The following is a 109,452-nucleotide window of genomic DNA, read 5'->3' as shown; positions in this document are numbered from 1 at the left end:
ACCATCAGAAAATGTTTGTTGTGATTGCATTTGCAATGGTTCATTTTTGTTACAAACTTTCAGAACATCAACACGATGTTCTCCAGATAGCCCCCATAAATAAAATGGTTTTGAATCCAGGTATGTGGGTTTATTGACAAGTTTATTTTGCCCTTCCGGTTTTATAGTAACCGTTGAGCAAGCAGTGATCCCCACTAAAAGTACACTTAAAATTAAACTACTTTTTTTCATAATTACTCCATATGATGATTTAAAATATAACGCCACATTAAGCGGCAAAAAATTGTTGGCTACAATGTTAAACGAAGTGAAAACAGCCAACTGTTTTTTGTCCGTTTGAATGCCTCGTTATACAACGGTTGAACCTGAATCCAATAGTTTTAAACCTGCTATGCCAAGGATAATTAAACCTATGCATGCGATTCGTTTGATGTCGGCTACTTCGTTAAACCAAACGATACCAACGATTGCCACACCTACAGCACCAATACCAGTCCAAACTGCGTAAGCATTTCCCATTGGAATTGTTTTTAATGCATAAGAAAGACAACCAAAACTGATCCACATGGCTGCAATCGTTATTACAGAAGGCCATAATTTAGTAAAACCTTCTGTTTGTTTAAGACCAACTGCCCATACGATCTCAAATAAACCGGCAATGGCTAAAACAATCCAGCCCATCGTAACTCTCCTTAGTTGTATAATGCCCCATTAACAGGCAAATGATAGTTGGCTAAAATAAGCGACGAAGGAGTAAATAGCCAGCTGTTATTTGTCCTGCTTGAATGGCTTGTTATATTTTTACTTCGCTAATTTGAATAGGTGTTTTACCTATTATTTGGTTAATATTCTTACCTGTTTGCTGATGGATTGCTATAAAATACTCCATTGGGTACTTAATATTAGATAACTGCTCTTTAGAAGGTGAAAATGTTTTATCTAGTACAGTGGGCCATGTAATTGATATTTCGCCTTTAGCTTTATTTAACATACAAGGTGATCGCTTACCTTTTTGAATGGATGTTGTAGTTCCATCCAAAGCTAAGAACTGCACGGAGCAGCTATATAAATCATTCCCATTGGCATATTTAGATATTTGGTAGTTAAAAGATAATTTGAGTTTATGTTGCCCTTTTTTTAAATTATGAATTTCATTAACTTCAAGGTTTGATATAAAAGCCTCTCCCATTTCGAAGTCCGAATAATTAGTTGAGGCACAACCCACTAGAGTTAAAAAAGCAATTGAAGTAACAAGTTTTTTCATTTCATTTTCCTTAATGATTAATTTACACCTAAGTGGTGTGATAAAAATATAACACCCTGTTAACAGGCAAAAAATAGTTGGTTAAAATTAGCGATGGCAGAGCAAAAACCAACTATTTTTTATCCTTGTTTAACAGCTTGTTATGTGTTTTATTCACCAAGCCATTTTAGCTTTGCAGTTTTGTCTATTTTATTGAATTCAGCCTCAGTTATTTTTCCATTAGCTAAGTCATCTTCGGCAGCCCATATAACTCTGATATATTCAAATTCTGTTGCTGCAAGAATATAACCTAATTTTCTTTCCGTTATTTTACCACTATGAAATTGGCTCATCGCTAACTTTTTATTCCACGACTGACCTTTTGGAGGATATGCTAGTGTAAAGTCAATAGTGAGCAACCTTTCATCAGATATTGTGTAGCCTTTAGCAATTGAATCTTTCGCGCATTCATACAACACATAATCAATAGAATCTTGTAGGCCATAGAAATGCCAATCAAAACCAGCATTACAACCACCTACAATTTTTCCTTCTTTATCACTAATATCAATTACTCTTTCAGCGCAACCTGAAAGAAAGCATAATATGATGATTATTTTTAATATATTTCGATACATCGACTAACTCTTCTAAACACATAACGCCACATTAAGCGGCAAAAAATTGTTGGCTACAATGTTGAACGAAGTGAAAACAGCCAACTGTTTTTTGTCCGTTTGAATGCCTTGTTATCTATACATTGCAACTTACTGCTTTTTAAACCTTTTGCCAAATAAAATCGTAAATAACTTTTTAGGCATATACCCAAATAGAGTTGTATATGTAAAAGCGATAGCAACAATTAAAATTAAAATAACAACAGGAAGAATGATTAAAGGAATACTCCAATCGAATGGAATAACATCTGAGTTAAATGACTCAAGTTCAGATTGAACAATAGTTATGACCGCATACCAAGCAGAAACAGAAAGCCCCAATGTTAAAACTCTAAATATTGGTCTAACTTCATTATCATTCATATGCGACAAAACATCCCTGTATAGCTAACGCCTCGTTAAGAGGCAATAAATAGTGGGCTAAAATGGAGCTAAGCGAACAGCCCGCTGTTTTTAGTCCTGCTTTAATGCCTTGTTAGTTGCGCTGTTGAACACATCAAATTTAGTAATAATGTAAATAGGTTTTTCATTACAGTCGACTTTATAAATATACTGCTTTTTAAGTAAAGTGACTTTTTCTTTTATAAAGCTAATTTGCTCCCATGGAATTAAAAACTTTTTAGGAAATAATAAAATTAGCATTCTTTCTTGGCCTATAAACAAACCTTGATCAAATGATTTAATAGTTAGCCAAGAACGATATTCATCGTTTTTCCCAATAGAGAACTCTATATCATTTGTTAGGTTAATATCTCTTAATTTAAATAATGAACGATCCGAAACATTTAAGCCCGTTTTATATTTTTTAGCTAATTTTGGATAAATTCCAATAATACTTTGTACGTAATTAACTAGCACAAAGAATATAATAAAAAGAACTAAACCTATAACAAAATTCATTCTTTAAAAGCTCCAAGCTTATTTCAAGCTGCAAAGTAAACTAAAGCCAACTAAAGCCAACTAACGCCTCAATAAGAGGAAATTTATAGCTGGCTAAAATGTTGAACGCAGTGAAAACAGCCAGCTGTAAATTTTCCTGCTTTATTGACTTGTTATATGCCATTTACACAATTAATCGAAGATTGAAAAACCACCAGCTAAAAAAACAAATAAAATTATTAGAGTTATATTAAGGTAAATTGCCTCTGCCCAGGGCTTAGAGTCGGATACCATTAATTTATGTAGCGCCGCTAAAAGTGGGATCTTACGGATAATTGATTCCATTTGAAAGCGAGATAACGTGATGCACCAAAGAAGAAAAACAGCTAACGAACAAAGAAGCAAAGGTAAGTAAATTATCCAAGAATCTTTAGGGGATATTTCACCTTCTGGTACAAAATATAATCCCAAAATACCAGCGAATAGCAGTATAACGAACAATACAGTAAATATAAGACTATATGATCTTATAGAAACTTGAATCCTTGAGTAAATATTCGGTGTTGGCACGGTGCCTCCATGGCATATAACGCCCAAATAACGGGCTAAATATAGTTGGCTAAACTTGAGCGTAGCAAAAAAAGCCAGCTGTATTTAGTCCTGTTGATTTGCTTGTTAGGCACGTATTTAGCCACGACGTAAAATAGTGGAGACAAAGCGACTTGATACTGCCCACTGACTTTGCCAATAGCCATTAAACTTTGGTAAATCGTCATCTGCATCATCAACCCGCCGATCATAAAACAAATGCAGAACAGCTTTAGGCAATTCATATTCTTTGAAAAAATTAGCTGCGGGGATAAAGGACAAGCCAAAGGCTGGAGCTAAAGGCAAAAATGCTACCACGGGGCTGTTGCATGAAGGACAAACTCCTCGGTTTACTGCAGGAGGAAAACTATGTTTAGCGAATCGAATTGTAGGATTAATAGGTTTGATCACCTGATTAGATCTTACTGCAACAATATCAGCGAACGGCTGACGATACACCCCTTGGCAAATCTTGCAATGGCAGATAAATCGAATTACGGGATGATTTTTGACTATTACCTCACTCTCTCTGCATGGACATGAACAAGATGTTTGCATGGAGCCTCCTTCTGATTATCGGTATAAGTGCCTAACGCCTCATTAAGAGGCTAAAAATAGTGGGCTAAAATGGAGCGAAGCGAACAGCCCGCTGTTTTTAGTCCTTTTGAATGACTTGTTATGTTTCGAGTTCACCTAACCGTTTATTTATTGAATCCGCGTCTAGATGCTTAGCTAAAATAGGCCAGCATTTCCTGCTAGATTTTATTGTAATAAAGATACCTAAAAAAGCGCCAAGTAAAAGAGAAATAAATATTAATAAAATAGGTGGAATCATCTCTCTTTGAAATAATTGCAACATGGTAATTATTATAATAACTACCGCCAACCAAATACCTAAATATATCAACTTCGCTGGTGCTTTATATTTCTCAGGGGACTTCAACCTTTTTGAAATAACGGTCAGATATGATTTTTCTGCTTGCATACTAAGATACTCACCCTTTTGAAAGAAACATAACAGCTTATTATGGATACTTCTCAGTAATGTCCGTTCCATAATTTTTATTAATTATCACTTAATGTTTCACAATTTCAATAAATTAGAAAGATTAATTTAACTAAAACTTATTGTGTTCGGATATTACTGAGAAGTCTCAGTAATATCCTACCAACACACAAAAAAAAAAGCGTTTCTATTCAGTAAGATAACTTGAAATTTTACCGGTATATCAGGGTTTTGGTCATTTACTGAGACTTCTCAGTAATATCCATTTGATAAAATATTTGATCTTTATTTAATTGAAACCTATAACTGTGTATAAGCACAGTTATAGGTTGGTAATAATGTCTACATCGCATTTTATTGAAAGTATCCGTCATATCCTTCGTACAAAACATTACAGTATCCAAACTGAAAAAGCGTATTTTCTTTAGATTAAACGCTTCATTCTTTTTAACCAAAAGCGACACGCCAAAGATATGGGAGAGCAAAAAGTAAGTAATTATCTCAATTACTTAGCTGTTGATGGGCAAGTAACGTCTTCAACCCAAAACTTAGCGTTATGCTCAATTGTTTTCATGTACAAGCATGTATTTAAAAGAGAACTAACCCTCTTATCTGATAAGGTTAGGGCTAGAGCGCCTACTAGGATGCCAATGGTATTATCAAACCAAGAGGCTACTGCTATTATCAAAGAATTAAAGCCTCTGTACCACCTTATTTTCAGCTTGTTATATGGGTGGATTAAGAAAAGCAGAACTATTGAGATTGCATATCAAAGATATCGATTTTGACGGTAATTCAATTTACGTTTTTAGGTGGAAAGGGGCTAAAAACAGAATGACCTTATTGCCTAAAATACTCATAGAGCCACTTAAGGCCCAAATAGATAAAGTCGAAGACTTGCATAGTAAAGATTTAGCTGAAGGAGAAGGTAAAACGAGTTTGCCTTCAGGATTATCACGCAAATACTCAAAAGCAATTACTCAGTTTAAATGGCAATATTTATTTCCCTCAACCGTGAGGTGTAAGCATCCAATGGACGGCTATTTTTGTCGTCATCACTTACATTGGACCTCATTAACCAAAGCTCTGAGATCTGCCGTTGTGAAAACTGATATTAGAAAGCATGTCACAGCACATACTTTCAGACACAATTTTGCGACTCAGTTACTGTTAAATGGAGCTGATATTAGAACGGTACAAGGATTACTTGGCCAATTACATGAATATAGATTTGAAGACTAATCAAATCTATATTCATGTAATTTTTCAGCATTCTTCAGTGACTCTTAGCCCCATTGATAGATAACTTAACCATTAGAAAAAGTATCTTTTTTTTTATTTTGCTGATGCCCTCAGTTAGCATTGACTGTTTGATGATGAATGACCGCTGTGGTGGCTTTTGTTGACTATCAAGATGAAGGTAGCTAACGTCTAATGAACACTAATAACAGCTCGGGAATCCATTGATGTTAACGTCCGCTTTCGTATCTTTGCTGACCTTGCTGGATCGTTGACGAGTTACAAAATTTTTATCAGGTATAACTTGAATGTTAAATTTCCTAATCGTGTGACGCATTTCTCATTATTTGTGACGAACCACGTAACTTATTGCAGACAATTGCATTTTTGATTAAATATTTGTAAGACATATCTTACGTTAATGTAAGATATTGAGTAAGTAGATGTAAAAATAAAGACGTGTTATATGCTTTAGTTGTTGATTATATTGGTTTTTGTTTATCTGTATGCTTGTTACATTTTTATATCGTTAAATATAAAATATTATTATGGGTACGAATAAATCTTAATTAACGTAATATTTACCACATCAGGAAGATGCAGGTCAGGAAGACCGATAGAGTAGGGTACTCTAAAAAGGACGCTTGAAGGAATAGGCCCGATGACAGGAGTCATCGAAGGAATTAAACGGATTTAGGTTAAAGGAATAACGGCTGACGGAACAAGCCAGATGACAGGAGTCATCGAATGAACTAAATGGATTTAGGTTAAAGGAATAACGGCTGACGGAATAAGCCCAAGGATGAAATATCACTATTGATGTGACTTAGGACGAGTTGCAATCACGGAAGATGTATGGAAAGCAAAGGATTATTAGGAAACACTACGGACAGTTCTTTATGGATGAAGCGAGACACATATAATATGCAGGATGCATATAAGCTAGTTCAGGAAATACGGCTCTTAGAGCCGTATTTTTTTGCTTGAAATATAGGGATTTAATTCTTAAGAAATGTTGAATAATATGGGTGCTTACCTAAAATGGCTTGGCTACCGTTTAGAGAAAAGGTATAACCACACAAGGTAAAGCTGCTTCTAATGGCAATATTCTTGATTATCACTTTAGTATCTAGTGGTGAAAACCGCGCTAAATAGTCACCATTATTTTCTTGATTAACGTCCAATGTTCTAATCACTTCACCACTATCATAAGAGATAACCTGACAGCTTTTATCACCTTGTGCAATCATTTGTTGCCATAAAAAACCACTAATAGATTTGTCACCCTGCCATTTTATAGTAATACCATCAAAAGATGATACGAATAAAGAAAAGTTATCAGGTAGTGTAACTTCGTGTCTCAGGGATAATTTTGATTGCTCTATTGCTGTTGTTTCATTAGTGTTTGCTGCTATAACGTCATCATCAACTGAGGTAATACTCGATGGCAGAATTATTGCCGTTATGATGATTAATATCAGTACTGTTAACGCTAATACCTTCTGTTTATTGTTAAGTAGCTTCAGCCTGATCGCTTCACCGATATCATTAGCAGGTGAAATAGGCGAGTCTTTAGCTTTGTTGTCATGTTGAGCCAATCTATCAGGGGTCTCTTGATAGGAGCATGCCAATGAATCTTTTACTTCGTGCTGATTAAATGTCGGTTCTATACGTTTTTGAGGTTGAAAACTTCCTTTTTTTATATAGCCCGTTAAATCGATATGACCAGCGTAACCAAGAATATGATTAATTTTTTGGCTTTTGTAGGTCATTAAGAAGGTAGAAATAGCTAAAGGGAGTAAAAGTAACCAGTAGCTTATGGTGTTATCACTGATGATGATAATTAACCCAGCAAGTAAAAAGCTGGCTGTAGGTGGCAGCAACCAGCTTATCTTGAGGTTGGCATCATTTAGACGACGCTTTGTTGAAAGAGTAAAAATACCTGCAAAAATAGACAAGGCCATAAAAGATAATAAGTTGTTAAAAGAAAAAATGGCGCTAGTAAGGGTAAACAACAAGTAACAACTTATATGAATAGCGATGAATCGACGACGATTATCTGAACCGGTTAAACAAAATAGTGACTTCAACAAAAGCACATAAACTCCTAAAAATATTGTTTGATCTGAAAACTTTGGCAAGAGTAACCAATTTTCTTTTAACTTTCAGTGATATTTTCATATTCCACCACTTACCATCTTGATACCTCCCGACAAAGTCACACCTCTGGTGTAAGCCATTTCGCACAATGACGTCAGTGATCATACAATAATTTGTAAGTGTAAAAAAAAACACTTCGTAACTATATGTTTAATATTAATAAATTTTCATTATTCGTTAAATAGAGAAAGTAACGTTAATTTTATTTCGTTTACCTTGCTAGCGACAAAGCACATGAATGCTAATATTTGTCTTGTCAGGACGACACAAGTTACGGATAACACTACAAATAAGTTTAAGGGATAAATACTATTTGTTGAACACGTAAAGGAAGTACGAAATGGAAAGTGGTATAAGTTAATATTCAGTTGATAAAGGATTTACCCGCAAGGACACTAACATTTCCAACGGAATGGAAGGTAAATGGATTTACATGAATGGATGCAACAACAAGTGCTGAAGTTAACTTAATTTACTACGCTTATAATGAATAAAAATTTATGGATAAAACTAGCTGAGAAGGGATACTTAACACAGAGATAATACCTCTGCTTATACGGAGTCATTTAAACGAATTAAATGAACAGTTAGTACTGAAATGGATGTTAATTAAGGATAGTAATAAAGTTTGAGTAAAGTGATATTACCCAAAAATAATTTCCGTATGATTTAGGAAATTTAAAAATTAGTAAATGGATTTGCAGTATTATATCTAGTAACGAAAAAAAGCGACTTTTATGTCGCTTTTTCTTTGTCTAGAAAAAGATTATTTACACACCCAATTTATCTTGATAATTGTCGAAATTATATTGTTGTTCAGTAAAGAAAAAAACTGCTCAAAGCAGGTTTTATAAAGCGAAATTCATACTACAACTTAGCTATTAGATGTTCGGTATGAATCACAAGCTTCTTCATCTTCACACTCACCATATAAATATAAACTATGGTTTGTTAGCTTTATTTTATGTGATTTAGCAATATCTTCTTGGCGTTGTTCAATGACGTTATCTTCAAACTCAACTACTTTGCCACATTTTAAGCAAACAAGATGGTCGTGATGTTTTTTATGACTTAATTCGAAAACTGATTTACCGCCTTCAAAATGATGACGACTAACAATGCCCGCATCGTCAAATTGATTAAGTACCCGGTAAACGGTAGCCAAGCCAATCTCTTCATTTTGCACTAATAATATTTTGTAAACATCTTCCGCACTAATATGCTGATTATTCGGATTTTGCAAAATAGTGAGAATTTTGATTCGCGGCAGGGTGATTTTTAATCCAGCTCTTTTTAGCTCTTCATTTTGGTCTACCATTAACTTTAATTCTCTAATTCGGTAATTTAAACAAAATTATAGGGGGTTCTTCTGCTTGAGGGAAGCCTTAGTTGAAATGAATAGTAAATTCATTGGCTTTGATTTTCGAAATTTGTATAAACACCAATAGCTTTACTGGTACGATGAGTTGTATTAGCGAGTAATTATAGGATCAAAGGAGATTTAGATGTTAAGAAAAGCGTGGTTATTAAAATTACTGCTAAATATTTGGCCACCATTTTTATTTACGGGTATCAAAGTTACAGAGCTATCTAGTGATTTTAGACAAGCCAAGGTGCGTTTAAAAATGAGAGCATGGAATAAAAATGCTTTAGGCACACATTTTGGAGGCTCACTATTCTCAATGACCGACCCTTTTTATGTGTTAATGATTTTAGCGCGTTTAGATAATCAATATTATGTCTGGGATAAATCAGCTGATATTGATTTTATCAGACCAGGGAAAGGCGAAGTAACAGCTGATTTTTACGTCAGTGATGATTTTATTAATGAGATTATTGAAAAAACCCGTCATGGTGAAAAATATCAACCCACGGTGAATGTTTATGTCAAAAATATTGATGGTGAGCTAGTGGCTAAACTAAATAGGCGTTTATATATACGTCAGAAGAATAAACCTACTTTATTGACCTAATTAGGTAAAAGTAAGACAAAAAAAAGCCTGTCGATACAGGCTTATGATTAGTGAGTTATAAGAAATAAATTAGTCTGCAAGTTCTGCTAAACACATTTCTTCAAATATTTGAGTAACCCACTTGTCAATTCTCGCTTCGGTTAATTCTGGCTGACGGTCTTCATCAATACATAAACCAATAAACGTCTTTTCATCAACTAAGGCTTTTGATGCTTCAAATTCATAACCTTCAGTTGACCAGTTACCAACAATAATTGCGCCTCTTGACTCGGCAATATCTTTTAAAGGTTCCATTGCGTCACAGAAGTATTCAGAATAATCCTCTTGATCACCTAAACCAAAAATAGCGACTAACTTATCGGTAAAGTCGACTTCTTCAAGCTCGGGTAAGAAGTCGTCCCAATCACATTGATTTTCGCCATAATACCAAGTTGGGATACCTAAAATGATTAAATCAAATTCAGCTATTTCTTCTTTTGTACTTTTTGCGATGTCTTTTACTTCAACTAATTTTTTGCTTAACTTTTTTTGAATAGTTTTGCTGACAGCTTCAGTATTGCCTGTATCACTACCGAAAAATAAACCTACAATTGCCATGGTATAAAACCCTTATTTACTAATGTTTAATGCTGGTGCCGTCATTGAATTTTTCAATATCGACTCAATAAGTTCTCCGCGACTAACACCTTTAACTTTAGCTAAGTCGTCGAGTTGCTCAAACAAGTCTTGATGTATTTTAAACTCAACTCGTTTTAAGCCATTGTTTTTATCGCGTTTAACTTGATTGCGCTTGTTTATTTTTACTTGCACGCTACGCGAATGAGGATTTGTTTTTGGGCGCCCGGGACGCTTTTCATCACTAAACAAATCAATAGTGGTTAAATCACTTGCTTCTTTTGCCATTGTTAACTCTTACCCAACCCCTTGGCTTTCCCAAACCAGTTGAATAATGCCTTTGGCAATAAAGCCAGCACAACCTAAAAATAGAACCAAATAAACGACCATACGGCCCATTTTGGGAACATCATTTTTTGTCATTACATCATGGACTGATAAGCCAATGAAAATAAAGATAAAAGCAAAAAATAAATTCAAACCAATAGTTTCAATAAGTTCTAAGTTTTCAGCTAACATAATTCACCCTAAAAATTTCAGGCGCACTATAGCATAATTTAACGCTTAAACACATAATTTTTACCACAAATAACAAGGCAATTTGACGCTATTTTTTCAATCAATCAATTAATTGTAGCAAACCTAAAAAGGTCATTCGATTCATCGGTTTTAAAGCGTTTATAAGTCGATATTAAAGGCTTAAATAGTCATTAACAATTTTGTTAAATACTGTCGTTTTCTCTGCATGTAACCAATGCCCCGTGCCTTGTATTATTTTGGCTCGACTATTTGGATATAATGCATGGATAATATCACGATGCGCTGCGGTTATATAATCAGAGTTACCACCTTTGATAAAAAGGGTTTCACCTTTAAAATCTTGTTTACCTTCATTTGCCGCCATTATTTGTCGATAACATTGCTGAATATTATCTAAATTGCATTTGAAATTGAATTTTCCATCTTTGGCCACTAAATTACGCAATAAAAACTGCCTAACGCCTATGTCATCAACGAATGCAGACAATTGCTTGTCTGCATCTTTTCTATTATTAATGTCTTCAAGCTTAATACTTTGTAAACCTTCAATAATTAGGTTGTGGTGAGGTGGATAGGCAACAGGTGCAATATCAGCAACAATAAGTTTATCCACTTTTTCACTATGGTCTAGAGCAAGCTGCATGGCTATTTTACCGCCCATCGAGTGTCCAAGGATATGGGCACGTTCAATATTAATCATTGCCATTAGATCGACAACGTCTTGGGCTAATTCTTGATAGCTCATTGAATTTTTGTGAAAAGATAAACCGTGATTTCTCACATCGATATTAGTTACTCGGTAATTATCTTTTAAACCTTTTGCCACCATATTGAGATTTTCTAAACTACCGAACAAGCCATGTATTAAAATAATATCGGCGCCGGAGCCTTGTTGTTGATAATGTAAATTTTTAGTCATTGATAGCTCATCGAATGTATATACTTGCTTTAACGTTATTGTCTTAGCTTTTATTGCACCATGCAATTATTTTGAGGCTTTATCGAGATATTGGCGCTGGAAAGTTTTCCTTAAGCTAAGTATAATCCTGCGCGAATAATAAAATTCTAGGGTAATTAATGAAAAACATTGAAATAGATGAAGAACTTTATCAACACATAGTGTCGAATACCCAATTTATTGGCGAAAGTGCTTCGTCAATCTTGCGTCGCTTACTGAGTTTAACGTTAGCTGAAGATGCGCTTGATGATCTTGTCGAAAGTGTTCAAGATGTTGAAGTCACCACTGACAACTTAGTGCCTGGCGTTGAAGAAAATATCGAAATGGAAGCCGTGATAGTTGAAGAAGTAATGGTAGAACCACCTAGTATTGATAATGTACTCAATTATATCAATAAAGAAGAGTTAGCCATGCAACGTGGTGCAGTTGGTCGATTTTTACTTATTCTTGCCGCTTTATATCGCGTGCACAGTGAAAGTTTTGCTGTTGTCTCTGAGATCCGTGGGCGAGACCGTCTATATTTTGCCAAAAGCAAAGATGAGCTTTCCGCCAGTGGTAGCAGTACCAAACCATTGCAAATACCTGATAGTCCATTTTGGGTAATGACAAACTCGAACACTACCCGTAAAAAGATGATGTTAACGAAAGCATCGCTAATGTTAGGTTACACTAACGAAGATGCCGAAAATATTAGAGATCTTTTATAAGCGCTATAAAGTTGTCGACGATAACATTTAAATAAAAAAAAAAGGGAATATCATGACTATTCATGCACACGCAGGAAAACCAGTTAGACCACAAGACCGTATCAATATTGGTAAATTAGTTAGTGATTATTTTTTATTAAGGCCAGACGTTGCTATTACCGCGCAAAGGGTAACTTTTGGTACCTCAGGTCATCGCGGTAATGCCAGTAAAACCAGCTTTAATGAGCAACATATTCTGGCTATTTGCCAAGCAGTTGCCGAACATCGCATTGAACAAGGATTGAAAGGGCCATTGTTTTTAGGTAAAGATACCCATGCCCTTTCAGAGCCCGCTTTTGCGAATGCGCTGTCGGTGTTAATTGCCAATAACATCCCGGTCGTTATTCAAGATGATGATGGTTTTACACCAACCCCAGTTATTTCTAGGCTCATTATTGCTCATAATAAATTATCGATAAATAAAGATAAGCAAGCCGATGGTTTAATTATTACCCCTTCTCACAATCCACCAACAGATGGCGGCATTAAATATAATCCACCTCATGGCGGGCCTGCTGAAGGTGGTGTAACTAAAAAAATTGAACAACGAGCAAATGACTTAATTGCCGAAAAGCTTATTAATGTCAAACAAGTTAGCTACCAGCAAGCTTGTTCGTCCGCTTTATTATCAAAAGAAGACTTTATTACTTTTTATGTTAACGAACTTGAACAAGTGGTTGACATGAAAGCTATTGCGAAAGCCGGTGTTAAAATTGGTGTTGACCCACTTGGTGGTTCAGGGATTCATTATTGGCCCGTTATCGCAAAGAAATATCAGTTAAATCTTGAAGTTGTCAACCCTGTTGTTGATGCCAGTTTTGCTTTTATGCCACTTGATAAAGATGGCAAAATTCGTATGGATTGCTCATCTCCTTATGCTATGGCTGGACTCATTGCTTTAAAAGACAAGTTTGATATTGCTGTTGGCAATGACCCCGATTTTGACCGCCACGGTATCGTCACTCGCACGGGCGGGTTAATGAACCCTAATCATTACTTAGCCGTTGCTATATATTATTTGATGACCCATCGCGATTGGCCTAAAACCAGTAAAATTGGGAAAACGTTAGTGTCTAGTTCACTTATAGACCGTGTTGCTAAGTATATTGACCGTCCTTTATCAGAAGTGCCGGTAGGTTTTAAATGGTTTGTCGATGGCCTCAGTGATGCTTCATATGCGTTTGGTGGTGAAGAGAGTGCGGGTGCTGCTTTTTTATCTCGTGATGGTAGTTGCTGGACAACAGATAAAGACGGTTTTATTATGGCGTTATTAGCAGCAGAAATTCTTGCTGTTACCGGTAAAGACCCCTATCAATTATACCAAGAGCTTGCTGAAAAATTAGGTGAACCTTGTTATGGACGTGTTGAAGCCGTTGCAAGTTTTGAACAAAAACAAGTGCTAACTTCATTAAGCGCCAACGACATTACGACTAAGATGCTCGCCGGTGAAAAAATTAACCAAGTTTTATCACACGCGCCTGGTAATAATGCCGCTATTGGTGGTGTGAAAGTTACGACTGACAATGGTTGGTTTGCTGCGCGTCCCTCAGGGACCGAAGACATTTATAAAATTTATGCCGAGAGTTTTATCGATCAAAAACACTTAGCCCTTATTATAACCGAAGCCCAAGTACTGGTAAGTGCTGCTTTTACTAAAGCCGGTTTATAGGTTGATAGTTAAGATGAAAGTATCATAATTTTTACCCTGCTATAAATTGAAATAACATAATAATATGGGTTAGTACCTAGATAATTAATCCATACTATATGCTCGCACTGCTAAACGTCGCTGACTTATCGTCACTCTTCATTATCGTCACTTTAACTTTTATTCTGATCAAACCAAGCAATAACCTCCATTTCTTTGTACAATATAAGCAATTTTTATTGCCTTAGTGAATGTGGTTTGAATAAATTACAAGTAGTCTTACAAGAACAACAGCAAGCGTTACAATCTACGGGTGACTTTCTCGCCTTAACTCGTGAGAATGAGTGGTCATTAGCAGGACGTTTTTCCTTTCAAGTTAAACATCAAGCAAGTAACAGCCAAACAAACGTCACCGTACTTGATACCGGTCTTATTACTTTTGAACCCGTTGAACTACAAACATCTACTAAAGACATTGTGCTCTCTAGTGCCGTGCACGGTAATGAAACCGCGCCAATTGAAATTTGTGCTGAGCTCATTAAAAAGCTTATTTTAGGAAAGCTTGCCTGTACTGAGCGTGTACTGTTTATTTTTGGCAACCCGGCTTCTATTAATATTTCTGAACGTTTTATTGAAGAAAATATGAATCGTTTATTCTCTGGTGGCCATTCTGCTGATCAGGGACAGGGGGCGGGTTTAATTAATAAAGAACGCCATCGTGCCTTATTACTTGAAAATACCGTGCGAGATTTTTTTCAGCAAGGTCAAAGCTTATCCAGTAATAAAGAGAGAGAGCGTTGTCATTACGATTTACATACTGCCATTAGAGGCTCAAAAAACGATAAATTTGCGGTTTATCCTTTTCGACATGGTAAAGCTTGGAAAAAATCTCAACTACAATTTATGCATGCGTGTGGGGTAAGTACTATTTTACTTTCGCATTCACCCACCACGACCTTTAGTTACTTTTCATCAAATGAATTTAATGCTGACGCTTTTACTGTGGAATTAGGCAAAGTGATGCCCTTTGGCGAAAATGACATGGCTAAATTCGTTAAAGTTAAAGAAACACTGACGCGTTTGATTTCAGGACAAGACTTGTTGCTAAAAGACTATGATGAAAATGACTTTAGTATTTATGAGATCTACCAAACCATTAATCGCCAAGGTGAAAACTTTGCTTTAAATTTTTCTGATAACGTTGAAAACTTTACTGACTTTCCAAAAGGTACCGTACTCGCAATAGATGATGGTAACGAGATCAAAACAGATAAAGTCGGTGAAGCAATTATCTTCCCTAATGCTAATGTTGCTATTGGGCAACGAGCATTATTAACCGTTATTCCTACATCTATCGAATAATGGTCATGCTTATGTAAACTTTTATGGGCATATTGATGATATTGTCGTATGCCCAAAACTTTACTTAGCTCACACAACTTGTGTTTCAGTTTACGTAAAGGTAAAGTACGTTCGATTATTTACAACAGCTCATTGCGCAAAACCCAAAAAGTACTAAAACTAAGTACACTTACATCAAGAATAATAGGTATAGCAAACCCTGCAATGAACATATTCCATAAGACAAGAAGAGAAGAGAAGGCTATGAACACTGACGTATATAAAGAAAGTCCGGTGGTACATCAACCCGCTTTTATTGATGGTCATTCAGTTGAAATTCCCATCCTCAAAGTATTACAACAAGACGGCACCGTATATGAAGGTGCTGAGCTTCCTGAAATTGATCAAGAATCAGCAACAAAAATTTATAAAACGTTAGCGTTTCACCGTGTACTCGATGAGAGAATGGTCGCATCGCAACGTCAAGGTCGTTTAAGCTTTTACATGACGGCACTGGGCGAAGAAGCGGCAAGTGTCGGTGGTGCTGCCGGTTTAAAACCTCAAGATATGATCATGGCGCAATACCGAGAGCAAGGTGCATTAATGTATCGTGGTTTCTCACTTGAAAACTTCATGAATCAAATGTTCAGTAATGAAAAGGATTTAGGCAAAGGTCGTCAAATGCCCATTCATTACGGCAGCCGTGAATTAAACTACATGACGATTTCATCGCCACTGGCTACTCAAATACCACAAGCGACCGGTTATGCATATGGCCAGAAGTTACAAGGGCTTGACGCGGTAACTATTTGTTATTTTGGTGAAGGCGCTGCGTCAGAAGGCGACTTCCATGCGGGATTAAATATGGCAGCAGTACATCGTGCTCCTGTTATCTTTTTCTGTCGTAATAACGGCTACGCAATTTCAACACCCGCAGATGAGCAGTATGCAGGTAATGGTATTGCTTCTCGTGGTGTGGGTTACGGAATTAAAACGATTCGAATCGACGGCAACGATATACTTGCGGTTTTAAAAGCGACACAAGATGCTCGTACTTATGCTTTAGCAGAAAACAAGCCAGTACTTATTGAAGCCATGTCTTATCGTTTAGGTGCACATTCTACCTCAGATGATCCTTCTGGATATCGTACGCGTGAAGAAGAAGCTAAATGGCAAGCACATGATCCTATTCTTCGTATGAAAAATTGGATGTTAGCGAATAAGTGGTGGGATGAAGCACAAGAAACAACCTTGTTTGATAAATTACGTGAAGAAGTCTTAGCGGCAGTAAAAGTTGCTGAAAAAATTGATAAGCCACCCGTTGAAGATTTAATCACTGATGTTTATGATGAACCACCAACGCTATTAAAAGCACAACTTGCCGAGCTGAAAGTACATATTAAAAAGTATCCAGAAGCCTACCCATTCACCGCGGGGAGAATTAAATAATGGCACAAATGAATTTATTACATGCAATTAATAACGCACTTGAAATTGCAATGACAGAAAATGAACGCGCCGTGTGTTTTGGTGAAGATGTTGGTCATTTTGGTGGTGTTTTTCGCGCAACCAGTGGTTTACAAGAAAAATTTGGTAAATTACGTTGTTTTAACACACCTTTAGTTGAACAAGGTGTTATTGGTTTTGCTAATGGTCTAGCAGCTCAAGGCAGTGTGCCTATCGCTGAAATTCAATTTGCTGATTATATTTTCCCTGCTTTCGATCAAATTGTTAATGAATCAGCAAAGTTTCGCTACCGCAGTGGTAATGAATTTGATGTGGGTAATTTAACGATACGTACACCATACGGTGGCGGTATCGCGGGAGGCTTATATCATAGCCAATCACCAGAAGCTTATTTTGCTCATACGCCGGGCTTAAAAGTTGTTGTACCTCGTAACCCATACCAAGCAAAAGGTTTATTGTTAGCGTCTATTCGTGATAAAAACCCGGTTATCTTTTTTGAACCTAAGCGTTTGTATCGTGCCTCTGTGGGCGAAGTGCCTTTAGAAGACTATCAATTACCCCTGGGCAAAGCTGAAATAGTTACGCCAGGTAGTGACATCACGTTATTAGCGTGGGGCGCACAAATGGAAATAATAGAGAAGGCGGCTGAAATGGCTGCAGCTGATGGTATTTCATGTGAAATCATAGATTTACGTACTATTTTACCATGGGATATTGAAACTGTTGTTAATTCTGTTACCAAAACAGGACGCTTAGTTGTTAGCCAAGAAGCGCCATTAACGGCGGGTTTTGCTAGTGAAATTGCAGCAACGATTCAAAAAGAGTGTTTCTTACACCTTGAATCACCGATTGCACGCATCTGTGGTATGGATACACCTTACCCATTATCACTAGAAAAAGAATATGTTGCCGACCACTTAAAAGTGTATGAAGCCATTAAACACAGCATAAATTACTAAGGTTTTTGTCATGAGTATTGATTTTATTCTACCCGATATTGGTGAAGGTATCGTTGAATGTGAGCTAGTTGAATGGCTAGTTAAAGAAGGCGACGTTATTGTTGAAGATCAGCCCATTGCTGATGTGATGACAGATAAAGCGCTGGTACAAATTCCGGCGATGCATAATGGTACTGTTACTAAGCTTTATTACGCTCAGGGCGATATTGCCAAAGTACATCAGCCACTTTTTTCAATGACAACCGATCAAGAGCAGGCACCTTCGCCTGTGCAAGCAAGCCCAGTGGTTGCTGTGCCTAGTTCGCCAGTTGCTGAGCATTCAGTTGCGGCTTCGACTCATGGTGAGCCAAAACTTGAACGTGAAGACTTTATCTTACCTGATATTGGTGAAGGTATTGTTGAGTGTGAACTCGTTGAATGGTTAGTTAAAGAAGGTGATGTGATTGTTGAAGATCAACCCATTGCTGATGTAATGACAGACAAAGCGCTAGTACAAATTCCAGCGATGCATAACGGTACTGTGACTAAGCTTTATTATGCTAAAGGTGAAATTGCGAAAGTACATGCGCCTTTATTTGAAATAGAAAAACTGGTGGCTAATGGTAATCAGACTTCAGTTGTCGCTGCAAAAACTGTTGAAACACCAACGGTTTCTGCCGTTGAAAAAGTGGCTTTAACAACAACTACTGCAGCAGCTGTTGAGAAAAAGATTATTAACAGTAAAGCTGTTGCTAGCCCTGCGGTACGCCGTGTAGCTCGCGAATTAAATGTTAATATTCATGAAATACCAGGCAGTGGCAAGAAAGGGCGTGTTTATAAAGAAGACGTCGTTTCTTTCACTAAAGCGCCAGTTATAAGCACTGAAAATATAGCGCAAGTTGTTGCTGTTGCACAAAGTGGCGGTAAACGTATTGAGCCTATTCGCGGTATTAAAGCGGCGATGGCAAAGGCTATGGTACGTTCAGTGTCAACGATTCCTCACTTTACTTATTGTGAAGAAATTGACATGACGAATCTAATGGCGTTACGCAGCGGCATGAAAGACGCTTATGCGAAACAAGATATTAAATTAACTATGATGCCGTTTTTCATGAAATCGATTTCTTTAGCATTAAAAGAATTCCCGATTGTAAATACGCAAGTTAATGATGATTGTACTGAAATTACTTATTTTGACGATCATAATATTGGTATGGCAGTTGACTCTAAAGTCGGCTTACTCGTCCCTAATGTTAAGCAAGTACAAAACAAATCTATTGTTGACGTTGCTAAAGATATCATGCGTTTAACTGACTCTGCCCGTGCAGGTCGTGTTGGGGCAGAAGATTTGAAGGGTGGAACTATTACCATTTCAAACATTGGCGCGATTGGCGGCACGGTTGCTACACCGATAATCAATAAACCTGAATCAGCAATTGTTGCGTTAGGTAAATTACAAAAATTACCACGTTTTAATGATAAAGGTGAAGTTGAAGCACGTTACATTATGCAAGTAAGTTGGTCTGGTGATCATCGTGTTATAGATGGCGGTTCAATTGCCCGTTTTTGTAACTTGTGGAAATCATTCTTAGAAGAGCCAAGCAATATGTTGATGCATATGTCTTAGTTTGACGCTTTTGACTATTAAAAAACCTGCTAATGCAGGTTTTTTTTATTTATCAGTACCAATAAAGAAATTCGTTTATCAAGAGTATCTTATAGGGTTAGGAACATATATATAGAAACATTATTCGATGAGGAGTTCATTGATGAAAACTTCCACCAGGGCTGCCCTGACAAACCTTTAACAATATTATTCCAAGCATCTTCTTGTTTTTCAGTCACTAGAATTTCGCAATAAGGCTGTTTACAAATAACTGATATTAAATCTAGGTTCATGCCATCATAGTGGGTTAGTACAAAGTCTGAAATATTGTTTTGCATATTATAACCCCAATCTAAATCGTCTTCTTTTTGATGAAAATCATAGATGTTATTTCTCGTTTTACCTCTAAAGGCACTCAGGAACAAATTGAACGGTTCAGGAGCGAGTTTTTCCATTTCTTCGTCGGTTGCTTCACTGCCATCAAATTCACTTAATTGATATTTTAATGATGACACTTTACGTTTAGATTTTTTATAGTTCTCTTTTAATTGTTGATGCTCAGTTTTTAAGTCAAGGTATTGCTGAGTCAACACTTCATCATTGTCAGTAATAGCAAGGGTTGTTGGCTTCTGATGGATAACTTGTGGTTGAGTTTGTACAAGGGGTGTCGCTTGCTCTTCAAGGTCTACTGTCTTTTTTAAGGTTGATGGTGTTTCAACCGCTATTACCGCCGGCAAAGTCGAATTATCTTGATGACTTCTTGTGGTCGACGAAATGCCATAACCGAGTGCTGCACCGATGACCAAAAGTATCAGTGCTTTTAGTAAATTCATATAAATCCTTTTATCTATGTTTTATTATTTTTTAAAGATATTACCTCAATAGAATTATCTTTCAAGCGCTTAAATTTAAGCGGGAGCTTTGAGTTAACATCAAGTGACTTTAAAGATATACTTTTTAGCAGAGCAAGCATTGTTAGGAAATCACGTGCACGAAAATAAACTGCAACATTTTTATATTGCCGAAGAGCAATCGGTTTACTTATTAAACACTAAAGACGCTACTAAATTAAAAGTTTGGGTTGAATTATGTCAGCAACAGTTAAGTTTACTGGGCTATAAAAATATCGCCTTATTGGGAAAGGGCGCCTATGGGTTTGTGTTTAATGGTGATGATGACTTAGGAAATGCCTTCGTTTTCAAATTTTCACGAATGAATTTACCGCAACACGTACAAGACAGACTAGCAGAAGAAGCTGAAATTCAAGGTGAGTTATCGCATCGCCGCATCCCAAAAGTTATTAAATATTACAAAATTAAGCGCCAATCTATCGTGCATATGGAACGAGCGCCGGGCATTGATTTAGAAAAGTATTCTCAACAGCATGGGCCGTTAGCACCTGAGCTTGTCGTTAATATCGCGATTCAACTCGCTGAAATTTTGCTTTATTTACGCAACCCTAAAAAACACGGCAAAGGGAAACCCTATGTTCATGGGGATATTAAACCCTCGAATGTTGTTTTTAATGAACAAACGGGCAAGGTTTACTTAGTCGACTGGGGTTCTGCTGTTGTTGCGCAGCTAGATGCTACTGGGCAAAATACCGCGAATAGTGTCATGGACTTAATGAGTAGTGATTTGCAAAATACTAATGCGCGTTTAGGTGATGTTTACTTTATTGGTCAAGACCAAATAAGTGGCGCAATGTCCTCGCCCCGCTTCGATGAGCAGGGGTTAGCGGCAACTATTTATGCGATTGCGTCAGGTCAATCGTGTCGATATGGTCATCAGGTTATTTCTCCGCTTTCATTAGGTTTACCAAAGTTACTGGCGAAAATTATTGATGCTATGCTTAGCGACGATCTAAAAATACGGAATAGCGCCGGTGATTACTTTTTTAAACAGTTACCTTATTTAAAACGCATGGTCATGGCAAAAAAGCATACGGCTTTCGATGCTAAATTACTTATTCCTGTTTGGTTAAAACCTAAAACAGACAAAATTTTTGATACTGTGGTTTATGGTTCAAGAAAGTCTTTTTTAAGAGAGTCTACCGAGAGTGATGAGTTAAACGAGATTGATGATGCGCAACTAGAAAAATATTATAAAAACTTTTTGATGGGCATGGGCGATACCGAAAAAGCATTTATTGCCGCAGTTGGTCGACTAGGTAATTTTCCTGTAGTGGGTGGTTTAGCGATACGTTGGCAGACCGATGGTGTTTATATTGATTCTAATTTAACCTTGTTTGACCCTAACCTTAATGCTTCTTTTCAAAGTGCGGTTAATAATATGGTGCATCTCGCTCAAGGTATTCACCGCGTTGGTATGTTTAAGAGTTGTTTATTTAATGCTAGAAATACTTTGCATGTCGAACGACAAAGTAGTGAGCACGACTTTATTGCTGAGTTGGGACAGGAGTTTTCATTTGAGATCAGTGATGTTGCTGAGGTTGATGATATTACACGTTTGCATTCATACTTTGAAGACGGTAAAGACCCCGATGAATACCTATACCTACCCGATGAAATAATGGCTGTATTAGGACGTTTAAATCTAATTCATCATACCGGATGCATTATTTTTGAAGTTTTGCCCACTCACTTAAAAATTCATAGCTATTTAATGTTACTTAACCATGAAAAAAAGCAAGAATTTGCCGAGTGTTTAGCTGAAATTATTACGCTATTACCAACAATTCAAGGTCAGGGGATTTCAGGCTTTATGAAGTTACCCTATAAAGATACCCGATATTTTGAACATATCAGTACCTTGCCTGAAAAGTATTATCCAAGAAACCCAAAAATAACTGAATCAGTGGAGAAATAAGATGAGTGACAAAATAGGTGAAATGGCTTGGTTAGATTTAACGGTAGACAATGCCACTGAGGTGAAAAACTTTTACCAGCGCGTTATTGGTTGGCAAGTTGAAAACGTGGCGATGGGCGATTATAACGATTATGTCATGAAGAGTCCTGATAGCGGAGAAGCGGTCAGTGGTATTTGTCATGCTAAAGGTGTGAATGCTAGTATGCCTGCGACATGGTTACCTTATTTTTTAGTTAAAGATATTAACGATGCCGTTGCAAATGTTATCGAGCTTGGCGGCGAATTGCTCACTGAAATAAAGTAGGTAGGTAAATATAAGCATGTGGTGATTAAAGATCCCACAGTTGCTGCTTGTTCACTCTATCAGCAAGGTTGAATTAAGCTTTATCTATTACGTTAATTTTTATCAGTATCTACCGTTTTATTTTTAGCGCACACAGTAAACAATAAAGCCGAGTCAATATCTAGCTTCATTTTTTGCTTAGAGTTAGCGCTCACTTAGTGGAAATGAACTACTGGGCAGGAACAGTCGCTGATAAAGATGAGTAGCATAGTCATCCGTCATCCCTGAGACATAATCAGCAATTACTCGATGTTCGTTCAAGTTATGCGTTTTTGCATAAAGCCAACGCTGCTTAGTATGTTTAGGCAATAACCGAGCGGGATCATTAGCCAGTGCTTCAAATAACTCCATCACTATTTGTTGCCCACGATATTCGAGTTGTTGAATACTTGTTTGTTTAATAACAAATGAGAAGACAAAGTCTTTGAATATCTGTAGTGCTTTCGCGGCATTAATTGGTAGCTTAGCGTTGTAGCGTAATAAGGGCTCAGCAAAGCTTATTGTCGAGTTTTCATTTAAATCAGCTAAATATATTTCGGTAATTAAATAGTTGACTAAGCCGCCAATCGCTTCTTTTTGAATGTAGTGTTGTTCATTAAAAAGCTTTGCCGTTAACCGTTGACAATAATCCTGCAACCAAGGTTCATCGATTGCTTTAAGTTTAGTGATAACTTCTTGTTCAAAATCCTGCTGGCTAACTACACCTGTAACTATTGCGTCTTCTAGGTCATGAATACCATAAGCTATGTCGTCAGCTAGCTCCATAATTGAGCAATCGAGTGATTTAAATATTGTTTTATTATGTTTGTTTTTGGTGTTTTTTATTGATTGAAAAAGAGCGCGATCATCAGCAGATAATGGCGATAAAACCCAGTCAAACATTTCAGCGTCATCACTATATAAGCCTTTGGCAGGATGCCAGTCAGCCGCTTTTAATTGTCTAAAGCTGTGCGGAGCAACAGGTAAAGGTAATTGTGTTAACTCGGTTAATAGTTGCGGATATTTTATTAAGCCTAATAATGTTCGGCGAGATAAATTCATCCCATAAAATTCACTAAAGGGCTCTAAGTGTGAAACAATGCGAAAAGTTTGCCCGTTGCCTTCAAAGCCTCCATGGTTACGCATCATATAATTAAGAGCAACCTCACCACCGTGCCCAAATGGAGGGTGACCAATGTCGTGGGCTAAACAAATAGATTCAATTAAATTCTCATCATCAGGAAAAAGCTCAGCCGATAATTGTGCATGCTTGTTTCTTAATTGGGCACTAATTCCTGAGCCAATTTGCGCTGCCTCTAATGAATGCGTAAGACGTGTTCGATAGAAATCACTTTGTCCACTGCCCATCACTTGGGTTTTAGACTGTAAACGACGAAAAGCAGCAGAATGTAAAATGCGCGCACGATCACGCTGAAAAGGGCTACGGTGATCATTTAGACGTTTTGCAACACTAGCTAGTTTTCGCTGCGACCAAAGTTCGTTCATAGACACCCTTTTATCTTAATTGTGTTAATTTTTTACCTATCACAATCATATACTTAAATAATAACAGTCACTACCTAAATATACTCTATAGATAATTAACAGACTACTTATCTCGACAACTTAAGTATTAGCAATAAAAATAGCGCGTTTTGGCGCGGGGTAACCTTCTATTGTTTTGCTGTTATCGTCAGGGTCAAGGAAATCAGCCAGTGACTCAGTATCTATCCAGTCAGTTTTTCGCTGTTCATCAAGGGCGGTAATATCAGTATTAACCACCCGGATATTTTTAAATCCACATCGCGAAAGCCATGCACACATCGCATCACAACTAGGTAAAAACCAGACATTACGCATTTTAGCATAACGTTCGCCAGGCACTAAAACGGTATGTTCATCACCATCAACCACTAAGGTTTCTAGCACTAACTCGCCCCCCTTAACTAACTGTGCTTTTAATTGGTAAAGAAAATCAATGGGAGAACGCCGATGGTATAAAACACCCATGGCAAATACGGTATCAAATGCATTGAGCTCAGGTAATTGTTCTACGCCTAGCGGCAATAAGTTAACTTTAGGGTCATTAACAAAGTGCTGAATAGCATTAAATTGTGTAAAAAATAATTGTGTTGGGTCTATGCCAACAACAAATTTAGCTCCATCACCGCGCATACGCCATAAATGATAACCACTGCCACAACCAATATCTAACACGTATTTATTGTTAAGTGGGCTAATATGCTCTTTTAAACGATCCCATTTAAAATCAGAGCGCCATTCAGTGTCTATATGCAAACCATGGATATGGTAGGGGCCTTTACGCCAGGGTTTAAATTTTTTCAGTAAATTTTCTAAACGCTTATATTCACCTTCAGTAATATCTTCTTTTTTACCGACTGTAACACCGTCACTGATATTAACGACTGATGGTGTCGTCTTTGGTAAAGCGGTTAAGGTTTTTTGCCATTGGGCAAACTCGCCATGCAATTGTTCTTTTTTCCATTGGCTAAGTTGCGCAGGAAGAGTGTTTAACCAATGGCTAAGGCGGTTTTGAGCTATTTCTTGATAAAATTTATTGAATGACATGAATAAAGTTACTTAATGGCGATGAGTGAAAAAAAGTTAAAACATTGGAACCAAGGCGTTTGATGGTTGAAACCAGCATTTTCTAAGCGTGCAATATGTTCGGGTAAGCTATCAATGCGCATAACTTTTTCAATAGCGGTACGTTTTTGGGCTATTTCTAGTTCGCTATAACCGTTGGCGCGTTTAAAGTCGAGATGCAAATCGACAAGTAGTTCATTACAGATCTTATCATCAGCTGATATTTTTTCTGATAATAACAATAAGCCACCAGGCTTTAAGCCCTTGGCTATTTTATCTATTAATGTCGAGCGTATTTCTGGCTCAATAAACTGTAAGGTGAAATTAAGTACTACCATTGAAGCGTTTTCAATCTCAATATCTAAAATATTCCCTTCAATAATTTCTACCGGTGTAGCACCTTTGAATGCACTAACATGCATTTTACAGCGCTCAACCATGGCAGAAGAATTATCAACACCTATAATTTTACAGTTTTTTGCGGTGATCGCTTTACGCATGGCTATCGTTGCGGCGCCGAGTGAGCATCCTAGGTCATACACATGACTATTGTCAGTGACAAAACGCTGACTTAAGCGGCCAATGGTATCAATAATGGTATTATAACCAGGTACAGAGCGGGAAATCATATCAGGAAAAACTTCGACAACATGTGCGTCAAAAGTAAAATCTTTAATTTGGCTTTGTTTTTTTGAAAAAATTAAATCGGGTTCTGATGGTTTCATTAGGCTGAACTTGTCTTGGTATTTAAATATCAATTTTGCGTTATTTTAACCCAAATTTATTGTCATAGGGTAGTATTGCGTACTTTTTAGTAGTTAAAGCTAAAATTTACCCTGCAACTTATGACGAATAAGGTCTATAATCGTTGTTATTTCATCCACTTTAACCATTAAGGAATTGCTGTTGCAACTCAATTATTTTGTTCGTTGTCTAATCTTACTGGTGATGTGTTTTGCTGTAATAGTGCAAGCAAACAACGAACGTTTTGAAATCTCAGCAAAGCCACTCACAATAGCGATAAACAAAACCAGCTATCCTTATATGTTCCTCAATGACAAAGGACAGGCGGATGGATTAATGCCCGATCTTTGGAAGCTATGGGCAGAGCGACAAGGTGTTGAAATTGAATTTATTACCACGGACTGGTTATCAACATTATCACAGGTTCAATCAGGAGAAGTTGACATTCATGGCGGAATGACTAAAACAGTAAAGCGCAGTAAGGAATTCTCGCTTACACCGTCATTTTTCTATCACGATTTCTATTTTTATACCCATAGAGACTTCACCAATTTAACTGAAATTAGCCAATTGTCACCTTACATTATTGGTTTGGTTCGCGGGTCAAGTCATGCCGCAATCATTTTAGAAAAATATCCACACCTTAAATTACGTTTATACGAAAATCGCCATGTCTTATATCAAGCGGCATTAGCTAACGAAATAATGGTTTATACGGACGTTGAAAAACCTTCTAAACTTTTTAGTGAGTATTTTGAATTAAATAAACAATACCCACCTTACAAAAGAATTAGTTTTTATCAAGGTGAATATGTAGCCGCCACATCAATAGAAAATACGTTGTTAAAAGACTTTATTGTTGAAGGTTTTGATAAAATTACGCTTGCCGAAAAATCGCTAATAGAAAAAAAATGGTTAGGACGAGAGAAAAGTAGCAAAACATTGTTATTAAGCTTCCTAACACAAGCACCACCTTATATGGGGGTATCTCCTACGGGGCAACCGCAAGGTTTATTTATTGATTTATGGCGTTTATGGGCGAAAGAAAGTGGCATTGAAATTGAATTTATTGCTCAATCTCCATCACAAGAATTAGCGATGTTACAAGGCGGTGATGTCGATATACATATTGGGTATTCAGCCGAAAATTTTAATAATAAATTACAGATCGCTTCGCAAATTTATGGTGTTGATGCTGGCGTGTTTGTTTCTACCCGAATTGATAATGTTTATTCATTGAAAGACTTACAAGGTAAAAGAATAGGTATTTTAGCGGGGACTACTTATGAAAATACCTTAACTAAGAGGTACCCTAATCTAAAAGTTCAGGTTTACCAGACAGCTAATGAACTACTTCATCAGGCTGAATTAGGCAATGTTGATGCTATGGTCAGTGCTCAAGAATACCTAAATGCCCGTTTAATAGAAAGCAATTTACAATCTTCATTCTACCAATTAAAAAATGTTACTTTCCCAACACCGGTTTACTCCTTAGTAAAAAAGGGTAATGATAAATTGGTTGAATTGATTAACGAAGGCTTTAACAATATCCCTATTGAGCAACTTATTAGACTTGAGAGAAATTGGCTTATCGACAAAAATAACGGTTATTTTGTTCGCTCTGCTGAAAAAGTGAGTTTGTCTCAATCTGAACAATTATGGCTAGAAAAAAATCAAAAAGTAAATGTTGGACTGGTTAATAACTTGATGCCAATGGAATTTGTTAATGCAAAAGGCCAAGTAACAGGCATCAACCCCGATGTACTTAAGTTGATATCTGATCGCTCTGGTTTAGCGTTTGAATTTACATTTTTTGATAGCTGGAGTGACTTATATCAAGGATTAGTCGAGCAAGAAATTGATATGCTTGCCAGTGTTTCTGTGACACAAGAGCGTAAGAAACAAGTACTATTTACCCAGCCTTATTGGAGTATGGCTTGGGTTATTTTACACCAACGTCAATTGGGCTCTCAACTGACACTTAACAGTTTTCATGGTAAAAGATTAGCCATAATTAAAGGCTACTATTTATCGTATGCTATTAGAAAAGAACACCCATTAATATCGTTAAAACTTGTTGATACTCACAATGCGGGCCTACTTGCCGTTCAGCAAGGTAAAGTTGACGGTTTTATTTCTAATATAGCGTCGGCTTCTGAATTAATGAAACGAGAAAGTCTCAGCGTTTTAGATATGTCAGTGTTGGAAGAATTGCAAAGGGACATTAGTCACTTTGCCATTAGACCCGATTGGCTTGAATTACAACAAATCATAAACAAAACCTTATTGACTATTTCTGAGAATGAAAAACAGAAGATTTATGACCGCTGGTTTGGAGTAAATATAGAAACAGGGTTTAATAAAGACGTTGTTATGCGAGTATCTGCACAAATTGGCGTACTTATTCTCATTATTATTATTGCGATAATAATGTGGAATAGGCGCTTATATGGTGAAATAAAAACGCGTAAATTGCTTGAAGAAAAAATGAAACATATGGCGACCCATGATGAATTAACTGGATTAGCCAACCGAGTATTGCTAAAAGACCGGATCAATACAGCTATTAGCTTTCATCAACGCCAACAATTGCAAATGGCCGTTTTATTTCTCGATCTTGATGGCTTTAAAACTATAAATGACACCCATGGACATGATGTTGGCGATGAACTGTTAGTCAAAGTGGCTAATAAACTTAAAAGTTGTGTTCGACAGTCAGATACGGTTGTTCGTTTTGGTGGTGATGAATTTGTTCTACTGCTAACAGGTTTGCATAAAAAAAGTGAAGCGGCTTATATTGCTGATAAAGTATTAAAGCTGATGCAGCAGCCTTTTGAATTGTCGGTGGAACAGGTTAATATTGGTTGTAGTATTGGTATTGCTATGTATCCCGATGATGGCGTGACAGATAATGACCTGCTAAAAATTGCTGATACGTTAATGTATAGGGTTAAGGCAAATGGAAAAAATCATTATGTCTTTAACTCAGATACATACGCAGCTAAATAAATAAAACCCAACTAATTTATCATCCGTAAAATATTTTTTAATCATTTTACGGTCACTATTCCCCTTAATGCTTTTTTTGTCGTCATATTCCTTTATAATGTTGGCAATTTTCTATCCTAACGATTGCCATGCTAATACTTTGCATGAGCTAGTTAGTATTATCAGGACAACAGACATGCGCGATCTTTATTGTGGTGATGTGAACGAATCTCACATTGGCAAAGAAATTACTTTATGCGGCTGGGTTAACCGTCGTCGAGACTTAGGTGCGGTGATCTTTTTAGATCTACGTGATCGTGAAGGTATGGTGCAAGTCGTTTATGATCCAGATTTACCTGAAGTTATTGCTAAAGCGAATACCTTACGTAATGAATTTTGTGTTCAAATTAAAGGCAAGGTGCGTGCCCGACCAGAAGGTCAAATTAATAAAGACATGAAAACCGGCGCTATTGAAATTTTAGGTTTAGAACTGACTATTTTAAATAAGTCGGCACCATTACCACTTGATTCCAACCAAAATAACTCAGAAGAACAACGGTTAAAATATCGCTATTTAGATTTACGTCGTAGCGAGATGACAGAACGTATGCGCTTTCGTGCAAAAGTAACATCGGCAGTGCGAACGTCCCTAGAAGGGCAGGGCTTTTTAGATATTGAAACACCTATTTTAACTGCGGCGACACCTGAAGGTGCACGTGACTATTTAGTACCAAGTCGCACACACAAAGGTCAGTTCTTTGCTTTACCGCAGTCACCTCAGTTGTTTAAACAATTGTTAATGATGTCGGGTATGGAACGTTACTATCAAATTGTTAAATGTTTTCGTGATGAAGATTTACGCGCTGACCGTCAGCCTGAATTTACTCAAATAGATATTGAAACGTCATTCATGAGCAGCGAGCAAGTGATGAATGTTGCTGAAACGATGATCGTTAAATTATTTAAAGATTTGATGAATGTTGATTTAGGTACATTTCCTCGTATGACTTATTTAGAGGCAATGACACGTTTTGGTTCAGATAAACCTGATTTACGTAATCCACTAGAATTAGTGGATGTTGCTGATATTGTTAAAGATGTAGAGTTTAAAGTTTTCTCTGGACCTGCAAACGACGAAAAAGGCCGTGTATCAGTAATTTGTGTTCCAGGTGGTGCAGCAAAATTCTCACGCAAGGGTCTTGACGAACTGACTAAGTATGTTGGCATTTATGGTGCTAAAGGTATGCCTTGGTTAAAAGTTAATGATGTTGATGCAGCCTTAAGTACTGGTATTGACGGCATACAATCGCCGGTCTTGAAGTTCTTAAATGAAGAAGCGGTAAAAGCGTTATTAACACGTACTAACGCTAAAACAGGCGATATTATTTTCTTTGGCGCCGACAAGTACAATGTTGTCACTGAATCACTCGGTGCATTGCGTCTTAAACTAGGCGAAGATTTAGAATTATTACAAGGTGATTGGAAACCATTGTGGGTTGTTGACTTCCCAATGTTTGAAGAAGCTGATGGCGGCATGCATGCAATTCATCACCCGTTTACCGCACCTATTAATTTAACGGCTGAAGCATTAGAAGCTAACCCTGTTGGCGCGCTTTCTGATGCTTACGATATGGTGTTAAATGGCTGTGAATTAGGCGGTGGTTCGGTACGTATTCATAACCAAGATATGCAAGCTGCAGTTTTTAGAATTTTGGGTATTAGTGACGAAGAAGCGCAAGAAAAATTTGGCTTTTTACTTGAAGCACTTCAGTATGGTGCTCCACCACACGCTGGCTTAGCGTTTGGTTTAGACCGCCTAGTAATGTTAATGACTGGCGCATCATCAATTCGTGATGTTATGGCTTTTCCAAAAACAACCACAGCGGCTTGTCCATTAACCAATGCACCAGGTAAAGCAAATCCAGCTCAGCTTGTTGAACTGGGCATCGCTTGTTTACCTAAAGCTGAAAAGAAAGAAGAACCTTTAGCTGAATAGTTTATAAATAATCAGTGTTCGATAAAAAGCAGCTAAATTAGCTGCTTTTTATCTATATAATGTACGGTCATGAAAACTCTTAGACAGCCATGGCATCACTGCATTAGTCCTTTCTATACGTCATTATTGTTCCAGGTAAATCATAGCCTCTGCTCTCTGTAGGCAATGTCGTAGTGCCATGGATGCACCAGCCAATCATGTACTAGGGCTCTTGTCGTCTTGCTGAATTCATTTTAGTATATGAATAACAGTTCTTATCTGCATAACGTTCATTGTCAAAATGAACGACGACATTGCCATTTAACTGACTTCAACGCATAATCTCGATACTCTTTTAAGCCATTCCTGCTTTCGTTAAAAATACTATTAAATAAGAGAACTCAATTTGACCATAATCCTAGGTATCGATCCTGGCTCACGTATTACCGGTTACGGTGTTATAAAAAAAGAAGGTCGCAAAATCTCATATTTGGGCAGTGGCTGTATAAAAGCATATGCGGGCAATAAAGAGGAAGATGACTTTAGCCTGCGTCTACAGACTATTTTTGCTGGTGTTTCTGAGTTGATCCTGCAATTTTCTCCCGAACTTTTTGCTATAGAACAAGTTTTTATGGGCGTTAATCCAGGTGGCGCGTTGAAGTTGGGCCAAGCGCGAGGAGCTGCTATTGTTGCGGCAACCAATAAAGGCTTACCGGTTGCAGAATACTCAGCCAGACAGATAAAACAATCGGTTGTTGGCACGGGCGCCGCCGATAAAAGCCAAGTACAACACATGGTAAAATCTATTTTAAAACTGCCTGCAATGCCGCAAGCGGATGCTGCCGATGCACTCGCTATTGCGCTTTGTCATGCACATAGCCATGATACACTTGCAAAAATGGCGGGGCAGGTCAGTAAAGTTGTCCGCGGACGATTACGATAAACCACGCAAGCGACTTTACTGTATAAATATATAGTGGTATGGTTGCCAGAAGTTAATGTAGAGAAGGTTTTAGCTGTGATTGGTCGTTTACGTGGAACATTATTAGAAAAATTAGCACCAGAAGTCTTAATTGAGTGTGGGGGAATTGGCTACGAAGTGACTATGCCAATGACCAGTATTTATGCCTTACCTGAATTAAACGAACAAGCCATTATTTATACGCACTTTGTGGTTCGTGAAGATGCGCAATTATTATATGGCTTTGCTAATAAAATCGAACGTAGATTATTTAGACTGGTTATTAAGGTTAATGGCGTTGGCCCTAAATTAGGTCTTGCCATACTTTCAAGCATGTCTGCAGACCAATTTGTTAGCTGTGTTGCTCATGACGACTTGACCAGCATTGTAAAAATACCAGGCGTTGGGAAAAAAACAGCTGAACGTTTACTCATTGAAATGCGCGACCGCTTAAAAGATTGGCAAGTCACTCATACGACATCGCCATTAGCATCGGGAACACTTCCGATTGAGGTTCATCATGAAAATAATTTTGTGACAAATGCAAAAGGTGATGCAATTAACGCATTAGTTTCTTTAGGCTACAGTCAGCAACAAGCTGAAAAGTCGATACGAAACGTATTTAAAGCAGAATCAACAAGTGAAGATCTTATTCGTGACGCATTAAAGTCAATGCTTTAATATCTACTACATTGATAAAATTTAGATAAAGCTAACACGTAAATAACAGGCTGCTAATAGTAACATCGGCCTGACAATACTTACTTAGCCGTATTTAAATAAGTAAAGACACAAGAGAAAATAATGATAGAAGCTGATCGTCTTATTGAACCCACTGCCCAGCCAGAAGAAGAAACCGTTGATCGTGCTATTCGTCCTAAACTACTAGCTGATTACACTGGACAAGATCATGTCAAAATTCAAATGGAAATTTTTATCGCAGCGGCAAAGAAGCGTGATGAACCACTCGATCATTTATTGATATTTGGTCCTCCTGGTTTAGGTAAAACCACACTTGCCAATATTGTGGCTAATGAAATGGGCGTGAATATCCGCACAACTTCCGGTCCTGTTTTAGAAAAAGCCGGAGATTTAGCGGCTTTACTGACTAACCTCGAAGAAAATGATGTGCTCTTTATTGATGAAATTCATCGTCTAAGTCCTGTAGTTGAAGAAATCCTTTACCCCGCAATGGAAGATTATCAGCTAGATATCATGATTGGAGAAGGGCCCGCAGCTCGTTCAATAAAATTAGACTTACCAGCATTTACCTTGATTGGTGCAACGACCCGTGCCGGCGCCTTAACCTCGCCACTGAGAGACCGTTTTGGCATTGTGCAACGACTTGAGTTCTATAACACTAAAGATTTAACTGAAATAGTTAAACGTTCAGCCTACTTTCTCAAGCTACCTATCGACGAAGAAGGTGCATTTGAAGTGGCCAAGCGTTCTCGTGGCACACCAAGAATAGCTAACCGATTATTACGCCGAGTTCGTGACTATGCAGATGTGAAAACCCAAGGCATTGTTAGCCAAGCAACGGCCGCTAAAGCACTAAATATGTTAGAGGTTGATGATCAAGGATTTGATTTAATGGACCGGAAATTATTACAAGCGATTATTGATAAATTTATGGGCGGTCCTGTTGGCCTTGACAATGTTGCAGCAGCCATTGGCGAAGAGCGCGAAACGATTGAAGATGTTATTGAGCCTTATCTTATTCAGCAAGGTTTCCTGCAAAGAACACCGCGTGGACGTATAGCAACTGAACGTGCTTACCAGCATTTTGGTTTAGATAAGCCGGTTTAATAACCAACTCAGATCGTCGTATCAAATTTTAGGTAAAAAAAAGCCCACATCAATTATGTGGGCCAACTTATAAATTAAGTTGATAAGAGGAAATAGGGTTCCAATAAACATGTCAGAGAGAAGAGATAAAATCTATTCAAGTTGTCTGGCTATCAATTACCCCGCTATATCAGTGAAGATAAACTTGAATAATTATTACGTTAGCTCGAACAACAGGCGGATTTTAGAGTAACTGTTCTATTTATACAAGATAAAAAAATTAGATATTTCGCATTAGAAAAACTAATGTTATTTTTTGTGGTGTGTCTTAACCAGCGCAGTACAAACCGCTAATTCTCCGCTAGAAACTATTTTTCAAAATGTTACATTCGATTACCACTAAACGCTTGTCGTTAGAAGTTATTATCATTAATATAGAAGAAATTATAATTGAGTGCCTCGAATTTTATTTTTAACGATAAAAATACAAATAACGATGCTCTGAGTGTTTTACATCATTTAACTTATGCCAGATATTAAACACGTTTATCCAGTTAGGATATATTATGAAGACACAGATGCCGGTGGTATTGTTTATCATGCAAACTATTTAAAGTTTTGTGAACGTGCACGTACTGAGTGGTTGAGAGAATTAAACGCGAATCAATCATCTTTTTTAAAACAAAACATCGGTTTAGTGGTCAGAAGAGTGGAAATGGATAATGTAGCCTCAGCCAGCTTAGATGATTTACTTATTGTTACCTCATGGATTAGTGAATTGAAACGCGCCAGTCTGGTTTTTACTCAACAAATTAGTGATCAGCAAAATAAGCTTATTTGTGCTGTTGTTGTCCAAATTGCTTGTGTTAACTTATCACTTGCTAAACCCTGTGCTATTCCCGAAAAAATATTAGGAGCGTTAAAACGTGTCAGCTGAAATTTCTATATTTGATTTATTTCTGCAAGCCAGTTTGTTAGTTAAAAGTGTAATGTTAATTCTATTAGGTTTTTCTATTGCATGTTGGGCGATGATATTTCAACGTCGAAAAGCACTTAACGACGCACAGGCACAAATGAAAATCTTTGAAGATAAGTTTTGGAGCGGAGCAGACCTAAGTAAACTCTATAATGAAGTTTCGTCTAAAGGTCCCGCCACCGGTATTGAAAGTTTATTTGTCTCAGGCTTTAAAGAATTTGCCCGTTTACGAAAAAGCAATATGGATTCACCACAAGCGATTGTTGACGGAACTCATCGAGCAATGCGCGTTGCACTTTCACGTGAAGTTGACCATCTTGAAACACACTTACCATTTATGGCGACCGTGGGCTCTATTAGTCCGTACATAGGTTTGTTTGGTACTGTTTGGGGGATTATGAATTCGTTTATTGCGCTTGGCGCTGTTGAACAAGCAACACTTGCGATGGTTGCTCCGGGTATTGCTGAAGCATTAATTGCAACGGCTATGGGCTTATTTGCTGCAATTCCAGCAGTAATCGCTTTTAACCGTTTTAGCCATCATGTTGAAAGATTAGAAAATGGCTACGGTAATTTTATGGAAGAGTTTTCCAGTATTTTACAACGTCAAAGTACCAGTGAACCATCAGCATAAACGGAGTAATATCTTATGTATAAAAGAGTAAGACGCCGTAAAGTTGCTGAAATCAATGTTGTTCCTTACATTGATGTTATGTTGGTGTTGTTGATTATTTTTATGGTTACCGCGCCATTGGTCACTCAAGGTGTGAAAGTTAACCTACCTAAGGCCGATGCAGAAGCGCTTGATAAAGAGTCAAAACCGCCTTTAGTCGCTTCTGTTGATGCCGACGGTAATTATTATTTAGCGGTTGGTACCAGTAAGAATGAACCTATGTCTGCTGAACAAGTGGCAACACTGGTTGCTGCCCATTTAAAAGTTGAACCTGACACGCCAGTCGTTGTTAACGGTGATGGCGCTGTTTCTTATGATGCTGTGATACAACTAATGGTGTTATTACAACAAAAAGCAGGTGTGCCATCGGTTGGTTTAATGACAGACCCTGGAGCTAAATAATTAAATGAGCCGAAAATTTGCTATCGCATTATCGTTTAGTTTCTTATTACATATCGTATTAGCTGCGGTATTATTGATGGGCGATTTTGACAGTGAACCAAAAGTGGCGCCCAAAGTTGTGCAAGTTCAAACTATTCAGGCAACTATTGTTGATAAAAGTAAAATTGAAGCACAAGTTAATAAAATTAAGCAAAAAAAACTTGATGATGCCAAACAGTTAAAAGACTTGGAACAACAAGTGGCTTCCGCTAGGGTAAAACGTGCTAAAGAAGAAAAACGTATTAAAGCACTTGAGCGACAAAGAAAGAAAAAATTACTAGAGAAAAAGGCAGCTGATTCAGCAGCAAAAAAAGCGCTGAGCAACGCCAACGCTGCTGAAAAAATACGTAAACAAAAAGAAGAAGAGCAAAAAATCGTAGAACAAGCGACGGCTGATGCAAAAGCTAAGCGCTTAAAAGAAGAAATAGCAGCCAAAAAAGCCGATGATTTACTGAAGAAAAAAGCAGCAGAGCGTAAACGTAAAGAACAAGAAGCTCAAGAGCGTGCACGACAGCAAGAAATGTTAGAGCAACAAATGGCTGAAGAAATGGCGGTTAGACAACAAGCCCGATATCAGCAAACAATGAGTGAGGTTGGTCGGTTTACCGCCCTTATAAGGCAAACCATTCAAGGAAACTTGATCACTGACCGCAGCACTATGGAAGGTAAGTCTTGTAAGTTAACCATAAGTCTTGCACCATCAGGTTTTGTAACCAACGTTGTTATTGGCAAAGGGGACCAGGTAGTTTGTAGCGCTTCAAAGACCGCTATTTATAAAGCAGGGACATTACCTGTCTCTAAAGACCCCGAAGTATTTAAAGAAATGCGTACGATTAGCCTAACAGTGGTGCCTGAATTTTAATGGTTCAGTTTATATTCAATGAAAAATAACCCATGACTGAGAAAATAGTAAAATATATGAATAAATTTAAAGTAGCCTTCATTTTCTTTATCGTACTGATTTCAAATAGTGCATTTGCAACGCTTGAGATTGTCATTACTGAGGGTATTGATAGCGCTAGACCTATCGCTGTTGTACCTTTTAAATGGACAGGACTAGAGCCGCTTCCAGAAAATATATCGTCGATTATTGGTGAAGACTTATTGCGCAGCGGTAAATTTAACCCAATAAAAAATAATCGTTTTCCACAAACACCCTTTTCTGATCAAGAAATTGATTATTCAGCTTGGGCAAATGAGGGCGTTGAAGCGGTTGTTGTTGGAGAAATTAATCAAATAGGTATTAGTCGTTACAAGATAAGCTACCAGCTGGTTGATGTTATTCGTGGGCAGATCACCGGTGGACAATCGCAAATGCTAAGCAATGGAGAATTGGTTCAAACTTCTGATCATATTTATGCTGAGGGTGCTTTTGAAATTAATGCTGACCAATTTCGTCGTTATGGACATCACATCAGTAATGTTATTTATGAAAAGTTAACTGGCAGTAAAGGTGCATTTTTAACCAAAATTGCTTATGTGATAGTGCGAGACCAAGGTGAATTTCCTTTTCAGTTAGTGATGGCTGATTATGATGGTGTTAATGAGCACGTTTTGTTGAGTTCTAAAGAGCCATTAATGTCACCTTCATGGCATCCAAGTGGCAATCAGTTAGCGTACTCGACATTTGAGAATAACCAACAAAAAATATATATTATAGATATCTATACCGGAAAGCGTACTATGATCAGCGATCACCCTGGTATAAATAGTGCGCCACGTTGGTCACCCGATGGTAATCAACTTGCGATGATGTTATCTAAAGATGGCAATTCAGAGCTCTATGTTATGGAAGTAGCAACAAGAAAACTACGTCGTATCACCCGTCATCGAGCGATAGATGCAGAGCCAAGTTGGAGCCCTGATGGAAAATCATTAGTATTTAGTTCAGAACGGGGTGGTAAACCTCAGCTTTATCGCGTAAATTTAGTCGATGGTCGTGTTAAACGACTCACCTTTGATGGTGAAATGAACCTTGGTGGTTCAATTACACCTGACGGTCGCCAACTAATTATGGTGAACAGAACACGAGGGAATTATCATTTAGCTAAACAAGAGTTGGCGTCAGGAATTTTTCAAGTTCTGACTAAAACACGTTTAGATGAGTCGCCGAGCATAGCTCCAAATGGTGGCATGATAATCTACAGTACTTTACACAATAATAGGCAAGTGCTTAGTTTAGTATCTGTAGATGGAAGATTTAAAGCGCGCTTACCCGCGGCTGATGGTGAAGTAAAAGCACCTGCTTGGTCACCATTTTTATAAAAAATTAAACATTAATTTAAAACATAACTTTAGAAAAATAAGGACAATTATAATGCGTTTGAATAAAACTGTGAAAGCTCTTGCGATTGCTTTGCCAATTTTGGCTTTATCTGCTTGTAGTTCAAATTCAGAAACTGATGAACAAAGCAATGTAGCGACTAATGCTCAAGAGTCTTCAGTAATAGAAAATAATACTGCTGATGTTCAAGTAAGCGCCGTACAACGTGCCGCTGAAATTGAAGAGCAACAACGTCAAGCATTAGAAAAACTTCGTGCTGAGCACATTGTTTATTTTGATTTTGATACCTCTACAGTTAGCACTGAATTTTCTGCTATTTTAGATGCACATGCTAAATTTTTAAACAAAAGCTCAAGCATGAAAGTTTTAGTTGAAGGCCATGCCGATGAACGTGGTACGCCTGAATACAACATTGCTTTAGGCGAACGTCGTGCTAAAGCGGTAGTAACTTATTTAGAAAATATGGGTGTTTCATCTGCACAGCTAAGTGTTGTTAGCTACGGTGAAGAAAAGCCGATGATTAAAGACCGTAGTGATAACGCATTTGCTAAAAATCGTCGTGCGGTATTAGTTTACTAATCAAGGATAGAAATGAAACTGAATAAATTTTTATTCGGGATGTCCTTTGCTGTTACTACCCTTGCGGTAGTGGCAGCAGAATCTGCTCCCGTTATAGATATAACCAAGACGGGTGCAATTAAAAGTAGCCCTTCGCAATATACCTCTTCGGTACCAGAAACAATGGCTGAGAAGTTGGTTAATCTTGAACGTAAACTTGATGCTCGTAATCGTGCCCAAGTCAAGGTGCAGCGACAGCTTGATGAACTTCAAAATGAAGTGAATGAATTACGTGGTGTTACTGAATTACATACTCATCAGCTTAGTCAAGTTTTGAATCGACAGCGTGAGTTATATCAAGAGCTTGACCGTAGGGTAACAGAAGCATTAAAACCTGAAAATAACGTTCCTGCGGCGATTATAGCCCCAGCAAAAGCCTCTTCAGACGCTTCAATAAATTATTCAATGAATTTAACTGAAAACCAAGCATATGACAGCGCGGTAAATTTAGTTTTAAAAGACAAACAATACGATAAAGCGATCCCTGAATTTCAAGCGTTTAATCGAAAGTTCCCAAATTCTAGTTATGCACCCAACGCACATTATTGGTTAGGACAGCTATTATTTAATAAAACTGAATACACCAAAGCAAAAAATGAATTTAATTTAGTGGTTGAACAATACCTCGACTCAAACAAGCGAAGCGATGCAATGTTGAAGTTGGCGATGGTTGAACAAAAGCTAAATAATAACGCAGCAGCAAAAATTTGGTATCAGAAAGTTCTCGCACAATACCCAGATTCAAGTGCGGCTCAACTAGCAAAACCTAGGTTAGAAAATTTATAACCAATAAAAGCGACGATAACTTACACTAACTGCCTTCTTTTTATGCAAGTAGTCAATTAATAAGAAATAAGTTGAATTTAAGGTTGCACTAAAAAAAATTATGAGTATTATATGCGTCGCGTTGAGGCACTAGTGCAACGCAGTGTGAATTAGCACTTATGTCGGCCGTTAGCTCAGTTGGTAGAGCAGTTGGCTTTTAACCAATTTGTCGAAGGTTCAAATCCTTCACGGCCGACCACTTCTTTATAATGTTTATTTCTTATAAAGTAAAAGAAGCACCTTGTAAGATTCGAAATTTATTTCGAAAAAAGAAAATATGGCGGCCGTTAGCTCAGTTGGTAGAGCAGTTGGCTTTTAACCAATTTGTCGAAGGTTCAAATCCTTCACGGCCGACCAACTTCTTTCTTAACAAGTACAATGCAAAATTAGCATATTAGTGACTTTTGCATTAGTTGATGATGATTCTCAACACCACAGTTTATATGTCGGCCGTTAGCTCAGTTGGTAGAGCAGTTGGCTTTTAACCAATTTGTCGAAGGTTCAAATCCTTCACGGCCGACCACTTCTTAAATAGTTAATTTCCAAATTTATAAATCAGATAGTAAACAACAAAAAGTCGAGGCTTTTAACCGTTAAGCCGATTAGCTCGAAGGTTTAAATCCTTCACGGCCGACCACTTCTAAAATAATTAATTTCCAAATTTATAAGTCAGATAGTAAACAACAAAAAGCCGAGGCTTTTAACCGTTAAGCCGATTAGCTCGAAGGTTCAAATCCTTCACGGCCGACTACTTCTAAAATAATTAATTTTCAAATTTATAAGTCAGATAGTTAACAATAAAAAGCCGAGGCTTTTAACCGTTAAGCCGATTAATTCCAAGGTTCAAATCTTTTATGGCCAAACACTGCTTAAAGTAAGTCCTTAAGATAAACGCTTAACTTCAAGACGCTCCTTAATTAATATCTTATTCAAAAGCTACATGCTCAATAAAATCCCATCCTGTATTATCTTGTTTTAATCTTTAATAGTTAAAAGTCTTATACACATCACGATATCTATATCGTATAATTGCGTGGTATTTAAAGAGATAATCAGAGATAAATAATGTCGCAAAGTAATTTAGCCGTAGAATTTGATTTTCAATTTCCAGCGAAACCAGCTCCACTTTCAGATAATGAACGTAGTCAGTATAAAGATCGTATTAAAACTTTATTGAAAGAGAAAAATGCGGTACTTATTGCTCATTATTACACCGATCCCGAAATTCAGGCTTTAGCTGAAGAAACAGGTGGCTGTGTCGCCGACTCTTTAGAAATGGCGCGTTTTGGCAACAATCATCCTGCAACAACGCTAATTATTGCTGGTGTTCGTTTTATGGGGGAAACCGCGAAAGTACTGACGCCTGAAAAGACCGTGGTTATGCCAACACTCGAAGCAACTTGTTCATTAGACTTGGGCTGCCCTATCGAAGAGTTCTCTGCTTTTTGTGATCAGCACCCTGACCGAACTGTTGTTGTGTATGCGAATACTTCAACTGCGGTAAAAGCTAGAGCGGATTGGATCGTTACCTCTTCTTGTGCATTAGAAATTATTGAACACCTTGATGAGCAAGGGGAAAAAATTCTTTGGGGACCTGACCGTCATTTAGGCGCATACATTCAAAAGCAAACGGGTGCCGAAATGTTAATGTGGCAGGGTGCTTGTATCGTTCATGATGAATTTAAAAGCAAAGCGTTAAAGGATATGAATGCTTTGCATCCAGACGCAGCCATTTTGGTGCACCCAGAGTCTCCTGCAGATGTTATTGAGCTTGCTGATGCTGTTGGTTCAACCAGCCAGCTAATTAAAGCTGCTCAAGTGATGTCCAACAAAAAGTTTATCGTCGCAACAGACCGTGGTATTTTTTATAAAATGCAGCAGCTATGCCCAGATAAAGAATTCTTTGAGGCACCAACAGCGGGTGAAGGCGCAACCTGTAAAAGTTGTGCTCATTGCCCATGGATGGCAATGAACGGTTTAAAAGAGATAGAAGACGCATTGCTTAATCCATTAGGCAGAGAAGTGTTTGTAGACATGAAACTTCGCGATGGTGCATTGAAGTCATTGGATCGCATGCTAACGTTTAACAACGCTTTAGCCAGTAAATAACCATTAAGGTGATTTTTTGCTGGTAAAGTAATCAGTCGGCCTCTTTTTATTAAAATTAAGTTGTGTTGGCTATTAAATTTACCTACCATAGCGCAGCTTTATTTTATGACATGTCTATAAGTTTAAAGTGTTTATAAAGTTATTTTTTTACGCAGTAGATTCTCTGAGTAGCGAGTTAAGACTTGTTTTAAAATGTCTTTAATAGATAAAATTAGCGTGCTAATCTATCTCAATAAAAATTAGCTTGTTAGTGAAAAAATTGGTGAGCTGGCCGAGTGGCTGAAGGCGCACGCCTGGAAAGCGTGTAAAGGTTTATCCCTTTCGAGAGTTCGAATCTCTCGCTCACCGCCACATTAAAAAACGGATGCTTCACTTGAAGTGTCCGTTTTTTTCACCTAAAAAATAACCCCATCTTATATTCACCTAGCTTCCTATAGATTAACCTCCTCAATAATCATGCTGATAGTTATTATGAATCATTTATGCTTATTAGACTTTTGTTCAAAATTATTGATAAGAGTATTGTAGATAAATCACCACTGTTTAGGTTACTATCTTTGTATATATGTAATTTTCCTTAAAAAAAAGAGCAATAAATAATGGAACATGAGCAGCATTTAGCGTTACTTGGTGCTTCAGCCCAAGGCGATAAACAAGCGTTTTCGAAACTTTATCAAGCGACCAGTAAACACCTTTATGCAGTCTGTCTGAAAATGTTATCCAGCAAAGAATTAGCCGAAGAAGCTCTGCAAGAGGCTTATGTCCGCATTTGGCATAACGCGTCTGAATATAGAACGGGTAAAGGCACAGTGTTGACTTGGATGATCAGTATAGTGCGATATCGCGCACTAGACATTTTACGTTATCATAAAATTAGAAAAGAGGATGAACTCGTTGAGAATGAGAGTTTTGATCTCGATACCAGTGAGAAAATAAGTGACTCAGAACAACTCTTACTCGACAAATGTTTACAGCAGTTAGATCTTCAACAGCGACAAGCTATTTATTTAGCCTACTTCAATGGCTGTTCTCATCAAGAGGTGGTTAAACACCTAAATAACCCTTTGGGTACAATTAAAAGCTGGATAAGACGTGGTCTTATGAGTTTACAGAGTTGCTTAACACCATGAATTATCAATCTGAAAAAATCAAAAACGCCCTTGCAGCAGAATATGTGCTGGGTACTCTACGTGGCCCTGCTCGCCAGCGCTTTCAAAAATTGATGATGCAATTTCCACTGATCAGTGATGCAACCCAAACATGGGAGCAACATCTCAATGGCTTAGGGCAAAAAATTCCACCGGTTACTCCAGACATAGCTGTTTGGCAGCGTATCGAAGATCAATTAGGATTTATAGCTCAGCCTATAAAAAGTAATGTTGTAGCAATAACCAAGTCTAAGCCTCGAGTTTGGCAAGGTATTGCGGGTTTAGCTTCGGCGGCGGCGATCGTGCTTGCTGTGTTGTTATTTAGCTTTCAACCACCACCTCAGCCTGAAGTTCAACAACTTGCTTTAATGAGTAATGAACAAGCCGACTTATTATGGGCGCTAGAAATTGGTGCAGACACTATTAGCGTGCAAGCGACCAAGAAGTTAATCGCTAAGTCAGATGCTGATTATCAGCTATGGATAGTGGCAGCAGACGGTCGGCCTCCGATTTCTTTAGGCTTGCTACCTAAAAGTGGTAAGTTAGTTTTAAGTAAACCTCAGTTATTTGATCAGATTGAGATTGCGGCTTTAGCGGTTAGCTTAGAACCATTAGGTGGTTCACCCAATGGTTCACCAACCACTGTCTTATATACTTCAGAACTGGTTATTCTTTAGTTACTCTTTAGCTTTTACTGCGAATATTAAAAAGCGAAACGACAGTTTCGTTTTTTTTTATCTGTTGTTTTATGCTGAGAAAAGTCAATAATTTGTAAATATATTGTTTATATTAAATGATAAGTAATAGACATTCTATAATTTTATGACCTAGGCTTACCTTAGCTGTTGTTGATTAAGTTGATTAAGTTGACTAAGGCGACATGACCTAAAAAAAGTGCAACAACGCTATCCAATATAAAAAGTAAAAATAACACGATTTGAAACTATGGTTCGGCTGAATAATTATTAATTTGTAAATAAGTTATTTTTCTTGCATCCAATTCATAATCTCGATCGTTTAACTTAATGTGCTTTCAAGAAAGTAACCATTAAGAACTATAAATTATAAAGGAAACGTCATGAAAAAATTTAAATTAACACTAATTGTATCGGCAATAATGAGTGCAACTTTGTCTCAAGCTGTATCTGCATCAAGCCATCGTGAAGCGCCTAACGTCACACGTATGCCAACAGTCGACTCAACAGACTTTTATGCATTCAATAGTTATGAAGAAGGGCGTGGCAATTACGTCACACTCATCGCAAATTACATTCCTTTACAGGATGCTTATGGTGGACCTAACTATTTCGCTATGGACCCTGCTGCAACTTATGCGATTCATATTGATAACGATGGTGATGCTGTTGAAGATATAACCTTTACTTTTAATTTTAACCAGATGTTAGGCAACAATAATGCAGGTGTTGCTTTGATGGTTGGCGCTGAAGGAGAACAGAAATCTGTTGGTGTACCACTTAAAAATGTTGGCGGTATCAGTATGGCAGATAAAAGTGCGGCTAATTTCTCTGAAAGCTACATGGTTAATATGATTTCTGGTCCAATGCGAATGGGTACCAGTGCTGCTGTTACTAATAGTACTTCGGGTGGAGCAAGTTTTGCTAAGCCACTCGATTACATCGGTAACAAAACATTTAGCAACGCTGAGCAGTATTCAGCTTATGCTAACAGTCATATATACTCAGCCGCTATACCTGGCTGTGATGCACCAGCAAAAGTATTTGTTGGTCAGCGTAAAGACGCATTTGCGGTTAATTTAGGTAAAGTTTTTGATTTAGTGAACTTTGTTCCTGTTGAAGGTGACAGTGCTCCTGGAGCAGGCGATGGCGATGGCTTCCCCGGTGGTATTACACAATCAGCAAGTAATGATGATTTAGCGGACAAAAATGTTACTAGTATCGCTATTGAAGTACCGACAGCTTGTTTAACAGGCACAGGTAATGGCGTTATCGGTAGTTGGACTACGGCAAGTTTGCCTCAGGCTAGAATTTTGAATCCTAATGCTAGCTTTGATAACACTGAAGTAAATGGTGGTGCATTGACGCAAGTTTCTCGTCTTGGCTCTCCTTTAGTGAATGAATTGGTTATTGGTTTGGCCGATAAAGATAAGTTCTCAAGTTCTCATCCAAGTGCAGATGGTCAGTTTGCTGATTATGTGACTCATCCAACGCTACCTGAACTGCTGAATATATTGTTTAAAGATGCAGTTAATACCACTTTAGGTGCAAATATCGAAACGTTGGCACCCACTAATTTCCCTAGGGTTGATTTAGTTACCGCATTTTTAACGGGTTTCCCAGGTGTTAATCAGTTATCAACAGTGACCGCAGCTGAAATGCTACGCTTAAATACTGGTATTGCAGCAGTGGCAGCCGATATGCAGTCATCGTTTGGTGTTGCTGGTGACGATTTAGCTGGCTTTCCAAATGGTCGCCGACCAGGAGATGATGTGGTAGATATTGCCCTTCGTGTTGTTATGGGTCGTTTATGTTACCCAATTCCTGTTAATGGCACAGATACCGATTTGGGCTTATGTGCACCAGAAGATGCAAGTGTAGGTAATGTACCCTTTACTGATGGTGCGCCAAGTAATGCCTCTATGATGGATACTAGCTTTCCATACTTAGCAACGCCTTTACCAGGCTCTAAATAAGGAACACTATTATGTTATATAGTAAACAAAATAAAGCATCTCATCTTAGCCAAGTCTTTAATCTTAAAGGGGTCGTGTTAAGTTTAGCGGTCGCCATGCTAGTTTCAGGCTGTAATAATGATGTCGATGAGCTACCTATTACGAAAAACGCATCACCGACTACGATATCGGTCGATTTGATCACTCAAACAGAAACGCCTATCACTGACATGTTAAGCGCAAATGATGAAAATGGTGACACGTTGACTTTTAGCTTAGACCAAGAGCCGATGCTAGGAATGGTTACCATTGATAGTAATGGTAGTTTCACTTACCAGCCTAATGCTGAAGTAACAGGAAGCGACAGCTTTACTTTTACTGCCTCTGATGGAATTAATTATCCTGTTAGCGGTACAATTAATATTACAATTGAAGCGTTGGAAGTGTCATTTGCCAGTTATAGTCGTGCAGCTTTTAGTCAGCAATCAAGCGATAAACCCTTGGCCGTAAATGGTCGTGCGTTTATTCAAGATGTTGAGGAACCAGCAGCATACGACGACTTGATTCAACAGTAGAACCATCTTGACTGCGCCAAGGAAGGCGCCCTTTTATGGATAATGATATGCCAACACTTCGTTTTATTAGCCCCTTGTTATTTTTGGTTTTTATTGCCACTTCATCGCCTGTGCATTCAGAAAGTTATGTGCCCAAATCAAATCAAAGTATCGTAGCTAGCTGGACGGTACCTAAACCTGCACAACAGCCAAAGATTTTTATCGCCCAACTGCTCAATGACGCAAGTAAGCCTGGCTTAGCAAGTCGTTATTATGGCCGTGCTGGCGCTTTACTGAAACCCTTGTTGGTCGCTAATCCTAATGATCTAGAGCTACAATTTTATTCAGCAACCGTCTTACAGCATTACCATCAATTTAATCAGGCCCAACAATTACTGACTCAGATACTTCAATATCAGCCAGACAACGTCGCTGCTTGGTTAATGAAAGCCAATATACACATGGTACAAGGTGATCTTGACGCTGCGAAAAGTGCCTGTTTACAAGTATTGGGGCAGGGCAGTTTATTTGTCAGTAGCGCCTGTGTGCTAGAGGTTAGTGCTGAACAAGGCAACGTTGCCCAAAGTTACCAACAGTTAAGAAATATCGTTAAGGTTGCGGGTGATATTCCTATCGCCCAACAGGTGTGGCTTAATCAAATTTTAGCTGACCTCGCTCACCGTCAACAGTTAACACAACAAGCCATAGACCATTTGTCAGGCTACCCATTGAATCAGGCCCCGGTTAGTTATTTAGCGCTGTGGGCGGATATTTATTTAGCACAACAGCAAGGCCAAATTGTTTTAGAGACATTAGGACCCATCGTTGAAGCAAGTGATAGTTTTGATGATGCTTTGTTATTACGTTTGACCCTTGCCGAACAAATAACTAAGGCAACTAATGGCGTATGGCAGCAACGACTAACCCAACGTATTGAAATACGTTTGCAACGAAATGATACTGCTCATGCTGCAGATATAGCTCAATATTATCTCGATATTGTTCCTAACCCTATAAAGGCGCTTTATTGGGCGAGAATTAATTGGCAACAAGCTAAGCTGGGCTCGGATGAGCGCTTGCTCAAACGTGCTTTAGCATTTAAAGAATCACCTGATAAAAAGCCTCAGATTTAAGCTACACCTCAACACAATAAACCTTAATAAACCGTAAAAGTAGTGAGATAAAAATATGCAGCAGTGGTTAAAAATAGGGCTAATAAGCCTGTCGTTATTACTGGCCAATACTGTTGCCGCTCATCAATTGAGTACCAGTTACATTATTGCCGAAATCGACGACACCGGTCGTATCAGTGGCGAATGGCAATTGAGTTTGACTGATTTAGAATTAGCTGTTGGCTTGGATATAAATGCCAACGGTGAGTTAACCTGGGGAGAGGTCAAGAGTCGACAAGCTGAGATTGCTAGCTATTTGGCTGAGCATTTATTATTGAGTCGTGAAAATTTAAGGTGTAACTTACGTTTTGAGATTATGGAGCGTTTGCAAGATCATGCCAATGAAGCTTTCGCTGTCACTGATTTCTCAGGTCAGTGCCCAATCAGTGGCCCATTAGAAATTGCCTACAGCGCAATATTTTCTTTAGATAGTAGCCATGAGGTGGTTTTAAATATTGGTGATGGTAACTACTTACACAGTTTAGTGTTAGATGACAGCACTCGAAAAATCACCATAGATTTGAGCAAAGGTAGTGCCTGGACGACCTTTACACAATTTGTTTATCAAGGTGTTGTACATATTTGGATCGGTATAGACCATATCCTGTTTTTGTTTGCCTTGTTATTGCCGGCGGTGCTACAGCGAAAAGATAAAAAGTGGCAAGCTATATCAAGTGTTAAAACTATTTTGACTAACACCGTATGGATCGTAAGTGCATTTACCTTGGCTCATTCGCTAACGTTAACAGCGACCGCCTTAGGCTGGTTAAGCCCAAGCAGTCGTTGGGTAGAGCTGGGCATTGCTTTATCGGTTTTATTTGCGGCACTCAATAATATTTGGCAAGTGGTTTTACGTTTAGCTTGGTTAACCTTTGCCTTTGGTTTGCTCCACGGTATGGGGTTTGCTGGTGTCTTAGGAGAATTAGGCTTACCTGCGGATCAACAGTTACTAAGTATACTAGCCTTTAATCTTGGTGTTGAAATAGGCCAGTTAGCGATACTTGTTATTTTACTGCCGATATTAATTTTATTACGTAATACCACGTTTTATACGAGAGGTGTTCTACCTGTTGGCTCTATATTAATTGCGATTATGGCCGTGCAATGGAGTGTAGAGCGCTGGTAAACTTAAAAATTATTGCTAATGCAATCGCTTATAGCTCAAGTGATATTTTTGAAAGATACGGGGGCACTTCAGCTATTGAGTTGAAGGGGTTATAGCTAAAAAAAAGTATTGCGGGTGCAATACTTTTAAGTCGCTACTTACTAAGTTAGCTAGATTAATCATTCACGCCGCGGTAAATAGCGGCGTGAAATTTTAGCTAATCATCAAACTAGATCGAAGCGATCAGCGTTCATCACACTCGCCCATGCTGTAACAAAATCAGCAACAAATTTCTCTTGGTTATCATCCTGCGCGTAAACTTCAGCATATGAACGAAGAATTGAGTTAGAACCAAAGATAAGGTCAACTCGTGTCGCTGTCCATTTTACTTCATTTGATTGACGATCGCGCATCTCATAGAGGTTATCACTAACAGGTTCCCACGTATAATTCATGTCTGTTAAATTAACAAAATAATCGTTAGAAAGTACACCTTCACGTTCGGTGAATACCCCATGTTTTGTACCATCGTAGTTAGTGCCAAGCATACGCATACCACCGATTAACACGGTCATCTGATGCGCGGTAAGTCCCATTAACTGACTTCGGTCAAGCATCAGTTCTTCTGCGCTGACAACATAGTCAGCTTTTAGCCAGTTTCGATAAGCATCATGAGTGGGCTCTAGTACCTCGAAGGAGTCAATATCCGTCATTTCATCTGTTGCGTCGCCACGCCCTGGTGAAAAGGGTACAGTGACTTCAAAACCAGCCGCTTTTGCGGACTGTTCTATACCAACATTACCTGCCAAAACAATGACATCAGCGATACTTGCACCACTACTTATAGCAATACTTTCTAGCACAGAAAGTACTTTGCTAAGACGTGCTGGCTCGTTACCTTGCCAATCTTTTTGTGGAGCAAGGCGAATGCGTGCGCCGTTGGCACCACCGCGTTTGTCAGAGTTACGGTAGGTTCGCGCACTATCCCAAGCGGTTGCAACCATTTCGCTGATACTTAAATCACTCGCTGCTATTTTATCTTTCAGCAAGTCAATATCATAACTTGTGGCTCCAGCGGGAACAGGGTCTTGCCAAATAAGGTCTTCTTGAGGGACCTCTTTACCGATATAACGTGCCTTTGGCCCCATATCGCGATGAGTGAGTTTGAACCATGCTCGGGCAAAAATGTCAGAAAAATATTCCGGTTCTTTAGAGAAACGTTCTGAAATTTCACGGTACGCTGGGTCCATTTTCATCGCCATGTCGGCATCAGTCATAATAGGCGTTTGACGTTTAGTTGCATCTTCGACATCAACAGGCTTATGTTCTTCTTTAATATTTATTGGTTGCCACTGCCAAGCACCCGCTGGGCTCTTCTTTAATTCCCACTCGTGGTTAAGCAACATCGAAAAATAACCGTTATCCCACTGAGTAGGATGTGTAGTCCATGCGCCTTCAATACCACTGGTGATGGTATCGCGACCAATGCCACGTTTGGTTTTATTGTTCCAACCTAAACCTTGTTCAGTAATATCTCCAGCTTCTGGCTCTGGCCCTATTTGCGAAGCGTCACCATTGCCGTGACATTTACCGACGGTGTGACCACCGGCCGTTAGGGCAACCGTTTCTTCATCGTTCATTGCCATACGTTCGAACGTTACTCGAATATCATGCGCTGTTTTAAGGGGATCGGGCTTGCCGTCTACACCTTCAGGGTTAACATATATTAGCCCCATCATTACCGCAGCTAAGGGGTTTTCTAAATCACGCTCACCAGAATAACGGCTGCCTTCTCCACCACTTGGTGCAAGCCATTCTTTTTCGGCGCCCCAATACGTGTCAATTTCTGGCTGCCAAATATCTTCACGACCAAAGGCGAAACCAAAGGTTTTTAACCCCATAGATTGATAAGCAACAGTGCCAGCGTAAGCAATTAAATCAGCCCAGCTAAGTTTGTTACCGTATTTCTTTTTGATAGGCCACAGCAAACGGCGCGCCTTATCTAAATTGGCGTTATCTGGCCAAGAATTTATTGGCGTAAAACGCTGATTGCCAGTCGCTGCACCACCGCGACCATCCGCGATACGATAGGTGCCGGCAGAATGCCAAGTCAAACGGATCATTAGGCCACCATAATGTCCCCAATCAGCAGGCCACCAGTCTTGACTATCTGTCATAAGGGCATGCATATCTGTTTTAAGAGCAGCCATATCAAGGTCTTTCAGGGTTTCACGGTAATTAAAATTCGCGCCCATAGGATTAGTCTTACTGTCATGTTGATGAAGAATGTCAAGATTTAGTGCCTTTGGCCACCATCCCATATTTGACATACTGCTCTTTGTTGCACCGCCGTGCATTACTGGGCATTTGCCAGCTGTCGTTGTTGTTTTGTCATTCATATGCAATTTCCTTTCATTAATATAGGCTGAACTGTTAAAAGTTAGGATGAAAAAATACCAGATGATAATGCTAAGTGATTATTTTGAATTACCAATGATTATTAAAATACATCATAGTACATTCTTGATAAATTATGAGTTTTACTTACGTTAACGCATTCAATAACGCATCTCAATCTGTTCAGCTTTAAAAGCTTAGTTTTGAAACGTTAACAGATCAGTGAGTAAGTTAAGCGATTTCAGTAATAGAAATTTATTATGTAACACTTATGTCATTTTTCTTAAATAAAAACTACATATTACTTCAACAATTCTGTCATTTAACCTCAGTAGCATAGCCGCAACTTTATTCTAATAATTTCTGCGGAGCAGACTAACATGCAAATAAATTCACTCTTTAAAATCAGTACGCTAGCTTGTGCCATTACTTTAGCCAGTTGTGGTGGTGGCGATATTAAACTTTCATCTCAAGTAGATAACTCAGTAGGCGATACAACCATCACTAACCCTGCTCCAACTGACCCAATTGTGACCGAATTACCGGGTAAGTCTAGTTCGGTGTTGGGCCAAGATGTTTCAACAGCTTTAGGTTTTGATGTTGCTGTACAAGTGCTTGATGGAAAAATTACTAGTGATATGACTTTAGTCGCCAGTGCTGATAGCAAGCCGGTATTTTATGCTATTAGTGGTGCTTTAGAAGTGATGGCAGGAGCAACACTAACCGTAGAGCCAGGTGTTGTTCTTTTTGGACAATCAGGTGGTGATTATGTCGTTGTGCACCGCGACGCAAAAATAATGGCAGAAGGCATAAAAACTAAACCTATTATTTTAACCTCACTGCAAGATGTTAAGGGTGAAGAAACAACAGCCGGTCAATGGGGTGGCGTAGTTATTTTAGGTAATGCCCCTTCAAATAAATGTCCTACTGATGGTAGTGAATGTGCACTTCAAATTGAAGGTGCTGAAGAAGGTGCTGTCTTTGGTGGCTCAAACTGGGAAGACAATTCAGGTATCTTAAAATACCTTATTGTTAAATATGCAGGGTTTGAAATTGCGCCTGACAACGAACTTAATGGTATAACGTTTGGTGGTGTTGGCTCAGGAACAACGGTTGATTATATTCAAGTACATTCAAATGCCGATGACGGTGTTGAATTTTTTGGCGGTGCGGTCAATGTTAAACATTTAGTTTTAACGGCCAATAAAGATGACAGTATCGATTGGGACAATGGTTACAAAGGTATGCTGCAACATATTTATGTTGAACATGCTAAAAATGCTGGCGAAGCAAACCGAGGAATTGAAGGGGATAACGATGGTTCTACTCCTGATAAAGAGCCACAGTCAGCGCCAATTATTGCTAATTTGACGATTGTGGGTAATAACTTTGACAGTGCAGATAAAGACTCAGAAGGTATTTATTTACGCGAAGGAACCGCAGCAAAAATATTTAATACGGTGGTAACCGGCACCAGTGAAATGGGTGAATGTTTAGAAATTGAAGGTGGTGCAACGAGCTCTGTAACGGTTAACAATGCTAACAGTGGTAAAATTGTTATGCAAAACAGTGTTATGGCCTGTAGTAATAGTGAAAATTTCAAAAATGCTAAAGCGGAAGACGGTAGTGTCTTGCTTGACCTCGAAGCATGGTTCAGTGCAGAAGCATCCAACAGTATTAGTAGTTCTATTTTAATTAATGAAAACGGTATCCCCGATGCTAACTCACCACTCGTTGCTGAGAATGCTGGACAAGATGTTGCAAATACACAAAATGCCTTTTTTGACTCCGTTGATTACATTGGCGCGTTTGACAGTGCTGACAACGCGGGTAACGATTGGCGTGAAGGTTGGGCCTTTGGTTACGGTGGTGGTGTAGTAACCGCTCAGGCAGAAACACAAGGATGTCCAACAGGTACATCGGCAATTTCTTCAGTCAATGGCTCAAACATTACTTGTCAATTAAGCGGTGTTATTGCTAATAACTTAACGTTAACCGCTAATAATATTTATGCTCTAAGCGGCGCTGTTTTTGTTGGTGGTGATAAAATTAACTCAGCAACACTAACGATTGAAGCTGGTACAACCATCTATGGTCGTTCAGGTAGCGATTACCTAGTGGTCAGTCGTGATTCAGAAATTCAAGCAAATGGCACAGCCTCAAAACCTATCACTTTTACGTCGAGTCAAGATTTGACCGGCGCTGAAACAGGTGCGGGTCAATGGGGTGGAATAGTGTTATTGGGTAATGCGACATCAAATAAATGTCCAACGGATGGCAGTGACTGTGCACTGCAAATTGAAGGTGCTCAAGATGGCGCAGTCTTTGGCGGCACAGACGATGCTGACAGCTCAGGTACATTACGTTATGTCGTTGTTAAGCATGCAGGTTATGAAATAGCACCAGACAACGAACTGAACGGGATAACGTTTGGTGGTGTTGGTTCTGGTACCAAAGTCGAATATATTCAAGTACATGAAAATGCTGATGATGGTATCGAATTTTTTGGTGGCACGGTTAACCTTAAATACGTGGTCTTAACCTCTAATAAAGATGACAGCGTTGATTGGGATAATGGCTTTCGTGGCAACTTACAATACGTACTCGTTAAGCATGACCCACAAAATGGTGAAGCAAACCGTGGTATTGAAGGAGACAACGACGGCTCAACACCAAACAAACTCCCACAATCAAACCCAAGTATTGCCAACATGACCATTATTGGTAATACATTTGACACTGCAGATAAAGACTCTGAAGGTGTTTATCTACGAGAAGGCTCGAAAGCACAACTTCATAACTTTGTTGTTACAGGTCCTGCAGGCATGGGCGAATGTGTTGAGTTGGAAGCTGGCTTAACGGTAGATCAAGCAAAATCTGGTGATACGCTAATGAGCAACTCAGTTGTGGCTTGTGATGAAGCGTTTAAAGATTCTAAAGACTCTAGTGATGCAACCTTTGATTTAATGAGCTGGTTTATTAACGATAATACCGAAAACAGTACGGCTGCAAATACAAGTGCGGTATTAGAAGGCATTTTCACCATCGATACCACAACACCTAAAGACTTCACCGGTAACAGCTTTTTTGAAAATGCTGACCATGTCGGTGCAGTAACGAAAGCGAAAAACTGGACAGCAGGATGGACAGTAGGTCTTGAAGAATAATTAGACGTTGAAGGCGAACACTGTTTTTTCCAATGATCAGTGTTCGCTTTTTTATTTCAGCATAACTAATAAATACTCAATCAACCTAACTGATGCAAGCGATTAGCAAAGCAGTAATAGCGTATCTAAAGCAAGCACAGAGACTTTATCGAGGTTAACGATGAACAAAAAATTAATGCATAGTGCCAAGCAAATCAAGGTAAACAAACCAAATAATTGTTTACGATTAAGTGGCTTAGCACTGGCGATAATAACAAGCCTAGCAACGACATCTGCAGTAGCAGAGCAAACATCAGCAGAAGATGAAGCTATTGAAGAAGTTGTTGTTAAGGTAAGTCGATTAAAAGGTACGGCGAGCGCTATTATTGAAGAGCGTCGCAACCAAGCCTTTATCGCCGACATTTTAGGTGCAGAGCAAATTTCACGCACCGGCGACAGCGATGCCGCTGCCGCATTACGACGTGTTACCGGTGTGACATTAGTGGATGGGAAATTTATTTATGTACGTGGTTTAGGTGAACGTTACTCAAGCACACAGTTAAACGGTGCCGCTGTACCCAGCCCAGATCCGACACGTAGTGTTATACCTCTGGATTTATTTCCAGCGTCAATTATCGAGTCTTTATCGGTACAAAAATCCTACTCACCTTCAATGCCTGCGCATTTTGGTGGCGGTAATGTTGATATCCGTTTAAAAAGTATTCCAACAGATTTCCTTTTTAATATCTCTGGTAATTTAGGTGGCAATAGCGAAAATTTTGACGATGGTTACAGCTACAATGGTGGCAGTGATGACTGGCGTGGCCAAGATGATGGCACTCGCGCAGCACCCAAAACATTACAAAAATTATGGAAAAATTACAGTCCATTAAAACATATTAGTCAAGATGAAAACCGTGCAATAGCCGCGCAGCTTAATCGTGATTACGATCCAGTTAAAGAAAATATCGCCCCAGATTTTGGTCTTGATATTGCGCTCGGTGATAAATTTGAACAGGGTAAATATCGCTGGGGTTATTTAACCTCTTTATCCTATGACAATGAATGGCAAGTAAGTGAATTATACGAAGGTCAAGATTTTCGTAATAACACCGATGGTTCATGGAGTTTAGTACGAGGTTTTGACCAAGTTACCTCAACTGAACATTCAGTAAAATGGTCTGGTCTGCTGAACTTAGGTGTAGAGTATGACCGAGATCATCGCCTTGATTACAGTTTCATTGTGCTACGTGATACCGCCGACGAAATAAAAGACAAACTGGGTAATACTAACAATGTATTACTCAGTGATGGTTTGCGCATTCGAGACAGTGACGTTAGCTACGAAGAGCGCGAAATGATCGCTAATCAGGTTCGTGGTACTCACAATCTGCCATGGCTGTGGAACATAGGTTTTGATTGGAAATATTCAGACGCTCGTTCAAGTCGTTACGCACCGGGTAATGTTTCTACGCGCTACATACTCAGTGATGAAAACGAAGATGGTACTTTTGATCTTACTAACGAAAGTAGTTTACGTAAGGCTTCAACCGCTACCCGTTATTCTTTTCAGGACTTGGAAGATAAAGTAGAAAACAGCGGTTTTAACCTATCTTTACCCATAACTTTTTCGCAATCAGAAGTAGAGCTTAAGTTTGGTGGTGATTTTATTGAAAAAACCCGTGACGCTTTTTCCAGACGTATCGATGTTAATACCTTAGCCTTTGAAGAACTGAGTCTTAGTGGTCACAAAATGAATGATATTTTAACAGACGATGTTATTCTCAATCAGCCATTACAAGGAAGTGAAACGGTTATACGAGACACCTCTGTAATGGGTGATGACTATTATTCAGCACAAATGACCGATGCTTACTACTTTGAGGCAGATTGGTTTATTGACAATACTTGGCGTATCAGTGGCGGTTTTCGCTGGGAAGATTACCGTCAAGTCGTCGCGCCTTTAGATCCCGCAACCGGTCGCTTTGATTTACCACCACAACCAACAGAAGAAGATTTATCTAAATTAGCCTTTCAAGAAGATGATATATACTCGGCGTTAGCGCTTACTTACATGATGAGTGAAGCTGTTCAGTTTCGTTTATCTTATGGTGAAACCACAATACGCCCAGATATTCGCGAGGTTGCGCCATCAACTTACCTTGACCCGCTAACCGGGTATCCTATTCGAGGTACTGCTGGTATAGAAACCACGGATATTAAAAACTACGATCTACGTTGGGAATGGTACTTAGATACGGGAGAAAACTTGTCAGTAGGCTTATTCTACAAAGATATGATAAATCCGATTGAATCAGTACAATCACCAGGCCAAGATGGCCCTCCGCTCATAGTTATTGCTAATGCAGACGACGGTGAAGTTTATGGTATTGAGCTAGAGTTTATGAAAGATTTTGCCTTTTTGGGTGATTTTGCTGGCATGAACGGTAACGATTTTTTCTTGTCAGGTAACGTGACCTTAAGTGACTCTGAAATAAACATCAACACGCAACGCGTTGTTGAGCAAACTGGAGTTTCTGCCGCGATTACTAATCCGACGCGTCGAATGACTGGCCACTCGCAATATGTGGTTAATCTCAATTTAGGTTATGATGCGCCAAATGGTAATCACTCGGTGACAATGGCTTATAATGTCTTTGGTGAACGTATTATTATCCCAGGTATTGAAGGGCAAGATGATAAGCATGAGCAACCTTTTCATTCACTTGATATGGTATATACCTACTATCCTACCTATTCAACAACGTTAAAATTCAAAGTACAAAACCTACTTGATGAAAGTAAAGAAATAGAGTTTTCTGATACTTTATTTCGTAGTGAAACGAAAGGCATTGCTTTTGATGTTTCCTTTAAATGGGATTTTGATTAGTTAGTTAAATTATTGCTGGCGTTTTACAACCCTGCAAATAGATGAATTAAGACCACCCCAAATTATTATTAATTAAAGGAGTGGTCTTGTTATTTCTATCATAATAACTGCCCGTAAATTTGAGCTAGATTAAAAACATTATTGTCTTGCTGTTGCTACTACTTGATAGATCACTTAACCGGCTCTTTTTTTAGCTATAGCGCCTAAGGTTGGCGAGGCAATTATTAATTCATCAACTAATTCACCTAATACTTTTCTTGGCAATTTTTTAATAATCATTTCACCGACATCATTAGCGTTGCTTGCTGCAGCAAAAAATAATATATTTTTACCGTTACAGGTTATTTCATCAAAAATAGAGCGTATTTTAATACGTTGTGCTTTTAATAAAGAACGGAACCTCCTTTTATCGTCAGCCGCGACATACTCACAAATGTTTTGAGCCATATTATAGGCCATGACCTTGGGTGAGTAATATTGTGTTATTAATAGTAATATTATTGAAGCGATGCCCGCTGCTTTATATCTCATCATTAATTTATTCCTTAAAAGCGTCATTTATTAATTTCATCAGTTTATCTAAGTGTAGCTATTAATTTTTTTATTACATTATGATTTTTTATTTTGTTAAAGTTATTAAAGAGAGTTGGATTTTGTCCTTTGGTTTTGACTTTAAAAACGAAGCTCACAAGTTTATAAGGTTTTGTTAGGAGCTATGTGGGTGAAATAAATGATTGGCTACTGCTAATAAAAATAGTAGTTAGCGCCTTTGTAAAGATCTAAAAGGAAAAAATGACTAATTGCTTGAACACAATTATTTTATCTTCAAGTATTGTTAAGTAAATAACATTTTTTAAATTAGAATAATATTCTTTAGTATTGAGTATCAAATGCTTAATGTTTTCATCTGAATGGCCAATTTTTTTGGTGAGATATAGGTATAAATCAGTGAACTGTGTTAATTTTATAAAATAGTGATATTTAATAATAAGCGTGGATAGTGAGATTATGGTAAGAGTTTTTAATTACAAAATAATTTCTTTTTTAATGATTCTTAGTTCCTTCGCTAGTCAAGCAAGCAATACAAACATTCTAGTGATTGATGTCGATAAAAAACCATTGTCTAATATAGTCGTTTCCGCTGAGCCAGAAATAAAAACTGCTGTGGCAGATAGTACTTTGTCGGTTCCTTATACTGCTATTATGGATCAAGTAAATCGACAATTTTCTCCTCACATTCTAGTTGTTAATAAATATACTAACATTGATTTTCCCAATTCAGACAGAATAAAACATCATGTTTATTCCTTTTCACCAGCGAAAACTTTTGAAATACAACTATACCGTGAGAAGAAATTAGACCCTCGTTTGTTTGATAAAGTTGGAGAAGTGATCCTAGGCTGCAACATACATGACTGGATGGTTGGTTATGTTTATGTTGTTGATACCCCTTGGTTTGGCAAAACTGATGGTGAGGGTAATATTAATCTAGCACTGCCTGATGGAAAATATACACTGAAAATATGGCATCCTTTACTCCAAGAGGTTGATCAATCTTTTACTCAAAAAATAACGGTTTCTAGTCATACCAATATCACTATTAATGTAAAAGAGGCGATGAAGCCTAGATATGCAGCTTATGAAGATGATGATGAATTAGATGACTATTAATTTAAAATCATTACAAAATCGTATTTTAGTACGATTTATATTTTTATTGATGTTAACGATAACGATTATTTTGTTTGTTACGCTGCAGCAAACCTATTAGCACTCTGAAAACCAAATTAATAAACAATTTACTATTGCACATTTAGTCATCACAGATAAATTAGTTAATCATAGTAAGGCAATTTACCGTGGTATTTTGCTTATGAGTAAAAACTTTGCTTTAAAAAATTGGTCAGCCATGTAGACAATGACCCTAGTTCGTTATTAAGCGCACAGCTTATGATTAAGTGTTGTGGCTGAAGGCGTTGAAAATAAATAAAGTCTTGATATGTTGAATAAAATGGGTTTATAAACCGCACAAGGTTACTTTATTAGTAAGGCGATTCATGGTGATGAGTTTTTACCTTGGTTACTCAATTACGAGGAAAATAATGACTAGTACAACAAATAAAACACTATTAGCCACCTTTATTCTATTGAGTTCTGCAGTTAATGCTGCACAAATAACGGTTAAAGGGGGGATTGAAGCAGGATATATTAAAGCCGATTATCATCAGCCTTGGTTAAATAGCTGGCAGGAAGAAGGCGTGGGTATATTACGGTATAACGACGACGATAAACTGATGCTAACACAAGCGGCGATAGAAATAAGTGGCGACTTAATTTCTAATGTTAATTTTGATCTTGTCGCCAATTACAATCCTGATGGTGAAAAAAACATTGGCTTAACAGAAGCTTACTTTACTTATTCGCCATTAAATCCTGGCTTAAAACATCAAGTTAAATTCGGCATGTTTTATCCTCAAATGTCACTCGAAAATACAGCAACCGGATGGACAAGTCCTTATACTTATAGTTTTTCAGCGATCAATTCTTGGATTGCTGAAGAGCAAAGAACGCTAGGTGCTCAGTGGTCAATCACTCGAAGCGGACGAAAGCATAATAGCCCTCATAGTTTTACCGCATTAGCCTCTATATTTAAAGCGAATGATGGCTTAGGCAGCTTACTTGTTTGGCGGGGTTGGGCACAGCATAATAGGCAAACTTTTTATAATGAAGCCGTTGTCTTTTCTGATTACTTTTCCCAGCAAGACATCCCTATTAATACGCCTAATTTTGTTGAGCCTTTTATTGAAACAGATAGTAAATGGGGATATTACGTTGGTGGGCATTGGCGTTATCTAAAACAAACTGATGTGAGAGTTTATTACTACGATAATAGAGGTGATCCAGAGGCTATTGAAAAAAATCGTCAATATGCCTGGAAAACCCAATATTATTCTGTTGCCATGCTACATAAATTTACAAGTAACTTTAGGCTGTTAGCTCAGTATTTAGCTGGTGATACCGGTATGGGCAGTCAAGAAGCAGGTGTGTTTACTGATATTTCTTCATGGTATGTGATGTTTAATTATAAATTAGGATCACATAGATTTTCACTACGCCATGACCAATTCAAAGTAAAAGAAACTGATCAGAACAGACAAGACCCTAATGACAGCGATGGTGATAGCCTTACGTTGGCATGGCAATATCAACTGGATAAAAATTGGAATGTAGGCGCTGAGTTTATCAACTCAACCTCGAACAATGAAAATAGAACTTTATGGGAAAGTCGAGCAGCGGAACATAGGCAAAAGCAATATATGGCAATTGTACAATATAAATTTTAATTGAGAATAAACAATTGGCTAGTTCCGTTTCGCTCTACACTTTAGTCAACGACAATTTGCCCCTTAATAGGGTGTTATTTGACTATGGAGATTAAGCTAAGCGTTGATTAGAAATGCCAATGAAGATGACTTATCCATTATTGCTGGGTTGGTTGTTGAAACACAAAAAGCTCATGTGGCCACATGCCCAATGCGATACTTACCCATATCTTTAAAGGATGCCAAGTTAGAATTACTTGAAAGGCTAAATTCGCCGGGGTTTATCGTCACAGAAATAGATGGCTGCGTAGTTGGCTACGCGGTGTACAATCTCGTTACTAAAGAGCAAACAAAAATTCTACGTGCTCGACAATATTGCTACCTTCAGAGAATTGGAGTTGATATACATCAGCTAGAGGCTGGTATTAGGTATGAGTTGATCGCATATGTAAAAAATGAATGCCGTAGACTAGATATCGATGATATTGAATTAGATGTTTGGTCATTTAATGATAGAGGTCAAAAGTTTTTTGAAAAAGTTGGTTTTGAATCATACGGTTTTAAAATGAAGGCGTCACATAACAAGGATTTGAAGGATGACTGCTAACAGTTTTCTCAGTTTCGCTTCACATTATAGCTAATAATTAAAAGCCTCTTAAAAGGGCGTTAAACGTATAGGGAAATTGTGTGTGAATTCTTCGAGTAAAATATTAAGCCTACTATTTTGTTGCTCGGTATCTGTAAATATTTATCAATACCGACAGGAAGGTATTTTAAGTTTCGCACCTGAAGTAAAACTGAATGATGAGGCTATAAATATAAAATTTGCTGATAACTTGTCATCTAGCAATAAGATACAAGAGAAGGGGCTTGCCAGAAACATATCATCAAGTAATTCTTCCAGTTCAATCAACAATGATATTAAGACTAATATCGAAAAGATAGAGACTGATGATAATCAAGTTAGTGAAGTAACTCATAGTACATATAGTAAATATCAAGAAAACGTTTTTGAATATGAGCTTTCGTTGTATTTAGATGATGATATTGTCAATTTAGTAAAGAATGGGAAAAATGAAAAAGAAATAACCGACATCATAGATATGCTTAGCAGTAACGATGTCAGGGAACAGGATATTGAGTTCGAGTCTAAAATCAATCTTCTCTTTGAAAATTATATAGATAGTATTCAGAGTGGCAGTCAATATTTCAGATGTAATTCATCTGGTTGTTATATCTCTTATGTTCTGACGAATGACAGTGAAGCAAATCATATTTTCTTGGATTTTCCAAGGATAGATGGAAGCACTTCAAGCGGTTATACACTTAGCAATCCTGATGGAACTCTTCGATATGTAGATTTTATTTTAATTCAATAGTTGCTCAATTGATACTTGATGGATCTATTAAAGATCCCAGTATAGCTTTGAAATATGGTGGTAAATACGTATAAAAAGCCAATCAAGCAGATCTTTTAACCGTTGGTTAGGTTAAGCTTGGCTTCACTTCACAATATAACCAACAATTAAAGCCTCTTAATGGGTGAGACATTTCGATAATTATGGAGCAGTGAAATGGAAGAAATTACCAATTTATATCGTGCATTGAAAATGAGACCAGAAAATCGGATTCATTTGCCTTGTTACCTTTTTTGGAAAGAGTCTCTGGATATAAGCCTTATTTAAGTGGCAGCATAATTGGCTTCGGTAAATATCGCTATAAATACGATAGCGGTCGTGAAGGAGATTCCGCAGTAATCTCGTTCTCTCCTAGAAAACAAAACTTAGTGGTTTACATAATGCCTGGTTTTGACAAAATTGAAGGCTTATTACAGGAACTAGGTAAACATAAACTTGGCAAATCTTGTTTGTACATTAATAAACTATCCGATATCAAACCGGATGTTCTTGAAAAAATAGCCAAGTTATCCATACAGTATATGCAACAAAAATATAGGTGTAAAAATGCATGACAAGAAATTAAACAAGGACAAAATATAGTTGGTTTTTGCTCCTTCGACGTTATTTTAACCAACAATAAATTTCCTCTTAATGAGGCGTTGTCAGTCATGGAAAGTGTATGCGTATAGTTTTTGTTTTTATCCTTCTACTTTTTTCAGTTACAGTGAATGCTGAAAATATTAAACCTTTCACATCAGATGGTTGCAGTTCTTTCCCTGACGGTACATTTGATCATAAAGAGCTATGGTTATCTTGCTGTACTGCTTACGATTATCCACCTTGGCAAGGTGGAACTTATGAAGAGAGGCTGGTTGCAGATAAAGAACTTCATCAGTGTGTTTCAAAAACTGGGGAGCCTCAAATTGCTAAGCTAATGTTAGTGGGTGTGCGAGGAAGCCCATATTTTCCTACGTCATTTAGATGGGGTTATGGTTGGTCTTATCCTCGCTGGTATAATGTATTAACTGAGGCCGAAAGAAAGCAGATAAAGTCGATTAAAAATGACACATAGCAAGGTATTCAAACGGACAAAAAAGTTGGCTGTCGTTTGTGTATAACTATTTTAGCCAACAATTAAAAGCTTCTTAGTGGAGCGTTAGCTATTTAGGAGTATTTATGAATTGGTTGCAGCTTTCAAATGACGAAATATTAGAAATAGTTAATCCTATAATGGATAACCTTATGGATGCTTCGACTCAAATTGACCATGAAAAGCATGTGCGAGATTTTAGTGACAATATGAAAAGTATCGTCACTAAAGATGAGTTTGAAAAACAGTGCAAAGCATATCAAGAAACTCTTGGTTTTTTTACAAAACGAGAGTTGGTTGGTGTGATTAGAAAAAAAGTGACGTAAGGTTTTTTTGGAAGCAAGGGTATTCAAAATCAGATGATGAGTTCCTAGCTTTCGTTCACATAGTTCAGCGCAATGGAACGTTGGAAGTTGTAAACGCTTCTGTATCACAGTAAAATAGCATAAAAGGCATTCAAACGCAGAAAATACAATTGGCTTTTGCTCCATCGTCGTTATTTTAGCCCGCTATAAATTTCCTCTTGATGAGGTGTTGGTGCCAAGCGTAAATTTATGTCTGTCGGCTATTTGTCGTCTGTTTGTCATTACCGACAGAATGGCCTTGGTGTATAGTGCATCAGCATTCAACAATAAATGGAGTTACCTGTGAAATCATTAAGACTCGAAAAATGCTGGTCTCAAGAACAATTGGCGCAACTAAGCGATTTAAATGTTCGCACAATTCAACGAGTAGAAAAAGGAGAGAGCATTGGAATTGAAACTTTGAAGTCTTTGGCTGCGGTTTTTGAAATCTCAACTGATGAGCTTATATGTGCTATAGATAATGAAAAAAACCTCCAAACAAAAGGGGATGCCAATATGATTAAAGATCATTCTCAGCACAACAAAGCAAAAGAGAAGGTTAAATCTATAAAATATTTTTATACATTCTCTGCACTTTTAATTGCAATTTTTCTCCTATTTATGTTGCCTAACTACAATGATGGAGAAAACTTAGGTCCATTGATTGTTGTATTCTTATCTTTTTGTGCACTTATTGCTGGCCTCGCTTTTCAGGTATTTCAACCCTTTGGTGAGGAATGGGAAAAAGAAAAAATATCCCAGATTTTAAATAAAAAGAGCAAGGGAAGTAGCTCTAGTTCTGAACACTAAATAGGCAAGACGCATATAAGCCATTCAAGCAAGGTAAAAAAAGTTGGCTATTTGCTCTTTCGTCGCTTATTTTAGTCAACAATTATTTGTCGCTTAACGTGGCGTTATAAATCTAAATAAAGTAATGGAATACGCTATGAAGTTTATCTACCTAATACTACCAATACTGGTATCTCTTTCCGGTTGCAACCAATCGGACTCTGACAATAATATTGAAGTATATATAAGTACAGGCGAGTTACAGTGTCAGGATAATGGTTTATCAATATCATTAACTAAGAGTTATCTGCAAGAAGCTGGTATTGAAGTTAAAGCTGAAAGCTGTGGTAACTTAACACTAGTTGATTACCCCTCAGTCTGTGGAGGGGGAACAGGAAAGTTGCATGTATTTACTATTCAGGAAAGTGATTCGCAATTAGCTGAAAACAGAGGTTTTACTATACCTGATAGTACAATTAGTGGTGGTGATTATGCTAAAGTCGAGTGTAGTGATTAACTGTTTATAAGTCATTAAAGCAAGGCAAATAACAGTTGGCTGTTTGCTCCTTTGTCACTTATTTTAGCCAACCATTATTTACCTCTTAATGAGGCGTTCGAGATAAAGGAAGTATCGTGTCAATCAACTATTCAAATTACACATTAGATGAATTATTTGATGTTAACGAAAATATCGATAAGGATAAATTTCCTGAACGATATAAGCAGTTATGTGAAGAAATTCAACGAAGAAAAGAAAGTGGAGAGTTTGAAAAAAAAGCCAAAGAAATTGAAGAGCAGGAAGACAAGGACGATGATGAAAATGAATTTATCATTGAATTCTCTGCTGAGGGAAATGGAAAAAAGCGTAAGCTGTTTTTTTTGGGTTTTATCTTAATCAATTTAGCTGTACTCGCCTTTGTAATACCTAAATATATAGTTACTGATTTTACGGACATACATGAATACTCAACAAAAATTGACTTTGTCGAATGTCATAAAGAAGAAGTAATAGATGATGAAACTGATAAAGTATATTCATACTTCGATCTTAATATTGGCTCATACCAAGATACTTTTTCAGCAGTGGGTATTGGCGAGGGTAAGTGTAAAAACTTAGCTCGAAGTTTAAAGGTTGGATCTAATGTTTCTATTTGGCATGAAAGTGGATTAATCCATCAAATAAAATCAAAAAATAACATTCTACTTTCATATGTATATATGGAACCCAAAGTACGAGAGTTAAAAACAGAGGGTGCAAAATTATATTGGTTTGTCTTGTTGGCGTTGTGGGTAGTGTTATTTAAATCAGTCGCTAATGCTGTTGTTCCGGGGACGTTTACCTCTAAGCTATTAAAGCAGGACAAATAACAGTTGGCTTTTGCTCCTTTGTCGCTTATTTTAATTAAGGGTGTTTTGCCTCTTAACAAGGCGTTAGTTTTCTATTATACATAATAGAATAAAGGAGTTTTAAATCGATGTCCCGCATAGCGATAGTCTACTTTTCTAAGAGTGATGTCACAGGACAACTTGCTAAAGCAATTGCTTTAGGTGCTAAAAAAGAACATGGAATAACTGTACTTGTACATAAAATTGAAGGGCGCGAAATCCTTGAAGGAAGATTTGAAAACGAAGAGTTATTTGACGATCTAAAATTATGCGATGCGATCATCTTTGGAAGCCCAACATATATGGGAAGTGTATCAGCTCAATTCAAGGCTTTTGCGGATGCTTCAAGTGAACATTGGCAGAGCCAAGAGTGGGCCGATAAAGTATCTGCTGGATTCACCTCTGGAACAGGCCTAAATGGTGACCAATCAAGTACTTTGCAATACATGGCTACTTTAGCAAGTCATCATGGTATGTTATGGGTGAATATTGATGCTTCATATGGAACAGATAGTTCTACTTTAAATCGATTAGGTTGCCAATTAGGAGTCGTTTCCCAAACGACTAATAGTGTCGCACATGAAGTTGATCTTGCAACGGCAAAGCACTTAGGTCGTAGGGTTGCAAAACTTACTCTTCGTTTAAAATAGAAATATAATAAGAAATTAAATAAGGACAAAAAACAGTTGGCTTTTTGTTCACTCCGTTCATTTATTTTAGCCAACTAGTTTTGCCTGTAAATTAGGCGTTATTTGCCTTAGAGCATTGGAGTGTTAATGAAATTATTGATCAAGCTTTGTGTTTTTTTAATCCTTTTACTAAATACAACATCTTGCGTTACAACATCAACCTATGGAGCAACCTTCGAGGCTATAGCTAAGACTAACGATATTTATACTTTAAAAATTTACTACGGAGGCCACCTCCCCAATGGGCTATAGATGTAAACTTTCAAGAAGGAACTGATTCTGCTTTATATGAAAAAGCTATGGCGTTTATTGCAGAAAATCCAGAATATAATAGCTATAAAGTTGTTGATATTGAACATAGTCATATCCCAAGTTACTACAGATATAGTGTTCACTTTCTTCGTAATTAGCAAATAACAAGGTATTCCAAAGGACTAAAAAAGCTGGCCATTGCTCGTGCCTCGCTTATTTTAGCTTCTGAATGGGCGTTAGGTATACAGGTAAACAAAGGTGCAACATGGATATTAAGCTTGGCGAATTAAGACATGAAGCTGTAATTTTTTTGTTACAAGAACATCATGAAGATATGCTAGCTCACTCACCTCCAGAAAGTGTTCACGCGCTAGATTTGCGTGCACTTGAACACCCCGATGTAACGTTCTGGAGTTTATGGGTTAATCAAGATTTAGCTGGTATTGGCGCTATAAAAGAACTTGATAAAGATCATTGTGAGATAAAGTCTATGCGCACATCGACCAAGTTTTTACGTAAAGGTATTGCTCGTAAGATATTAGAGCATATCGTTGAACAAGCGACTCTTCGTTCGTATAAAAGATTAAGTTTGGAAACGGGTACTATGGATGCGTTTATTCCAGCACAAAAACTTTATCAACAATTTGGTTTTCAACCATGTGCCCCTTTTGGTAACTATCAAGAAGATCCATATAGTATGTTTATGTCAAAGGCTATTGAGTAAATGTGTGACACATAATATCAACTGTGAAGTACGACAAAATTGCGATGCAAAACCTGAATCGAATCAAGATTAAAACTACAAGAGTTAATGGCCCCAGTTGAGGTAATAATAAACGTACGCTTGCCTACTTAACCGTCTGCTGCTTAAGTAAAGTTGTCGTTTAAATGACAAGTACCTACGCCAGCTATTATCTTGAAGCAGTCATTAACTAAAGCATCGTGTGCAACCATAAAATTCTGATTTATTGACACGATTTTTATTTTAATGACTCCTCCACAATCCCCCAGTTAAATTATTAATATCAACCTTAATTTTCAGCGTAAGAAAAATGTCACAACCTTGTCATTTAATAAATCGGCAATATTCCTGAAACTTAATTGTCATATTTAGCCATTAGTATTATCGACATTAATTTTAGGGGTAATCAAATAAGATCTGATTAGCTCAAACAAAGGCAAAAGGTTTTTATGACTCTTTCGAAAATTGCACAAGCTTGTTTATTACTGAGCTTAAGCACAACTAGCTTAATTAGCGATGCAACACCCACACTAGCCGATAATGATAAACAGCTCAGTCAAGTCGTTGATGCTGGTCAAGAAATCAACCAATCGGCCAGTCAGTCTCAACAGCGTGTTAATGACATTAACGAGCAAATACAAACGAAGTCACAACAGTTTAAAACCATTAATAAGGAAATTGATGGCTTAACTGTTTATAACCAGCAAATGAAAACCCAAGTGGCGAACCAATTGAAAGAGCTTGACCAAATCGCAGTGTCAATGGAACAAGTGAGCATTATAGAACGACAAGTTTCACCGTTAATGGCGCGTATGATTGAAACCTTAGCAAACTTTATTACCTTGGATGTGCAATTTTTAACAACTGAGCGAAATAAACGTATTGCTGATTTACACAGCATGATGGAACGCGCTGATGTTGCTATTTCTGAAAAGTTTCGCCGAGTACTCGCCGCTTATCAAATTGAAGTTGATTATGGGCGAACAATAGAGGCGTACTCTGGCTTAATTGATATTGACGGTAGTGAGCAAAATGTTGACTTCCTCAGAATTGGCCGCGTAAGTCTAGTGTATCAAACACGTGACGGTCAAAAGTTAGGTTTGTGGGATAACGCTTCTAAATCATGGCAGCCTCTTTCAGCGCAATATCGTTTAGATATTAATAAAGGATTACGCATTGCTCGTAAACAACTTGCCCCCGATTTAATTATTGTCCCCGTAACGCAAAACTCGGCCGAATAAGGAATAACCCATGAAAAAATTACTTCTATTAATATCGGCAATAACTTTGTCAGCTGTTTCAGTATTCAGTGGCAATGCCATCGCGCAACAAGCAACGAGTTTAGATGACTTACTGTCACAATTAGCGCAAGGAAAAATTGCACAAAGTAAGCAAAATCAAGATAGAGAAGCAGAATTCAATGCGAAAAAAAGCCAACAAATCCAATTATTAAACCAAGCAAGACAGCAGCGAGATCAAGCGATTAACTTAAGTACACAGCTTGAAAAAAACTTTCAAGATAACGATGTAACCTTAGGTAATAATACCGATGCGCTCAATAAGCGTATGGGTGAATTAAAAGAATTGTTTGGTGTATTACAACAAGTCGCTGGCGATACGCGCAGTAAGTTTCAAACTTCTGTTATTTCAGCACAAATTCCTGGTCGAGGTCAGTTTCTTGATGAGTTTGCGCAAAGTATGGGCTCCTCATCAAAATTAGCCTCTATTGAAGAAATTGAACGTTTGTGGTTTGAATTACAACGTGAAATGACACAAAGTGGAAAAGTACATAAATTTAGCCGAGAAATTGTGTTAGCAAACGGTGAGAAAAGTCAGGCAGATGTGGTGCGTGTTGGTGGTTTTAATCTAGTTTCACAAGGAAAATACCTTGAATATATTGATGAAACAGCTTCTGTTGCACAATTAATGAGACAACCATCAAGTCGTTATTTATCAAGTGCTAATGCACTCACTTCAAGCAATAATCAAGTCGTTCCTTTTGCTTTAGACCCAACAGGCGGTTCAATCTTAGGATTATTAGTACAAGCACCTGACTTACAAGAACGCGTTGAACAAGGTGGTGCAGTTGGTTATGTTATTTTAGCGATCGGTCTCATTGGTTTACTGATTGCGATTGAACGTTTTATCACACTCTTTTTCATTGGCAGTAAAGTCAATCGTCAATTAAAGAGCGAACAAGCATCAAATGACAATCCACTGGGTCGCGTTATGTTAGTTCAAGATAAAAATCCCCTTGATAACGTTGAAACCTTAGAGTTAAAGCTCTCTGAAAGTATTTTAAAAGAAGTGCCTGTATTAACAACGAGGCTCACTTTCATCAAAATCATTTCAGTAGTCGCGCCTTTAATTGGCTTGTTAGGCACGGTTACAGGGATGATCAATACCTTTCAAGCGATTACCTTATTTGGTACAGGTGACCCTAAATTAATGGCAGGTGGTATTTCTCAAGCACTAGTAACAACGGTACTGGGCTTAGTTGTTGCTATTCCCATGGTCTTTATTTCTACACTGCTCAACACCCGAAGTCGCGGTATTATTAATATTTTACAACAACAAAGCGCTGGGATTTTAGCCGAACGCTCAGAAAACTTTGAAAAACCGCTGACATCAAAGCAAGGAGCATAAACCATGATCCTCTTCATCGAAATGATGAATCGTATCCAAGAATTTTTGGATACGGGGGGGCTAGTGTTAAGCGTTATCGCCGCGGTTATTTGTTTAATGTGGTTACTTATTTTTGAACGATTGTTTTTTTACTTGCACAGTTATAAAACGGTGAAAGAAAACATTATTAAAAGTTGGTTTAAACGCCCAGAACGACATTCATGGAATGCTCAGCACATAAGAATTGCTCATATTTCAAGAGCCACCGAAATGCTTAAAACTAACGTTACCTTAATTCAATGTTTAGTTGTCTTGTGTCCACTGCTTGGTTTGATGGGCACGGTAACCGGTATGATTGAAGTGTTTGATGTTATGGCAATTTCGGGCAGCGGTAATGCTCGGTCAATGGCTTCAGGCGTTTCGCGCGCGACTATTCCAACAATGGCCGGCATGGTGGGCTCATTGTCTGGTGTATTTATGGTGACATGGTTACAGCGTAAAACGAAACGTAGAACCGAGCAAATGGAAGACAGTCTTCCGATGGCTCACCAATAATTAGCAGTTTAATTAAGGAGTAACGCGATGCGTTCTCAATTAGCAAATATTTTACAAGAACAAGAAGAAGCCGAAGAAATTAACATGACGCCTATGTTGGACGTGGTCTTCATTTTATTGATATTTTTTATTGTTACTGCCTCGTTTGTTAAAGAAGCGGGTATTGAAGTGAATCGACCAGAAGCGGCTACTGCCGTTAAAAAGGAACGTGCCAATATCTTAGTAGCAATTAGTGATAAAGGCGATATTTGGATCAATAAGCGTCGTATTGATATTCGAGCTGTGCAAGCCAATATTGAGCGCTTAAAGGCAGAAAATCCACAAGGTACTGTTGTTATTCAAGCCGATAAAGCATCGACAACCGATACGTTAATTAAAGTGATGGACGCTGCTCGTTCAGCGGGTGTTTTTGATGTTTCAATTGCAGCTCAAGAGGGATAAGTCATGGCAACCGTGATGAACACTCCTGCCCGTTACAGCATAGGTTTATTACTTGCTGTGGTGATGACTTTCTTTCTTTTATGGGGGATGCAAGCGCTTATTTCTGGTGGTAATAATGCCTTAACTGAAGCGCCTCGCGGTAATGTGCTCGACTTTATTAGATTGAAAAAAGAGCAGCAACTGACAAAAAAAGAACGCAAACCACAAAAACCACCAGCGCCTAAAGCACCACCACCGCAAATGCAGCAACCACAAATGCAACAAGCTAACCCCAATGCATTAAGCACTGCTAGCGGGTTTGGTGCTGATATTCAAACCGATTTAAGTTTAGCCGGGGGCTTAAGTTTAAGTGGCGGTGATGGCGACTATTTGCCAATAGTAAAAGTCTCACCTATTTACCCACGTCGTGCTCAATCTCGTGGCATTGAAGGGTACGTTATTGTTGAATTTATTGTCACCAAAAATGGTTCAGTACGGGACGCTATAGTTGTTGAAGCTAAACCTGAAGGTATTTTTGATCAAGCGGCAATGGCGGCAGCATTAAAATTTAAGTACAAACCACGGGTAGTTGATGGTGTCGCTATGGAAGTTGCTGGCGTGCAGAATAAAATTTCTTTCCAAATAGAAGGCTAAGGAGTCGGTGATGACTAAAATGACAACATTAAAAAGAAAAACACTATCGTGTCTTTCAATCGCGTTACTCTTTAGCGCTCCAGTAATACTTAACCAAAATATGGGTGGCAATATTGCCAATGCGCAATCATCAGCACAGTTGGGTAAAGAAACAACCTCAGTGAAAGTACCCGCGATGCGTAACCGTGTTTATACGCAATTAGCAAGAGCACAAAAACTTGCTGATGAAGGTAACGGTTTAGAGGGCTTTGATGTACTTGATGAAGTGCAAGACCGCATTGATAGTTTAAACAGTTACGAACGTGCCATGTTATGGAATTTTTATGGCTTTATGTATTACGGTAATGACGATGTTGCTTCAGCCATCGATAGCTTTGAAAAAGTTATCGATGAAAATGCGATCCCTAAAACATTAAGGCTGTCGACACTCTATTCTTTAGCGCAATTATCAATGCAAATGCAAAACTTTCCACAATCTTTAAAGTTTTTAGTTTTGTGGCAAGCAACTAACGACAAAGCTATTACCGATACTCAACAAGTCTTATTTGCGCAAGTTTATTATCAAAATAAACAATATCAGCAGTCTCTGCACTATGTTTCACAGGCTATTGAACAAAGTATTGCGGCCAATAAAATACCTAAAGAAAATTGGTTGATTTTGCAACGTGCAAATTACTTTGAATTAAAGCAGCCAATTGAAGTAACCGCTGTGATAGAAAACCTGGTTCGTTATTACAATAAACCTAAATATTGGTTACAGCTTTCAGCGATGTATGGTGAAATTGGCCAAGAAGATAAGCAACTTGCGGTGATGGAAAGCGCTTGGCAAGCGGGCTATGTGACTCAGTCAACTGACATTGTCACCTTAGTACAGCTTTATCGTTTTCATGACGTGCCAATTAAAGCGGCAAACTTACTCGCTGAAGCAATAGACAGTGGTAAAGTTATCGCCCAAGAAAAATATTTAGAGATGCTGGCTAATGCATATATAGCGGCAAAAGATGATGAAAAATCAATTCCGGTATTAATTAAAGCCGCAGAAATTTCTGAAACAGGTAAGTTTGATGCAGCTTTAGCACAAGCTTATTTAAACTTAGAAAAATGGCAACTTGCTATTAATTCAGCTAATGAAGCACTAAGTCGTGGTGACTTAGCTTCAGAAGTTAGTCTGGGTAATATGTACTTAGCCAAAGGTATGGCGGAATTTAATCTGCAAAATTTTGGCGAATCTTTATCTGCTTTTGAACAAGCAAAAAAAATTAAAAGTTCGGCTAAAACAGCTAAACAATGGTTTCAGTATGTTGAAAAAGAGCAAGTCGCTAAGCAAAATTTGGCAATGTTAAATTAATTATTTCGTAGTTTTACTTTATTCTCCTCGGTGAACTTCCCATTGACTGATCAAAAATTAGTTCTGGGGAACTAGCTATATTTATTATGAAAATAGCCGTTATTATTTTTAGGTGTATGAAATTCATTCAATTGATGGTAAAACATTAATTATAAAACCCATAAGAAAAGTAATATGTTGCAGCTTTATCTTAATTTACGTTGAAGTTGCGATCTTTTAAAAAAGGTGGCTTATGAATATTGGAATACCTAAAGAAACACTAACAGGGGAAAACCGAGTAGCAGCATCGCCAAGCTCGGTAGTTGCTCTACTTAAACTTGGCTTTAGTGTCCAAGTACAAAAAGGAGCGGGCACAAAAGCCAGTTTTACTGATGAAGAGTTTGCCGACGCAGAAGCTTCATTAGTCACTAAAAAAATATGCTGGCAGTCAGATATTATTTTTAAAGTAAATGCACCTTCACTTGATGAAGTTGCTCAAATGAAAGATGGCGCACATTTAGTCAGTTTTATCGCACCGGCGCAAAGTCCAGAGTTACTCGAAGCCTTACGCGCAAAATCAATTACGACCTTTGCCATGGAAATGGTGCCACGTATGACTCGTTCTCAGTCAATGGATGCACTAAGTTCAATGGCGAATATTGCCGGCTATCGCGCTGTTATTGAAGCAACCCATCTTTTTGGACGCTTCTTAACAGGACAAATTACAGCGGCGGGTAAAATGCCACCTGCAAAAGTAATGATTATTGGTGCGGGTGTTGCTGGTCTTGCTGCTATTGGTACCGCTGGAAGTTTAGGCGCTGTGGTTCGCGCTTTTGATACGCGCCCTGAAGTAAAAGAACAAATTGAAAGTATGGGCGCAGAGTTTCTTGAGCTTGACTACGAAGAACCTGAAGATACGGGATCAGGCGATGGTTACGCAAAAGAAATGAGTAAAGCATTTATTGATGCTGAAATGGCACTCTTTGCAGAGCAAGCCAAAGATGTTGATATTATTATTACCACAGCGATGATCCCAGGTAAACCAGCGCCTAAATTAATTACAGAAGCCATGGTTCATTCAATGAAACCCGGTTCAATTATTGTTGATTTAGCGGCCGCAGGCGGTGGTAATTGCGCCTTAACCGTTCCGGGTAAAGTTAATAATGTTGATGGTGTTAAAATTATTGGTTACACAGATTTAGTCTCTCGTTTACCCAATCAAGCATCACAGCTTTATTCAAATAATTTGGTTAATTTAACTAAATTAGTGTGTCCAAATAAAGACGGTACCATTACGGTTGATTTTGAAGATCAAGTGGTTCGAAACATGACCGTCGTTAATCATGATGAAATCACCTTTCCGCCACCACCAATCCAAGTCAGTGCGGCACCGACTAAACCTGCTACAGTAAAAATTAAAGCGGTCGAAGAGAAAGTAGAACCCGCATCACAAACTAAAAAACACCTGTTTATGGCAATAGGCGCGTTATTGTTTGCTTGGGTGGCCAGTGTTGCTCCCGCGGACTTTCTCTCTCATTTTACTGTTTTTGTGCTTTCTTGTGTCATTGGTTACAACGTGGTGTGGAATGTCAGTCATTCGCTGCATACGCCTTTAATGAGTGTTACTAATGCCATTTCTGGCATTATTATTGTTGGCGCTTTGTTACAAATAGGGCAAGACAATATATTAATACAAGTACTTGCGGGGATTGCGGTGCTCATTGCCACAATAAATATTGTTGGTGGCTTTGTAGTGACCAAACGTATGTTAAAAATGTTTAGAAGATAAGGGGCGCATTGATGGAATTTTCTCAAGGGTTAATTAGCGCAGCTTATATTGTTGCCGCATTATTATTTATTTTTAGTCTTTCAGGGTTAAGTAAGCAAGAAACGGCTGAAACAGGTAATTGGTATGGTATCACGGGTATGGCTGTTGCTTTAATCGCAACCATTGCCGACCCACGTGTCGATAATGTTTTAGTGATATTTATTGCCATGTCAGTTGGCGCTTTTATTGGTTTACATTTAGCCAAAAAAGTTGAAATGACGCAGATGCCAGAGCTGGTCGCTATTTTACATAGTTTTGTTGGCTTAGCTGCGGTACTTGTTGGCTTTAACAGTTATTTTGAAATGGACCACTCATTACTACTAAATTTGACTGATACTCAACAGATGGCGACTAATATTCATCTTGTTGAAGTCTTCTTAGGAGTCTTTATTGGCGCGGTGACTTTTACCGGTTCAATTGTCGCTTTTGCTAAGTTACGTGGTGTTATTAGTTCTTCGGCATTAATGTTACCGCATCGCCATAAGTTAAACTTAGTGGCAGGTATTGTTACTTTTATTTTACTTGTTAGCTTTGTGCAAAGTGGTGGCGATGTTAACGCCTTGTACTTTATGACCTTTATTGCGCTTGTTTTTGGTTGGCATTTAGTCGCTTCTATCGGTGGAGCAGATATGCCCGTAGTGGTCTCTATGCTCAATTCTTATTCGGGTTGGGCAGCAGCTGCGGCTGGTTTTATGCTTAATAATGACTTATTAATTGTAACTGGCGCTTTGGTTGGCTCATCAGGAGCTATATTGTCATACATTATGTGTAAGGCGATGAATCGTTCTTTTATAAGTGTTATTGCTGGTGGCTTTGGTACAGACGTTGTCATTGACAATGATACCGATTATGGCGATCACGTTGAAGTTAATGTCGAAGCGGTTGCTGATTTGTTATCTGCTGCTAAATCAGTGATTATCACGCCTGGTTATGGCATGGCTGTCGCTCAAGCACAGTATCCTGTTTATGAATTGACCCGAGTATTAAAAGAGAAGGGGATCGATGTGCGTTTTGCTATTCATCCAGTTGCTGGACGTTTACCTGGCCATATGAATGTTTTGTTAGCCGAAGCAAAAGTGCCCTACGATATTGTCCTTAGCATGGATGAAATTAATGATGACTTCCCTAAAACGGATGTTGTGTTAGTGATTGGTGCTAACGACACAGTTAACCCCGCGGCAGCAGAAGATCCAACCAGTCCTATTGCCGGTATGCCCGTGTTAGAAGTATGGAATGCTAAACAAGTTATTGTTTTTAAACGCTCAATGAGCACAGGATATGCTGGTGTACAAAATCCACTATTCTTTAAAGATAATACCCAAATGTTATTTGGCGATGCTAAAGACTCGGTAGATAAAATACTAAAAGCGCTGTAAGTAAGTTTATCAAATGAAAAAAACCAGTGATCCGTCACTGGTTTTTTTGCTTAGTACTATTTTTTTTCTTAACACTAATAGTGTCTAACGCTGGTAGTACTTTGTTTGTTATGATAATTAGTAATAATTTAAAAAGGTGAGAAAGATATTTTGATAGAACAATGGATAGGTACGATCAATGGTTATTTATGGGGCAGTGTGCTTATCTATTTACTGACCGGTTGTGGTATTTGGTTTACTTGGCGATTAAAGTGCCTGCAAATAACCCACTTTACTCACATGTTTACGTTACTTAAATTAAGTCGCAAAACAGACAGCCAAGGCATCTCTTCTTTTCAAGCATTATGTACTTCGCTTGCCGCCCGTGTCGGCACCGGAAATTTAATGGGGGTAGCTGTCGCTATTACCTTAGGTGGCGCTGGTGCTGTTTTTTGGATGTGGCTTATTGCTCTTGTTGGTATGGCAACTGCCTTTGCTGAAAGTGCATTAGGCCAACTCTATAAAGAAAAAGACGCCAACGGAAACTTTCGTGGTGGTCCTGCTTATTACATGAGCAAAGGCTTAAAAAGTAGAAAACTTGCGGTGACTTTTTCGCTGTGTTTATTTTTCGGATATGGTTTTGTTTTTAGCTCAGTGCAAGCCCATTCAATTACCAGTGCTTTTGATGGCTCTTTTGGTATTAACCCGTTATTTACCGGGATTGTCATTACTATAGCAACGGCCTTTATTGTTTTTGGTGGTTTGAAAAATATCGCTCGTTTTGCGGAAATAACAGTACCTTTTATGGGGCTTGCTTATTTAATGGTCTGTCTAGCGGTTATCTTTTTAAATATTGAAAAAATTCCTGCCATTATTAGCGATATATTTGCTTCTGCTTTTGGTTTAAAAGAAGCGGGCAGCGGTTTAGTTGGTGCGGCAATTGTCCAAGGCATAAAACGAGGTCTTTATTCTAATGAAGCGGGGATGGGTAGCTCACCCAATGCCGCCGCCGCCGCAGTACCTTATCCTCCTCATCCTGTTTCACAAGGTTATATACAAATGCTTGCTGTGTTTTTTGACACTATTGTTATTTGTTCTTGTACCGCTTTTCTTATTTTATTATTTAAAGAAACCGGTAGTGATGCACAGGGAATACAATTAACTCAGCAAGCTTTAGCTTATCAAGTAGGCGCATGGGGTAGCGATTTTATTACTATCGCTATTTTACTGTTTGGCTTCACCTCAATTGTTGCCAACTTTGCTTATGCTGAAAATAATTTGAAGTATTTAAATATGGATAATCCACTTGGACATTGGTTTTTACGTTGTGGATTCTTGGCAATGTTGATTTTTGGTTCAGTAGCGAGTTTACCTCAAGTTATTGCTTTAGCTGATTTATCTACAGGGCTTATGACGGTTGTTAATGTCACGGCTTTATTACTCTTGTCTAAAGTTGTGGTGAGTATTACTCAAGACTATCATCAGCAACATAGCCAAGGAAAATTGCCAAGCTATAAGCCAAGTGAAAGCGAACATAATCGTTTTAATTTGACGAAAGGGATCTGGCAAAAATAGTCTGATGAATAATGTTTAAACTATGCTAGAATGCGCGCCTTAATTTTGGGTTTCGTTTTTTTTGATAAGTGGTGATATATGAGTGTTGATGCAATAGGGTTGTCGGCTGAACTATTAAAGGCAGTTAAAGCCTGTGGTTATAAAACGTTGACGCCTGTTCAGCAGCAAGCTATACCGCTTATTCGGTCTGGAGTTGATCTACTGGCAAGTGCGCAAACAGGTACCGGTAAAACGGCCGCTTTTAGTTTACCTATACTAGAGGCTTTAGCTAAAATTCCGAGTGATAATAACTCATCGAAAACCATTCGCGCACTTATTTTAACGCCAACACGTGAGCTTACTCAACAAGTTGCCCGTAATATCGAAAGCTATAGCGAATTTTTACCATTAAGCTGCGGTGCTGTTTATGGCGGTGTAAATATACCACCACAAACCAGAATGTTAAAGCAAGGTGTTGATGTACTTGTTGCTACACCTGGGCGTCTACTTGAGCATGTAGTGGCGAGAAATGTAGATTTATCACAAGTTAAATTTCTTGTTTTAGATGAAGCTGACCGTATGCTAGATATGGGTTTTTTAAATGACATTCAGCAATTAATCAGTGTTATTAAGCAAAAACATCAAACATTGATGTTTTCAGCAACATTTTCAAATAAAGTGAAAACGTTAGCTAAACAAGTCTTACATACGCCAAAAACCTTAGAGGTTTCACGCCAAAACTCAACATCAGGCAAGGTTAAGCAATCAGTTTATTGGGTATCAGAAACACGTAAATGTGAGTTGTTATCAGAATTGATTGGTATTAATAATTGGCAGCAAGTACTTGTTTTTGCAGGTACCAAAGAAAGTGCAAATATACTCGCCAAAGAACTTAAGCTTGACGGAATTAAGTCGGCGTTGTGTCATGGTGATAAAACACAAGGTGCAAGAAACAAAGCCCTTGAACAATTTACGCAAGGTAAAGTTCGCGTGCTCGTTGCTACCGATGTAGCAGCCCGAGGATTAGATATTCCAGACTTACCTTACGTTGTTAACTTTCACTTGCCTTATCTTGCCGAAGATTATGTGCACCGTATTGGCCGCACAGGCCGAGCAGGAAAGTCTGGTACGGCAATTTCATTAGTTAGCCCTAAAGATGAACAGTTTTTAGAAAATATTGAAGCATTAATTGGTCGAACTTTTGAACGAACAATTGTCCCTGGATATGAACTAGAACGTGCTTTACCAGCACAATATGCTGAAAAAGAAGATAAACCCTTAAAGAAAAGCCGTTACAAAGCGACACAAGAGAAAAACCAATTAATTGCCCGTAAAAAGGCAGACAGTACGCCAGCGGCTAAACGACGTGCAAAAGTGGCAAAAAAAGCCAAACCAGCACCTACCGGTAAACGTAGATAATTTATTGTTGAACAGTACTTATGGCACACACCTTAGTTGATATACCTTTTGAACAACGCCATCAGTGCTGGTTTTGTGGCGAGCCATCTGAATTAACATTTGGCTTCCCGCATCAATACTTTCTAGTTTTTGATTGCTCACACCCGCCATTATCTGTGCCTAGTTGTCGTGAATGTACTTCTTTAGCGAGAAAGGCAAAGCAGCATTCTATTTGGGCTGTTGCTAATAATGTTAAGCACTTTTTAGCACAAACCTATCAAAAAGATTTAGCGATAGGTATCAATTGGACGAAAGAAGAGCTTGCCGATAGTGAGTTTGAAAGCGGAAATTTTGTTGGCTTTCAAAAAAGTGCTTGGATGATGTATGAAATAGCCAAACAACGCTTAAATTATCAAGGCTGGCTATTGTCGCTTGAGGGCGTCGAACTCGATGTTGATTATATTGGCACCGAGTTTACTTTTGATGGGGTAACTTACCCAAGTGTTGATCTTGCTATTGAGCACTTTATTGAAACCTATGACTTGTCGGCTGAAAACTTTAAAAAAGCACTATCAATTGTCGGCATTGAAAAATTTGGCAAAGCGGTAAGATTTTGCCGCCTGCTTATTGGCAGAACGCCAGAGCAACAAAAATTAGCGCTTCGCTATTTTGCAGAAGACGAAAAGTTAAGCTAAGTTAACCTCACTAGACTAAACTTAGCTTACGGTCTTTAAATATTTTTCTTTGATATAGCGCTTTGTCGGCGCGTTTAAAAAAACTTGTTTGCGTATCCATCCTGTCCATAAAAGTATGCCCTAAACTACAACTGACCTGATATTTTGATAATAAAGGATCACAAGTCATTGCGTTGTATATGCGCTGTTCAATAAAGAGTAGAGAATCTAGTGTGGCATTTTCAACAATGATTGAAAACTCATCACCACCAAATCTAAATAAACTATCAGAATCTCGAACACTTTCTTTAAGCGCCAAAGAAAATTGAATCAAGACTTCATCACCTAAATTATGGCCATGACTGTCGTTAATTAATTTAAACTTATCGAGATCGCAGACGATTAAACCGACCTTACTATTTTGTCGGTTCGCATGGTGCATAGCACGTTTTAACTGCTCATCAAAGCATCGGCGATTATTTAAAGAGGTTAATCCATCTTGCATCGCTAACAGCAAAGCTTCCTGATACTGTAAAGCATTATTTAATGGGTGAATTAAATACTGATGTAACTCGTTAAGTATCTTATAATTAGTCATGCTTATTGGTGAATTAATGGCGTAGGTCAAAATACCAACAAATTTTTGGTTTAGTTTTAATTCAAAACTACGTTCATTTTTACCTTGTCTACTCCCTCTAATCGAAGCGGTCATATCACCTTTTTTGAAATATAGACCTGAAAAATCGACATACTTAGCTGCTTCCATTGCAAAAATATTGAGTAAACGATCAAGCTCTAGCGATGTTTGGAGTTGTTCCATTAACGCTAATTTTCTATTAGATTTTTCATGATCAGGGCTATCGAACACTTTAAAAGCGTTATATTGAAAAGCCTGATTATCTACTAAATTTAATGTCTGCATATCATCACCTGATTATTTTATCAGGTAAGACTAAGCAATTTTTATACCTAAATTTATTTTAAAGTGGTTTTTTTATAGTATTGATATTAAATGAATTTATATTAATAAAAACTTTGACGAATTTTTGACAATTCATTAATGGCAAGGAGTTGCCGCTGTCAAACTACCGATAATTGCTTTAGACTCAGTAGTGCTCATTCTATTTTTATAAATTTAATACCGATGCGAATGATATAATAAGGATTTTTTGTGACAGGTCATTTTGAACTTTTAGCGATTCTATCAAGTGCTGTACTTATTGTTTGGTTATTTCGCCGTTTACACTTACCAGCAATTTTAGCCTACTTAGTAGCAGGCATGCTGGTTGGCGATCATGGTTTATCTCTGGTTCAGGACCAAGTAGATTACGATCACTTTGCTGAGTTAGGTATCGTCTTTTTACTTTTCACCCTTGGCTTAGAATTTTCATTACCTAAATTAATCGCCATGCGCCATCTGGTCTTAGCGGTTGGTAGTCTTCAAGTGGGTATTTCGTTAGCTTTTTTTATGGGCATTGCTTTGTTGTTTGGTCAGACATTTGCTAGTTCCTTGATTATTGGTGGTATTATAGCGCTTTCTTCAACAGCCATCGTTATTCGGCAATTGAGTGAAACGGGCGCAATGAAAAGAAAGTCTGGGCAGCTCTCTGTTGCTATCTTACTTTTTCAGGATGTAGCCGTTGTTCCCTTATTAATTATTATCCCGATGTTTGCCCAAGAGTCTGATAGCTCAATGGTTGTTGAGTTATTGATTGCTCTAGTTAAAGGCGTCTTTGTCGTTACCTTGTTAATGTTTGCCGGTAAATGGTTGCTGCCACGTTTATTTAATTTAGTGGCGCAAGTTAGAACGGATGAATTGTTTGTTCTAACAACCTTACTCGTTACCTTAGTGGCATCATCATTGACTCAATGGTTTGGCTTATCTATGGCTTTAGGAGCTTTCCTTGCCGGTATGATGTTAGGTGAAAGCCAGTATAAGTATCAACTTGAAGCCGATATCCGGCCTTATCGTGATATCTTACTAGGCTTGTTTTTTGTAACGGTCGGTATGAAACTCGACATCGGTATCGTTTATTCTTCACCATTAGTTATTATCGGCGTTATGGTCAGCTTTATGGTGGTTAAAATACTTATTATCGCCTTTTTAGCAAAACGCGCAGGAGAAGCGGCTAAAGATGCTTGGGCTGCAGGTATTATGTTGGCACAGATGGGTGAATTTGGCTTTGTGCTTATCGCTTTAGCCAATCAGGTTAAATTGTTACCGGTTGAAACTGCTTCTATCTTGTTAGGCGCAGGTGTATTGAGTATGGCGATAACACCTTATATGATTAACAATGCTCGTCGTTGGTCGTTGATGTTGAGTAACGAAAAGCCCATAGATACCGATCATTTAGCCGAACTTCCCGAGCAAACAGAGTTAAGTGACCATGTTATTATTTGTGGTTTTGGTCGAATTGGCCAAACAGTGAGTCGTTTTTTAAAGCAAGAATCGATTAAATTTGTTGCTATTGATATCGACCCACTTAGGGCAACAAAAGCGCGTGAAGCAGGAGAAAATGTACTTTTTGGCTCATCAAGACAAACTGAATTATTACAAGCGGCCCACTTGTCGAAAGCTAAGCTTGTTGTTATTGCTTTTGGTGAAGATAAACAATCACTTGAGGTTATTCAAAAAGTCAGATCATTATCACCTGATGTTCCTATCCTTGTGCGTACTCGAAATGATGATCAACTGCAAGCATTGCAAGAAGCGGGTGCTAATCAAGTGGTACCAGAGAGTTTAGAGGGTAGCTTAATGCTGGTCTCTCAAGTGTTATCTTTAACCGGTGTGCCTTTTTCTCGTATTATTCGCCGTGTACAAAAAGAACGTAAAGACCACTACAGCCATTTGCATGGCTTTTTTCAAGGTGAACATACTGACATGAGCCCTGATGCTATGGATCGCATTGAATTCGCTAATGGGATTATATTAACGGAAAATTCTTTTGCTAATGGGCATTCTATAGCGTCACTGAATTTATCGGTAAAACGGGTCACGGTGGTTGCACTTCGCCGTAACAATATTGAATCAGAGCAACCCGATGAAGCCACTATTCTTCAAGCTCAAGATACTCTGATTGTACGCGGAAAACCCAGACGAGTAGAACGAGCAGAGCGCTTTGTCCAAAAGGGTGTTTAACTTTTCCCCTGACTTTATGCCGTGTTGTTAGATCTAGGCCTAGGTCTGATTCTAGGTCTAAATGCATAGAAATTGCAGGACATTTCATTCAAGTGTGGTTAACTTTTCTCTTGATTGTCCGCATTGTAGTTAGGTCTGAGTCTAGGTCTAGATGTTTAGAACGAGCAGGACATTTCATTCAAGTGGGGTTAACTTTTCTCTTGATTGTCCACAGTGTTGTTAGGTCTAGGTCTAGATGCTTAGAACGAGCAGGACATTTCATTCAAGTGTGGTTAACTTTTCTCTTGATTGTCCGCAGTGTAGTTAGGTCTGAGTCTAGGTCTAGATGTTTAGAACGAGCAGGACATTTCATTCAAGTGGGGTTAACTTTTCTCTTGATTGTCCACAGTATTGTTAGGTCTAGGTTTAGATGCTTAGAACGAGCAGGACATTTCATCTAAGTGAGGGTTAACTTTTTCCTTGATTGTCTGCAGTGTGGCTAAGCCAATAAACGCCTTGTTCAACAAGGCGTTTTCTTTAGTAATGGATCGCTATTCAAGAGATAAAAATTTTCTAATCGCTGTCTCTTGTTCCATAGCATCTTCAAATCCCAGTTTAATTAACTGCCGACAATAATTTTTTTCAAATAATAAATAACTGACAATACTTGATTCAGAGTCATTAGAGATACCTACGCTGCGTAATAATAAACGTATCGATAGCGGTAGGTCTGAAAAATACTCTACGGCCATGGCATTAAAGTCATGACTGGGATTAAGGAGAAATGATGATATCGGTTTTAAGCCATCTTTTTCTTTTCTAAGTTCTGGTGGAATAAGTTTTATCGTTTCATTAATTCGTTCTAGACGTTCAATATCGCTGTGTAATGTATCTGAGAAAATAGTATCAAGTAAATGACCGGCAACAGTAGAGGTTGTCGGTGGATGAGGATTATTCACTTTACTATGAAGTGGCGCTTTAGGTTGATCAACACCAACAATAAACAAATTTTCGCCACCTAAGTGTATCGCAGGGCTTAACGGTGAAAGTTGATGTATAGACCCATCACCATAATGCTCTTGGCGAATTTTGATAGAAGGAAACACGAGGGGAATAGCGGCAGAAGCCATTAAGTGTTCACTATTAATTTGGCAAGGCTCACCACGACGTTTAGCGCGAAACCAAGGAGAAATAGACTCATCTGATTGATAAAAACTAATTGAATCGCCATTACTGTAACTCGATGCAGTAATAGAAACTGCTGATAAATAACCACGTAAAATATTGGTGTCGATACGTTTAAAGTCAACCACCATATTAAGTAAGTCACGAAGTGGCGCGTTGTTTAGTAAACTACGCGCACTTTTATTGGCATAATCTGCTTGGAAACTTGCCAGCATACCTTTCGCCAAATGTGAAAAAACCCGTATACCATCACTATGGTATATTCGACTGGTATTAATATTATTCCAAACCCATTCTAATTTTTTTACCCCCAAATGAAAGCATGAAGAATAACAGGCTAGCGCTGTGGTATTTATAGCACCAGCAGAGGTGCCACATATAATGGGGAAGGGGATGCCATGATTTCTTGGGACAAATTTTGATATGGCAGAAAGCACACCTACTTGATAAGCCGCTCGAGCGCCACCGCCAGTAAGTATTAAAGCGTTCTTACTGTCTTTATAACTTCTTTTATTCAACATGTATATCGCAGTCTTCTTCGTATAACTTAAGTGTAATCAGTTTTTTAACATGGTGCTAGCTTAACGAGTCAAAAAATAGATTGAAATGACTAAGGCAAAAAAAAAGCCTGCAGAAGCAGGCTTTTTAAAATGACATAGAATTATTATCTAGTAAAACTGTACACTTGATTGAACAAATAACATCTACTAAAAAATAAGTTTAGCTGCTAACGCGTTCGTTAGCTGCGTCTATCAATGGTTGCGATCCGGTTTGCAAAATAGCTAAGTTTTCAGAAACAACTTTCTTTGGCAACTTTGAAATCATCAAAGCACCTGTTTTAACTGAACCATTAGACGATGCAAACGCCAACAGATTCTGTCCATTACACTCTATACCTTGAAAGATATTGCGAATTTTTAATCTATTCGTTTTTAAGAACGAACGCATGCGTTTCTTGTCGTCTGCAGCTACATACTCGCAAACGCTTTGAGCGATGCCAGCAGCTTGTGCTTTCGGCGCCGATACAACAGACGTTAATGTTAAAATAGTGATGGTAGAAGCTAGTAATAATTTTTTCATTTTAGTAACCTTGTAATTAATTTAGTTAGTAAAGGAAAAAACCACGGGATGTACCTTGTATAACGAGGTGACTCCGCTGTCATAGAATTTATATATAAAACATAAATCCCTTAGACCGGTGGTTTTGCGTAACACGATTTCACGTGTTTTGCCTTTTCTTTGTCCCTTTCAGTATTGCGAGTTGAGCCTATAAATGCAAGAAAAATGTGTAATACGTCAGTTACACAGGTAAAGTAATTTAATAAAAAAATACTTTTATCAATTTTTTTTCAAATATAACATGGGTTTAATCGGATGGTTGACTATCAAAACCGTTAAGTGAAATTTAAAATATAGAGTAAAAAAAAAGAGCTAAAGCTCTTTTTTTTATTCAATCTTATAATAAATATGCTACTAGGTTATCCAAATTTCATTTCAGGGACATGTTCAGGAACAATTAATTCACCGTCAGTGAGTTTTATTATTTCCTCTATACTGACCCCCGGCGCTCGCTCTAATAAATGAAACTTACCGTCTTTAATTTCGATAAAGGCTAAATCAGTGAGTACTCTTTTAATACAACCTTTACCTGTTAATGGTAGAGTGCAGTCGGATAAAAGTTTTGAAACACCATGTTTAGAAGCGTGAGTCATAGTAACAATAATATTGTCAGCACCTGCAACTAAATCCATAGCACCGCCCATACCTTTAATCAGTTTACCTGGGATCATATATGAAGCAATGTTACCGTTTACATCGACCTCAAAGGCACCTAGTACGGTTAAGTCGACATGTCCGCCGCGTATCATTGCGAATGATTCAGCACTATCAAAGATAGAGGCACCTTTTGCCATCGTGACCGTTTGTTTACCTGCATTAATTAAATCTGCATCAATCTCGTCTTCGGTGGGAAACTGTCCCATGCCAAGTAAACCATTTTCAGATTGAAGCATCACTTCTATTCCCGCAGGAATATAGTTAGCGACTAATGTTGGAATACCTATACCTAAGTTAACGTAATAACCGTCTTGTAATTCTTGTGCTACACGTTGTGCTAGCTGTTCTCTTGTTAAAGCCATTGTTTAGTCCCCTGAATTATTTATGACTGAGCAGTACGAACAGTTCTTTGTTCAATGCGTTTTTCAAATGTACCTAAAATCAATCGATTAACATAGATACCTGGTGTATGGATTTGGTCTGGGTCTAGCTCGCCAGGTTCAACTATCTCTTCAACTTCAACGACAGTAATTTTGCCTGCCGTTGCGGCCATAGGATTAAAGTTACGTGCTGTCTTTCTAAAAACTAAATTGCCGTAACGGTCGGCTTTCCAGGCTTTAACAATGGCAAAGTCGCCTTTAATTGCGGGCTCAAGGATATACATTTTACCGTCTATTTCACGCTCTTCTTTACCTTCTGCTACCGGTGTTCCATAACCTGTAGCCGTAAAAAAAGCAGGTATACCAGCACCACCAGCTCGCATTTTTTCAGCCAAAGTGCCTTGTGGTGTCAGCTCTACTTCTAATTCGCCATTCATCATTTGACGTTCAAATTCAGCGTTTTCACCAACATATGATGCAATGATTTTTTTGATTTGACGGTCTTGCAGTAACACACCTAAACCGAAATCATCGACACCACAGTTATTTGAAACCATCGTTAATGCTTTAGTGCCTTTGCGCTTTATTTCACTAATTAGATTTTCAGGGATACCACATAAACCAAAACCACCTGAGATAATGGTCATGCCATCTTCAAGTCCTGCCATCGCTTCTTCATAGCTTGCTACTACTTTGTCAAATCCGGCCATTATTCAATCCTCATTACATTTATTTCTATAAAGTATTTATCATACATCGTTATTTATTATTATATTTATTACTGTGCACGGTAAGCATTAGAAACTTTAGATGCCGGGGTTTTACCTAATTTATCACTGATAAACCAACCAGCATGGACTAACTTATCTAAATCAATACCGCTATCAATACCTAAACCATTGAGTAAATAAACCACATCTTCAGTGGCAACATTACCTGAAGCGCCCTTAGCATAAGGGCAACCACCCGATCCAGCAATGGCACTATCAATAACGGCAATACCATTTTGTAAAGCGGTGTAAATGTTAGTTAACGCCTGACCATAGGTATCATGAAAATGAACCGCTAGTTTAGCCTTAGGTACACGGGCACTAACCGCTTGTAACATCTTCTGTACATTAACGGGTGTTCCTACACCAACCGTATCGCCAAGCGATATTTCATAACAGCCCATTTGGTAAAGTTTTTCAGCCACTTCAGCCACTTTTTCTGGTGATACTTCACCCTCGTAAGGACAACCAACAACACAAGAAACATAGCCTCGTACCGGAATGTTTAATTTTTTGGCTGCGGCCATTATCGGTTCAAATCGCTCAAGGCTTTCAGCAATTGAACAGTTAATATTTTTTTGACTAAACGCTTCAGAAGCCGCGCCAAAAATGGCAACTTCGTTGGCATTCACCGCTACAGCCGCTTCAAAACCTTTCATATTTGGCGTGAGGGCGGCGTAAGTGACCCCTTTTTTACGTGCTATACCATTGAAAACATCGGTCGATGTTGCCATTTGAGGCACCCATTTTGGAGAAACAAAGCTGCCACTTTCAATGTAAGTGACTCCTGCATCACTGAGCAAATTAATTAAGGCAATTTTATCATCGGCACTGATTTGTTGTTTTTCATTTTGTAGGCCATCACGCGGGCCAACCTCAACGATTTTTACTTTTTTAGGTAAGGTATTATTAGCAAGGGAGCTCATTATGACTCCTGTGGCGTAAAAGCAAGTAATTCACTGCCGCCATCAACCATGTCACCTTCGGCGTAAAATAAGGTATCAATGGTACCGTCTTCAGGGGCTCTAATGGTGTGTTCCATTTTCATCGCTTCCATGATCATTAAGGGTTGGTCTTTAGTCACACTATCGCCGGCTTTGACTAATACGCTGACCATAGTACCGTTCATGGGGGCTAATAGGCCGCCATGATTATCATCAGCATTATTGTCACCACAATCAGGTTTAATATGAATAAAGTTAAAAACGCCATTTTGACGATATAAGCTAATATGATCACCTGAACTGTCAATGTTATGCGCGATAGTGGCTTGACTGCGATAGCCATCAATACTGACATGGAGTGTGTCACCGGCAATTTGACCTTGGCAGTCAACTGTTCGTCCTGCAACTGAAATTAAATAGTAGCTACGATTACCTTGACGTTTCTGTTCAACAGTCACTGGATATTCAATATGATTGTGGGCAAGAACTACCCGGTGATTATGCGCTTCGTTAGAGCGCCACGCTGAGGTATTATTCCAAGGAGAAAAAGGATCTTTGGTCGTTGCTACTTTTTGTTTCGCTTGTTCAGCCAGTGAAAGCACTAAATACAAAGCTGCCATCGGTAATTCGTCGGCTAACGCTTGTTTGTTATCATGAAATATTTCACTGTCGTATTTTTCGATAAAGCTGGTATCTATTTCTTCATTAATGAACGGTTTTGATGTCGCTAAGTTATAAAGAAAATCAATGTTGGTGGTAACACCTTTAATACGATATTCCGACAAGGCTTTTGTTAAGCGTTGCAGTGCTTTTTCACGATTTTCATCCCAGACAATTAGCTTAGCTATCATAGGATCGTAAAATACACTCACCTCATCACCTTGACGAACACCAGTATCAACACGAACATGTACGCTTTCTGCTGGCGGTTGTAAAAAATCTAGCGTGCCTGTTGCAGGTAAAAAATCATTATTTGGGTCTTCAGCGTAAATTCGCGCTTCAAAAGAGTGGCCATTAATGACTAACTGCTCTTGTGTTTTTGGTAAAACTTCACCAGCAGCAACTCTTAATTGCCATTCGACTAGATCTTGGCCACTGATCATTTCAGTCACCGGGTGCTCCACTTGTAAGCGAGTGTTCATTTCCATAAAGTAGAATGAACCGTCAACATCCAGTAAAAACTCTACCGTACCTGCGCCTTGATAACCAATAGCCTGGGCAGATTTTATCGCGGATTCGCCCATCGCTTTACGTAGCTTTTCACTCATTTTAAAGGCAGGCGCTTCCTCAATAACTTTTTGATGACGGCGTTGCACTGAACAATCACGTTCAAATAAGTAAACGGCATGTTGATGATTATCACAAAACACTTGAATTTCAACATGGCGAGGTTGTGTTAGATACTTTTCAACCAGCATTCTATCATCACCAAAGGATGACATTGCTTCACGTTTAGCTGCAGCAAAACCTTCACTAAATTCAGCTTCGCTCCACACTTGTCGCATGCCTTTACCACCACCACCGGCAGTAGCTTTTAATAATACTGGATAGCCCATATCGTCAGCCGCTTTTTTAATGATGGCTTCGGATTGATCATCACCATGATAACCAGGGACTAAGGGGACATTGGCTTTTTCCATAATGTTTTTAGCGGCAGACTTTGACCCCATCGCTTCAATGGCCGCAACGGGTGGACCAATAAAAACGATGTTTTCATCGCTACATCGACGACAAAAGTCAGCATTTTCTGAGAGAAAACCATAACCTGGGTGAATGGCTTGAGCGCCAGTACGTTTTGCCGCTTCAATCACTTTCTCTGATAATAAATAGCTTTCGCGAGAGGGCGATGGACCAAGGAAAATGGCTTCATCAGCCATGTTGACATGAAGTGAGTCAGCATCAGCATCTGAATATACGGCAACGGTTAAAATACCCATTTTACGAGCGGTTTTAATTACGCGACAGGCGATTTCACCACGGTTGGCAATAAGAATTTTAGTAAACATTTTAGCTGTTTTAGTTGTTAGTTGAGACATGTTTTTATCCTTCACTCGTCGGTTCTTTTTGCCAGCTTGCTGGTCGTTTTTCAAAAAAAGCAGTTAAGCCTTCTTGGCCTTCTGCAGAAACGCGAATTGATGCGATGCGTTCACTGGTCATGCTAAGTAAATCAAGATTAATTTCTTGATAAGCGACATCTAAAGCAAGTTTTTTTGCTTGACGAACGGCTTGTGGGCCGTTGCTCAATATTGTACTCACCATATCAATAACGGTGCTTTCTAACGCTTCTAACGCAACAACCTCATCAACTAAGCCTAACTGTTGCGCTTTGTCTGCAAAGAAACGTTCTGCCGTTTGAAAGTATCGACGACTGGCTTTTTGGCCAATAGCATTGACGACATAAGGGCTGATGGTCGCAGGAATTAAACCTAATTTAACTTCACTGAGGCAAAAGCTGGCTTTATTACTGGCGATAACAATGTCACAGCAACTGGCTAAGCCCACTGCGCCGCCAAAAGCAGCGCCTTGTATTTGTGCAATAGTGGTTTGCGGTAGAAAATTAAGTGCATGTAACATCTGAGCAAGCGCGTTAGCATCACGTAAGTTTTCTTCATATGAGTAACTGGCCATGCGCTTCATCCAGGCTAAGTCAGCCCCAGCAGAAAAGCTTTTGCCCGTCGATGCGAGTATCATCAGGTGAATATCGTCGCGTTGGGCTATTTCAATAAATATCACCGTTAATTGGGCGATAATTTTGTCGTCAAAAGCATTGTGCTTGTCAGGATTATTTAAGGTAACTGTTGCTACCCCATAACGGTCTACGTTAAATAATACTTGACCGGTATTGATCTCTTTTAATAGTGTCATCTTGTTCAGCTCTACATTCTAAAGATACCAAATTTGGTATCCTCAATAGGTTTATTCAACGAAGCAGAAATGGCTAAACCTAATATTTGACGAGTATCGGCAGGGTCAATAATACCATCATCCCATAAGCGAGCTGAAGCATAGTAAGGGTGGCCTTGATGCTCATATGTATCAATAATCGGTTGTTTAAAGTCAGCTTCTTCTTGCTCGCTCCACGGTTCACCGAGTTTGTCTTTTTGGTCACGTTTAACTTGTGCTAAAACGCCAGCCGCTTGTTCGCCGCCCATCACTGAAATACGGGCATTTGGCCACATAAATAAGAAGCGTGGATCGTAAGCACGACCACACATACCGTAGTTACCTGCGCCGAAACTACCACCAATTAGCACGGTAAACTTGGGTACTTGTGCCGTGGCAACGGCGGTGACCATTTTTGCGCCATGCTTAGCAATACCGCCTGCTTCATATTGCTTACCGACCATAAATCCGGTGATATTTTGTAAGAAGACTAAAGGAATTTTTCGTTGTGCACATAATTCAATAAAATGAGCACCTTTTTGAGCTGATTCGCCAAAGAGAATGCCGTTATTGGCGATAATACCTACGGGGTAGCCAAATATCCGTGCGAAACCACACACTAAAGTCGTGCCATAAAGAGCTTTAAATTCATCAAAATTACTACCATCAACGACACGGGCTATAATTTCACGAATATCAAAAGGTTGGCGAGCATCTTTGGGTACCACACCGTATATTTCTTGTGCGTCATAAACTGGCTCAACCATAGGTTGAATATTCATGGTTACCGGTTTAACACGATTTAAATTACCGACGATACTACGGGCAATTTCTAAAGCGTGATGATCATTTTGTGCGTAATGATCGGCAACACCTGAGGTACGACAATGTATGTCTGCGCCACCTAAGTCTTCAGCACTAACGACTTCGCCTGTCGCCGCTTTAACTAACGGCGGTCCAGCTAAAAATATAGTGCCTTGTTCTTTAACAATAATAGATTCATCGGCCATTGCGGGTACATAAGCGCCACCTGCAGTACAAGAGCCCATAACAACAGCAATTTGCGGTATCGCTTGTGCTGACATATTTGCTTGATTAAAGAATATGCGACCAAAGTGTTCTCTATCAGGAAAAACCTCGTCTTGGTTAGGCAAGTTAGCGCCACCAGAGTCGACTAAATAAATACAGGGTAAGTTGTTTTCTTGGGCAATCGTTTGTGCGCGAAGATGTTTTTTTACCGTTAGCGGAAAATAGGTACCGCCTTTTACGGTAGCGTCGTTAGCGACAATAACACACTCTTGTCCTCCAACTCGTCCAATGCCGGTGATAATACCAGCAGCGGGAACATCTGCTTCATAAACTTCATAAGCGGCTAGTTGAGATAATTCTAAAAATGGTGAGCCAGCATCAAGTAAGGCGTTAACGCGATCGCGTGGTAATAATTTACCGCGAGATAGATGACGATCACAGCTGCGCTGTCCGCCACCTAATTTTATTTGCTCAAGCTTTACTTTTAAATCGTCTACTTGAACTTGCATATGAGCAGCGTTTTCAATGAATTCTGGGCTGCGTACATTGATTTTTGAAATTATTTTAGCCACGATATTTGCCTTTATTATGGAATTTTATCAGTAAGAACATTAGCTTTAATGTTACGCGCTAAACAAGAGCAGTGTGGCTCTCATCAGCCTCTCTAAATCGAGAGGCTGTAGCAAGTTATAACCTTATATAGACTCGGTGAATAACTCTCGACCTATCAGCATACGACGAATTTCTGAAGTACCTGCGCCAATTTCATATAATTTAGCATCACGTAACAAACGACCTGCTGGAAATTCATTGATGTAACCATTACCGCCAAGTAATTGAATAGCATCTAAGGCCATTTTTGTTGCAAGTTCTGCAGCAACTAAGATAACACCAGCCGCATCTTTACGTGTGGTTTCACCTCTGTCGGCCGCCTGTGCACATAAATAAGCATAAGATTTAGCTGCGTTCATTTGGGTGTACATATCGGCAACTTTACCTTGGATCAATTGGAACTCACCAATGGATTGACCGAACTGTTTGCGGTCATGAATATAAGGAACAACTAAGTCCATACACGCATCCATAATACCTAAAGGTCCGCCGGTTAAAACGATACGCTCGTAATCAAGGCCAGACATTAAGACTCGAACGCCTTTACCTTCGTCACCTAAAATGTTTTCTGCTGGTACTTCACAGTCTTGGAAAACTAATTCACAGGTATTTGAACCGCGCATACCTAATTTGTCTAATTTTTGATGACGAGAAAAACCTGGGTAATCACGCTCAACGATAAAAGCAGTAATGCCTTTTGAACCCGCTGAAGTATCAGTCTTTGCATAAATAACATAAACGTTGGCATCAGGACCATTGGTGATCCACATTTTGTTGCCATTTAAAATATACTTGTCGCCTTTTTTGTCAGCGCGCAATTTCATGCTGACTACATCAGAGCCTGCATTAGGCTCACTCATCGCTAATGCGCCAATATGTTCACCGCTACAAAGTTTTGGTAAATATTTAGCTTTTTGTTCATGCGAACCGTTTTTGTTTAATTGGTTTAAACAAAGGTTAGACATAGCACCGTAACTTAGACCAACAGAAGCAGACGCACGTGAAATTTCTTGCATTGCCACCATATGTTCTAAATAGCCTAAACCTGAACCGCCATATTCTTCGTCAACGGTCATGCCTAATAAGCCTAAATCACCAAATTTGCGCCATAAATCATTTGGGAATTCGTTATCAATATCTATTTGTGCGGCACGTGGAGCAATTTCGTCACGAGAGAAAGCGTTAACTGACTCGCGGATCATCTCAACGGTTTCGCCTAGATTAAAGTTTAATGATGAAAAGGTAGAAATCATGTTATTTCCTTAGCTTAGTTAGCTACGTAAAGTTATGCGTTAGGTTTTTGTATTGTCGATAGCTGATAAAGTAGCTAAACAGCTTTCTTCTAAATTTGTTAATTCCATCAACACCACTTTTATATCGTCGAGTTGTTGATGTAAGTCTGATTTTTTTTGCTCAATAATATCCATCATCAGTTTTAATTGGCTGGCGCTGGTATTATCTAAGTCGTATAACTCAAAGATGCGACCGGTTTCGGCTAAAGAAAACCCCAAGCGTTTACCGCGTAGAATTAACTTTAGTCGAACTTTATCTCTTTGGTTATAAATTCGAGTTTGTCCTTTGCGAGTAGGGGCAAGCAAGCCTTGATCTTCGTAAAAACGAATACTGCGAGTCGTTATATCGAACTCTTTAGAAAGATCGCTGATTGAAAAAGTCCGTGCTTTTAATTCTGCCATGAAAAACTCTACATTTATGTTATACACTCACCTTACAGGAAGTTTACGTTAACGTAAAGTAAGAGCTTTTTTTATCAAGCTGCTAATAAATATCCCATCAACAATTTACCCACTCAGGTAAAATCATTACTATATAAATCGGTTATAATTCTGTCCTCACCATTAAAGTTTACGTTGGCGTAAACGTCAAATATAAGTTATGGTGTTAATCATTAATTTATCCCTTTTTATTTTTATCTCGGAGAGCTTTCATGTCTACTACAGATCCTATTGTTATTGTTTCAGCGTCTAGAACCCCTATGGGTGGTTTTATGGGCGGATTATCTGCTGTAACTTCACCTGACTTAGGCGCAACGGCTATACGCGGCGCACTTGCTGCGGCAAATATTGCTAACGATCAAGTTGATGAAGTAATCATGGGGTGTGTATTGCCTGCAGGTTTAAAACAAGCGCCTGCTCGTCAAGCAGCTTTGGCGGCTGATTTGGCATTATCAACAGTTTGTACCACCATTAATAAAGTCTGTGGCTCTGGAATGAAAGCTGCAATGCAAGCACATGACTCACTGATGGCTGGCTCTATTAATGTTGCTGTTGCCGGTGGTATGGAAAGCATGACTAATGCACCGCACCTTTTACCTAAAGGTCGCAGTGGTATAAAAATGGGGCATGGTCAAATTCTTGATCATATGATGACTGATGGTTTAGAAAATGCTTATGACGGCATAGCTATGGGGTGTTTCGCACAAGAAACTGCCGATGATGCTGGGTTTACTCGTGAAGACATGGATGAATATGCTATTCGCTCATTAGCACGTGCCAATTCAGCGATTGCTGGCGGTGCTTTCGAAAATGAAATATCGCCAGTAACGATTAAATCTCGTCGTGGCGACTCTGTCTTTGCAATAGATGAACAGCCGGGTAATGCCCGCCCTGATAAAATACCTTCATTACGTGCTGCTTTTAAAAGAGACGGGACTATTACGGCTGCGAACTCTAGTTCTATTTCAGATGGTGCTGCGGCATTAGTGATGATGAAACAGTCAGAAGCAGAAAAACGTGGTCTACGCCCTTTATGTAAAATTGTTGCTCATGCAACGCATGCACAAAAACCTGAAGAGTTTACCGTAGCACCCGTTGGCGCAATGAATAAAGTTTTAGCAAAAGCAAACTGGACGGCTGCAGATGTTGATCTATGGGAAATTAATGAAGCATTTGCCATGGTTACCATGTTAGCGATTAAAGAATTAGCCTTAGATGTTGAAAAAGTCAATGTCAATGGTGGCGCTTGTGCACTGGGTCATCCTTTAGGTGCTAGTGGTGCTCGTATTATGGTAACGTTAATCCATGCATTAAAAAACAAAGGTTTATCAAAAGGTTTAGCCTCTCTTTGTATTGGTGGTGGTGAAGCTACAGCGATTGCGGTTGAAATGTTTTAGGCCATTAAGTTCGCTGTTATTTTCAGATAATGCTGATAAAAATTAAATTTGTAAAGCCGCTATGTTAAGTCATAGCGGCTTTTTTATTAATGCTCAATGATTGCACAGATTCTTTTTGAACAAAGATAAGTGTAGAAGCTAAATAAATATCGAAACAAATGTGGCAGTAAGTTTTATCTATTAAAAAAGTACCAAAAAACACGTCAAATAAAGTTTGAACCTGACTTCAACAGGCATAAGTGAACCTTAATAATCATTCGAAACACATTATAAAATAACTTTGTTAATGTCTTCTGCGCATCGCTGACATTATCTGCTGGCTATTCTTTAGGTCAACTCATAGCCAATTGCGGACATTAGCTTTTGAGTTACTAAGGGCAGTTCAGAGCCTATTGCGGTCATTCTAATTTAAATGCTTTTGTTTATTTGTACCCAAAATCTTACTAAATATTTAGCATCCGATTACGTACACAATCTCAAAAGCGGACATTAGAATCATCTAAGGTCCAGATAAAGTAGAGTTGTTAAATCTAAGGCGCTAATGAGATAGTGCTAACCGTCACTATTGCCACAAAGAAGACATTAGAACTAACAGGCTAAAATTGATTTTGGATTAGTTTTTGTATCGATAACGCTCTATTAAGCGGCGCGAAATTGTTGGCTAAAATTGCGAGGGACGAAGCTAGCCAATTGTTTAGCGTCCGTCTTGAATAGCTTATGTGCTTACTTTAATTGATAATCCATAGAATTTATAGTCACAATGTTATTGCACGTTTGCTTAGTAACGATATCGCCTACTTTTAATTGTTCCCAAGATTTTATTGGTAGAAAACTATAGTTTTGATCTTTTATAACAAAAGATTTTGTTGCGTGATTATTAGATATAAATTTTTTAGTAACCTCTCCTGAAACATTTATATATTGAGTTTTACTTTTATTAACTCTACCGCTAATTGAAAATGCAACAGAGGTACAACATATAAAGCAAAGGATCATTAACGGAATATGTTTTTTTGTGTATTTAAGTCAGGTTTCGGGCCTAAGATGGCCATAAAAAGGAAAGGCTTAAGAAAGATATAGCAACTAACGTATTGAAATATATACGATTAAAGTTAAGTGAATCTCCCTTGCACATAACGCCTTATTAGGAGGGAAATTGCAGTTTGTTGGTGTTATTTGAGGTTATATTAAGTCAATCTGATGTTGGTAGAGGAGCAAAGCGAATTCGCACCATTAACTCTAGGTTGTAATCACTGTATTTTTGAAAAAACATAGAGCCATCACCTTCACTAAGATCTTTACGGAAAAGCGCAAATCCTTTTAAATCAGCAATTTCATCTACCTTTTTTGCGATTTTATTATGAAGGTCTAGAGACGATTCTGGGTCAAGAGGGCCGTTAAGTTTAGCAAGAAATACGCAGAAAGTTTCTCTACATTTTGCCTCATATATATGATCTATTTTATCTGAAAAACCAGTATTAAAAACATCCATTGCTTCAAGGCTAAATTCAGCATCATAATCTCCAAATAACTTTGCGAATTGTGGAGAATCAAAGTGCGCTAAACCCTTCTCCTTATCATTTTGATATATTGTATCGTCGTCGTACTCTGGCTCATATACTTTAATAGTGGGGAATTCATTATGATTGGTATCATTAATTGCATCAGCCAACAAGTTACCGTCTTCCACTTGAAATTTCTCATTATTATTATACTGGAAAAATGGAAGTAAATAGTTGTCATAATCCTGTTCACCCTTATTATAAATCCCAGGCTTAATGTTTCCGGGAATATACATTGATGCCTCGGGCTTTTCTACTGTGGGTTTTGGTTTTGTTATTTTAGCAACTGACGCTGTACTTAGTTCAGCTTCTAAAATGATATTCGTTTCATCCTCTGCCTGTAATGGTAAAGGTGAAGCATAGGATTGCTCGGTTAAGTGAGCTGCTTTAACAGTTTGATTATGGGGGGAAACATAGGAAACACCATAACCTAGAAAAGAAAAAACAACACATAGTAAAATAACCTGCTTAACGTTCATACGATAAAACCTTTTCTGTTTGAGATAAATATTCATGTAATTAAGCATGAATTTAGTTACTTAGGTTTTACGCTACTCCGTGGTTACTGGGTAGCGTATAAAATATAGCTACTGGCTAATTATGTTCTAGGCCCCCAATCACCACAAATCTTGCTGTATGGGTGGGTGCGGCAGGTCTTGATAGCCCTTAATGTATCGTTGATAGATACATCTTGGCTGGTATTCTCATGCCATACTGATGTGTTAGGGTCTAAATAGTTTGCTAAAATGTTGAGGAACGAAAGCAGCAAACTGTTTTTTTTCCTTGTTTAATAGCTTGTTAGGTAACAAATTACACCATACCTAGTTTTGTTGCAAACTCTAAAGTACCTCTATCATTTGCCCACATATTAAGTTTTATAAAAGACTCTTCAAGTAACTCATATAGTTCCGCTTTGAAGTCATCAATTTTCAAAGCTTTTATAGGAGTTTCGTGCTTCCAGAAACGTTCATTACCTTTATCTTCTGATGCACACACCCATAAATTTAAATACCCACCCGTTTCAGATGAAAGGTAAAGTTAGATTAAACATCTAACTTTAGTGCCAAACAATTGAACGCTCAGGACAATCTTTCTGATTTTTTGTAATTATTAAGCTGTGCTTATTAGCAAATTTTTTGAAGATAGGATCTAGCTCTAAAAGAGATTTTTCTAAATGGTTAAAATCCATAATATAAATTAAACGCTAAACGTTCCTTGTTACCTAACAGTTTATTACTGAGACTTCTCAGTAATACGACACGAATAATTCATTAGAAAATATATCGCAAAAAACTTATCTCTAAAGTCAGCAATGCGCACCAAGTTGTCATAAAATCTAAGGTGCTAAGTACCTCTAATTAAGGTTAGTCGAATGTCCGCTTTCAGTCTTTTCAATTAAACCTGAATATTAATCCCCCAAGCTTCAAGATAAAAATTTTGAATGATTTCATTATCTGATGTAGGGCTGCTTTGTCGGATCACTTGACGCTAGGTAAGCCAAAGCTAACTTCCGCTTTCGTATCAAAGTGAACATAACACAGGGTTGTTTTGACTAGTGAATTAGGTCAGGTTTGTGGTTTGTGGCTACTGCCCTTAGAGTTATATTTTAGGAGTTAGCTATTTCAACGTTTAATTAATTTTTTGAAAGGTATTTTCGGCGCTTAATCGTAATAATTCCAGTTTCCGATTTTATTTAACGGTTTGCATCTTTATCTTACTTCTACAGTTATTCATATATTCCCTTACAAGCGTGAGATTATTTAGCTATATATACTTTAACTAAAAAAGCCCCAACATAAAAATGCTGGGACTTTATTTAATATTATTATTTCTATCTTTATTTGTTAGTTTACAACTTTATTCAGAACCCACAATAAGCGTTTTAGCTAGTGAAGTAGTGCGATAATTTTTTCACCATAAAGCTCAAGTTTTGTTTTACCTATACCATTAACGTTTAATAGTTGTGCTGAGTTTTTGGGATTAGCTCTGGCTATATCCATTAAGGTAGCGTCGTGAAAAATAACGAATGATGGTACATTTCTCTCTTTTGCCCAGAATGCTCTTTGTTGCTTGAGCTTTTCAAATACGGTTTCTTCTTGTGCTGATAAATTGCTGGCATTAGGTTGTTTTGATTTTCGTGCAAGCTTCGCCTTACCGTATTCTTTTACTTTGAGTTCTATGGTCAGTTCGCCTTTTAATAAAGGTCGAGATTTTTCAGTAAGTTTTAAAGCGCCATATTCCATTTCTACAGCTAAATATCCCATTGAAATGAGTTGCCTAAACACCGTTTGCCATTCCTCTGCTTTGTGCTCTTTACCAATACCATAGGTAGAAAGTTGTTGGTGATTGACCTGGATAACTTTAGGGGTTTGCTTACCTAGCAAGACATCAATTTGATGGCCTACGCCAAATCTTTGGCCCGTTCGATAAACGGTTGAAAGTGCTTTTCTAGCGGCAGCAGTGCCATCCCATGTTATGGGTGGATTCAAACAGTTATCACAATTTCCGCAAGGCTCAGCTAACGTTTCACCAAAATAATTGAGTAATACTTGCCGGCGGCAAGAGCACACTTCGCAATAACCAAGCAGGGCATCAATTTTACGTTGAGTTATAAACTTGAACTGTTCATTACCACTACTTTGACTTGTCATTTGTTTTAGTTTAATAACATCTTGCATGCCATACGCTAACCAAGTATTGGCGGGCATACCATCACGGCCTGCTCGGCCAGTTTCTTGGTAGTAGGCTTCGATACTTTTAGGCAAATTTAAATGGGCAACAAACCTAACATCGGGTTTATCAATACCCATGCCAAAGGCAATGGTGGCAACGATTATTATGCCGTCTTCTCTGAGAAAACGTTGTTGATTGCTATCTTTAATATTATTGGCTAAACCTGCATGATAAGGCAAAGCAACTTTTCCTTGTTCACTCAGCCATTGAGCTGTGGCCTCAACAGATTTTCTTGAAAGACAATAAACGATACCGGCATCATTGTTATGTTCGGTATTGATAAATTTAAGGAGCTGTTCTTTGTTATTTTTTTGTTCACTGATCCGATACTGAATATTGGGTCTGTCAAAACTATGAACAAAGATTTTAGCAGCCGTTAAATTTAATACTTGAACAATTTCATCTCGCGTTTTCATATCCGCTGTCGCTGTTAAGGCAATTTTAGGCGTGTGGGGATATCGCTGGCTGATAATGGACAGTTGTTGGTATTCAGGTCTGAAATCATGACCCCATTGTGAAACACAATGTGCTTCATCAAAGGCAAAGAGTGCAATGGTAATATTATCAATAAGGTTTAGAAAATAATCACTCAATAGTCGCTCTGGTGCAACGTACAATAAGTCGACATTGCCTGATCTTATTAGCTGCTCGACACGATTTTGTTCTTCATGGTCCTGCGACGAATTTAAAAACTCTGCTTTTACGCCTTGTAGTTTTAGCGCATCAACTTGATCTTTCATTAACGCTATTAGTGGCGACACCACTATGCCTACGCCATCACGAACTATCGCCGGTATTTGATAGCATAATGACTTTCCACCACCGGTTGGCATAAGCGTAAAAACATCTGCGCCACTTATTAATTCACTAATTATTTTCGCTTGTTGATGTCGAAAATCAGGGTAACCAAAGGTATTTTGTAAAACTGATTTTGCCGTATTGATATCCATATTGATTTCCTTTTAACGCTAGACAAGTCAGTGAAATTAAATAGCATAGATTAAGTGACATTAAGTTAAGTGGTGAGCATTAAATAGCGGGTTAAAAGTTAAGTATCGCTAATGTTATCGCGTAACCTTGAGTATAGCAGCCAATGATTATTTACTTTTAACGAGCAAACCTATGATAAAGGTATCATCAACGTCGTTATAAATGAAGACGAGGAGAATGAGTCTACTATAAATTACGTCTGGCTAGTATGGTCAAGAGTTAGCTATTGGCTAAATACATTGCTAACACTCTAACTTCTATTGATGTTTTTAAGCACTGTGACGAGAGTCACGATATTGCTTTGGTGACATTCCTAGCGACTTTTTAAATAGGCGTGAAAAATAGTAAGGGTCGCTATATCCCAAGCCCTCACTAATATCTTTAATAGTCTGTGAGCTATTATCAAGTTCAGAGCAGGCGCGTTGAATTTTCATATTAATAAAATGCTGTATTGGTGATGTATCAGTGAGTTCTTTAAACTTCTTTGAAAAATAAAATTTAGAAAGCTGACTGTAATGCGCTAATGTATCCAAACTCAACTCTTGATGAAGATTATTGCGCATTAAACGTTCGACCGCATCAATATCAAAAGTAGAACTTTTATTAAAGTCAGTTAAACGCAACTGTAATGCCAAAAAGCTTAAGGTTTGCTGTAAAATATGAACCGCGTGAATAACATTAGTAGCGGTATAGCCGCGGCGACCTAGCGCTAATAAATTGTCAAAATCTCGGATCACTTCATCTACATTCCCAACGTGTGCTAGGCCATCATCCATTTTCATTAATAAACGTTCGGCAAAATTACTGGCGAGGTCGCCTTTAAAATTTAACCAATAGACTTTCCCTGACTTGTTTTTAATTTCACTGTTACTTCCTCTATAAACGGCGGTAAATTTAAAACTCGCATTGGCTGGTATAATAACAAGATCGCCCGATTTAACTTCTCTGACTTTGTTTTTATAGTCTAGAGTTGCACTAGTAGATTGACAATAAAGTAAGCTGTGATGGTCACTGTTTTTTTTATCTATTTGATAGGCAATATCTGAATGCTTCCCAAGCGATAACGGATAAAGACTCGAGGTTAGCGGATGAACTTGCAGTTTTTTCAATAAAAAAACGGGAATAAGTAAACGAATATCATCAATGATAGTTGCTGTTTTTATCGGCTTTGCTGACTTTGATTGTTGAAGCATAATTAATAAGCTACGCGTTTTAATTTTATAGCAAGATAGTCCATCAAATTAGCAATAAAATCAATGTTAATACCATTTTCTTTATGATTTAATATTATTAATAAAAAATTTAAATAGCAATTCAGCACCAAAAATTACACCTATAATGGTGAGTAAGTTAATAAAAGAGAATTCAAAATGACAACTGAAAGATACCAACTCAAGAATAAAATTAGAATTGTCACTGCCGCATCACTTTTTGATGGGCACGATGCTGCGATTAATATTATGCGCCGAATTTTACAATCAAGTGGTGCTGAAGTTATTCATTTGGGCCATGACCGCAGTGTTGAAGAAGTGGTTAATACCGCAATTCAAGAGGATGCTAATGCTATTGCGATGACTTCTTATCAAGGTGGGCATAACGAATATTTTAAATATATGTACGACCTACTTAAAGAACGAGGTTGTGAACATATTCGTATCGTTGGTGGCGGTGGCGGTGTTATTTTACCTGACGAAATTAAAATGCTACAAGATTACGGTATTACCCGTATTTATTCGCCTGATGACGGTCGTGCACTGGGGTTATTAGGCATGATTGACGACATGTTAGAGCGCTGTGACTTTAAAACTGGCGTCAATGTTAAAAAAGACGATGTTGCTAATTTAAAGAAAAATGACAAACAAGCCATTGCGCGTTTAATTTCAGCGGCTGAAAATGCGCCTAAAGAAAATAAAGCCGACTTAGAGAAAATTCGTAAAATTGCCTCAGCAAGTAAAACACCGGTATTAGGTATTACTGGTACCGGTGGTGCGGGTAAATCTTCGCTGGTTGATGAATTAATCCGTCGCTTTTTAATGGCGACAGCAGACAGCAAAATTGCCATTGTTTCGGTTGACCCGTCTAAGCGTAAAACCGGTGGTGCATTACTCGGTGACCGAATTCGTATGAATGCGGTAAACAATGATCGCGTTTACATGCGTTCGTTAGCCACACGTCAGTCAAACTTGGCGTTGTCTGTTTATGTCAATGACACCTTAGAAATTTTAAAAGCGACCGATTTCGACTTAATTATTCTAGAAACTTCGGGTATTGGTCAATCAGATACCGAAATTGAAGAACATTCAGATGTTTCTTTGTATGTAATGACGCCAGAGTATGGCGCGGCAACACAATTAGAAAAAATCGATATGCTCGATTTTGCTGATATTATTGCGCTCAATAAATTTGATAAACGGGGCGCTTTAGATGCCCTGCGTGACGTTAAAAAACAATATAAACGTAACCGTGGCATGTTTGAAGCCGGTGATGATGAAGTACCAGTTTACGGCACGATAGCTTCACAATTTAACGACCGTGGTATGACCGAATTATATAATGCGGTGATCACAGCATTAAACACGAAAGCGGGCTTAATTGTTGGCGACATTCTCTCTACTGAAGGCACATTAGCCAATAAAAGTAGCGTGATCCCAGGTAATCGTATTCGTTATTTATCTGAAATATCAGAAAGTAATCGCGGTTATGATGCTTGGGTTGAAAAACAAACAACGGTTGCACAAAAGCTTTATGGTATTCATCAGGCGATTGAAACAGCAAAAGATAGTGAAACTGTAGTTTCTGTTGATCTAGTGACGCAACTTGAAGCGCTTTATACTCAAGTTGAATTAGACTTAGACCCTAAAAATAAATTATTACTCGAGCAATGGGCGACTAAAGTTCAGCGTTATAAAGACCCTGAATTTAAATTTAAAGTACGAGACAAAGAACTGTCGATAGCCACTCATTCAAAATCACTTTCTGGTAGCGATATCCCTAAAATTAGTATGCCTAAATATCAGGGATGGGGCGATATCTTAAAGTGGAACTTACAAGAAAATGTACCGGGTGAATTTCCATATACCGCCGGTTTATTCCCCTTCAAGCGTGAAGGCGAAGACCCAACACGTATGTTCGCGGGTGAAGGAGGCCCAGAAAGAACGAACCGTCGTTTTCATTATGTTTCAAAAGGCATGCCGGCTAAACGCTTATCAACAGCATTTGATTCCGTGACCCTATACGGTAACGATCCGGCTATTCGTCCTGATATTTATGGAAAAATAGGTAATGCCGGCGTTTCTATTTGTTGTTTAGATGATGCCAAGAAACTTTATTCTGGTTTTGATTTAGCTCATGCGATGACGTCGGTTTCCATGACCATTAATGGCCCTGCGCCGATGTTGTTAGGTTTTTTCTTGAATACCGCTATCGATCAACAATGTGAGCGCTTTATTACCGAAAATGGTTTGGAAAAAGAAGTTGCCGCAACCATAGCTAAAATTTATAAAGACAAAGGCTGTGAACGTCCAAGCTATCAAGGTGAATTACCCGATGGCAACGACGGTTTAGGTTTGATGTTAATTGGTGTTACTGGCGATCAAGTTCTCCCTCCAGCGGTATATCAAGCGATAAAAGCTAAAACCTTAACGCTAGTGCGTGGTACGGTACAAGCCGATATTTTAAAAGAAGATCAAGCGCAAAATACCTGTATTTTCTCTACTGAATTTGCCCTACGTTTAATGGGTGATGTGCAAGAGTACTTTATTGAAAAAGGTGTGCGTAATTTTTATTCAGTGTCTATTTCTGGCTATCATATAGCAGAAGCTGGCGCGAACCCGATCACTCAATTGGCGTTAACGTTGGCAAACGGTTTTACTTTTGTTGAGTATTACCTAAGCCGCGGTATGGACATTAATGAATTTGGTCCTAACTTATCGTTTTTCTTCTCAAACGGTATCGACCCAGAATACGCTGTCATTGGCCGAGTGGCTCGTCGTATTTGGTCAAAAGCGATGAAGAATAAATATGGTGCCAATGCTCGCGCGCAAATGTTGAAATATCATATTCAAACATCGGGTCGTTCATTGCATGCTCAAGAAATTGATTTCAATGATATTCGTACCACATTACAAGCACTTTATGCGATAAACGATAACTGTAACTCTTTGCATACTAATGCTTATGATGAAGCTATTACCACGCCTACCGAAGACAGTGTTCGTCGTGCGATGGCGATTCAATTAATCATTAACCGTGAATTAGGACTTTCTAAAAATGAAAATCCTATTCAAGGCGCGTTCATTATTGAAGAGTTAACTGATTTAGTTGAAGATGCCGTATTAACTGAATTTGATCGTATTAACGAACGTGGTGGTGTACTTGGTGCCATGGAAACTATGTATCAGCGTGGTAAAATTCAAGAAGAAAGTATGTATTATGAACACCTAAAGCATTCAGGTGAATATCCTATTATAGGTGTAAATACTTTCCTTAGTTCTACGGGCTCGCCAACGATTGTGCCTGAAGAAGTTATTCGCGCTACCGAGGAAGAAAAAACTTATCAAATTGATATGTTAGCGAGTTTAAACAAAGCCAATGCAGCAGAAGTAGAAGTCTTACTTAAGCGTTTACAAACAGCCGCCATTAATCATGAAAATATTTTTGAATTAATGATGGATGCTTGTAAGGTTTGTTCTTTAGGGCAAATTGTCAGTTCGTTATTTGAAGCAGGCGGTCAATATCGTCGCAATATGTAACACGAGTAAATAGTCAGTTTATTAGATTAGAGTAAAGTAGTGTCTATGCACTACTTATACCTTGATGTTAATTCTTCATACACCTTTATTTAGATAATTGAATAGGAATAATTATGTCAACGTTGATCACGGAGTTAAGGCAAGTACCAGATAAATTTACGGCTTTTCGTATTCATCAAATACAAGAGGGTGATAAGAAAAAAATCATCAGTGGGTTTGAGCAAGTTGGTATTGATGATTTAACCGCAGGTGAAGTGGTTATTAAAGTCGCCTATTCAGACATTAATTATAAAGATGCTCTAGCTGCCACAGGAAAAGGAAGAATCTTACGTACTTATCCCTTAGTAGGCGGTATTGATTTATCGGGTGTTGTGGTTAGCTCTGTTGATGAACGATTTAAAGTGGGCGATAAAGTGCTGGTTTGCGGCGCGCAATTATCTGAACTCTATGATGGTGGTTACAGTGAGTATGCGCGGGTAAAAGCAGATTCAGTCGTGGCATTGCCAACAGGCGTGAGTTTACGTGATGCGATGGCACTCGGTACCGCAGGATATACTGCCGCTCTTGCTATTCAGCGTATGGAAGATAATGGTCAACTTCCAGAGCCAGGTCCGATTGTTGTCACCGGCGCTACCGGTGGTTTTGGTAGTTTTGCTATTAATATGCTGTCAAATATTGGTTATGAAGTGATCGCTTTTACGGGTAAAACAGAACAAGAAGGTTATTTAAAAGCGCTCGGTGCGACTAAGCTTATTAGTCGTCATGATATTGAGATGGGTAGCAAACCGCTAGAAAATGCACAGTGGGGTGGGGCGGTCGATAGTGTTGGCGGTGAAACGTTAGCTTGGCTAACACGCACCACCCATGTTTGGGGAAATATTGCTTCAATTGGTTTAGCTGGTGGCTTCAAATTAGAGACCACTGTTATGCCTTTTATATTAAGAGGCGTGAGCCTACTTGGTATTAACTCAGTTGAAATGCCACTTTCAGTACGCACACGAGCCTGGAAGCGATTAGCAACAGATTTAAAACCAACAAAACTTGAGCTGATTTCTCCTACGACCATTGAATTTCGAGACTTAGGTAATGCATTTGCCGCTTATGTCGATGGCACGGTTACCGGACGAACTGTCGTAGCGATTGATGCCAGTCTTTAAAGTGCCATCAAACAGAACATTAACCCGTAAAGAATCGGAGCTAAATTAAATGACAGATGTGATATTTAAAGAGTTAAGCAGCAATAATAATAAACTAATAGCCATAGCAGAACTTAATGCGCCTAAATCGCTTAATGCATTAAATCTTTCGATGATTAAGCTGTTAACCAAAAAACTGCTGTCTTGGCAGCAAGATGACAATATAGCGATGGTTATTTTACAAGGCGCCGGTGAAAAAGCGTTCTGTGCTGGTGGAGATGTTGTTAGCCTGTATAACTATTTACACGCACTAGAGACACCAATAGATGATAACGTCATTACATCAGGCTTCGCTAATGAATTTTTTAGTGAAGAATATGTACTTGACCAATTAATTCATAATTTTAGTAAACCTATTATGATCTGGGGAGATGGTTATATCATGGGCGGCGGCATAGGTTTATTTGCTGGTGCCAGTCATCGTGTAACCACAGAGCGCACTTTGATGGCAATGCCAGAAGTATCAATAGGGCTATTTCCTGATGTAGGGTCAAGTTGGTTTTTTAATAAAACACCCCAAGACCTCGGTTTGTTCTTAGGGATCACCGGTGCTGTATTTAATGCCGTAGATGCTAACTATCTTGGCTTGTCGGATTATATTATTGATAGTTCATCTAAAAATGGTGTTTTTGATCACTTACTAACAGTCGACTGGCAAGACAATGATCGAAATCACTCACTGCTAAAGCAAGCATTGACCGATTTTTCGAACCGCTTTGAACACCATTTACCCAATGAGGTAAAAAACAATGAAGTGACTATAGCAAAATTATTAGCTTTCGATAATATTGCTGATATACATAAAGCGATTTTAAATGTACAAACAGACAATAAATGGCTAAATAAAGCAAAAAACAAATTACTGGCAGGTAGCCCATTGAGTGCTTGTATTATATATAGGCAGCTACAAACGACTAAAACGCTAAGTTTGAGTGAATGTTTTACCTCAGAGTTAAATTTAATCCTTCGTTTTTGTCAGTATGCTGAAGCTTGCGAAGGTATTAGGGCATTATTAGTTGATAAAGACAAAAATCCCAATTGGGCTTTTTCAAATATTAATGATGTTGACCATAAATTAGTTGATTGGTTTTTTAGCCCTATCAACGAAAAAATATAATAGAGATAAAGGAAAAACAATGGATTTGAATGATAAAGTTATCGTCATCACCGGTGGTGGACAAGGCCTAGGACGTTCTATGGCAATTAGCTTAGCAACAAATGGTGCCAAATTAGCGTTAATCGATTTAAATGAATCGTTATTACAAGAAACTGTAAAACTTATTGAAGCAGCAGGTTCTTCGGCAAAGTATTATTTAGCCAACGTGACAAATGAAAGTGAAGTAGAAGCGATTTTTAGCCAGATCAATGATGACTTTTCGGGGATCGACGGCTTAATTAACAATGCCGGAATTTTACGTGACGGTATGTTTGTTAAAGCTAAAGATGGAGTCGTTGCTAAGAAAATGTCATTGGATCAGTTCCAATCCGTCATCGATGTTAATTTAACGGGTGTTTTCCTATGTGGTCGCGAAGCTGCTGTTCACATGATTGAAGGTAAACGTAAAGGTGTCATTATTAATATGTCGTCTATCGCAAGAGCCGGTAATATGGGACAAACCAATTATGCTGCATCTAAAGCGGGTGTTGTCGCTATGACCGTAACTTGGGCGCGCGAGTTAGGACGTCATGGTATTCGTGTTGGCGCTATTGCCCCAGGTGTTATTCGCACCGCAATGACTGATGCGATGAAACCAGAAATGCGTGACCGTTTAGAAAAAATGAAACCCGTTGGCCGCTTAGGTGAAGCAGATGAAATTGCTCACACCGTAAAGTATATTTTTGAAAATGAGTTTTTTACCGGCCGTGTCGTAGAAATTGATGGCGGTCTTTGCATGTAACAAATATCTGCTGTTTATTAACAGCAGATATTGAGCACAATGTCGTTCTTGGGTATCTAAGCTGCAAAGTATTCGTTAATTCGTGCGGCAAAATATTCAAGAACGATGGCTTTATCAATTAATCTAACCAATAACCTATCATTAGCCGCTAAGTCAAAAGAAATTAACTATGAAAAAAGCACTGTTTTTAGACAGGGACGGCATTATAAATGTTGACCATGGTTACGTTTATAAAAAAGAAGCATTTGAATTTGTCGAAGATATCTTTACTGTTTGTTTGGATGCGCACCATAAAGGTTATGAAATATTTGTCATTACTAACCAATCAGGTATTGCTAGAGGCAAATATACGGTTGAGCAATTTAATCAACTGACTCTATGGATGGTAGAACAATTTAAATCGAGAGGGATCGTAATTGCAGATGTTTATTATTGCCCTCATCATCCAGATAAAGGCGTTGGTGAATACAAGGTGGCCTGTGATTGTAGAAAACCAGAACCCGGTATGATTTTATCTGCAGCTAAAAAGTATGACATTGATTTAGCAAAGAGTATTTTTATTGGTGATAAAGTATCAGATATGCAGGCTGCAGAGCGTGCTGGTATAAAAAGTAAGATATTGCTTGTTGATCAATATAGCGATAATGAGGCGATTAAAGCAGACCGTATCCATAAAATTAGCGAAGCTAGCGTGTATATTAGCTAAATTGTTCGATAAATAAGCGAACAAACGTTTATTTTAAAGTTATTACAAAAAAGGGTTGACGCCTAGCGAGAAATGTCTAGAATGCGCCCCAGTTCCAAGGGGTTCAGTCAAAACGAACCACGAAAGAGCTGTTTTGATAAGTTATCTACATAAGTTTAGAGTAAAGTAGTTGACTTAACGTTTATCAATAAGGTTTGAATTTTCGAAAAGAACTTCAAATTAAATTAAATAAAACGTTGACATCGAAACTAGAGTGCGTAGAATACGCATCTCGCTTCAGGCAAGGCCTGTAGCAACGAAGCAAAGCGAATGAGATTTTGTTTCGGTTAACGCCTAGCGTTAACGTTCTTTAACAATTAGTTATCATGCAATTTGTGTAGACACTCACATTACATTGATTTTACATAGTCGGTTCTTAATTCTCTAACGAGAAGCAAGGAAAGACGTAAAACAGTTTAATAATGATGTCACACAGATTAAGTATTAATTATCTCTTAGGAGATTAATTAGTACGTTTTATGTAGTTACTGCTTCTCTTTTAAGAGTTGTTGGTAACAC

Annotated in this window: 97 protein-coding genes, 4 tRNA genes and 1 riboswitch; of the genes, 66 read left to right on the top strand and 35 right to left on the bottom strand. The window is 38.3% G+C overall.

All coding sequences use genetic code 11. The features are described 5' to 3' along the window. The 8 genes from H4J66_RS05900 to H4J66_RS05865 form a co-directional block, all read right to left on the bottom strand. Positions 1–231, bottom strand: a 231-nt coding sequence (locus H4J66_RS05900; RefSeq protein ID WP_182171787.1) for a Bor/Iss family lipoprotein, incomplete at its 3' end; no start/stop codon positions are given. 117 nt (positions 232–348) lie between these two features. After that, complete coding sequence (gene sugE / locus H4J66_RS05895; RefSeq protein ID WP_182171784.1) at positions 349–681, bottom strand: quaternary ammonium compound efflux SMR transporter SugE; 333 nt, start codon at positions 679–681, stop codon at positions 349–351. A 112-nt stretch (positions 682–793) separates the two neighbouring features. After that, entirely contained in the window at positions 794–1,264 is a 471-nt protein-coding gene (locus tag H4J66_RS05890) for a hypothetical protein (protein ID WP_182171781.1), read from the bottom strand. A 149-nt stretch (positions 1,265–1,413) separates the two neighbouring features. Continuing rightward, positions 1,414–1,881 (bottom strand): hypothetical protein, encoded by a 468-nt coding sequence (locus H4J66_RS05885; RefSeq protein ID WP_182171778.1) that lies wholly within the window; start codon positions 1,879–1,881, stop codon positions 1,414–1,416. Between the two features lie 129 nt (positions 1,882–2,010). After that, positions 2,011–2,283 carry a hypothetical protein gene (locus tag H4J66_RS05880; protein ID WP_182171775.1) on the bottom strand — a complete coding sequence of 91 codons (273 nt, stop codon included), beginning with the start codon at positions 2,281–2,283 and terminating at the stop codon, positions 2,011–2,013. Positions 2,284–2,373: 90 nt separating this feature from the next. Then, positions 2,374–2,820, bottom strand: coding sequence for a hypothetical protein (locus tag H4J66_RS05875; protein ID WP_182171772.1), 447 nt, complete (start codon positions 2,818–2,820; stop codon positions 2,374–2,376). A gap of 666 nt (positions 2,821–3,486) precedes the next feature. Continuing rightward, a complete protein-coding gene (locus H4J66_RS05870; protein ID WP_182171769.1) occupies positions 3,487–3,693 on the bottom strand; it encodes a hypothetical protein in 207 nt (68 codons plus the stop codon). A gap of 370 nt (positions 3,694–4,063) precedes the next feature. Then, on the bottom strand, positions 4,064–4,372 hold the full coding sequence (locus H4J66_RS05865) for a hypothetical protein (protein WP_182171766.1): 309 nt from the start codon (positions 4,370–4,372) through the stop codon (positions 4,064–4,066). A gap of 494 nt (positions 4,373–4,866) precedes the next feature. Here H4J66_RS05865 and H4J66_RS20740 point away from each other — a divergent pair, with 494 nt between their 5' ends. Together H4J66_RS20740 and H4J66_RS20735 are read left to right on the top strand one after the other, a co-directional pair. Further along, entirely contained in the window at positions 4,867–5,181 is a 315-nt protein-coding gene (locus H4J66_RS20740; RefSeq protein ID WP_259369063.1) for a phage integrase N-terminal SAM-like domain-containing protein, read from the top strand. Beyond that, positions 5,150–5,635 (top strand): tyrosine-type recombinase/integrase, encoded by a 486-nt coding sequence (locus H4J66_RS20735; RefSeq protein WP_259368599.1) that lies wholly within the window; start codon positions 5,150–5,152, stop codon positions 5,633–5,635. The genes H4J66_RS20740 and H4J66_RS20735 overlap by 32 nt, the downstream gene beginning before the upstream one ends. A gap of 995 nt (positions 5,636–6,630) precedes the next feature. Here the strand turns inward: H4J66_RS20735 and H4J66_RS05855 are convergent. Continuing rightward, positions 6,631–7,725 carry a hypothetical protein gene (locus H4J66_RS05855; RefSeq protein WP_182171763.1) on the bottom strand — a complete coding sequence of 365 codons (1,095 nt, stop codon included), beginning with the start codon at positions 7,723–7,725 and terminating at the stop codon, positions 6,631–6,633. 941 nt (positions 7,726–8,666) lie between these two features. After that, a complete protein-coding gene (gene fur, locus H4J66_RS05850; protein WP_182171760.1) occupies positions 8,667–9,110 on the bottom strand; it encodes a ferric iron uptake transcriptional regulator in 444 nt (147 codons plus the stop codon). 187 nt (positions 9,111–9,297) lie between these two features. Here fur and H4J66_RS05845 point away from each other — a divergent pair, with 187 nt between their 5' ends. Next, positions 9,298–9,765, top strand: coding sequence for a DUF4442 domain-containing protein (locus tag H4J66_RS05845; protein WP_182171757.1), 468 nt, complete (start codon positions 9,298–9,300; stop codon positions 9,763–9,765). A 69-nt stretch (positions 9,766–9,834) separates the two neighbouring features. On the opposite strand, the gene fldA is transcribed toward H4J66_RS05845, so the two are convergent. The 4 genes from fldA to H4J66_RS05825 form a co-directional block, all read right to left on the bottom strand. Continuing rightward, positions 9,835–10,362 (bottom strand): flavodoxin FldA, encoded by a 528-nt coding sequence (gene fldA, locus H4J66_RS05840; protein ID WP_182171754.1) that lies wholly within the window; start codon positions 10,360–10,362, stop codon positions 9,835–9,837. A gap of 12 nt (positions 10,363–10,374) precedes the next feature. After that, positions 10,375–10,668 carry a LexA regulated protein gene (gene ybfE, locus H4J66_RS05835; RefSeq protein WP_070376276.1) on the bottom strand — a complete coding sequence of 98 codons (294 nt, stop codon included), beginning with the start codon at positions 10,666–10,668 and terminating at the stop codon, positions 10,375–10,377. 9 nt (positions 10,669–10,677) lie between these two features. Further along, positions 10,678–10,899, bottom strand: coding sequence for a DUF2788 domain-containing protein (locus tag H4J66_RS05830; protein WP_070376277.1), 222 nt, complete (start codon positions 10,897–10,899; stop codon positions 10,678–10,680). 172 nt (positions 10,900–11,071) lie between these two features. Further along, the gene (locus H4J66_RS05825; protein WP_182171751.1) at positions 11,072–11,839 is read right to left on the bottom strand and encodes an alpha/beta fold hydrolase; all 768 of its coding nucleotides are present in this window, start codon (positions 11,837–11,839) and stop codon (positions 11,072–11,074) included. 158 nt (positions 11,840–11,997) lie between these two features. Between H4J66_RS05825 and seqA the strand changes: the two genes are divergently transcribed. The 6 genes from seqA to H4J66_RS05795 all read left to right on the top strand — a co-directional run bounded on the left by seqA (position 11,998) and on the right by H4J66_RS05795 (position 19,645). Then, on the top strand, positions 11,998–12,585 hold the full coding sequence (gene seqA / locus H4J66_RS05820; RefSeq protein WP_182171748.1) for a replication initiation negative regulator SeqA: 588 nt from the start codon (positions 11,998–12,000) through the stop codon (positions 12,583–12,585). A gap of 52 nt (positions 12,586–12,637) precedes the next feature. Then, entirely contained in the window at positions 12,638–14,293 is a 1,656-nt protein-coding gene (pgm, locus tag H4J66_RS05815; RefSeq protein WP_070376280.1) for a phosphoglucomutase (alpha-D-glucose-1,6-bisphosphate-dependent), read from the top strand. A gap of 237 nt (positions 14,294–14,530) precedes the next feature. After that, positions 14,531–15,634, top strand: a complete 1,104-nt coding sequence (gene astE / locus H4J66_RS05810; protein WP_182171745.1) for a succinylglutamate desuccinylase — start codon at positions 14,531–14,533, stop codon at positions 15,632–15,634. Positions 15,635–15,877: 243 nt separating this feature from the next. Further along, on the top strand, positions 15,878–17,062 hold the full coding sequence (locus H4J66_RS05805; RefSeq protein WP_146798941.1) for a thiamine pyrophosphate-dependent dehydrogenase E1 component subunit alpha: 1,185 nt from the start codon (positions 15,878–15,880) through the stop codon (positions 17,060–17,062). Continuing rightward, positions 17,062–18,039 carry an alpha-ketoacid dehydrogenase subunit beta gene (locus H4J66_RS05800; RefSeq protein WP_070376283.1) on the top strand — a complete coding sequence of 326 codons (978 nt, stop codon included), beginning with the start codon at positions 17,062–17,064 and terminating at the stop codon, positions 18,037–18,039. Before H4J66_RS05805 ends, H4J66_RS05800 begins: the two co-directional genes overlap by 1 nt. A gap of 10 nt (positions 18,040–18,049) precedes the next feature. Then, positions 18,050–19,645: a dihydrolipoyllysine-residue acetyltransferase gene (locus H4J66_RS05795; protein WP_182171742.1), complete on the top strand. Its 1,596-nt coding sequence runs from the start codon at positions 18,050–18,052 to the stop codon at positions 19,643–19,645. A gap of 89 nt (positions 19,646–19,734) precedes the next feature. Here the strand turns inward: H4J66_RS05795 and H4J66_RS05790 are convergent, their stop codons facing one another. Beyond that, the gene (locus H4J66_RS05790) at positions 19,735–20,457 is read right to left on the bottom strand and encodes a hypothetical protein (protein ID WP_182171739.1); all 723 of its coding nucleotides are present in this window, start codon (positions 20,455–20,457) and stop codon (positions 19,735–19,737) included. 154 nt (positions 20,458–20,611) lie between these two features. Between H4J66_RS05790 and H4J66_RS05785 the strand changes: the two genes are divergently transcribed. Both H4J66_RS05785 and H4J66_RS05780 read left to right on the top strand, forming a co-directional pair. Then, positions 20,612–22,453: a protein kinase domain-containing protein gene (locus tag H4J66_RS05785; RefSeq protein ID WP_182171736.1), complete on the top strand. Its 1,842-nt coding sequence runs from the start codon at positions 20,612–20,614 to the stop codon at positions 22,451–22,453. 1 nt (position 22,454) lies between these two features. Further along, positions 22,455–22,757, top strand: coding sequence for a VOC family protein (locus tag H4J66_RS05780; protein ID WP_182171733.1), 303 nt, complete (start codon positions 22,455–22,457; stop codon positions 22,755–22,757). A 183-nt stretch (positions 22,758–22,940) separates the two neighbouring features. Here the strand turns inward: H4J66_RS05780 and H4J66_RS05775 are convergent, their stop codons facing one another. The 3 genes from H4J66_RS05775 to cmoA form a co-directional block, all read right to left on the bottom strand. Beyond that, on the bottom strand, positions 22,941–24,281 hold the full coding sequence (locus H4J66_RS05775) for an anti-phage deoxyguanosine triphosphatase (protein ID WP_182171730.1): 1,341 nt from the start codon (positions 24,279–24,281) through the stop codon (positions 22,941–22,943). 120 nt (positions 24,282–24,401) lie between these two features. After that, entirely contained in the window at positions 24,402–25,364 is a 963-nt protein-coding gene (cmoB, locus tag H4J66_RS05770; protein ID WP_070376289.1) for a tRNA 5-methoxyuridine(34)/uridine 5-oxyacetic acid(34) synthase CmoB, read from the bottom strand. A gap of 8 nt (positions 25,365–25,372) precedes the next feature. Then, a complete protein-coding gene (cmoA, locus tag H4J66_RS05765; RefSeq protein WP_182171727.1) occupies positions 25,373–26,107 on the bottom strand; it encodes a carboxy-S-adenosyl-L-methionine synthase CmoA in 735 nt (244 codons plus the stop codon). Positions 26,108–26,288: 181 nt separating this feature from the next. On the opposite strand from cmoA, the gene H4J66_RS05760 reads away from it, so the two are divergent. From H4J66_RS05760 to H4J66_RS05650, 23 genes are all read left to right on the top strand, one after another. Further along, positions 26,289–29,135 (top strand): transporter substrate-binding domain-containing protein, encoded by a 2,847-nt coding sequence (locus tag H4J66_RS05760; protein WP_182171724.1) that lies wholly within the window; start codon positions 26,289–26,291, stop codon positions 29,133–29,135. A 175-nt stretch (positions 29,136–29,310) separates the two neighbouring features. Next, positions 29,311–31,110 carry an aspartate--tRNA ligase gene (gene aspS / locus H4J66_RS05755; protein ID WP_182171721.1) on the top strand — a complete coding sequence of 600 codons (1,800 nt, stop codon included), beginning with the start codon at positions 29,311–29,313 and terminating at the stop codon, positions 31,108–31,110. Positions 31,111–31,495: 385 nt separating this feature from the next. Further along, positions 31,496–32,032: a crossover junction endodeoxyribonuclease RuvC gene (ruvC, locus tag H4J66_RS05750; protein ID WP_182171718.1), complete on the top strand. Its 537-nt coding sequence runs from the start codon at positions 31,496–31,498 to the stop codon at positions 32,030–32,032. Between the two features lie 75 nt (positions 32,033–32,107). Then, a complete protein-coding gene (ruvA, locus tag H4J66_RS05745; protein WP_182171801.1) occupies positions 32,108–32,731 on the top strand; it encodes a Holliday junction branch migration protein RuvA in 624 nt (207 codons plus the stop codon). A 123-nt stretch (positions 32,732–32,854) separates the two neighbouring features. Next, on the top strand, positions 32,855–33,859 hold the full coding sequence (ruvB, locus tag H4J66_RS05740) for a Holliday junction branch migration DNA helicase RuvB (RefSeq protein ID WP_182171715.1): 1,005 nt from the start codon (positions 32,855–32,857) through the stop codon (positions 33,857–33,859). 505 nt (positions 33,860–34,364) lie between these two features. After that, positions 34,365–34,775 carry a tol-pal system-associated acyl-CoA thioesterase gene (gene ybgC, locus H4J66_RS05735; RefSeq protein WP_182171712.1) on the top strand — a complete coding sequence of 137 codons (411 nt, stop codon included), beginning with the start codon at positions 34,365–34,367 and terminating at the stop codon, positions 34,773–34,775. Continuing rightward, positions 34,765–35,448, top strand: a complete 684-nt coding sequence (gene tolQ, locus H4J66_RS05730) for a protein TolQ (RefSeq protein ID WP_182171709.1) — start codon at positions 34,765–34,767, stop codon at positions 35,446–35,448. The genes ybgC and tolQ overlap by 11 nt, the downstream gene beginning before the upstream one ends. Positions 35,449–35,463: 15 nt before the next feature. Beyond that, positions 35,464–35,889, top strand: a complete 426-nt coding sequence (gene tolR, locus H4J66_RS05725; protein WP_182171706.1) for a protein TolR — start codon at positions 35,464–35,466, stop codon at positions 35,887–35,889. A gap of 4 nt (positions 35,890–35,893) precedes the next feature. Further along, a complete protein-coding gene (gene tolA / locus H4J66_RS05720) occupies positions 35,894–36,790 on the top strand; it encodes a cell envelope integrity protein TolA (protein ID WP_182171703.1) in 897 nt (298 codons plus the stop codon). A 56-nt stretch (positions 36,791–36,846) separates the two neighbouring features. Continuing rightward, the gene (tolB, locus tag H4J66_RS05715; RefSeq protein ID WP_182171700.1) at positions 36,847–38,193 is read left to right on the top strand and encodes a Tol-Pal system beta propeller repeat protein TolB; all 1,347 of its coding nucleotides are present in this window, start codon (positions 36,847–36,849) and stop codon (positions 38,191–38,193) included. A gap of 52 nt (positions 38,194–38,245) precedes the next feature. Then, positions 38,246–38,791, top strand: a complete 546-nt coding sequence (gene pal, locus H4J66_RS05710) for a peptidoglycan-associated lipoprotein Pal (protein WP_182171697.1) — start codon at positions 38,246–38,248, stop codon at positions 38,789–38,791. A 12-nt stretch (positions 38,792–38,803) separates the two neighbouring features. Then, positions 38,804–39,616, top strand: coding sequence for a tol-pal system protein YbgF (gene ybgF / locus H4J66_RS05705; protein ID WP_182171694.1), 813 nt, complete (start codon positions 38,804–38,806; stop codon positions 39,614–39,616). A 162-nt stretch (positions 39,617–39,778) separates the two neighbouring features. Then, positions 39,779–39,854, top strand: a tRNA-Lys gene (locus H4J66_RS05700). 82 nt (positions 39,855–39,936) lie between these two features. Continuing rightward, a tRNA-Lys gene (locus H4J66_RS05695) sits at positions 39,937–40,012 on the top strand. Positions 40,013–40,102: 90 nt separating this feature from the next. Then, a tRNA-Lys gene (locus tag H4J66_RS05690) sits at positions 40,103–40,178 on the top strand. Positions 40,179–40,720: 542 nt separating this feature from the next. Then, positions 40,721–41,764 carry a quinolinate synthase NadA gene (gene nadA / locus H4J66_RS05685; RefSeq protein ID WP_182171691.1) on the top strand — a complete coding sequence of 348 codons (1,044 nt, stop codon included), beginning with the start codon at positions 40,721–40,723 and terminating at the stop codon, positions 41,762–41,764. Positions 41,765–42,025: 261 nt separating this feature from the next. Continuing rightward, positions 42,026–42,115: transfer RNA gene (locus H4J66_RS05680), tRNA-Ser, on the top strand. 248 nt (positions 42,116–42,363) lie between these two features. Then, positions 42,364–42,894: a sigma-70 family RNA polymerase sigma factor gene (locus H4J66_RS05675; protein ID WP_182171688.1), complete on the top strand. Its 531-nt coding sequence runs from the start codon at positions 42,364–42,366 to the stop codon at positions 42,892–42,894. Next, positions 42,891–43,589, top strand: a complete 699-nt coding sequence (locus H4J66_RS05670) for an anti-sigma factor domain-containing protein (RefSeq protein WP_182171685.1) — start codon at positions 42,891–42,893, stop codon at positions 43,587–43,589. Before H4J66_RS05675 ends, H4J66_RS05670 begins: the two co-directional genes overlap by 4 nt. A 440-nt stretch (positions 43,590–44,029) precedes the next feature. Further along, on the top strand, positions 44,030–45,583 hold the full coding sequence (locus H4J66_RS05665) for a DUF4331 domain-containing protein (protein ID WP_404842797.1): 1,554 nt from the start codon (positions 44,030–44,032) through the stop codon (positions 45,581–45,583). Positions 45,584–45,594: 11 nt separating this feature from the next. Next, entirely contained in the window at positions 45,595–46,137 is a 543-nt protein-coding gene (locus H4J66_RS05660) for an Ig-like domain-containing protein (protein WP_182171679.1), read from the top strand. Between the two features lie 35 nt (positions 46,138–46,172). After that, complete coding sequence (locus H4J66_RS05655) at positions 46,173–47,249, top strand: lipopolysaccharide assembly protein LapB (protein ID WP_182171676.1); 1,077 nt, start codon at positions 46,173–46,175, stop codon at positions 47,247–47,249. 55 nt (positions 47,250–47,304) lie between these two features. Continuing rightward, positions 47,305–48,414: a HupE/UreJ family protein gene (locus H4J66_RS05650; RefSeq protein ID WP_182171673.1), complete on the top strand. Its 1,110-nt coding sequence runs from the start codon at positions 47,305–47,307 to the stop codon at positions 48,412–48,414. 203 nt (positions 48,415–48,617) lie between these two features. Here H4J66_RS05650 and katG read toward each other — a convergent pair whose 3' ends face one another. Further along, on the bottom strand, positions 48,618–50,792 hold the full coding sequence (gene katG, locus H4J66_RS05645) for a catalase/peroxidase HPI (protein WP_182171670.1): 2,175 nt from the start codon (positions 50,790–50,792) through the stop codon (positions 48,618–48,620). A 378-nt stretch (positions 50,793–51,170) separates the two neighbouring features. Here katG and H4J66_RS05640 point away from each other — a divergent pair, with 378 nt between their 5' ends. Both H4J66_RS05640 and H4J66_RS05635 read left to right on the top strand, forming a co-directional pair. Continuing rightward, on the top strand, positions 51,171–53,957 hold the full coding sequence (locus H4J66_RS05640; protein WP_182171667.1) for a hypothetical protein: 2,787 nt from the start codon (positions 51,171–51,173) through the stop codon (positions 53,955–53,957). A gap of 175 nt (positions 53,958–54,132) precedes the next feature. Continuing rightward, positions 54,133–56,826 (top strand): TonB-dependent receptor domain-containing protein, encoded by a 2,694-nt coding sequence (locus tag H4J66_RS05635; RefSeq protein ID WP_182171798.1) that lies wholly within the window; start codon positions 54,133–54,135, stop codon positions 56,824–56,826. A 174-nt stretch (positions 56,827–57,000) separates the two neighbouring features. Here H4J66_RS05635 and H4J66_RS05630 read toward each other — a convergent pair whose 3' ends face one another. Then, positions 57,001–57,360 (bottom strand): DUF3718 domain-containing protein, encoded by a 360-nt coding sequence (locus H4J66_RS05630; RefSeq protein ID WP_182171664.1) that lies wholly within the window; start codon positions 57,358–57,360, stop codon positions 57,001–57,003. A 459-nt stretch (positions 57,361–57,819) separates the two neighbouring features. On the opposite strand from H4J66_RS05630, the gene H4J66_RS05625 reads away from it, so the two are divergent. The 23 genes from H4J66_RS05625 to H4J66_RS05515 all read left to right on the top strand — a co-directional run bounded on the left by H4J66_RS05625 (position 57,820) and on the right by H4J66_RS05515 (position 79,252). After that, a complete protein-coding gene (locus H4J66_RS05625; RefSeq protein WP_182171661.1) occupies positions 57,820–58,497 on the top strand; it encodes a methylamine utilization protein in 678 nt (225 codons plus the stop codon). A gap of 431 nt (positions 58,498–58,928) precedes the next feature. Beyond that, positions 58,929–60,170, top strand: coding sequence for a hypothetical protein (locus tag H4J66_RS05620; RefSeq protein WP_182171658.1), 1,242 nt, complete (start codon positions 58,929–58,931; stop codon positions 60,168–60,170). A gap of 103 nt (positions 60,171–60,273) precedes the next feature. Continuing rightward, entirely contained in the window at positions 60,274–60,756 is a 483-nt protein-coding gene (locus H4J66_RS05615; protein WP_182171655.1) for a GNAT family N-acetyltransferase, read from the top strand. Between the two features lie 82 nt (positions 60,757–60,838). Further along, the gene (locus tag H4J66_RS05610; RefSeq protein ID WP_182171652.1) at positions 60,839–61,528 is read left to right on the top strand and encodes a hypothetical protein; all 690 of its coding nucleotides are present in this window, start codon (positions 60,839–60,841) and stop codon (positions 61,526–61,528) included. A 260-nt stretch (positions 61,529–61,788) separates the two neighbouring features. Continuing rightward, positions 61,789–62,121 (top strand): DUF1801 domain-containing protein, encoded by a 333-nt coding sequence (locus H4J66_RS20730; RefSeq protein ID WP_409049353.1) that lies wholly within the window; start codon positions 61,789–61,791, stop codon positions 62,119–62,121. 107 nt (positions 62,122–62,228) lie between these two features. Further along, entirely contained in the window at positions 62,229–62,621 is a 393-nt protein-coding gene (locus H4J66_RS05600; protein WP_182171649.1) for a hypothetical protein, read from the top strand. A 104-nt stretch (positions 62,622–62,725) separates the two neighbouring features. Then, a complete protein-coding gene (locus H4J66_RS05595; RefSeq protein WP_220463218.1) occupies positions 62,726–62,965 on the top strand; it encodes a hypothetical protein in 240 nt (79 codons plus the stop codon). A 321-nt stretch (positions 62,966–63,286) separates the two neighbouring features. Beyond that, positions 63,287–63,793 (top strand): helix-turn-helix domain-containing protein, encoded by a 507-nt coding sequence (locus H4J66_RS05590; RefSeq protein ID WP_310650627.1) that lies wholly within the window; start codon positions 63,287–63,289, stop codon positions 63,791–63,793. Between the two features lie 136 nt (positions 63,794–63,929). Then, on the top strand, positions 63,930–64,289 hold the full coding sequence (locus H4J66_RS05585) for a hypothetical protein (protein WP_182171643.1): 360 nt from the start codon (positions 63,930–63,932) through the stop codon (positions 64,287–64,289). A gap of 116 nt (positions 64,290–64,405) precedes the next feature. Then, positions 64,406–65,140, top strand: a complete 735-nt coding sequence (locus H4J66_RS05580; protein WP_182171640.1) for a hypothetical protein — start codon at positions 64,406–64,408, stop codon at positions 65,138–65,140. A 107-nt stretch (positions 65,141–65,247) separates the two neighbouring features. Next, a complete protein-coding gene (locus H4J66_RS05575) occupies positions 65,248–65,808 on the top strand; it encodes a flavodoxin family protein (protein ID WP_182171637.1) in 561 nt (186 codons plus the stop codon). 556 nt (positions 65,809–66,364) lie between these two features. Beyond that, positions 66,365–66,823, top strand: a complete 459-nt coding sequence (locus H4J66_RS05570) for a GNAT family N-acetyltransferase (RefSeq protein WP_070376337.1) — start codon at positions 66,365–66,367, stop codon at positions 66,821–66,823. A gap of 467 nt (positions 66,824–67,290) precedes the next feature. Next, positions 67,291–68,082 carry a DUF3450 domain-containing protein gene (locus H4J66_RS05565; protein ID WP_182171634.1) on the top strand — a complete coding sequence of 264 codons (792 nt, stop codon included), beginning with the start codon at positions 67,291–67,293 and terminating at the stop codon, positions 68,080–68,082. 10 nt (positions 68,083–68,092) lie between these two features. Then, positions 68,093–69,487, top strand: coding sequence for a MotA/TolQ/ExbB proton channel family protein (locus H4J66_RS05560; protein ID WP_182171631.1), 1,395 nt, complete (start codon positions 68,093–68,095; stop codon positions 69,485–69,487). Between the two features lie 3 nt (positions 69,488–69,490). Further along, positions 69,491–70,021: a MotA/TolQ/ExbB proton channel family protein gene (locus H4J66_RS05555; RefSeq protein WP_070376340.1), complete on the top strand. Its 531-nt coding sequence runs from the start codon at positions 69,491–69,493 to the stop codon at positions 70,019–70,021. A 27-nt stretch (positions 70,022–70,048) separates the two neighbouring features. Further along, a complete protein-coding gene (locus tag H4J66_RS05550) occupies positions 70,049–70,462 on the top strand; it encodes a biopolymer transporter ExbD (RefSeq protein WP_182171628.1) in 414 nt (137 codons plus the stop codon). Between the two features lie 3 nt (positions 70,463–70,465). Continuing rightward, positions 70,466–71,095 carry an energy transducer TonB gene (locus H4J66_RS05545; RefSeq protein ID WP_231907376.1) on the top strand — a complete coding sequence of 210 codons (630 nt, stop codon included), beginning with the start codon at positions 70,466–70,468 and terminating at the stop codon, positions 71,093–71,095. Between the two features lie 10 nt (positions 71,096–71,105). Then, the gene (locus H4J66_RS05540) at positions 71,106–72,443 is read left to right on the top strand and encodes a lipopolysaccharide assembly protein LapB (RefSeq protein WP_182171625.1); all 1,338 of its coding nucleotides are present in this window, start codon (positions 71,106–71,108) and stop codon (positions 72,441–72,443) included. 232 nt (positions 72,444–72,675) lie between these two features. Further along, positions 72,676–74,211 carry a Re/Si-specific NAD(P)(+) transhydrogenase subunit alpha gene (locus tag H4J66_RS05535; protein WP_182171622.1) on the top strand — a complete coding sequence of 512 codons (1,536 nt, stop codon included), beginning with the start codon at positions 72,676–72,678 and terminating at the stop codon, positions 74,209–74,211. Between the two features lie 11 nt (positions 74,212–74,222). After that, positions 74,223–75,626: a Re/Si-specific NAD(P)(+) transhydrogenase subunit beta gene (pntB, locus tag H4J66_RS05530; RefSeq protein ID WP_070376344.1), complete on the top strand. Its 1,404-nt coding sequence runs from the start codon at positions 74,223–74,225 to the stop codon at positions 75,624–75,626. A gap of 150 nt (positions 75,627–75,776) precedes the next feature. Next, positions 75,777–77,180, top strand: a complete 1,404-nt coding sequence (locus H4J66_RS05525) for a sodium:alanine symporter family protein (protein WP_220463217.1) — start codon at positions 75,777–75,779, stop codon at positions 77,178–77,180. Positions 77,181–77,258: 78 nt separating this feature from the next. Then, positions 77,259–78,578 (top strand): DEAD/DEAH box helicase, encoded by a 1,320-nt coding sequence (locus tag H4J66_RS05520; protein ID WP_182171619.1) that lies wholly within the window; start codon positions 77,259–77,261, stop codon positions 78,576–78,578. 20 nt (positions 78,579–78,598) lie between these two features. Further along, complete coding sequence (locus H4J66_RS05515) at positions 78,599–79,252, top strand: hypothetical protein (RefSeq protein ID WP_182171616.1); 654 nt, start codon at positions 78,599–78,601, stop codon at positions 79,250–79,252. Between the two features lie 10 nt (positions 79,253–79,262). Here the strand turns inward: H4J66_RS05515 and H4J66_RS05510 are convergent, their stop codons facing one another. Beyond that, a complete protein-coding gene (locus H4J66_RS05510) occupies positions 79,263–80,153 on the bottom strand; it encodes a GGDEF domain-containing protein (RefSeq protein ID WP_182171613.1) in 891 nt (296 codons plus the stop codon). Between the two features lie 249 nt (positions 80,154–80,402). Here H4J66_RS05510 and H4J66_RS05505 point away from each other — a divergent pair, with 249 nt between their 5' ends. After that, a complete protein-coding gene (locus H4J66_RS05505; protein WP_182171610.1) occupies positions 80,403–82,370 on the top strand; it encodes a monovalent cation:proton antiporter family protein in 1,968 nt (655 codons plus the stop codon). Between the two features lie 530 nt (positions 82,371–82,900). Here H4J66_RS05505 and H4J66_RS05500 read toward each other — a convergent pair. From H4J66_RS05500 to H4J66_RS05455, 10 genes are all read right to left on the bottom strand, one after another. Further along, complete coding sequence (locus tag H4J66_RS05500) at positions 82,901–84,055, bottom strand: patatin-like phospholipase family protein (protein ID WP_182171607.1); 1,155 nt, start codon at positions 84,053–84,055, stop codon at positions 82,901–82,903. Positions 84,056–84,254: 199 nt separating this feature from the next. Then, complete coding sequence (locus H4J66_RS05495; protein WP_220463216.1) at positions 84,255–84,614, bottom strand: DUF3718 domain-containing protein; 360 nt, start codon at positions 84,612–84,614, stop codon at positions 84,255–84,257. A gap of 63 nt (positions 84,615–84,677) precedes the next feature. Next, positions 84,678–84,777, bottom strand: a riboswitch (cyclic di-GMP riboswitch). 235 nt (positions 84,778–85,012) lie between these two features. Then, positions 85,013–85,672 (bottom strand): 3-oxoacid CoA-transferase subunit B, encoded by a 660-nt coding sequence (locus H4J66_RS05490; protein WP_182171571.1) that lies wholly within the window; start codon positions 85,670–85,672, stop codon positions 85,013–85,015. Positions 85,673–85,692: 20 nt separating this feature from the next. Beyond that, positions 85,693–86,400: a CoA transferase subunit A gene (locus tag H4J66_RS05485; protein WP_182171568.1), complete on the bottom strand. Its 708-nt coding sequence runs from the start codon at positions 86,398–86,400 to the stop codon at positions 85,693–85,695. 68 nt (positions 86,401–86,468) lie between these two features. After that, entirely contained in the window at positions 86,469–87,386 is a 918-nt protein-coding gene (locus H4J66_RS05480) for a hydroxymethylglutaryl-CoA lyase (protein ID WP_182171565.1), read from the bottom strand. After that, positions 87,386–89,410 carry an acetyl/propionyl/methylcrotonyl-CoA carboxylase subunit alpha gene (locus H4J66_RS05475; RefSeq protein ID WP_182171789.1) on the bottom strand — a complete coding sequence of 675 codons (2,025 nt, stop codon included), beginning with the start codon at positions 89,408–89,410 and terminating at the stop codon, positions 87,386–87,388. The genes H4J66_RS05480 and H4J66_RS05475 overlap by 1 nt, the downstream gene beginning before the upstream one ends. Positions 89,411–89,444: 34 nt before the next feature. Next, positions 89,445–90,269: an enoyl-CoA hydratase/isomerase family protein gene (locus tag H4J66_RS05470; RefSeq protein ID WP_182171562.1), complete on the bottom strand. Its 825-nt coding sequence runs from the start codon at positions 90,267–90,269 to the stop codon at positions 89,445–89,447. An 11-nt stretch (positions 90,270–90,280) separates the two neighbouring features. After that, positions 90,281–91,888 carry a carboxyl transferase domain-containing protein gene (locus H4J66_RS05465; protein WP_182171559.1) on the bottom strand — a complete coding sequence of 536 codons (1,608 nt, stop codon included), beginning with the start codon at positions 91,886–91,888 and terminating at the stop codon, positions 90,281–90,283. Between the two features lie 123 nt (positions 91,889–92,011). Further along, on the bottom strand, positions 92,012–93,181 hold the full coding sequence (locus H4J66_RS05460) for an isovaleryl-CoA dehydrogenase (protein ID WP_182171556.1): 1,170 nt from the start codon (positions 93,179–93,181) through the stop codon (positions 92,012–92,014). 39 nt (positions 93,182–93,220) lie between these two features. Then, positions 93,221–93,622 carry a MerR family DNA-binding transcriptional regulator gene (locus tag H4J66_RS05455; RefSeq protein WP_070376356.1) on the bottom strand — a complete coding sequence of 134 codons (402 nt, stop codon included), beginning with the start codon at positions 93,620–93,622 and terminating at the stop codon, positions 93,221–93,223. 251 nt (positions 93,623–93,873) lie between these two features. Here H4J66_RS05455 and H4J66_RS05450 point away from each other — a divergent pair, with 251 nt between their 5' ends. Further along, a complete protein-coding gene (locus H4J66_RS05450; RefSeq protein ID WP_182171553.1) occupies positions 93,874–95,058 on the top strand; it encodes an acetyl-CoA C-acyltransferase in 1,185 nt (394 codons plus the stop codon). Between the two features lie 1,192 nt (positions 95,059–96,250). Here the strand turns inward: H4J66_RS05450 and H4J66_RS05445 are convergent. From H4J66_RS05445 to H4J66_RS05430, 4 genes are all read right to left on the bottom strand, one after another. Continuing rightward, positions 96,251–97,099 carry a hypothetical protein gene (locus tag H4J66_RS05445; protein ID WP_182171550.1) on the bottom strand — a complete coding sequence of 283 codons (849 nt, stop codon included), beginning with the start codon at positions 97,097–97,099 and terminating at the stop codon, positions 96,251–96,253. A gap of 331 nt (positions 97,100–97,430) precedes the next feature. Next, on the bottom strand, positions 97,431–97,616 hold the full coding sequence (locus H4J66_RS05440) for a hypothetical protein (RefSeq protein WP_182171547.1): 186 nt from the start codon (positions 97,614–97,616) through the stop codon (positions 97,431–97,433). An 890-nt stretch (positions 97,617–98,506) separates the two neighbouring features. After that, complete coding sequence (recQ, locus tag H4J66_RS05435) at positions 98,507–100,303, bottom strand: DNA helicase RecQ (protein ID WP_182171544.1); 1,797 nt, start codon at positions 100,301–100,303, stop codon at positions 98,507–98,509. Positions 100,304–100,612: 309 nt separating this feature from the next. Next, a complete protein-coding gene (locus H4J66_RS05430; RefSeq protein WP_182171541.1) occupies positions 100,613–101,536 on the bottom strand; it encodes an AraC family transcriptional regulator in 924 nt (307 codons plus the stop codon). A gap of 177 nt (positions 101,537–101,713) precedes the next feature. On the opposite strand from H4J66_RS05430, the gene H4J66_RS05425 reads away from it, so the two are divergent. From H4J66_RS05425 to gmhB, 5 genes are all read left to right on the top strand, one after another. Beyond that, positions 101,714–105,094, top strand: coding sequence for a methylmalonyl-CoA mutase family protein (locus tag H4J66_RS05425; RefSeq protein ID WP_182171538.1), 3,381 nt, complete (start codon positions 101,714–101,716; stop codon positions 105,092–105,094). A 113-nt stretch (positions 105,095–105,207) separates the two neighbouring features. Beyond that, entirely contained in the window at positions 105,208–106,251 is a 1,044-nt protein-coding gene (locus H4J66_RS05420) for an oxidoreductase (protein WP_182171535.1), read from the top strand. Between the two features lie 49 nt (positions 106,252–106,300). Then, the gene (locus H4J66_RS05415) at positions 106,301–107,407 is read left to right on the top strand and encodes an enoyl-CoA hydratase/isomerase family protein (protein WP_182171532.1); all 1,107 of its coding nucleotides are present in this window, start codon (positions 106,301–106,303) and stop codon (positions 107,405–107,407) included. 19 nt (positions 107,408–107,426) lie between these two features. Continuing rightward, positions 107,427–108,188, top strand: a complete 762-nt coding sequence (locus H4J66_RS05410; RefSeq protein WP_182171529.1) for an SDR family oxidoreductase — start codon at positions 107,427–107,429, stop codon at positions 108,186–108,188. A 169-nt stretch (positions 108,189–108,357) separates the two neighbouring features. Beyond that, complete coding sequence (gene gmhB, locus H4J66_RS05405) at positions 108,358–108,894, top strand: D-glycero-beta-D-manno-heptose 1,7-bisphosphate 7-phosphatase (protein ID WP_182171526.1); 537 nt, start codon at positions 108,358–108,360, stop codon at positions 108,892–108,894. Positions 108,895–109,452: the final 558 nt, after the last annotated feature.

Source organism: Colwellia sp. MB3u-55, from assembly GCF_014076785.1.
GTDB lineage: Bacteria > Pseudomonadota > Gammaproteobacteria > Enterobacterales > Alteromonadaceae > Colwellia_A.
The sequence above is the reverse complement of the archived record's forward strand: the minus strand, read 5'-3'. Positions and strand labels throughout refer to the sequence as shown.

Excerpts from the sequence above, each read along its gene's own strand:
- H4J66_RS05655 (WP_182171676.1), top strand. The coding sequence starts at position 46,173 with ATGGATAATGATATGCCAACACTTCGTTTTATTAGCCCCTTGTTATTT.
- fldA (WP_182171754.1), bottom strand. The coding sequence starts at position 10,362 with ATGGCAATTGTAGGTTTATTTTTCGGTAGTGATACAGGCAATACTGAA.
- recQ (WP_182171544.1), bottom strand. The coding sequence starts at position 100,303 with ATGGATATCAATACGGCAAAATCAGTTTTACAAAATACCTTTGGTTAC.
- H4J66_RS05630 (WP_182171664.1), bottom strand. The coding sequence starts at position 57,360 with ATGATGAGATATAAAGCAGCGGGCATCGCTTCAATAATATTACTATTA.
- H4J66_RS05795 (WP_182171742.1), top strand. The coding sequence starts at position 18,050 with ATGAGTATTGATTTTATTCTACCCGATATTGGTGAAGGTATCGTTGAA.
- H4J66_RS05550 (WP_182171628.1), top strand. The coding sequence starts at position 70,049 with ATGCGTTCTCAATTAGCAAATATTTTACAAGAACAAGAAGAAGCCGAA.
- H4J66_RS05455 (WP_070376356.1), bottom strand. The coding sequence starts at position 93,622 with ATGGCAGAATTAAAAGCACGGACTTTTTCAATCAGCGATCTTTCTAAA.
- H4J66_RS05460 (WP_182171556.1), bottom strand. The coding sequence starts at position 93,181 with ATGATTTCTACCTTTTCATCATTAAACTTTAATCTAGGCGAAACCGTT.
- H4J66_RS05660 (WP_182171679.1), top strand. The coding sequence starts at position 45,595 with ATGTTATATAGTAAACAAAATAAAGCATCTCATCTTAGCCAAGTCTTT.
- H4J66_RS05600 (WP_182171649.1), top strand. The coding sequence starts at position 62,229 with ATGCGTATAGTTTTTGTTTTTATCCTTCTACTTTTTTCAGTTACAGTG.
- H4J66_RS05890 (WP_182171781.1), bottom strand. The coding sequence starts at position 1,264 with ATGAAAAAACTTGTTACTTCAATTGCTTTTTTAACTCTAGTGGGTTGT.
- H4J66_RS05825 (WP_182171751.1), bottom strand. The coding sequence starts at position 11,839 with ATGACTAAAAATTTACATTATCAACAACAAGGCTCCGGCGCCGATATT.
- ybgC (WP_182171712.1), top strand. The coding sequence starts at position 34,365 with ATGCCAGATATTAAACACGTTTATCCAGTTAGGATATATTATGAAGAC.
- aspS (WP_182171721.1), top strand. The coding sequence starts at position 29,311 with ATGCGCGATCTTTATTGTGGTGATGTGAACGAATCTCACATTGGCAAA.
- H4J66_RS05495 (WP_220463216.1), bottom strand. The coding sequence starts at position 84,614 with ATGAAAAAATTATTACTAGCTTCTACCATCACTATTTTAACATTAACG.
- H4J66_RS05800 (WP_070376283.1), top strand. The coding sequence starts at position 17,062 with ATGGCACAAATGAATTTATTACATGCAATTAATAACGCACTTGAAATT.
- pgm (WP_070376280.1), top strand. The coding sequence starts at position 12,638 with ATGACTATTCATGCACACGCAGGAAAACCAGTTAGACCACAAGACCGT.
- ruvB (WP_182171715.1), top strand. The coding sequence starts at position 32,855 with ATGATAGAAGCTGATCGTCTTATTGAACCCACTGCCCAGCCAGAAGAA.
- H4J66_RS05670 (WP_182171685.1), top strand. The coding sequence starts at position 42,891 with ATGAATTATCAATCTGAAAAAATCAAAAACGCCCTTGCAGCAGAATAT.
- H4J66_RS05430 (WP_182171541.1), bottom strand. The coding sequence starts at position 101,536 with ATGCTTCAACAATCAAAGTCAGCAAAGCCGATAAAAACAGCAACTATC.
- tolR (WP_182171706.1), top strand. The coding sequence starts at position 35,464 with ATGTATAAAAGAGTAAGACGCCGTAAAGTTGCTGAAATCAATGTTGTT.
- katG (WP_182171670.1), bottom strand. The coding sequence starts at position 50,792 with ATGAATGACAAAACAACAACGACAGCTGGCAAATGCCCAGTAATGCAC.
- seqA (WP_182171748.1), top strand. The coding sequence starts at position 11,998 with ATGAAAAACATTGAAATAGATGAAGAACTTTATCAACACATAGTGTCG.
- H4J66_RS05480 (WP_182171565.1), bottom strand. The coding sequence starts at position 87,386 with ATGAGCTCCCTTGCTAATAATACCTTACCTAAAAAAGTAAAAATCGTT.
- tolA (WP_182171703.1), top strand. The coding sequence starts at position 35,894 with ATGAGCCGAAAATTTGCTATCGCATTATCGTTTAGTTTCTTATTACAT.
- cmoB (WP_070376289.1), bottom strand. The coding sequence starts at position 25,364 with ATGTCATTCAATAAATTTTATCAAGAAATAGCTCAAAACCGCCTTAGC.
- ybfE (WP_070376276.1), bottom strand. The coding sequence starts at position 10,668 with ATGGCAAAAGAAGCAAGTGATTTAACCACTATTGATTTGTTTAGTGAT.
- H4J66_RS05880 (WP_182171775.1), bottom strand. The coding sequence starts at position 2,283 with ATGAATGATAATGAAGTTAGACCAATATTTAGAGTTTTAACATTGGGG.
- H4J66_RS05560 (WP_182171631.1), top strand. The coding sequence starts at position 68,093 with ATGAAAAAATTACTTCTATTAATATCGGCAATAACTTTGTCAGCTGTT.
- tolB (WP_182171700.1), top strand. The coding sequence starts at position 36,847 with ATGAATAAATTTAAAGTAGCCTTCATTTTCTTTATCGTACTGATTTCA.
- H4J66_RS05885 (WP_182171778.1), bottom strand. The coding sequence starts at position 1,881 with ATGTATCGAAATATATTAAAAATAATCATCATATTATGCTTTCTTTCA.
- H4J66_RS05515 (WP_182171616.1), top strand. The coding sequence starts at position 78,599 with ATGGCACACACCTTAGTTGATATACCTTTTGAACAACGCCATCAGTGC.
- H4J66_RS05415 (WP_182171532.1), top strand. The coding sequence starts at position 106,301 with ATGACAGATGTGATATTTAAAGAGTTAAGCAGCAATAATAATAAACTA.
- H4J66_RS05570 (WP_070376337.1), top strand. The coding sequence starts at position 66,365 with ATGGATATTAAGCTTGGCGAATTAAGACATGAAGCTGTAATTTTTTTG.
- H4J66_RS05410 (WP_182171529.1), top strand. The coding sequence starts at position 107,427 with ATGGATTTGAATGATAAAGTTATCGTCATCACCGGTGGTGGACAAGGC.
- ybgF (WP_182171694.1), top strand. The coding sequence starts at position 38,804 with ATGAAACTGAATAAATTTTTATTCGGGATGTCCTTTGCTGTTACTACC.
- gmhB (WP_182171526.1), top strand. The coding sequence starts at position 108,358 with ATGAAAAAAGCACTGTTTTTAGACAGGGACGGCATTATAAATGTTGAC.
- H4J66_RS05865 (WP_182171766.1), bottom strand. The coding sequence starts at position 4,372 with ATGCAAGCAGAAAAATCATATCTGACCGTTATTTCAAAAAGGTTGAAG.
- H4J66_RS05650 (WP_182171673.1), top strand. The coding sequence starts at position 47,305 with ATGCAGCAGTGGTTAAAAATAGGGCTAATAAGCCTGTCGTTATTACTG.
- H4J66_RS05540 (WP_182171625.1), top strand. The coding sequence starts at position 71,106 with ATGACTAAAATGACAACATTAAAAAGAAAAACACTATCGTGTCTTTCA.
- H4J66_RS05790 (WP_182171739.1), bottom strand. The coding sequence starts at position 20,457 with ATGAATTTACTAAAAGCACTGATACTTTTGGTCATCGGTGCAGCACTC.
- fur (WP_182171760.1), bottom strand. The coding sequence starts at position 9,110 with ATGGTAGACCAAAATGAAGAGCTAAAAAGAGCTGGATTAAAAATCACC.
- pal (WP_182171697.1), top strand. The coding sequence starts at position 38,246 with ATGCGTTTGAATAAAACTGTGAAAGCTCTTGCGATTGCTTTGCCAATT.
- H4J66_RS05485 (WP_182171568.1), bottom strand. The coding sequence starts at position 86,400 with ATGGCCGGATTTGACAAAGTAGTAGCAAGCTATGAAGAAGCGATGGCA.
- H4J66_RS05510 (WP_182171613.1), bottom strand. The coding sequence starts at position 80,153 with ATGCAGACATTAAATTTAGTAGATAATCAGGCTTTTCAATATAACGCT.
- H4J66_RS05675 (WP_182171688.1), top strand. The coding sequence starts at position 42,364 with ATGGAACATGAGCAGCATTTAGCGTTACTTGGTGCTTCAGCCCAAGGC.
- H4J66_RS05445 (WP_182171550.1), bottom strand. The coding sequence starts at position 97,099 with ATGAACGTTAAGCAGGTTATTTTACTATGTGTTGTTTTTTCTTTTCTA.
- pntB (WP_070376344.1), top strand. The coding sequence starts at position 74,223 with ATGGAATTTTCTCAAGGGTTAATTAGCGCAGCTTATATTGTTGCCGCA.
- cmoA (WP_182171727.1), bottom strand. The coding sequence starts at position 26,107 with ATGAAACCATCAGAACCCGATTTAATTTTTTCAAAAAAACAAAGCCAA.
- H4J66_RS05500 (WP_182171607.1), bottom strand. The coding sequence starts at position 84,055 with ATGTTGAATAAAAGAAGTTATAAAGACAGTAAGAACGCTTTAATACTT.
- H4J66_RS05830 (WP_070376277.1), bottom strand. The coding sequence starts at position 10,899 with ATGTTAGCTGAAAACTTAGAACTTATTGAAACTATTGGTTTGAATTTA.
- H4J66_RS05665 (WP_404842797.1), top strand. The coding sequence starts at position 44,030 with ATGAGTGCAACTTTGTCTCAAGCTGTATCTGCATCAAGCCATCGTGAA.
- H4J66_RS05780 (WP_182171733.1), top strand. The coding sequence starts at position 22,455 with ATGAGTGACAAAATAGGTGAAATGGCTTGGTTAGATTTAACGGTAGAC.
- H4J66_RS05640 (WP_182171667.1), top strand. The coding sequence starts at position 51,171 with ATGCAAATAAATTCACTCTTTAAAATCAGTACGCTAGCTTGTGCCATT.
- H4J66_RS05470 (WP_182171562.1), bottom strand. The coding sequence starts at position 90,269 with ATGACACTATTAAAAGAGATCAATACCGGTCAAGTATTATTTAACGTA.
- H4J66_RS05620 (WP_182171658.1), top strand. The coding sequence starts at position 58,929 with ATGACTAGTACAACAAATAAAACACTATTAGCCACCTTTATTCTATTG.
- H4J66_RS05575 (WP_182171637.1), top strand. The coding sequence starts at position 65,248 with ATGTCCCGCATAGCGATAGTCTACTTTTCTAAGAGTGATGTCACAGGA.
- H4J66_RS05535 (WP_182171622.1), top strand. The coding sequence starts at position 72,676 with ATGAATATTGGAATACCTAAAGAAACACTAACAGGGGAAAACCGAGTA.
- H4J66_RS05545 (WP_231907376.1), top strand. The coding sequence starts at position 70,466 with ATGGCAACCGTGATGAACACTCCTGCCCGTTACAGCATAGGTTTATTA.
- sugE (WP_182171784.1), bottom strand. The coding sequence starts at position 681 with ATGGGCTGGATTGTTTTAGCCATTGCCGGTTTATTTGAGATCGTATGG.
- H4J66_RS05565 (WP_182171634.1), top strand. The coding sequence starts at position 67,291 with ATGACTCTTTCGAAAATTGCACAAGCTTGTTTATTACTGAGCTTAAGC.
- H4J66_RS05595 (WP_220463218.1), top strand. The coding sequence starts at position 62,726 with ATGAATTGGTTGCAGCTTTCAAATGACGAAATATTAGAAATAGTTAAT.
- H4J66_RS20740 (WP_259369063.1), top strand. The coding sequence starts at position 4,867 with ATGGGAGAGCAAAAAGTAAGTAATTATCTCAATTACTTAGCTGTTGAT.
- H4J66_RS05875 (WP_182171772.1), bottom strand. The coding sequence starts at position 2,820 with ATGAATTTTGTTATAGGTTTAGTTCTTTTTATTATATTCTTTGTGCTA.
- H4J66_RS05450 (WP_182171553.1), top strand. The coding sequence starts at position 93,874 with ATGTCTACTACAGATCCTATTGTTATTGTTTCAGCGTCTAGAACCCCT.
- H4J66_RS05805 (WP_146798941.1), top strand. The coding sequence starts at position 15,878 with ATGAACACTGACGTATATAAAGAAAGTCCGGTGGTACATCAACCCGCT.
- H4J66_RS05845 (WP_182171757.1), top strand. The coding sequence starts at position 9,298 with ATGTTAAGAAAAGCGTGGTTATTAAAATTACTGCTAAATATTTGGCCA.
- H4J66_RS05555 (WP_070376340.1), top strand. The coding sequence starts at position 69,491 with ATGATCCTCTTCATCGAAATGATGAATCGTATCCAAGAATTTTTGGAT.
- H4J66_RS05420 (WP_182171535.1), top strand. The coding sequence starts at position 105,208 with ATGTCAACGTTGATCACGGAGTTAAGGCAAGTACCAGATAAATTTACG.
- H4J66_RS05520 (WP_182171619.1), top strand. The coding sequence starts at position 77,259 with ATGAGTGTTGATGCAATAGGGTTGTCGGCTGAACTATTAAAGGCAGTT.
- H4J66_RS05475 (WP_182171789.1), bottom strand. The coding sequence starts at position 89,410 with ATGTTTACTAAAATTCTTATTGCCAACCGTGGTGAAATCGCCTGTCGC.
- H4J66_RS05635 (WP_182171798.1), top strand. The coding sequence starts at position 54,133 with ATGCATAGTGCCAAGCAAATCAAGGTAAACAAACCAAATAATTGTTTA.
- H4J66_RS05490 (WP_182171571.1), bottom strand. The coding sequence starts at position 85,672 with ATGGCTTTAACAAGAGAACAGCTAGCACAACGTGTAGCACAAGAATTA.
- nadA (WP_182171691.1), top strand. The coding sequence starts at position 40,721 with ATGTCGCAAAGTAATTTAGCCGTAGAATTTGATTTTCAATTTCCAGCG.
- H4J66_RS05775 (WP_182171730.1), bottom strand. The coding sequence starts at position 24,281 with ATGAACGAACTTTGGTCGCAGCGAAAACTAGCTAGTGTTGCAAAACGT.
- H4J66_RS05425 (WP_182171538.1), top strand. The coding sequence starts at position 101,714 with ATGACAACTGAAAGATACCAACTCAAGAATAAAATTAGAATTGTCACT.
- H4J66_RS05585 (WP_182171643.1), top strand. The coding sequence starts at position 63,930 with ATGAAGTTTATCTACCTAATACTACCAATACTGGTATCTCTTTCCGGT.